Source organism: Peribacillus sp. NPDC101480 (assembly GCF_050277335.1).
Taxonomy (GTDB): Bacteria; Bacillota; Bacilli; order Bacillales; family DSM-1321; genus Peribacillus.
Genome location: NZ_JBNNSB010000004.1, coordinates 173,014 through 288,356, shown reverse-complemented (window position 1 = coordinate 288,356; position 115,343 = coordinate 173,014). Strand labels below are relative to the sequence as shown.

106 protein-coding genes, 3 pseudogenes and 2 riboswitches (1 of these 111 running past the window's edge) are annotated in these 115,343 nt (G+C 40.8%); of the genes and pseudogenes, 32 read left to right on the top strand and 77 right to left on the bottom strand.

The features are described 5' to 3' along the window. On the top strand, positions 1-756 hold the 3' portion of the coding sequence (locus tag ACQKMF_RS15685) for an aminotransferase A (RefSeq protein ID WP_402941649.1). The gene continues 393 nt to the left of window position 1, outside the view; 756 of the gene's 1,149 nt are visible here — the last part of the coding sequence; its start codon lies beyond the left edge, outside the window; the stop codon is at positions 754-756. Positions 757-854: 98 nt separating this feature from the next. Here the strand turns inward: ACQKMF_RS15685 and ACQKMF_RS15680 are convergent, their stop codons facing one another. From ACQKMF_RS15680 to ACQKMF_RS15650, 7 genes are all read right to left on the bottom strand, one after another. Beyond that, a complete protein-coding gene (locus tag ACQKMF_RS15680) occupies positions 855-1,220 on the bottom strand; it encodes a hypothetical protein (RefSeq protein WP_034314117.1) in 366 nt (121 codons plus the stop codon). Between the two features lie 64 nt (positions 1,221-1,284). Continuing rightward, positions 1,285-2,154, bottom strand: coding sequence for an NAD(P)-dependent oxidoreductase (locus tag ACQKMF_RS15675; RefSeq protein WP_427573982.1), 870 nt, complete (start codon positions 2,152-2,154; stop codon positions 1,285-1,287). Between the two features lie 38 nt (positions 2,155-2,192). Next, positions 2,193-2,978, bottom strand: coding sequence for an SDR family oxidoreductase (locus ACQKMF_RS15670; RefSeq protein ID WP_101224513.1), 786 nt, complete (start codon positions 2,976-2,978; stop codon positions 2,193-2,195). 307 nt (positions 2,979-3,285) lie between these two features. Beyond that, complete coding sequence (ptsP, locus tag ACQKMF_RS15665; RefSeq protein WP_427573980.1) at positions 3,286-5,004, bottom strand: phosphoenolpyruvate--protein phosphotransferase; 1,719 nt, start codon at positions 5,002-5,004, stop codon at positions 3,286-3,288. Beyond that, positions 5,004-5,270 carry a phosphocarrier protein HPr gene (locus ACQKMF_RS15660; protein ID WP_034314127.1) on the bottom strand — a complete coding sequence of 89 codons (267 nt, stop codon included), beginning with the start codon at positions 5,268-5,270 and terminating at the stop codon, positions 5,004-5,006. The genes ptsP and ACQKMF_RS15660 overlap by 1 nt, the downstream gene beginning before the upstream one ends. A gap of 213 nt (positions 5,271-5,483) precedes the next feature. Next, positions 5,484-6,269: an ABC transporter permease gene (locus ACQKMF_RS15655; RefSeq protein ID WP_230177609.1), complete on the bottom strand. Its 786-nt coding sequence runs from the start codon at positions 6,267-6,269 to the stop codon at positions 5,484-5,486. Next, positions 6,269-6,898, bottom strand: coding sequence for an ABC transporter ATP-binding protein (locus ACQKMF_RS15650; RefSeq protein ID WP_427574170.1), 630 nt, complete (start codon positions 6,896-6,898; stop codon positions 6,269-6,271). Before ACQKMF_RS15650 ends, ACQKMF_RS15655 begins: the two co-directional genes overlap by 1 nt. A 179-nt stretch (positions 6,899-7,077) precedes the next feature. Here ACQKMF_RS15650 and ACQKMF_RS15645 point away from each other — a divergent pair, with 179 nt between their 5' ends. Together ACQKMF_RS15645 and ACQKMF_RS15640 are read left to right on the top strand one after the other, a co-directional pair. Beyond that, positions 7,078-7,863, top strand: a complete 786-nt coding sequence (locus ACQKMF_RS15645; protein ID WP_427573977.1) for a thermonuclease family protein — start codon at positions 7,078-7,080, stop codon at positions 7,861-7,863. An 851-nt stretch (positions 7,864-8,714) separates the two neighbouring features. After that, positions 8,715-9,191 (top strand): sigma-70 family RNA polymerase sigma factor, encoded by a 477-nt coding sequence (locus ACQKMF_RS15640; protein WP_427573975.1) that lies wholly within the window; start codon positions 8,715-8,717, stop codon positions 9,189-9,191. 63 nt (positions 9,192-9,254) lie between these two features. Here the strand turns inward: ACQKMF_RS15640 and ACQKMF_RS15635 are convergent, their stop codons facing one another. Next, positions 9,255-9,449, bottom strand: a complete 195-nt coding sequence (locus ACQKMF_RS15635; RefSeq protein ID WP_101224508.1) for a hypothetical protein — start codon at positions 9,447-9,449, stop codon at positions 9,255-9,257. 454 nt (positions 9,450-9,903) lie between these two features. Here ACQKMF_RS15635 and ACQKMF_RS15630 point away from each other — a divergent pair, with 454 nt between their 5' ends. Beyond that, positions 9,904-10,080 (top strand): YkvS family protein, encoded by a 177-nt coding sequence (locus tag ACQKMF_RS15630; protein ID WP_064505160.1) that lies wholly within the window; start codon positions 9,904-9,906, stop codon positions 10,078-10,080. Positions 10,081-10,269: 189 nt separating this feature from the next. Further along, positions 10,270-10,884, top strand: a complete 615-nt coding sequence (locus ACQKMF_RS15625; RefSeq protein WP_427573973.1) for a hypothetical protein — start codon at positions 10,270-10,272, stop codon at positions 10,882-10,884. A 52-nt stretch (positions 10,885-10,936) separates the two neighbouring features. Here the strand turns inward: ACQKMF_RS15625 and ACQKMF_RS15620 are convergent, their stop codons facing one another. The 3 genes from ACQKMF_RS15620 to ACQKMF_RS15610 all read right to left on the bottom strand — a co-directional run bounded on the left by ACQKMF_RS15620 (position 10,937) and on the right by ACQKMF_RS15610 (position 14,803). Next, positions 10,937-11,977, bottom strand: coding sequence for a YkvI family membrane protein (locus ACQKMF_RS15620; RefSeq protein ID WP_101224506.1), 1,041 nt, complete (start codon positions 11,975-11,977; stop codon positions 10,937-10,939). Between the two features lie 477 nt (positions 11,978-12,454). Then, positions 12,455-14,149 (bottom strand): M3 family oligoendopeptidase, encoded by a 1,695-nt coding sequence (locus ACQKMF_RS15615; RefSeq protein WP_427573970.1) that lies wholly within the window; start codon positions 14,147-14,149, stop codon positions 12,455-12,457. 216 nt (positions 14,150-14,365) lie between these two features. Then, positions 14,366-14,803 (bottom strand): MarR family winged helix-turn-helix transcriptional regulator, encoded by a 438-nt coding sequence (locus ACQKMF_RS15610; RefSeq protein ID WP_034314147.1) that lies wholly within the window; start codon positions 14,801-14,803, stop codon positions 14,366-14,368. A 156-nt stretch (positions 14,804-14,959) separates the two neighbouring features. On the opposite strand from ACQKMF_RS15610, the gene ACQKMF_RS15605 reads away from it, so the two are divergent. The 3 genes from ACQKMF_RS15605 to ACQKMF_RS15595 all read left to right on the top strand — a co-directional run bounded on the left by ACQKMF_RS15605 (position 14,960) and on the right by ACQKMF_RS15595 (position 18,664). Further along, a complete protein-coding gene (locus ACQKMF_RS15605; RefSeq protein WP_427573968.1) occupies positions 14,960-16,453 on the top strand; it encodes an ATP-binding protein in 1,494 nt (497 codons plus the stop codon). Between the two features lie 142 nt (positions 16,454-16,595). Next, positions 16,596-17,819: an MFS transporter gene (locus tag ACQKMF_RS15600; RefSeq protein ID WP_427573966.1), complete on the top strand. Its 1,224-nt coding sequence runs from the start codon at positions 16,596-16,598 to the stop codon at positions 17,817-17,819. A gap of 113 nt (positions 17,820-17,932) precedes the next feature. Further along, positions 17,933-18,664 carry a ZIP family metal transporter gene (locus ACQKMF_RS15595; RefSeq protein WP_402941633.1) on the top strand — a complete coding sequence of 244 codons (732 nt, stop codon included), beginning with the start codon at positions 17,933-17,935 and terminating at the stop codon, positions 18,662-18,664. Positions 18,665-18,968: 304 nt separating this feature from the next. On the opposite strand, the gene ACQKMF_RS15590 is transcribed toward ACQKMF_RS15595, so the two are convergent. After that, on the bottom strand, positions 18,969-19,208 hold the full coding sequence (locus ACQKMF_RS15590; RefSeq protein ID WP_101224501.1) for an aspartyl-phosphate phosphatase Spo0E family protein: 240 nt from the start codon (positions 19,206-19,208) through the stop codon (positions 18,969-18,971). A 609-nt stretch (positions 19,209-19,817) separates the two neighbouring features. Continuing rightward, positions 19,818-21,977 carry a PAS domain S-box protein gene (locus tag ACQKMF_RS15585; protein WP_402941631.1) on the bottom strand — a complete coding sequence of 720 codons (2,160 nt, stop codon included), beginning with the start codon at positions 21,975-21,977 and terminating at the stop codon, positions 19,818-19,820. A 272-nt stretch (positions 21,978-22,249) separates the two neighbouring features. On the opposite strand from ACQKMF_RS15585, the gene ACQKMF_RS15580 reads away from it, so the two are divergent. Both ACQKMF_RS15580 and ACQKMF_RS15575 read left to right on the top strand, forming a co-directional pair. Next, complete coding sequence (locus tag ACQKMF_RS15580; RefSeq protein ID WP_427573963.1) at positions 22,250-23,275, top strand: acyltransferase family protein; 1,026 nt, start codon at positions 22,250-22,252, stop codon at positions 23,273-23,275. A gap of 193 nt (positions 23,276-23,468) precedes the next feature. Beyond that, a complete protein-coding gene (locus ACQKMF_RS15575; RefSeq protein WP_101224498.1) occupies positions 23,469-25,229 on the top strand; it encodes a B12-binding domain-containing radical SAM protein in 1,761 nt (586 codons plus the stop codon). A gap of 182 nt (positions 25,230-25,411) precedes the next feature. Here ACQKMF_RS15575 and ACQKMF_RS15570 read toward each other — a convergent pair whose 3' ends face one another. Next, the gene (locus ACQKMF_RS15570) at positions 25,412-25,570 is read right to left on the bottom strand and encodes a hypothetical protein (RefSeq protein WP_094246584.1); all 159 of its coding nucleotides are present in this window, start codon (positions 25,568-25,570) and stop codon (positions 25,412-25,414) included. Between the two features lie 123 nt (positions 25,571-25,693). On the opposite strand from ACQKMF_RS15570, the gene ACQKMF_RS15565 reads away from it, so the two are divergent. Further along, positions 25,694-26,029, top strand: coding sequence for a DUF3905 domain-containing protein (locus ACQKMF_RS15565; protein ID WP_101224497.1), 336 nt, complete (start codon positions 25,694-25,696; stop codon positions 26,027-26,029). 60 nt (positions 26,030-26,089) lie between these two features. Here ACQKMF_RS15565 and ACQKMF_RS15560 read toward each other — a convergent pair whose 3' ends face one another. The 14 genes from ACQKMF_RS15560 to ACQKMF_RS15495 all read right to left on the bottom strand — a co-directional run bounded on the left by ACQKMF_RS15560 (position 26,090) and on the right by ACQKMF_RS15495 (position 39,917). Then, entirely contained in the window at positions 26,090-27,067 is a 978-nt protein-coding gene (locus tag ACQKMF_RS15560; RefSeq protein WP_427573961.1) for a quinone oxidoreductase family protein, read from the bottom strand. A 16-nt stretch (positions 27,068-27,083) separates the two neighbouring features. Continuing rightward, positions 27,084-27,863, bottom strand: coding sequence for an enoyl-CoA hydratase/isomerase family protein (locus ACQKMF_RS15555; RefSeq protein WP_402941623.1), 780 nt, complete (start codon positions 27,861-27,863; stop codon positions 27,084-27,086). A 17-nt stretch (positions 27,864-27,880) separates the two neighbouring features. Next, complete coding sequence (locus tag ACQKMF_RS15550) at positions 27,881-28,660, bottom strand: SDR family NAD(P)-dependent oxidoreductase (RefSeq protein ID WP_101224494.1); 780 nt, start codon at positions 28,658-28,660, stop codon at positions 27,881-27,883. A gap of 28 nt (positions 28,661-28,688) precedes the next feature. Beyond that, positions 28,689-29,447, bottom strand: a complete 759-nt coding sequence (locus tag ACQKMF_RS15545) for a 2-phosphosulfolactate phosphatase (RefSeq protein WP_427573958.1) — start codon at positions 29,445-29,447, stop codon at positions 28,689-28,691. Positions 29,448-29,450: 3 nt separating this feature from the next. Beyond that, positions 29,451-30,512, bottom strand: a complete 1,062-nt coding sequence (locus tag ACQKMF_RS15540; RefSeq protein ID WP_402941618.1) for a phosphotransferase family protein — start codon at positions 30,510-30,512, stop codon at positions 29,451-29,453. A gap of 19 nt (positions 30,513-30,531) precedes the next feature. Beyond that, the gene (locus tag ACQKMF_RS15535) at positions 30,532-30,933 is read right to left on the bottom strand and encodes an acyl-CoA thioesterase (RefSeq protein ID WP_101224492.1); all 402 of its coding nucleotides are present in this window, start codon (positions 30,931-30,933) and stop codon (positions 30,532-30,534) included. Positions 30,934-30,949: 16 nt separating this feature from the next. After that, entirely contained in the window at positions 30,950-31,729 is a 780-nt protein-coding gene (locus tag ACQKMF_RS15530) for an enoyl-CoA hydratase/isomerase family protein (RefSeq protein ID WP_427573955.1), read from the bottom strand. Beyond that, positions 31,726-32,613, bottom strand: coding sequence for a 3-hydroxyacyl-CoA dehydrogenase family protein (locus tag ACQKMF_RS15525; protein ID WP_427573953.1), 888 nt, complete (start codon positions 32,611-32,613; stop codon positions 31,726-31,728). Before ACQKMF_RS15525 ends, ACQKMF_RS15530 begins: the two co-directional genes overlap by 4 nt. A 43-nt stretch (positions 32,614-32,656) precedes the next feature. Continuing rightward, positions 32,657-33,220 (bottom strand): TetR/AcrR family transcriptional regulator, encoded by a 564-nt coding sequence (locus ACQKMF_RS15520; RefSeq protein WP_260356997.1) that lies wholly within the window; start codon positions 33,218-33,220, stop codon positions 32,657-32,659. A gap of 72 nt (positions 33,221-33,292) precedes the next feature. Next, entirely contained in the window at positions 33,293-34,903 is a 1,611-nt protein-coding gene (locus ACQKMF_RS15515; protein ID WP_402942927.1) for a long-chain-fatty-acid--CoA ligase, read from the bottom strand. Positions 34,904-34,940: 37 nt separating this feature from the next. Then, positions 34,941-35,714, bottom strand: a complete 774-nt coding sequence (locus ACQKMF_RS15510; protein ID WP_101224488.1) for an SDR family oxidoreductase — start codon at positions 35,712-35,714, stop codon at positions 34,941-34,943. Next, on the bottom strand, positions 35,711-36,940 hold the full coding sequence (locus tag ACQKMF_RS15505) for an acyl-CoA dehydrogenase (RefSeq protein ID WP_427573950.1): 1,230 nt from the start codon (positions 36,938-36,940) through the stop codon (positions 35,711-35,713). The genes ACQKMF_RS15510 and ACQKMF_RS15505 overlap by 4 nt, the downstream gene beginning before the upstream one ends. A 104-nt stretch (positions 36,941-37,044) precedes the next feature. Continuing rightward, a complete protein-coding gene (locus tag ACQKMF_RS15500) occupies positions 37,045-38,367 on the bottom strand; it encodes an ATP-binding protein (protein WP_157831110.1) in 1,323 nt (440 codons plus the stop codon). 197 nt (positions 38,368-38,564) lie between these two features. Continuing rightward, on the bottom strand, positions 38,565-39,917 hold the full coding sequence (locus ACQKMF_RS15495; RefSeq protein ID WP_101224485.1) for a TrkH family potassium uptake protein: 1,353 nt from the start codon (positions 39,915-39,917) through the stop codon (positions 38,565-38,567). Between the two features lie 234 nt (positions 39,918-40,151). On the opposite strand from ACQKMF_RS15495, the gene ACQKMF_RS15490 reads away from it, so the two are divergent. Next, a complete protein-coding gene (locus tag ACQKMF_RS15490; protein ID WP_034314196.1) occupies positions 40,152-40,343 on the top strand; it encodes an alpha/beta-type small acid-soluble spore protein in 192 nt (63 codons plus the stop codon). 56 nt (positions 40,344-40,399) lie between these two features. On the opposite strand, the gene ACQKMF_RS15485 is transcribed toward ACQKMF_RS15490, so the two are convergent. From ACQKMF_RS15485 to ACQKMF_RS15470, 4 genes are all read right to left on the bottom strand, one after another. After that, entirely contained in the window at positions 40,400-41,653 is a 1,254-nt protein-coding gene (locus ACQKMF_RS15485) for an anti-sigma-I factor RsgI family protein (RefSeq protein WP_427573947.1), read from the bottom strand. After that, complete coding sequence (gene sigI, locus ACQKMF_RS15480; RefSeq protein ID WP_101224483.1) at positions 41,650-42,393, bottom strand: RNA polymerase sigma factor SigI; 744 nt, start codon at positions 42,391-42,393, stop codon at positions 41,650-41,652. The genes ACQKMF_RS15485 and sigI overlap by 4 nt, the downstream gene beginning before the upstream one ends. A 354-nt stretch (positions 42,394-42,747) precedes the next feature. Then, positions 42,748-43,530, bottom strand: coding sequence for a TerC family protein (locus ACQKMF_RS15475; protein ID WP_101224482.1), 783 nt, complete (start codon positions 43,528-43,530; stop codon positions 42,748-42,750). 259 nt (positions 43,531-43,789) lie between these two features. After that, positions 43,790-45,349 (bottom strand): aldehyde dehydrogenase family protein, encoded by a 1,560-nt coding sequence (locus ACQKMF_RS15470; RefSeq protein WP_427573944.1) that lies wholly within the window; start codon positions 45,347-45,349, stop codon positions 43,790-43,792. A gap of 632 nt (positions 45,350-45,981) precedes the next feature. Here ACQKMF_RS15470 and ACQKMF_RS15465 point away from each other — a divergent pair. Further along, positions 45,982-47,175 carry an FtsW/RodA/SpoVE family cell cycle protein gene (locus ACQKMF_RS15465; protein WP_230177630.1) on the top strand — a complete coding sequence of 398 codons (1,194 nt, stop codon included), beginning with the start codon at positions 45,982-45,984 and terminating at the stop codon, positions 47,173-47,175. 112 nt (positions 47,176-47,287) lie between these two features. Here ACQKMF_RS15465 and nhaC read toward each other — a convergent pair whose 3' ends face one another. From nhaC to ACQKMF_RS15445, 4 genes are all read right to left on the bottom strand, one after another. Further along, entirely contained in the window at positions 47,288-48,667 is a 1,380-nt protein-coding gene (gene nhaC / locus ACQKMF_RS15460; protein ID WP_230177631.1) for a Na+/H+ antiporter NhaC, read from the bottom strand. Between the two features lie 228 nt (positions 48,668-48,895). Then, complete coding sequence (locus ACQKMF_RS15455; protein ID WP_402941592.1) at positions 48,896-50,158, bottom strand: helix-turn-helix domain-containing protein; 1,263 nt, start codon at positions 50,156-50,158, stop codon at positions 48,896-48,898. 71 nt (positions 50,159-50,229) lie between these two features. Beyond that, positions 50,230-54,429 carry a S8 family serine peptidase gene (locus tag ACQKMF_RS15450; protein WP_427573940.1) on the bottom strand — a complete coding sequence of 1,400 codons (4,200 nt, stop codon included), beginning with the start codon at positions 54,427-54,429 and terminating at the stop codon, positions 50,230-50,232. An 854-nt stretch (positions 54,430-55,283) separates the two neighbouring features. Beyond that, positions 55,284-56,858 carry a peptide chain release factor 3 gene (locus ACQKMF_RS15445; protein ID WP_076366909.1) on the bottom strand — a complete coding sequence of 525 codons (1,575 nt, stop codon included), beginning with the start codon at positions 56,856-56,858 and terminating at the stop codon, positions 55,284-55,286. Between the two features lie 859 nt (positions 56,859-57,717). On the opposite strand from ACQKMF_RS15445, the gene ACQKMF_RS15440 reads away from it, so the two are divergent. Beyond that, positions 57,718-57,921 carry a cold-shock protein gene (locus tag ACQKMF_RS15440; RefSeq protein ID WP_061462203.1) on the top strand — a complete coding sequence of 68 codons (204 nt, stop codon included), beginning with the start codon at positions 57,718-57,720 and terminating at the stop codon, positions 57,919-57,921. 97 nt (positions 57,922-58,018) lie between these two features. Here the strand turns inward: ACQKMF_RS15440 and ACQKMF_RS15435 are convergent, their stop codons facing one another. From ACQKMF_RS15435 to ACQKMF_RS15425, 3 genes and pseudogenes are all read right to left on the bottom strand, one after another. After that, positions 58,019-59,986, bottom strand: coding sequence for a DUF6449 domain-containing protein (locus tag ACQKMF_RS15435; RefSeq protein WP_427573938.1), 1,968 nt, complete (start codon positions 59,984-59,986; stop codon positions 58,019-58,021). Then, on the bottom strand, positions 59,961-60,860 hold the full coding sequence (locus tag ACQKMF_RS15430; RefSeq protein WP_101224477.1) for an ABC transporter ATP-binding protein: 900 nt from the start codon (positions 60,858-60,860) through the stop codon (positions 59,961-59,963). The genes ACQKMF_RS15435 and ACQKMF_RS15430 overlap by 26 nt, the downstream gene beginning before the upstream one ends. Further along, positions 60,857-61,132, bottom strand: a pseudogene (locus ACQKMF_RS15425) (GntR family transcriptional regulator); the annotation flags it as partial. The gene ACQKMF_RS15430 and the pseudogene ACQKMF_RS15425, both read right to left, overlap by 4 nt. A 299-nt stretch (positions 61,133-61,431) precedes the next feature. On the opposite strand from ACQKMF_RS15425, the gene ACQKMF_RS15420 reads away from it, so the two are divergent. Further along, positions 61,432-61,848: an organic hydroperoxide resistance protein gene (locus ACQKMF_RS15420; protein ID WP_101224475.1), complete on the top strand. Its 417-nt coding sequence runs from the start codon at positions 61,432-61,434 to the stop codon at positions 61,846-61,848. Between the two features lie 53 nt (positions 61,849-61,901). Here the strand turns inward: ACQKMF_RS15420 and ACQKMF_RS15415 are convergent, their stop codons facing one another. Then, positions 61,902-63,218: an MFS transporter gene (locus ACQKMF_RS15415; protein ID WP_427573935.1), complete on the bottom strand. Its 1,317-nt coding sequence runs from the start codon at positions 63,216-63,218 to the stop codon at positions 61,902-61,904. 205 nt (positions 63,219-63,423) lie between these two features. On the opposite strand from ACQKMF_RS15415, the gene ACQKMF_RS15410 reads away from it, so the two are divergent. Continuing rightward, positions 63,424-64,245 (top strand): glycerophosphodiester phosphodiesterase, encoded by an 822-nt coding sequence (locus tag ACQKMF_RS15410; protein ID WP_427573933.1) that lies wholly within the window; start codon positions 63,424-63,426, stop codon positions 64,243-64,245. Between the two features lie 449 nt (positions 64,246-64,694). Here the strand turns inward: ACQKMF_RS15410 and ACQKMF_RS15405 are convergent, their stop codons facing one another. After that, complete coding sequence (locus ACQKMF_RS15405; protein ID WP_402941574.1) at positions 64,695-65,147, bottom strand: hypothetical protein; 453 nt, start codon at positions 65,145-65,147, stop codon at positions 64,695-64,697. Positions 65,148-65,451: 304 nt separating this feature from the next. Between ACQKMF_RS15405 and ACQKMF_RS15400 the strand changes: the two genes are divergently transcribed. Then, positions 65,452-65,739, top strand: coding sequence for a hypothetical protein (locus tag ACQKMF_RS15400; RefSeq protein ID WP_101224472.1), 288 nt, complete (start codon positions 65,452-65,454; stop codon positions 65,737-65,739). A 28-nt stretch (positions 65,740-65,767) separates the two neighbouring features. Continuing rightward, a complete protein-coding gene (yidC, locus tag ACQKMF_RS15395; RefSeq protein ID WP_232782986.1) occupies positions 65,768-66,553 on the top strand; it encodes a membrane protein insertase YidC in 786 nt (261 codons plus the stop codon). A 94-nt stretch (positions 66,554-66,647) separates the two neighbouring features. Here the strand turns inward: yidC and cphA are convergent, their stop codons facing one another. Further along, positions 66,648-69,269, bottom strand: coding sequence for a cyanophycin synthetase (gene cphA, locus ACQKMF_RS15390; RefSeq protein WP_427573930.1), 2,622 nt, complete (start codon positions 69,267-69,269; stop codon positions 66,648-66,650). Then, positions 69,266-70,081 carry a cyanophycinase gene (locus tag ACQKMF_RS15385; protein ID WP_402941566.1) on the bottom strand — a complete coding sequence of 272 codons (816 nt, stop codon included), beginning with the start codon at positions 70,079-70,081 and terminating at the stop codon, positions 69,266-69,268. Before ACQKMF_RS15385 ends, cphA begins: the two co-directional genes overlap by 4 nt. A gap of 184 nt (positions 70,082-70,265) precedes the next feature. Between ACQKMF_RS15385 and ACQKMF_RS15380 the strand changes: the two genes are divergently transcribed. Then, a complete protein-coding gene (locus ACQKMF_RS15380; RefSeq protein ID WP_230177645.1) occupies positions 70,266-70,688 on the top strand; it encodes a pyridoxamine 5'-phosphate oxidase family protein in 423 nt (140 codons plus the stop codon). 323 nt (positions 70,689-71,011) lie between these two features. Here the strand turns inward: ACQKMF_RS15380 and ACQKMF_RS15375 are convergent, their stop codons facing one another. From ACQKMF_RS15375 to ACQKMF_RS15340, 8 genes are all read right to left on the bottom strand, one after another. After that, entirely contained in the window at positions 71,012-72,058 is a 1,047-nt protein-coding gene (locus tag ACQKMF_RS15375) for a M42 family metallopeptidase (RefSeq protein WP_427573927.1), read from the bottom strand. 95 nt (positions 72,059-72,153) lie between these two features. Further along, positions 72,154-72,291: a hypothetical protein gene (locus ACQKMF_RS15370; protein ID WP_402941560.1), complete on the bottom strand. Its 138-nt coding sequence runs from the start codon at positions 72,289-72,291 to the stop codon at positions 72,154-72,156. Positions 72,292-72,322: 31 nt separating this feature from the next. Beyond that, on the bottom strand, positions 72,323-72,511 hold the full coding sequence (locus ACQKMF_RS15365) for a hypothetical protein (RefSeq protein ID WP_034314269.1): 189 nt from the start codon (positions 72,509-72,511) through the stop codon (positions 72,323-72,325). 109 nt (positions 72,512-72,620) lie between these two features. Further along, a complete protein-coding gene (opp4A, locus tag ACQKMF_RS15360; RefSeq protein ID WP_402941557.1) occupies positions 72,621-74,384 on the bottom strand; it encodes an oligopeptide ABC transporter substrate-binding protein in 1,764 nt (587 codons plus the stop codon). Positions 74,385-74,403: 19 nt separating this feature from the next. Next, the gene (locus ACQKMF_RS15355; protein ID WP_402942924.1) at positions 74,404-75,303 is read right to left on the bottom strand and encodes an ABC transporter permease; all 900 of its coding nucleotides are present in this window, start codon (positions 75,301-75,303) and stop codon (positions 74,404-74,406) included. A gap of 21 nt (positions 75,304-75,324) precedes the next feature. After that, on the bottom strand, positions 75,325-76,290 hold the full coding sequence (opp4B, locus tag ACQKMF_RS15350; protein WP_101224465.1) for an oligopeptide ABC transporter permease: 966 nt from the start codon (positions 76,288-76,290) through the stop codon (positions 75,325-75,327). A gap of 15 nt (positions 76,291-76,305) precedes the next feature. Continuing rightward, on the bottom strand, positions 76,306-77,232 hold the full coding sequence (locus tag ACQKMF_RS15345) for an ABC transporter ATP-binding protein (RefSeq protein ID WP_101224464.1): 927 nt from the start codon (positions 77,230-77,232) through the stop codon (positions 76,306-76,308). Further along, a complete protein-coding gene (locus ACQKMF_RS15340; RefSeq protein WP_402941553.1) occupies positions 77,210-78,235 on the bottom strand; it encodes an ABC transporter ATP-binding protein in 1,026 nt (341 codons plus the stop codon). Before ACQKMF_RS15340 ends, ACQKMF_RS15345 begins: the two co-directional genes overlap by 23 nt. A gap of 494 nt (positions 78,236-78,729) precedes the next feature. On the opposite strand from ACQKMF_RS15340, the gene ACQKMF_RS15335 reads away from it, so the two are divergent. After that, a complete protein-coding gene (locus ACQKMF_RS15335) occupies positions 78,730-79,365 on the top strand; it encodes a Bax inhibitor-1/YccA family protein (RefSeq protein ID WP_101224033.1) in 636 nt (211 codons plus the stop codon). 201 nt (positions 79,366-79,566) lie between these two features. Here ACQKMF_RS15335 and ACQKMF_RS15330 read toward each other — a convergent pair whose 3' ends face one another. The 3 genes from ACQKMF_RS15330 to ACQKMF_RS15320 form a co-directional block, all read right to left on the bottom strand. Further along, a complete protein-coding gene (locus tag ACQKMF_RS15330) occupies positions 79,567-80,109 on the bottom strand; it encodes an acyl-CoA thioesterase (RefSeq protein WP_101224034.1) in 543 nt (180 codons plus the stop codon). A 130-nt stretch (positions 80,110-80,239) separates the two neighbouring features. Further along, on the bottom strand, positions 80,240-80,779 hold the full coding sequence (locus tag ACQKMF_RS15325; RefSeq protein ID WP_402941549.1) for a M15 family metallopeptidase: 540 nt from the start codon (positions 80,777-80,779) through the stop codon (positions 80,240-80,242). Positions 80,780-80,847: 68 nt separating this feature from the next. Next, a complete protein-coding gene (locus ACQKMF_RS15320; protein WP_402941546.1) occupies positions 80,848-81,330 on the bottom strand; it encodes a DinB family protein in 483 nt (160 codons plus the stop codon). Between the two features lie 204 nt (positions 81,331-81,534). On the opposite strand from ACQKMF_RS15320, the gene ACQKMF_RS15315 reads away from it, so the two are divergent. Continuing rightward, positions 81,535-83,352: an ABC transporter ATP-binding protein gene (locus tag ACQKMF_RS15315; protein ID WP_427573921.1), complete on the top strand. Its 1,818-nt coding sequence runs from the start codon at positions 81,535-81,537 to the stop codon at positions 83,350-83,352. A 42-nt stretch (positions 83,353-83,394) separates the two neighbouring features. Here the strand turns inward: ACQKMF_RS15315 and ACQKMF_RS15310 are convergent, their stop codons facing one another. Next, positions 83,395-84,096: a GDSL-type esterase/lipase family protein gene (locus tag ACQKMF_RS15310; RefSeq protein WP_157831080.1), complete on the bottom strand. Its 702-nt coding sequence runs from the start codon at positions 84,094-84,096 to the stop codon at positions 83,395-83,397. A 221-nt stretch (positions 84,097-84,317) separates the two neighbouring features. Between ACQKMF_RS15310 and ACQKMF_RS15305 the strand changes: the two genes are divergently transcribed. Next, positions 84,318-84,824 (top strand): N-acetyltransferase family protein, encoded by a 507-nt coding sequence (locus tag ACQKMF_RS15305; RefSeq protein WP_427573918.1) that lies wholly within the window; start codon positions 84,318-84,320, stop codon positions 84,822-84,824. A 68-nt stretch (positions 84,825-84,892) separates the two neighbouring features. Here the strand turns inward: ACQKMF_RS15305 and ACQKMF_RS15300 are convergent, their stop codons facing one another. Both ACQKMF_RS15300 and ACQKMF_RS15295 read right to left on the bottom strand, forming a co-directional pair. Beyond that, positions 84,893-85,087, bottom strand: a complete 195-nt coding sequence (locus ACQKMF_RS15300) for a Spo0E family sporulation regulatory protein-aspartic acid phosphatase (protein WP_402941538.1) — start codon at positions 85,085-85,087, stop codon at positions 84,893-84,895. Positions 85,088-85,340: 253 nt separating this feature from the next. Further along, positions 85,341-85,529, bottom strand: a complete 189-nt coding sequence (locus ACQKMF_RS15295; RefSeq protein ID WP_034314291.1) for a Fur-regulated basic protein FbpA — start codon at positions 85,527-85,529, stop codon at positions 85,341-85,343. Between the two features lie 175 nt (positions 85,530-85,704). Continuing rightward, a riboswitch (SAM riboswitch) is annotated at positions 85,705-85,809 on the bottom strand. Positions 85,810-85,966: 157 nt separating this feature from the next. Further along, positions 85,967-86,072, top strand: a riboswitch (TPP riboswitch). Between the two features lie 89 nt (positions 86,073-86,161). Here ACQKMF_RS15295 and tenA point away from each other — a divergent pair. From tenA to thiE, 5 genes are read left to right on the top strand one after another with little or no spacing between them, the layout of a single operon-like run. Continuing rightward, on the top strand, positions 86,162-86,851 hold the full coding sequence (gene tenA / locus ACQKMF_RS15290) for a thiaminase II (RefSeq protein WP_260356979.1): 690 nt from the start codon (positions 86,162-86,164) through the stop codon (positions 86,849-86,851). Positions 86,852-86,866: 15 nt separating this feature from the next. Next, positions 86,867-87,388, top strand: coding sequence for an energy coupling factor transporter S component ThiW (thiW, locus tag ACQKMF_RS15285; RefSeq protein ID WP_402942921.1), 522 nt, complete (start codon positions 86,867-86,869; stop codon positions 87,386-87,388). Beyond that, entirely contained in the window at positions 87,357-88,163 is an 807-nt protein-coding gene (gene thiD / locus ACQKMF_RS15280; RefSeq protein ID WP_402941536.1) for a bifunctional hydroxymethylpyrimidine kinase/phosphomethylpyrimidine kinase, read from the top strand. The genes thiW and thiD overlap by 32 nt, the downstream gene beginning before the upstream one ends. Further along, a complete protein-coding gene (gene thiM / locus ACQKMF_RS15275) occupies positions 88,160-88,975 on the top strand; it encodes a hydroxyethylthiazole kinase (RefSeq protein WP_402941533.1) in 816 nt (271 codons plus the stop codon). Before thiD ends, thiM begins: the two co-directional genes overlap by 4 nt. Beyond that, positions 88,956-89,588: a thiamine phosphate synthase gene (thiE, locus tag ACQKMF_RS15270; protein ID WP_230177651.1), complete on the top strand. Its 633-nt coding sequence runs from the start codon at positions 88,956-88,958 to the stop codon at positions 89,586-89,588. Before thiM ends, thiE begins: the two co-directional genes overlap by 20 nt. A 39-nt stretch (positions 89,589-89,627) precedes the next feature. On the opposite strand, the gene ACQKMF_RS15265 is transcribed toward thiE, so the two are convergent. Beyond that, positions 89,628-90,833: an MFS transporter gene (locus tag ACQKMF_RS15265; RefSeq protein ID WP_101224043.1), complete on the bottom strand. Its 1,206-nt coding sequence runs from the start codon at positions 90,831-90,833 to the stop codon at positions 89,628-89,630. A gap of 272 nt (positions 90,834-91,105) precedes the next feature. On the opposite strand from ACQKMF_RS15265, the gene ACQKMF_RS15260 reads away from it, so the two are divergent. Together ACQKMF_RS15260 and ACQKMF_RS15255 are read left to right on the top strand one after the other, a co-directional pair. Then, positions 91,106-92,593 (top strand): aldehyde dehydrogenase family protein, encoded by a 1,488-nt coding sequence (locus ACQKMF_RS15260; RefSeq protein WP_101224044.1) that lies wholly within the window; start codon positions 91,106-91,108, stop codon positions 92,591-92,593. Positions 92,594-92,886: 293 nt separating this feature from the next. Then, positions 92,887-94,119 carry an aminopeptidase gene (locus ACQKMF_RS15255; protein ID WP_402941529.1) on the top strand — a complete coding sequence of 411 codons (1,233 nt, stop codon included), beginning with the start codon at positions 92,887-92,889 and terminating at the stop codon, positions 94,117-94,119. Between the two features lie 464 nt (positions 94,120-94,583). Here ACQKMF_RS15255 and ACQKMF_RS15250 read toward each other — a convergent pair whose 3' ends face one another. Both ACQKMF_RS15250 and ACQKMF_RS15245 read right to left on the bottom strand, forming a co-directional pair. Beyond that, complete coding sequence (locus ACQKMF_RS15250; RefSeq protein WP_402941526.1) at positions 94,584-94,829, bottom strand: hypothetical protein; 246 nt, start codon at positions 94,827-94,829, stop codon at positions 94,584-94,586. Positions 94,830-95,510: 681 nt separating this feature from the next. After that, positions 95,511-95,738, bottom strand: a pseudogene (locus ACQKMF_RS15245) (class I SAM-dependent RNA methyltransferase); the annotation flags it as partial. A gap of 496 nt (positions 95,739-96,234) precedes the next feature. Here ACQKMF_RS15245 and ACQKMF_RS15240 point away from each other — a divergent pair. Further along, on the top strand, positions 96,235-96,402 hold the full coding sequence (locus ACQKMF_RS15240; protein ID WP_164855016.1) for a hypothetical protein: 168 nt from the start codon (positions 96,235-96,237) through the stop codon (positions 96,400-96,402). A 124-nt stretch (positions 96,403-96,526) separates the two neighbouring features. On the opposite strand, the gene cspC is transcribed toward ACQKMF_RS15240, so the two are convergent. Further along, positions 96,527-96,727, bottom strand: coding sequence for a cold shock protein CspC (gene cspC, locus ACQKMF_RS15235; protein ID WP_034314312.1), 201 nt, complete (start codon positions 96,725-96,727; stop codon positions 96,527-96,529). Between the two features lie 288 nt (positions 96,728-97,015). Here cspC and ACQKMF_RS15230 point away from each other — a divergent pair, with 288 nt between their 5' ends. Next, positions 97,016-97,276 carry a hypothetical protein gene (locus tag ACQKMF_RS15230; protein WP_402941524.1) on the top strand — a complete coding sequence of 87 codons (261 nt, stop codon included), beginning with the start codon at positions 97,016-97,018 and terminating at the stop codon, positions 97,274-97,276. Between the two features lie 34 nt (positions 97,277-97,310). Here ACQKMF_RS15230 and ACQKMF_RS15225 read toward each other — a convergent pair. The 3 genes and pseudogenes from ACQKMF_RS15225 to ACQKMF_RS15215 all read right to left on the bottom strand — a co-directional run bounded on the left by ACQKMF_RS15225 (position 97,311) and on the right by ACQKMF_RS15215 (position 99,389). Then, positions 97,311-97,818 (bottom strand): annotated as a pseudogene (locus ACQKMF_RS15225) (YdcF family protein). A 186-nt stretch (positions 97,819-98,004) separates the two neighbouring features. Then, positions 98,005-98,790: a serine hydrolase gene (locus tag ACQKMF_RS15220; protein WP_402941521.1), complete on the bottom strand. Its 786-nt coding sequence runs from the start codon at positions 98,788-98,790 to the stop codon at positions 98,005-98,007. 431 nt (positions 98,791-99,221) lie between these two features. After that, entirely contained in the window at positions 99,222-99,389 is a 168-nt protein-coding gene (locus tag ACQKMF_RS15215; RefSeq protein WP_101224050.1) for a YezD family protein, read from the bottom strand. 524 nt (positions 99,390-99,913) lie between these two features. On the opposite strand from ACQKMF_RS15215, the gene ACQKMF_RS15210 reads away from it, so the two are divergent. Beyond that, the gene (locus ACQKMF_RS15210; protein ID WP_101224051.1) at positions 99,914-101,302 is read left to right on the top strand and encodes an amino acid permease; all 1,389 of its coding nucleotides are present in this window, start codon (positions 99,914-99,916) and stop codon (positions 101,300-101,302) included. Positions 101,303-101,342: 40 nt separating this feature from the next. Here the strand turns inward: ACQKMF_RS15210 and ACQKMF_RS15205 are convergent, their stop codons facing one another. The 13 genes from ACQKMF_RS15205 to ACQKMF_RS15145 all read right to left on the bottom strand — a co-directional run bounded on the left by ACQKMF_RS15205 (position 101,343) and on the right by ACQKMF_RS15145 (position 115,265). Continuing rightward, positions 101,343-102,317 carry an aldose 1-epimerase gene (locus ACQKMF_RS15205; RefSeq protein WP_402941517.1) on the bottom strand — a complete coding sequence of 325 codons (975 nt, stop codon included), beginning with the start codon at positions 102,315-102,317 and terminating at the stop codon, positions 101,343-101,345. Between the two features lie 240 nt (positions 102,318-102,557). Beyond that, entirely contained in the window at positions 102,558-102,857 is a 300-nt protein-coding gene (locus tag ACQKMF_RS15200; protein ID WP_076366987.1) for a YxcD family protein, read from the bottom strand. After that, a complete protein-coding gene (locus ACQKMF_RS15195; RefSeq protein WP_101224426.1) occupies positions 102,845-103,279 on the bottom strand; it encodes a hypothetical protein in 435 nt (144 codons plus the stop codon). Before ACQKMF_RS15195 ends, ACQKMF_RS15200 begins: the two co-directional genes overlap by 13 nt. A gap of 197 nt (positions 103,280-103,476) precedes the next feature. Then, positions 103,477-104,853: a PcsB-like coiled-coil domain-containing protein gene (locus ACQKMF_RS15190; RefSeq protein ID WP_402941514.1), complete on the bottom strand. Its 1,377-nt coding sequence runs from the start codon at positions 104,851-104,853 to the stop codon at positions 103,477-103,479. A 513-nt stretch (positions 104,854-105,366) separates the two neighbouring features. Beyond that, positions 105,367-106,431 carry a sulfate/molybdate ABC transporter ATP-binding protein gene (locus ACQKMF_RS15185; protein ID WP_101224053.1) on the bottom strand — a complete coding sequence of 355 codons (1,065 nt, stop codon included), beginning with the start codon at positions 106,429-106,431 and terminating at the stop codon, positions 105,367-105,369. A 10-nt stretch (positions 106,432-106,441) separates the two neighbouring features. Next, positions 106,442-107,326, bottom strand: coding sequence for a sulfate ABC transporter permease subunit CysW (cysW, locus tag ACQKMF_RS15180; RefSeq protein WP_101224054.1), 885 nt, complete (start codon positions 107,324-107,326; stop codon positions 106,442-106,444). 10 nt (positions 107,327-107,336) lie between these two features. After that, positions 107,337-108,176, bottom strand: a complete 840-nt coding sequence (gene cysT / locus ACQKMF_RS15175) for a sulfate ABC transporter permease subunit CysT (RefSeq protein WP_402941509.1) — start codon at positions 108,174-108,176, stop codon at positions 107,337-107,339. A 67-nt stretch (positions 108,177-108,243) separates the two neighbouring features. Then, positions 108,244-109,275: a sulfate ABC transporter substrate-binding protein gene (locus tag ACQKMF_RS15170; protein WP_101224056.1), complete on the bottom strand. Its 1,032-nt coding sequence runs from the start codon at positions 109,273-109,275 to the stop codon at positions 108,244-108,246. 252 nt (positions 109,276-109,527) lie between these two features. Further along, positions 109,528-110,181, bottom strand: a complete 654-nt coding sequence (gene nadD, locus ACQKMF_RS15165) for a nicotinate (nicotinamide) nucleotide adenylyltransferase (RefSeq protein ID WP_402941505.1) — start codon at positions 110,179-110,181, stop codon at positions 109,528-109,530. Positions 110,182-110,204: 23 nt separating this feature from the next. Beyond that, the gene (gene kynA / locus ACQKMF_RS15160; RefSeq protein ID WP_427573908.1) at positions 110,205-111,050 is read right to left on the bottom strand and encodes a tryptophan 2,3-dioxygenase; all 846 of its coding nucleotides are present in this window, start codon (positions 111,048-111,050) and stop codon (positions 110,205-110,207) included. Positions 111,051-111,067: 17 nt separating this feature from the next. Next, positions 111,068-112,417, bottom strand: a complete 1,350-nt coding sequence (locus ACQKMF_RS15155; RefSeq protein WP_101224059.1) for an amino acid permease — start codon at positions 112,415-112,417, stop codon at positions 111,068-111,070. A gap of 14 nt (positions 112,418-112,431) precedes the next feature. Continuing rightward, the gene (gene kynU / locus ACQKMF_RS15150; protein WP_402942917.1) at positions 112,432-113,700 is read right to left on the bottom strand and encodes a kynureninase; all 1,269 of its coding nucleotides are present in this window, start codon (positions 113,698-113,700) and stop codon (positions 112,432-112,434) included. Positions 113,701-113,750: 50 nt separating this feature from the next. Then, on the bottom strand, positions 113,751-115,265 hold the full coding sequence (locus ACQKMF_RS15145) for a carboxylesterase/lipase family protein (RefSeq protein WP_402941497.1): 1,515 nt from the start codon (positions 115,263-115,265) through the stop codon (positions 113,751-113,753). Positions 115,266-115,343 lie beyond the last annotated feature (78 nt).

Sequence of the window (115,343 nt, the reverse complement as noted above, 5' to 3'; positions counted from 1 at the left end):
ATGTGCGGGGCAACACCTGTTTATGCCGATACAACAAAAAATGGATTTCGTTTGACTGCTGATATACTTGAAAAATACATAACTGAGCATACCCGGTGCATCGTTCTGCCCTATCCATCTAATCCGACCGGGGTTACATTATCTGCCGAAGAATTATTGGACATTGCCGAACTTGTCAGGGGCAAGGACATCTTCATATTGGCTGACGAGATATACAGTGAACTGGTATTCGATCAGGAGCATGTTTCGATTGGCACTTTCTTAAAAGAACAAACCATCGTCCTGAACGGACTGTCCAAGTCCCATTCCATGACCGGGTGGAGAATCGGCCTTCTGTTTGCGCCTGCAGCCATCTCTCAGCATCTCCTGAAGGTTCACCAATACAATGTGACCTGTGCCACCTCCATATCGCAGAGAGCTGCCTTGGCAGCATTGACGGCAGGCAGAGATGATGCAATCCCCATGAAGACTGAGTATGCACGGAGACGGGAATACGTATTCAGCCGCTTACAAGCGATGAATCTGGAAGTAGTCAAACCAAATGGTGCCTTTTACTTTTTTATAAAGCTGCCTGAAGGCTATGCCTCTTCGCTTGATTTTTGCCTTAAGCTTGTTCAACAGGAAAAAGTGGCAGTGGTCCCTGGAGATGCATTCTCTCCCCTTGGTGAAGGGTACTTCAGGATATCTTATGCATATTCCATGGAAACCCTTGAAAAGGCTTTGGATCGTATTGAGGCTTTTTTAGCCATAAAGTAACCGAAAATAAAGCGGCCTTCAATTGAATGAACAATTGAAGGCCGTTTTCCTATTTTCAAAGTTGTATGCTACCGAAGGTTTTTCACCAAGTCAGTCAATTAATACAACCTCCGTAAGAAACGAATTTCCCGATATCCCTCTTCCTTATTTGTCGTGGTAAGGCTCACTTCAACGATTGACCCAAGTAAATCAGCCATCACTTCTTCAAATTCCTTTGCGGAGCGCGGCTTTGAAAAACCTAAACTCTTCAATTCGCGCATCAGGATCTGAAAACCGGCATTCGTTTCGATATGACTGAATTTCACCGGCAGTATCAGCGGACTTTCATTCATTAATTTCAGATCCCAACGAATGGGCTTTGTTTGGTGAATGGTTTTTTCTCGCTTAAAACCTTCAATCCTTACAATATATCGACCATCTTCCAATTCCTGGAATTTCATATTGATATCATCGAATTCGCCCATAGCTTTCACTCCTTTTTGTAAAGGCTGTCGCTATCAGCTTATTCATGATATAGAAATGCTAGCACTAATTATAATGTTTATATAATGCTTGTGTACCGCTATTTTCCTCGCCAGCTTCTGCAAGCCCCTCATATAGGGATTTGCTTAGGCTTAATCCAGGAGCGTCCATTCCCATTCTTTCCGCTTCATCAAGTGCAATCATCATATCCTTGATAAAGTGCTTGATATAAAAACCAGGTTCAAAATCCCCTTCAACCATTCGCGGCACAAGATTGGACAGTGACCAGCTTCCGGCGGAACCCGATGATATGCTCCTTAAAACCCGGTCCGGATCCAACCCGGCCTTTTTGGCATAGGAAATCGCTTCAGTCACTCCGATCATATTGGATGCAATGGCGATTTGATTGCACATTTTCGTATGCTGTCCTGAGCCAGCCGGGCCTTGATGGACAACATTGCTGCCAATGATATCAAAAATGGGCAGGACAGCTTCAAATGCCTCACTAGACCCGCCGACCATGATCGTAAGCTTCGCATCACGAGCACCGATATCTCCTCCGGAAACCGGTGCATCCAATGATTCCATGCCCCTTTTCTTGGCTTCTTCTGCAATTTTCACTGCCAAAGATGGAGTGGATGTCGTCATATCGATTAAATGGGTTCCTTGTTTCCCGTTCTCGATAAGCCCATTTTCCCCCAGATAGATTTCTTCCACATCATTAGGGTATCCCACCATGGAAATGATCACATTGGCTCTCTGCGCAATTTCCTTTGGTGCAGATGCCCACTTCGCTCCCTGTGAGAGCAGCTCACTTGCCTTATCTTTCGTCCTTGTATAAACAAACACCTCAAATCCCGCCTTAAGAAGATTTGCGGCCATGCTTTTTCCCATAACTCCTAAACCTATGAAGCCGATCACTTTGTTCGATTGCATATTGCAGATTCCTCCCAATCATTTTGTTTCAAAAAGTCTTAAATGGACTTTATCATTCCTCCGTCAACTAAATACGACTGGCCCGTTAAATATGTATTAGCACCTGAAACAAGGAAAGTAACGAACCTTGCAAATTCCTCGGGTTCCCCATAACGGCCAAGAGGGATTTTGTTAATCGATTGTTCAGTCACCTCCTCAGGAGTGACGCCTTGTTTCTCCGCATTCATTTCATCAAGGTGCTGAACGCGGTCTGTTGCGATTCTTCCTGGACCGACTGTATTGATCAAAATCCGGTCCGGTGCTAATTCTGAAGCTAACGTCTTTGACAATCCAACGATTGCCGTCCGGAATGTATTCGATAATATCAATCCTGGAATTGGTTCCTTAATGGATGAAGAAGCAATATTAACGATTTTCCCGCCCTGTTTTTTTAAATGTGGCAAGCTTTCACGGATCGTCCTGATGAAACTTAGTAAATTAAGTTCGAAGGATTGTTGCCATTCTTCATCATTGAAATCCGTAAATGAACCCCCTGGAGGACCTCCAGCGTTATTAATAAGAATGTCGATACCGCCGAATTCCTCAGCAGTTTGCCCAACCAGGCTTTTAATATCTTCAGCTTTTGTTATATCCGTTACCTTATAAGAAACTTTCCCCGTCCCAAGCTGCGATAATTCCCTTTGTACGGCTGCAAGCTTTTCTCCATCACGGCTTGCCAGCATGACATTTGCCCCTTCCTTAACCAATTCAGCTGCCATAGCCTTCCCCAAACCTTGACTTGAAGCTAAAATCAATGCATTTTTCTTTTCCAAATGTAATTCCATATAATATTTAACCTCCATTTTCTTAAAATCATAATTCCATTATATCGTCATAACCGTAAAGTGAAAAATCTGAATAATCATTATTGTGATTTTTATTTACAAAAAATAGCCGGTTGGATAAACCAACCGGCGTCAAAGGGGGAAATGAGAATGTCAGCTGCCCTAATAGAGCTAAACAACTGTGCTTGCTTTTTATTTACCCCCATTTTGAAGCAATAAACATTTATTCTCAAATAATCAAGCAAGAATTACAGGACAGCACCCCATCCGAAGGTTCTGTGGATGGGGTGCGTTTTTCCTGATATATTTATTTCTTCAAAGCGTTAACTACCGCTTCTTTCACATTATCATTCGTATCCAGCCCTAAAACTTCCTGAGATAGTTTTTTCATCTCTTCAAGTGAAAGTTGGCTAATTAGAGAACGTGCTTTTAAAATCGAAGTGGCACTCATTGAGAATTCATCAAGGCCCAATCCGATCAATATCGGTATGGCAATTTCATCTCCAGCCATTTCCCCGCACATTCCGGCCCATTTCCCTTCTTTATGAGCTGCATCTATTACCATTTTAACCAGGCGTAAAATCGCTGGATTGTATGGTTGATATAAATAGGATACTCTCTCATTCATTCGGTCAGCGGCCATCGTATATTGAATCAAGTCATTAGTGCCAATGCTGAAGAAATCGACTTCCTTAGCAAAAATATCCGCCATCACTGCAGTTGAAGGGATTTCAACCATGATTCCGACTTCAATTTTTTCGGCAACTTGAATGCCATTATCAAGCAATTCCTGCCTAACTTCAGCCAAAACGGCTTTAGCTTCGCGGAATTCAGCAAGCGTGGCAATCATCGGGAACATGATTTTCAAATCTCCGTAAATGCTTGCACGAAGCAGGGCACGGAGCTGAGTCCGGAAAATCTCCTGCTCATTTAAGCATAGGCGTATAGCACGGTATCCAAGGAAAGGATTCATTTCCTTAGGAAGCTCTAAATATGGCAGCTCCTTGTCCCCGCCAATATCAAGCGTTCTGACGACTACAGGCTTACCTGACATTCCTTCCAGCACCGCTTTGTATGCCTCGAACTGTTCTTCTTCACTTGGAAAGTCATTTCTGCCCATATAAAGAAATTCCGTACGATATAACCCGATGCCTTCACCGCCATTTTGATGAACGCCCTCAAGATCTTTCGGCGTACCAATATTGGCTGCCAATTCCACATGATGGCCATCATTTGTAACGGTTTTTTCATTAACCAGCTTAGCCCACTCAGCCTTTTGCATGGCATAGGCTGAGTGCTCCTCTTCGTAGCGTTTCACGAGTTCAGGAGTAGGATTGATGTGAACTTCACCCTTTAGCCCGTCAATTATGACCAAGTCACCATTTTCAATGGACGAGGTCACTGACTTCGCTCCAACGACTGCTGGAATTTCCAATGAACGTGCCATTATGGCTGAATGGGATGTACGTCCACCAATATCTGTCGTAAATCCTTTAACATATGCCGGATTCAACTGTGCTGTATCGGATGGAGTCAAATCCTCCGCAATGATGATCACTTCTTCAGCAATCATGCTCGGATTAGGAATATGAACACCTAAAAGATGTGACAGAACCCGTTTCGTGACGTCACGGATATCCGCCGCACGTTCCTTCATGTATTCATTATCCATTTGTTCAAACATATTAATGAACATGCTTGCGGTTTCATTTAAGGAAAACTCAGCGTTGACGCCTTCTGATTGTATTTTATCCTGAATTGGAGTGATAAGTTCCGGATCAGCCAAAACAAGCAGGTGCGCGTCAAAGATTGCGGCTTTATCGGCCCCTAAATCTTTTTCGGCTTTATCCCTGATTATCTCCAATTCATTTGTTGATTTTTGAATAGCTTCCTTAAAACGGGATATTTCAGCCCCGACATCTTCTATGCTTCTTTTTTCAATCGATAAATCTGGCTCAGTCAGTCGATAGGCTTTAGCGATGGCTATTCCGTTTGAAGCTGCTATTCCACTAATCAAAGTGGACATTATTCTGCTAATCCTTCTCTGTTTAACGTTTCAGCAAGTGTGTTTAGTGCATCATTTTCATCGCTTCCTTCAGCAGAAATCGTAATTTCCGCCCCTTTGCCAATACCTAGAGACATTACACCCATAATGGACTTAAGGTTCACTTTTTTCTCTTTATAAGCAAGGTTTATTTCTGAATCAAATTTTCCTGCAGCTTGTACAAGCAATGTAGCCGGACGAGCGTGAATTCCTGTTTCTGCAGTTACTGTAAATGTTTTTTCTACCATATAAATCAATCTCCTTTAAGATAAATTAACAAAAATAGGTTATGTAAGGGGTTTTCTCCATCCATCAGGAAAGAAACGAAAAAAAGAAATGCCCTTTTCCTTATCAGGATAGCATTATCATTCCCAACAAACAAACCAAAACTATTGGTACCTACAAAATAGTACAAAAATATAGAAGGAACTGCAACTATTACTTTTCAGATTCTTCAATGTTTAAATGGACAGCTGTGCATTTTTGGTAAAAAAAGCCCTGAAACTCAGCATAATGAAAAGGACCACCGTTAATGAAACACTTCCGAGAATCCCGATTAGTATCGCAATCTGGTACTCAATAGCGATTAGCGGGCTTATCCCCGACAGGATTTGCCCTGTCATCATTCCTGGGAGGAAGATAATCCCCATCCCGAGCATATTGTTCAAAGTCGGGAGCACTGCCGAGTCGAATGCAGCATCCACATATTTCTTAACAGCCCTCGCTGGAGTCGCTCCAAGCATCAGCATCGCTTCTACCTTTTCACGATTACTGCTAATCCCATCATGGAGGTTTTTAAGCGCCAATGTCACTCCTGTCATCGCATTTCCCACGATCATTCCAGCAATTGGAATGAAATACCTCGGCTCATACCATGGGGTGAAATGGATCACGACCACATTAAAATAAAACAAGGCAGCCATGGGACCTGATAACATACTTAGGATAACCATCCTTTTGATTTTCTTATTAAGTGTATGGGACACTTGCTTAAAAATATTATGGATGGAAAACAGGGACATCGCACATAGAAATCCCAAAGAAAGTAAAGGGTGGGGATTTTCAAAGATATATGTCAAAACATAACCGGCGAGAACGAGTTGGACCGTCATCCGTACCGTAGCGAGCACGATTTGCTTTTCCCGTGAAATCCCGCGCCATTTCACGATTATGAGCAGGATTACTACAAACACGTAGGCCGCACAAAGACGCCAGAACTCAATATCTATTATCCCATTCGCCTCCATTAATAGTCACCCTCCTTCGCCTTTTTCAGAACGATCCTCTTTTCAGCACAGATGTCCGCAAGCTGTTTTGAATGGGTTATCATGATGACCGTTCCTTTTTCCCGCTTTACTTCTTCTAAAAAACGGCTCATGACCGTCAGCTCGGCTTCCTCATCGAGAGCCGAGGTCGGCTCATCCAGTAAATACACCTCGGGTTTCAATAAAAGTAGCCTCGCCAGTGCCAGCCTCTGTTTCTCCCCGCCAGAAAGATTCTCCGCCCCCTCGTCTAAAGACTTCTGCAACTGGACGGTTTCAAGTGCTTTAACCAATTCGGCTTTATCCTTTTTTTCCTTTTCTGTCAATTCCAGGCCAATCTGAAGATTTTCTTCAATCGTACCAGGTAAAGTGAACGGTGCCTGGGAAAGCATTGTGACTTTACGCCGGAGCTCTATCGGGTTGAATTTATCCAGCAGCTGATCCTGATAATAGATCGAACCGCTATCCGGGTCATCCATCCTGTTCAATAATCGGAGCAGTGAGGTTTTTCCTGCACCGCTTTCGCCAGTCAAGCAAGTAACCATACAAGCGGGTATTTTCAAATCATCAATTTTCAAAATCCCTTTATACCTAATATTTTCAAGCCTAAATATCATTTTGCACGCCTGCCTCCCTTACTCCACCATATCATTATAAGAAACTATCATGATACGGGGTAGCGATGCATGTAAAATTTTTCATTTTCTTTCGCTTTTTTATGGGTTAGTATTAGTCCTGCCGAATATATCCATGACGGACGTGGAAAACACCTTAATAAATGGGGGGACTTATCATGAACGGAAATTCCTTGTTACATTCTTATCTGAATGTTTTTCTCCTGACTGCACTTTGCCTGATTACGTTGTCTGGCTGCCAGGCAGCATCAGATGATCAGATTAATCAATCCAAACAGGAAGATTCAATTTCAAATGAAGAAAAAGGCAAGACATTCACAGCCGAGATCATCAAAGTTGTTGACGGAGATACAGTAAAAATCAAAATGGATAATGGAAATGAAGAAACGGTCAGGCTCCTTTTGGTAGATACTCCAGAAACCGTGCACCCATCCAAGCCCGTTCAGCCTTTTGGACCTGAAGCAAGCAAGTTCGCCAAGGAACTCATGCCTGCGGGCTCTGAAGTGGAAGTAGAAACCGGCATAGGTGAAAGGGATAAATACGGCCGGCTGCTGGCCTATTTTTATGTTGATGGCAAAATGGTGAATAAACTCCTGCTGGAAAAAGGACTGGCAAGGGTAGCTTATGTTTATGCACCGAACACGAAATATCTTGAAGAATTGGAAGATACTCAGAAACAAGCCCAAAGAGACGAAATCGGTATTTGGTCTATTGAAAACTATGCAACTTCAAAGGGGTTTGATGATTCCCAGTCAAAAGAAGTAACAGTGGAAAATCCGACTGGATCTTGCAGTAACCCGCAAATTAAAGGGAATATAAACTCTAAAGGCAATAAAATATATCACATTCCTTCGGGCCAATATTACGAAATAACTAAACCAGAAGAAATGTTTTGTACCGAACAGGACGCACAGGATGCCGGTTTCCGAAAATCGCAAAGTTAACAAATTCAACGGTTTATCAATATGCCCGCTTCCGAACTCGCATTTGGAAATTTTTAGGGGTAATACAAAATGAAATACAACCAAAAATATTTCGTTACTGCTTTTCTCCCCCGCTTCCTTATTTTTAAAAACTAAATGATGATTTGGAAAATTACACATCTTTAAATGTACAGACTGCAGGCAAATTAAAAGAAGATCCGTTTGCCTGCAGTTTTTTATTTTAAAAAGATCCAGCGGATTTCAGAAATCCGCTCCCTTTCCGCCGTCTGCCTGCCTCCATCCAGATAGTTTCCATCATATGTATAATAAGCAAAAAAACAAGTAGGAACCTATTTTCCTTTAAAATAATGGTCGGGGTGAGAGCCTTTCGAACCTTCGTTATTATCTAGTTTGTAGACAAAAGGTGTTCTATCTTTTAAAACATATTTGATTGGACCGGAAGGCGTGAGACTCCTGCGGGAAAAGCGAGTGCCCTACCAAATTTTACACCCCCCCAAAAAAAGTTTTATATTCACAATTCGGAATGAGACCTTTCCAAACACCCTTTTCTCGACAAACGGAGCATTCATGTGTATGGCTTTACATTGAATGAAGAGGAAAAACTAAAAGAAATAGTAGTGAATTGTTTCGGCACATCCAATATCAGGATGTGTTTTTTTCATTTGGTCACCTTTTTCAAGATTATCTGAATCTAGTTTTTCCCTTCAATAAGGTTCTTTTCAGCTCCCTTAAAACCCACTTTTTCCCCCTCCATTTTTCCGTTACGCATTTTGGCTATATATGATCGTTTTATTTATGGTAGAAGCACCCGGGAATACAGAAAAGTGCACTTTCTAAAGGTGACTTGCTTAATGGAAGATTTCTCAGCACTAACGAAGGAATTCACCCCGATGATCCATCATATTATCCGCTCACTTTCCATCTATAAAAATAAGGAAGAATATTTTCAAGTAGGCTTGATTGCTTTATGGGAGTCATTGGGGAATTTCAATGAGGAATACGGAAAATTCTCCAACTATGCCTATACGGTAATCAAAGGCAAAATTCTGAACGAATTAAAGCATCATCATAAATATGAGATCCGCACTGAGCCCTTTGATTCCTTCATATTAGAGATTAAGGATCCTTTTACGATGCATGAAGAGGCCTTTGCCATCGATAATATCTTAACCTACACGGAAGGATTGACACTCAATCAGCAACGCTGGCTTTTACAGACATACCTCGAAAATAAAACAGTGTCTGAAATCGCTGAGGTCTATCAAGTCACTGCAGCAGCCGTCAAATCATGGAGAAGGTCCGCTTTAAATAAATTAAGGAACAAGTGATTTTTCTATTGTAAATAATTTGGGGTGGCTCAATCATGAGCCACCCCAAATTATTTACATCGATTAACTTCTCGCTTCTTCTAAATACGTATAAATTATCACACCGTTATGTTGGGCATTCCCCCGAAAATGTTTAAAGTCTTCCCTTTTAACAAGAATCTCACGAAAAGCTAAAAATTCTTCTTTTGTTATCCTGAATTCATCCATTTCCCGGTTCGCCAGTTTATCGAGTACTTCTTTTGCTTCATCTGCATTCATCATATTATCCTCCTTAATTATCAAATGTTCCATCATATTCAGACAGGAGAAATTCCGTTTTCATTTTAACATAAGCATGCCACTAAATATAAATCAGAATTTTTTGAGGCCCTCTTGCTACATTATTCTTTACGTATGCTTTAAAATAGTGCAAACTGTATAGTAAAATATCATAATGTAAAATGATTGGCATATTTTGTACATAGAATTACATACTGGTACGTATAACTGCGTTTGCAATATATACCAAATTATGCCACATCATTACAGCTGGTCCATTTCAAGAATCGCACCTCCCTTTAAAAGTTTAGCTTACTGTACCGACATGAGAGATAACTAATTCTCTTACTGGCACTTCCCACGTCAAAATCTAAACGGCAAGATGTTCGAATAATCCAATTACTCCATAGTTACTTTTTGATCATTGGAAACAAAATGGGAAAGGATGATTACCATGAAGAAAGCGGAAGTTGGAAATATCATTGAATTTAGAGAAGGCTTAAAAGGAATCGTCGAGAAAGTGAACGAGAACTCAGTAATCGTGGACGTCACGTATATGGAAAATTATCGTGATTTGGAACTCGAACAGAAAACCGTCGTCAACCATAAAAATTATAAAATCATAGGTTAATACAAAACGGGATGGTTTCTCTATACCATTCCGTTTTTACTTTTTAGCAAGCGTATGAATTGATTCTTCAGTTTTTTGTAACCATTTCCATTTTACTCCGTCTAATTCATTAAAGGGCAAAACACTTGTATGTGGTGCAACATATCCAAATTCAGATTGGAATTTCTATCAGAAAGATGAGGGAAACAAATGACTCGTTGGACACGTTATATTGGCTGTGTCACATTCGCCGCTATTCTGCTGACTGGCTGCGGTACGACCACAGACGAAAATGCAGATGAGCCACAAGAAGGTTCAGTAAAAGAGGGGAACGAAGGCAATACCTCTCAAGGAGATAATCGTAATAACAAAATAAGACTGATGGAGCAAAACCTGCAATATTCAATTAACGGGGAAGCAAAGGAAAAAACAGCGTTCTTAAAAAAAAGTGATAATCAACCGTTCAGCCTTTATGTTTTGCAACAATTCAGATTAAGTGCCGAAGAACCTGGAAAGGATATTGTGTTCCTGACTGAAGATGACTCCATTTATATGAGAATAGAACTATTGAAGACGGATGTCAATTGGGATGAGGTGGAAAAAAATGTTCAATCCCAGCTGGAAAGCATTTCAGAAACGATTAGGGATCCTTCACTTGAAATCGAGGGCGGCACGGGATTTGAAGTGGAAAGTGGGGATGATGTGATCACTTCCATATTGCTCAAGGATGAAAAAGCACCCGTCCGCTTAACTATGTTCACAAAAAAAGATCGAGATTACCGGGATGCTTTTCTAGAGATGGCTAAGACGCTGATGAAAGGATGAACATTGATTCCCCCCTGATGCGGAGGGCTAAGTTCAGGCCCCCCGTTCTTCATCACTCCTTCCCCGCCTTGCTTTTCCAGACCAGAATTAAAAAAAGGAGGCTTATGTATCCAAAAACCGGATAAATATATCCTAGTAACCTTCCATAGCCGAATTCACTAATGATCAAAGCTATTAAAAAAATCACCGCTATGATCAGCATGCTTGGCAATTTAATATAACTGCTGATTTGCCTCTGTAATCCATATATGTTTCCGATGACCGAAGTGAATATCTCCCCGTAAATCACCAAAATGAACATCCAATATAACTGACTGGCTGCCGTTCTCATAATAACTGCTGAAGGAATTTCATAACCATTCACGTCAGGAAGTGTCATAAGTGAAAAATGCCCCGTCAATAAAATGATCGTAAGGAATATCCCTCCAAGGATTGCTCCATGTTTAATGACCTTCTCATCTCGAACTTCATAAGCAACCGGAACCAGCACAGCCTGTGCCAAAGCAAGGTTAAAGGCTGTATAGGCAAATGGTGATAAAAGCATTTTCACGGTGATCACTTCATCTGGAACTTTTGTAAGGGTCTTAAAGAAATCCCCATTACCCAAAGTCGAGAAAAAAAGGATCAAACTAAAACAGATCATGATTGGTACAACAAACGAGTTCACAGTGAAAACACCGCGCATGCCCATCATCAGGACCAAGGATGCCAGTATGATCGTAGACCAACTTCCTATACTTTTAGACACGCCAAGTTGTTCTTCGAAAACGGCTCCAGAGCCCGAAATCATGACAGCTGTCACCCCTAAAAGCATGATAAGGAAGAAGATGTTGATGATTCCTGCTATTTTCCTGCCAAAAAGAAATTGATTGAACTCCTCATAAGAAGATGCTCTGATCCTTGCGGAAATGAGCATGATTTTCGTTCCAGTGAAAATGAAAATATAACCTGCTATTAAAATCCCGATAAAACCATAAAAGCCATAACGGGTAAAAAACTCGACAATCTCTTTTCCAGTTGCAAATCCTGCACCGACGACTGTGCCTACATAAACCGCTGCAATCTGAAAACTCCCTGACCACCTTGACAGCATACTCTCCCCTCCTCCCTACATTTATATGTAAGGAAGAGACATTTAAGACAAGCCGAGTAATATTCCTTTCGTCGGCTGTTTTTTTCCTGGGTTACTTCCTCTCATTGTGCAGTCTGAAACTCCTCATGCATTTCACTGTGAATCATCATTCCGAACGTATGAAAGATTTTAAAAAACGCTTGGAATAATCTCCAAGCGTTCAGACTGTAAACAAATTAATAAAAGTTCCAATTGATTTCAGAAATACGCTCCCTTTGCCGCCGACTGTCTGCCATGCCGCATCAAAGCAGGCGCCTGTGGGGTCTCGGCTAGTCAGTAATTCGGCAGGAGTGTCGCAAAATTTCTTCAATCCAATAATAAGGTTTCTTTCTATATAAAAAAGTGTTCATGAAGGATAACCAAGTCTTCTTTTATAATCATGGTTCGGAGTTAGACCATTCCTTCAAGTATCCAGTTCGTATCATCAAGCCTTATATTTCATAATGCCTTATCATCTACAGTGGAGAGCCATTCGTCTATCACCTTCACAACGGACTCTACAGTCCCGTCAACAAATGGGGATTTCAGATTCGCAGATTCAACGAGATCAAGAAAAGACTTGCTGCCTCCAAGTTGGCACAGATTCAAATAATCCTCCCAAGCCGTTTCATCTTTTTCAGTCGACCTTTTCCAGAATTGGAAAGCACAAATCTGGGCCAATGTATAGTCGATATAATAAAAAGGTGATTGATAAATGTGGCTTTGCCGCTGCCAATACCCGCCATTCTCCAAGAATTCATTTTCTTCATAATCGCGATGCGGCAAATATTCCATCTCGATCTTACGCCAAGCCTGCTTTCTTTCAACTGGTGAAGCATCAGGATTTTCATAGACAAAATGCTGAAATTCATCAACAGCCACCCCATACGGAAGGAATATGAGGGCACCGCTTAAATGGGAAAACTTATACTTTTCCGTATCTTCCTTGAAAAATAGCTCCATCCATGGCCAAGTTAAAAATTCCATGCTCATCGAATGGATTTCACATGCTTCATATGTGGGCCAATAATACTCAGGAATGTCAAGATCACGGCTGCGAAACACTTGGAATGCATGACCTGCCTCATGTGTCAAAACATCTATATCCCCGGAAGTTCCGTTGAAATTGGAAAAGATGAATGGAGCTTTATAGTCTTCTATAAAAGTACAATAGCCTCCGCTCTCTTTTCCTTTCTTCGCCACAAGGTCCATCAGGTCATTATCTATCATATAGTTGAAAAACTGATTCGTTTCAGGCGAAAGCTCCTTGTACATCTTTTTCCCGTTTTCGATGATCCACCCGGCATCGCCTTTTGGAGTGGCATTACCCGTTCTGAAATGAAAATTCTCATCATAATAGTTCAGGTTCTCCAATCCAAGACGTTCGCGCTGACGTTCCTTCAGCCGGGTGACAAGCGGTACCACTTCCTCTTTCACCTGCTTGCGGAATGAAGCAACCATTTCAGCATCATAATCAGTCCTTGTCATTCGATAATACCCAAGTTCCACGAAATTCCCATAACCGAGGGCTGTCGAAATTCCATGCCTCACCTTGACAAGGTCGTCGAATATACGATCCAATTCCTCCTGCTTTTCTTCAAAGAAACCGTAATATGCCTCACTTGCATTTTTCCTTAATTCACGATCCGAGGACTCCATAAAAGGCTGAAGCTGCGCTAGTGTTAATTCTTTTCCATCAAAGGGGATTTTTGCAGAGGCAATCAATTGTGAATATTCGCTTGATAATTTATTTTCTTTTTGCAGCTGTGGTATGATTTCGGGCGAAAAAGTTTTGAGTTGGGCATCTGCCAGGTCAAATAGTTGAGTTCCCCATTTCAACTCAAGCTCCTTGCGATATTTCGAGCGAACGAGTTCATTGTAAAATTTGGAGGTTAACTCTTCCATTTCAGGGGAGAAGTCATCTAAATAATCATTCTCCGCTTTATAAAAATCATCATTGGTATCAATGGAATGCCGTATATAGACCAAATTAAACATCGTACCTACATAATTTCGAATTTCATTTATTTCTTCCATGGCTTTTATTTGTGCATCGGCATTAGCAGCGTCAGTAAACTTTTCCAAAGCTTTCATGAACCGTGTTTTAATTTCATCCATTTCAGGACGTTTATATTCATACTCATTAAATTTCATATGTACGCTCCTTTTCACGATATAAAAACATTTTTTTCCTGTATAATCCAGAGTAACAGTTTCCAATCCAGGTCACATTCATCATTGTCACGGTTATCGTAATATAAAAATTCGCCACAGCGTTATTAAAAACCTCTATGTCCCCGAAACAAATTCAGGTTTTATCAGACATAAAAAAACCAGCACCTGCAGTCAATCCGGGTGCTGGTTCTTTAGCTAATTTTGGGCGGAATACCCAATCTTTTTAAGCAATTCGATCACGGTGGCCTTTTCATCTTGCGTAAGTACACTCATGATATCATCGATTCTTTTTTCATGCTCAGGAAATACTCCTTCAATGAAGGCCTTTCCTTTATCCGTTATTTTTGCAAAGGTTACACGGCGATCCTCTTTACATGCAATTCGCTGTAGATATTCCTTCTGTTCAAGTTTATCCACAACATAGGTAATGCTGCCGCTCGCCAGCAGGATCTTTCCGCCTATTTGCTGAAGAGGCTGATCCCCTTTATGATAAAGTAATTCCAGTACTGCAAACTCTGTTGGATTCAAACCCTCTTCAGCTATATGTTTATTTACTACATCATTAATGGATCGATGAGCTCTAGACATCACGATAAACAGTTTCAAAGACTGTTGGATGTTATTATTCTCCATAACTTCACAACCTTAAAAATTTTTAATTAAAATATCTTGAATTAAAAGTTATTATATGACATAAAGACTTCTTTGTCAATCTGCCCTGTTAGTATGCACTATTGTTTAATCAATCATTTTGATATACTTGAAAAAAAAGCTAAAGTAGTGACAAACATGAAAACAAGGCATAAATTCACCACATATCTACTTATTGTTATTTTACCATTAATTTTTCTCTCTATCATTTATTGGATGCATTTAGATCGTTCCATTCAAAAAGAAAGACAGGAACAAGCTAAATGGGCGGGAACGGTTTATCAAGAATACATAGATCAAGTTATCAGTGAAACGAAGGAAAGCCTTGAGCTGCTTAGCCTTAGCAGTTCCATGCTTTATATGGATGACAAAAAAACAGAACTTCTTTTGAAATGGATCAAAGATACAGATTCCAGGTATGCAGGAGTGTATTGGCTAAATCGCGACGGTGTGTCCATTTCAGGGACGAATAAGAATTTCCATCATAACTATTTAATTGAACAGAATGATATTGAGCGTGCCTTAAAAACTCAAAAAGCGGTTGTTGCAGAAACAAATGAGCTACATAGCCATGATTTTAATTATTTTTCCATTTTTGCTCCCATTCTGGATCAAGATAGAAAAGTGCAAGGATTTTTATTAGCACAAATCAGACTGGATCATATGGAAAAAAGATTAAAGATCCTTAACCCCGGTCATACCTTTAAATTGGAAACAAAGGACAAAACCCGAATTATAGATATGAATGCCGAAGGATTCACTGGACATTCAAAATGGGTGGATTTCCCTTTGACCGAAGTCGATTGGACACTGTCGGTCAAAGTGCCCGATAAGATTAACACAAATAACATGAATGTTTTTTTAATGCTTGTCTTTTTCACCTTCTTTTTTACTCACATGATCTATATCATCGTGGAGGAACTGATCGTTCGCAGGAATACCAAAAAACAAAAGTTACTAAACGAAAGCCAAAAAATAGATTTTGTCGGTACTTTAGCTGCCAGTACTGCACATGAAATAAAAAACCCACTTACCGGCATAAAGGGGCTAGTGCAATTATTGGTTGAAAAACACCCTGAAGAACAAGATCAGTTCTATTACTCTGTCATCATGAAGGAAATTGAACGGATCAATAGCATCGTCAGCGAATTTTTAATTTTAGGGAAGCCAATGGCCCAGACTTTATCCTTATATGATATTCGCAGTATCATTGCTGAATTGAGACCAATAATAGAATCAGAAGCACGTCACTTCAATATTGAAGTGGAATGGAATATCATAAAGGAGCCGATCCGGGTTCATTGTACAAAGGACCAACTCAAACAAGTCATTCTTAACATTGCCAAAAACGGTTTCGAGGCCATGGAAGTTGGGAAAAAGTTAAAGATTCAAATTCACCATGAAAATGAATGGGCTAAAATCATGATCATCGACACCGGGCAAGGACTGAATGAAAAAGATATAGATAAAGTGTTCGATCCCTTCTATACATCGAAAAAGGAAGGAACCGGATTAGGGCTATTTGTGTGTAAACGAATTATTGAATCTTTTAACGGTACCATCGAGTTTTCAAGTAAATCTCAAATCGGTACAACCGTTACAATCAGCTTACCGCTGATAAAACATTCATAGCAATACATTGAAGGGTTTCATTTTTTTATGAAGACTAGTAACGATTCCGATTTATTTTAAGATGTCATGCATACGGTGCATGCCTCTTGAATCTATTTATTGAATAGGTAAAAATCTCAATCAGGAAGAAGGAAATAAACAGATGGGAAGTATCGCTGCCATTAAAACAAAACCGCAAAAACAGGATATGACTCTTAAAATCATGATCATCATAGGCATATGCCATTTAATGAATGATTCTCTACAGGCCGTCGTACCGGCCATGTTCCCAATCCTCGAAAAATCAATGTCGTTAACGTATACACAGCTGGGGATGATTGCATTCTGCCTGAATATCGTCTCATCGCTTCTGCAACCGGCAGTTGGGTTCTATACTGATAAAAAGCCATTTCCATATGCATTGCCCATCGGGTTGACCAGTACTTTAATCGGGGTCATCATTCTTGCACTTGCCCCAAACTATACCATTATCCTTGGTGCAGTCATCTTGATGGGCTTAGGGTCAGCCATATTCCATCCGGAAGGCTCCAGGGTTGCCTACATGGCAGGCGGATCAAAGAGAGGCCTGGCACAATCAATTTATCAAGTCGGAGGGAATAGCGGGCAAGCACTTGCCCCGCTCATCACAGCCATCGTACTTGTTCCTTTTGGACAAAAAGGCGCACTCTGGTTTGCCCTGGTTGCCTTAATGGCCGTTATCCTATTGCTGTATATTGCGAAGTGGTATTCCCAAAAGTTAGTTCACTTCCAGCCTAAAAAGCTTGCTGCGAAAGTAATCAATAAAGAGCGGTCCCATAAAGTGGCAAAGGCCCTGGTATTGATATTATTCATTATTTTTGCACGTTCATGGTATGTATCTTGCATGACGAACTTTTATAGTTTTCATTTGATCGAGCAGTATTCTTTCACGATAAAATCCGCACAATTTTTCCTATTTGCCTTTTTGGCCGCTGGTGCTGTAGGTACGTTTTTCGGAGGTCCGCTTGCTGATAGATTCGGGCGCAAAAATGTCATTTTCTTTTCATTCGCTGCCAGCATGCCACTAACAGCACTTTTACCATTCGTACCTCCTACAGCCGCTTTTATCTTATTATTGATGGCGGGTTTCATTATAATGAGCAGTTTTTCCGTCACTGTAATATACGCACAGGAATTGGTCCCGGGGAAAGTCGGAACGATGGCAGGGTTGACTGTAGGGTTAGCCTTTGGAATGGGTGCCATTGGATCCGTTTCATTAGGAGCCATTGCCGATATAATTGGAATCGAATCCATGATTAAGCTAGTGGGATTCCTGCCATTGCTGGGAATCATCAGCATGTCGCTGCCGACTGATCAAACATTGAAAAAATGGTATGCAGAAGAGTAACTGCAAAATTGTTATTTCCTGGAACATATTTTTTATGTCTAAATACAATAAATTATTGTTTCACCCAAAAATTTAAACTAAGTAACGATAAGTACCATACAAAGGAGAAATTTATGAGTGGAGTTTTATTAGGCAGCATCCTATCTGCTATGTCTACAGGGTTTGGTGCGTTACCGATCTTGTTCATTCAAGGTTCAATCACACATCGATTCAGAGACACTCTTCTGGCATTCACCGCTGGAATCATGATGGCTGCTTCGTTATTGAGCCTGATCCCGGAGTCTCTGGCCACCGGAGGGTATATTCAGCTAGTCATTGGAGTGTTTCTCGGGGTATTGACATTAACGATCATGGAAAAAAACATTCCTCATATCGATCTCAGCCATACGAAAAGTGGCATTCAGTTCGATGAAAAGGCTTTGCTCATCATCACTGCCATTACACTTCATAATATTCCTGAGGGTCTTTCCGTCGGGGTCAGTTATGCGTCTGATACAGCTGATACAGGTAACTTGATCGCTTTTGCCATCGGCCTGCAAAATGCTCCGGAAGGCTTGCTGGTGGCTTTGTTTTTAATTAATCAAAAAATTGGTAAAATCACAGCGTTCCTGATAGCAACCTTAACCGGTACCATAGAAATAATTACAGGATTATTGGGTTATTATTTAACCTCTTACATTGGGTTCCTGGTTCCATACGGCCTAGCCTTCGCCGCCGGGGCCATGCTTTTCATCGTTTATAAGGAATTGATTCCTGAAAGCCATGGGGATGGTAATGAACGCACATCAACCTATTCCTTCATCGTCGGCCTTTTGTTCATGGTAATTTTATTGGAAGTTTTGTAATTTCCCCCACCTGCCATGGCTGGCTCCATCAAGTGAGTCAGCCCTTACTTTTCATTTATCAGTGTAATCCATTCAGAAAAATAAGGCCTCTAAACCAATCCCGATGCATGAAGGACACCTTCTGGTGACCTCTCCCGATATATATCCCAAGCCCATGAAATTCCAAAGATATTTCTTGTGTATATGAGTCTTTCTTTAATTGTTTTAAATGATATGTTCGTAAAGGTTCCTTCATGAGAAATCGCAAAAAGGGGATTGTCTCCCTGCCTGCCAATTTAAAAGGTCATTCACGCATTCAGTTCCCTTAAAAGGTTATGTCATCATTAAAGGGCTGCTGCACTATAACAACCATTTCTTCCCGCTTATTTCTCACTTCCGATGAATGATGTTGAAGGATCAAATACTCATTTATTAGTTTATCAAGCTGCTCGCTTTGGCGAAGGGTATACTCATGACCTAGTCCATACATTTTGGCTAACTCCATCATTTCCCAACGCTTCATTCGAATCTCAGAACAAATTTCCATTGCACACCTAGAATTCATAACAACATTCACTACTCCTGCCCTTTTAAAGTTACATTATAATAAAGAAGTATTACAAAATATGCCTTATATGTAAATAGATTCGCAAAAAAAGACAAAACTTCTTAAATTGCGATAAAGCTTTACCCACCAGCAGACAGGATATGACGGAAATTTCTAACCATAAAACCCTGATAATGATCAGGAAGAATCATATGAAGCCAGCTCCGAGAAATGATTCGAAAGTCACCCAATTTGAGGGGATTATTTGTTTCCGCTTAATTAATTCGGCACAGTTCCCTTTTATGAAAGCACAACATTTTTTATGAGCTTAATTGTGATTCCAAGATAATAATGATGGAACAAAAAAAGGAATCCAATAAAGGATTCCCCAGACTGTAGAAAATTCGAAGAAATGCCAGTCTGCCTGCAGTTTTTTAGGATAAGTACTATTTGTCCACTCCAGGCACACGCTTTCCGTTCCAATCCCTTTAATAAATTAGCTAGAACCTTTTTTCACGAAAAACGTCCTAGTTATTCTCAGAATCCACTCCCTTTCCGCCTACTGCCTTCCAAGCCACATCAAAGCAGGCATAGCCAGTTATTCGGCAGTAATGTCGCAAATATCTTTTACTCGAAAGGCAAATAAATATGAAAGCTCGTCCCTTTTCCCACTTCGCTTTCCACCTCTATATAGCCATTGTGCTCTTCAATGATTTTATAGCTGACCATGAGCCCCAGTCCGGTTCCCCTATCCTTCGTCGTATAAAAAGGTTCGCCCAATTTTTTTAGCATTTCCGTTGAAATCCCCATACCTTTATCGGTAATTGAGATGCAGCCGTATTTCTCTGAAAACCGGCTTGTTTTAATTTGAACAGATCCGCCATCCGGCATGACTTCCAATGCATTTTTGATGATGTTAATGAACACTTGCTTTAACTGGTTCGCTTCACATAAAACCTTAAATTCCTCTTCTTCAAAGTCTGTCTCGAATTGAATATTTTCCAACAGTGCCTGAGCGGCCAGTAATTCTAGTGTCTCTCTCAAAATTGTATGAACATCCTGTTTAAAAATTTTTAGCGCCTGCGGCTTTGCCAACACCAAAAATTCCGTGATAATGGATTCGATTCGCTTAATTTCGGATGTTATCACATGAAAATATGTGGAAAACTCCCCCTTGACACCATCCTCAAGTAACTGGATAAAACCTTTTAAGGCTGTCATTGGATTCCTGATTTCGTGAGCAATTCCGGCCGCCAGTTCACCAACGACATTCAAAGTATCCGATTTCCTGATCTGTTCCTGCATTTCGAGATTTTTACTCACATCTCGGAAAATGCTTAAATTCAGGTTCGAATATAAATTTTTCCTTGTCAAAAATTCAATATGCTTTACTCTTCCATCTTCGAATGTTATTGGAATGATGGATGAGTAGACCTCATGCTTATAAACATTTTCAATGTGAGCGTTCAAGACAGGAGCATTTTCAGGAATTTTTTTGATGAATCCCTTAACAGATAAAGAAAGCAGTTTACGCTTTGAAATCTCCAATATTTTTTGACCTGCTTCATTAATATCCGTGAACCCTTCATGATTCCAGAGAATCAAGCCGTCTAATGTTCCCTCAAAAATCTTCCTGAACTTCTTCTCACTATCCCTTAATTCCTTCTCAATCAACCAGCGCTCACTGACATTTCGAAATATCGTTACGTTATACCCGTCACCTTCATGTTTTTTGGCAGTCAATTCAAGCAATTTAATTTGGTTATTAGGCATTTTATAAATCAGCTCACCCCGAACTTGGGTGTCTCTTTCAAACGTTTCCATCATCTGACCAAAATGGTGATTATTGCTGTACACGTATTTCCAGATATAACTGCCTATCAAATCCTCTCTGCTGGATTCGAATATTTTACATGCTGAATGATTGACCCGAAAAATGATTCCATCATCATTCCAGAATATGATCGCATCCATCGACTGGTCGAATAATTCAGCAAAAATCCGTTCGCTCGTTTCTAACTTTTTTTCTATTATATTTGATTCTGTAATTTTTCGAAGCACCGACATATATAATTCATTTCCTACCGTTGAACTTATGGAAAAAGTAAAGTGATGCAGTTCATCCCCAACCTTAATCTCTACCTCTCCTTTGAAGTTCGACTCATAAAAGGCTCTTTGTATGCTCTCATCCCAATATCCCCGATAATCAAGGGATATGAGGTCCCTCATATTCTTACCGACAATCTCTTTTTTCGGGATGCCCATGACATGGATAAAGGCATGGTTCACTTCCATGATTATTCCTGAACTGTCGAATAGAACGATACTTTCTATGGCTGTATCAAAAATGTCCAAAAACATCTGCCTTGACATCCTTGTTTCCCTTGACGAAGAAACATCCAATGTCACATCCCTCAAACGATAGAACTGCTGTCCTTCGGAAAGCTCGCCTATACGAATAAACTCTATTTGCTTAAGGGCTCCGGTATGAAGCTGGATAATTTGCCTTTCAGGTTCATTCGAGGTTTTTAGGGAACTTGACACTTCCTGATTATTTAAAGGGATGACATCGAGAAAATCAGTTATCTTCATGGACTCCAGCTGATTTTTCGATGATTCCAGCAGGGCACATGAGGCATCATTGGCAAAAGTGATACGCAGTTCCTCATCAACCCTAATATAAGGCTCTGACATTGAATTGAAAATATTCAAAAACCCTTCGATTTGTTTATTCAACTTTATAATTTCCTGTTTATATCCCGTTTCATTCTCATAACCGATATTCATATTAACCCCCCTCATCAAAACCCCAACTTACCAAACTTTATTCGACATCCATCTTGATTTTCCTCGGTATTTTCGAAAAACGATAAAATTACAAAATTTCACTATATATCAAATGATAGTATATTGAATACTATAAAACTTCGCGTTAAGCTTAATTTAAGATTTTTATAATAAATTTAATAAATATTGATTTCGTACAAGGTATTTAGGGTATAAGAGATAACAATGCTTTCTTTCTAGCTACCTTAAAAATTTATTAAATGGAGGCAACAATGAAACAACGTGATTTTTTCTTCGATAACGCCAAGTTCATTCTCATGGCCTTTGTCGTCTTTGGACATTTGCTGAATACGTATATACATGACAGTGAAACGATTTATGCTTTATATAAAACCATTTATTCCTTTCACATGCCTGCCTTTATCCTGGTTTCAGGCTTCTTTGCAAAAGGTTTTTATCAAAAAGGGTATTTAGGTAAAATTACTAAAAAACTGATTTTACCCTACATCATTTTCCAATTGATATATACCGTTTACTATTATTTTTTATATGAACGCTCTGCCATCACCGTAGACCTGCTTGATCCCCAATGGTCGCTATGGTTCTTGATCAGTTTATTCTGCTGGAACATCATGCTGCTTGGTTTTTCAAAGCTAAAGCCATCAGTAGGCATAGGTTTATCAATCTTAATCGCATTATTGATTGGATATATTGACAATATCTCCAATTACCTTAGTCTTTCCAGGACATTCGTTTTTTTCCCGATGTTCTTGATCGGATACCATTTAAGCAAGGACCATTTAAAAAAACTTTTCACTCCCAAAATTCGTTTGGCTTCACTTAGTGTCATGTTAGTGATTTTTATCGGATTTTATTTAAATACCGATATCAATTATAAATGGCTGCTCGGTTCGAAACCATATGCCGAACTTGAAGATGCGACAATCGTGTCCATGTTCAAACGTCTGGGTTTTTATGGATTGAGCATAATTTCAGTGTTCAGCTTCCTTTCATTCATCCCACGCGGACAATATTTCTTTACGAATTGGGGTAAACAAACCCTTTATGTCTATCTGCTGCATGGTTTCTTCATTCGGTTCTTCCGTGAAAGCACCTTACAGGAATACTTCAGCAATACCGAGAGCTTCATCATGCTCGCCGGTCTCTCTTTCTTGATTACGGTGTTATTATCAAGTGAAATGATCGCTACGATGGCACAGCCGATCATCGAATTGAAGGCGACCAAAACAAAACGTTTCATGACTAAAACAAAAGAATATTTTAAACAAGCTTTTTAAATAAAACGGATGAAGCATTTTCTGCTTTATCCGTTTTTATTTCATATCGACCTTCAAGGGAAAAGATTCCCCTTCAATACAATAACTCATTTTTCAAATGAAGCACGCTATGGTAAAATTACTCGTTAGTGCTTGTTGGCTTAAAAAGACATGTACACGAAAGGAGTCAGGCGTTTACTTTACGCCCTTTAACATGAATATAATAATCAGTACTCTTAATGCAAAATATATCCATACATCGCTATCCATCCGATATTTAAAAGCTTATGCCCAGCCAGATTATGATGTACAGCTGGCGGAATATACAATAAAAGATCCGATTATGAACATAGTTGGTGACCTTCATTCCAAAAAACCTGACGTAATCGGGTTCAGCTGCTATATTTGGAACATCGAGGAAACAATGAAGGTCGTAGCCATGCTGAAGAAGATCAATCCAGAATTGGTTATCATCCTGGGCGGACCTGAAGTCACCTATGATGTTGGGGAATGGCTTGATCAGATTCCCGGGGCTGATTTCATCGTAATTGGCGAAGGTGAAGTTACCTTCAAGGCCCTTTTATCTGAAATCGAAGGTTCGAATGACTATAAGAAGGTCGGCGGCATTGCGTATCGGCAGGATGGGAGAAAAATCATCCAGCCTCAGAACGGCAAGGTTGATTTAAAATCCCTCCCTACTCCATATCGTTTGGAGGAAGACCGCGGAGATCTATCTAAACGTGTCACCTATATCGAAACTAGCCGAGGGTGCCCGTTCAGCTGCCAATTTTGCCTTTCATCGATTGAAGTGGGTGTCAGATATTTTGATCGGGAAAAGATTAAAGAAGATATCAGGTACCTTATGGCTAATGGTGCCAAGACAATTAAGTTCGTTGACAGAACGTTCAATATCAGCCGAAGCTATGCCATGGAAATGTTTCAATTCCTAATCGATGAACATCTTCCCGGTGTGGTTTTCCAATTCGAGATCACGGCAGACATCATGCGTCCGGAAGTTATCCAGTTCTTGAATGATAATGCCCCTGCAGGATTGTTCCGCTTTGAAATAGGAGTACAGTCGACGAATGATCATACGAATGATCTAGTAATGAGAAGGCAGAACTTCGAAAAACTGACAAGGACCGTAACCATGGTAAAAGAAGGGCAGAAAATTGATCAGCATTTAGACCTTATTGCAGGTTTGCCTGAAGAAGATTATCATTCTTTCAGAAAGACCTTCAATGATGTTTTCGAGCTCAGACCCGAAGAGATGCAGCTTGGTTTCTTAAAGATGCTTCGTGGCACTGGCTTACGGATACGTGCCGATGAACACCAATATATATACAGCGAACATGCTCCCTATGAAATCCTGGGGAATAATGTTTTATCCTTCGATGACATTGTCCGCATTAAACAAGTTGAAGATGTCCTTGAAAAATACTGGAACGATCATAGAATGGATCATACCACTGAATATCTTGTTCAAACGGTATTTCAATCACCGTTCGACTTCTTTCAAGATTTCGGTACCTATTGGGATGAACAAGGGTGGTCACGAATCGGACATCAGCTTGAAGACTTGTTCAGACGTTTACAGCAGTTTTTGGCTTCCCGGGAATCTGCCGAACTGAAAAACATTATCGGACTCATGAAATTGGATTATTTCATCAATCAAAAATACAAACCACGTAAACCTTGGTGGGAAGCTTCATTAGATAAAAACGGGCGGAAAGAGATATATGAAGATATTCTGAATAACCCTGGACAGCTTGGTTCCTCTTTCACAGCTTTGGCCCTTAATGAAAAGGAAATACACAAACACACATTGCTCGAGGCACTTCCCTTTGATTTGGAAACGTATTTAGCTGAGGGAACAATCGTCGATAAACCATCGTTCATGCTTGCCTATTTTGATCCGAGTGGTAAAGGATCAACGATTTTCCCTCAATCAAAATCTGGCAGCATCATACTTTAAGAATAAGGACGGACCCAAGAATTGGGTCCGTCCTTATTTACTTATCACTTTCACGTTTTTTATTTTCTTTTGCCAAAATCTCATAAATTTTTGTTGCGTTCATATCGCCGCTGAATTCGATTCCAAATTCCGTCCGTACATGTTCCCCATCTTTTCCCCGCTGTCCCGTTTTTCTTTATCCATTAACTTCTTCCTTTTCTGCCCTGCTTTGAATTGCGGTTGGCACCTTTCATCGCGTTTTCCTCCATTGCGAACTCATTGGAAAATTCATTTTCAGCTTGGTTTCTTTTTGGCGTTTTACTTGCTTTGACAGCACCATCCACATTGGCTTTCCGTTTCATTTTCATCCACCCTTTTTAATATAGTTTACTTCTTTAGAGTGGGGTAAAAATGCCGGAAATTATTCAGGGATAATATAGGGACAGACGAGAAAAATAACCGTAAAACGGAAAGGGAGTCGCTATATGAAAAAAAAATTGGATTCACCAATTATCGACGATACACAACCGCACCAAATTAACGCACCAAGCTTTAAAGGAACCGGCATAAAACCAAAGGCTCCATTCGTTAATGATTATGGAGTCGTCATCGGCGACAGTAAATATGCATCCGAAAACTCACCACTTGAAAATTGGAGTGAAGATACAGATCCGGAAATCATGGCTGGAGACGAATGGATACACCCCACCAATGATATAGGCTGGAATACAACTGAAAACCGTGAATTGTTAGAGGCTAAAAGAGCACCGCAGCCGCCTTTCATGCATCCCGATAAGGATGTCAGCACCGATGCGGATTGAGTCGTTCTAGAAGGGCAAGAATCCCATTATCATACAAGGGGTGCATCACACCCCTTCTTCTCATTTAACCTGCAAAATCAACTTCCCTTTTGTTTGACGTGCGTTCATTTCCTCATGGACGGCTGCTGCCTTTTCAATTGGATAGATGCCGCCGATGGTTAGCTTAAGTTCCCCAGACGCGACGTATGCAAAAAGTTCTTGAATGCTGGGCAACAGTAAATCTGAGTGTTTCATGATCTGTGGCAAGAAAAAACCTACAACGGATTGATTGCGCCTCATTAATTGCTGCGGATTCATCGTATATGGCTTACGGCTGGCATTACCAAAAACAACTAGACGTCCGAATGGTGCCAAACATTTCAATGTTTTATTGAAAATATCCCCTCCAGCCATTTCCAGCGCCACGTCGACTCCCTTTCCTCCCGTGACCTCACGGACTTCCATTTCCCATCCTTCTTTCGTGTAATCGATGAGTTCATCTGCCCCCATCTCTTTAGCCAGTTTCAACTTTTCCACTGTGCTGGCTGTGGCAATCACTTTTCCAGCCCCGAAGATTTTGGCTAGCTGGACAGCAATCGTTCCTACTCCACCTGCAGCAGCATGGACCAATACCGTATCCCCCTGTTGCATGCGACCCATTGTCTTTAAAATATGATAGGCGCTCAGACCTTGAAGGGGCAGGGCAACAGCTTCATGGAACTGAATGGCATCAGGAAGCGGAATGGCCGAGAACTCATCAGATAGGGCGTATTCCGAATACCCACCTGATTCAATTAAACTCACGACCCTTGTACCAGGTTTGATTTTAGTCACCTTTCCACCAACTTCCACCACAACGCCAGCCACTTCCGCACCTGGAATGAAAGGAAGCGGCGTAGGTACTACATATTGCCCTTCCCTTCTGGCTGTATCTGCATAATTGACGCCGACACAATCGATTTCAATCAGAACTTCATGCCCAGTTGGCACGGGTCTTTCCATTTCAGTCAATTTCAGTACTTCCGGTCCGCCGTATTCTTCAAAATGAATGGCTCTCATCTATATCCCTCCCTCATTAATTCCCTGTAAATTCCGGTTTTCTCTTTTCTTTGAATGCTGCAACTCCCTCCAGATGATCTTCTGTTGAAGCCATCAAGGTTTGCGTGATGCGCTCTTGTTCGAGTATTTCATCAAGTGTAGCTGTAAATGAATGACTTACGAGCTTTTTCATCATTCCATAAGCCTTTGTCGGTCCATTTGCCAGCTTTTCCGCAAGTTTCAATGATTCTTCTTCAAGTTGATTGAGTGGGTATAAATAATTAATGACACCTAACTGGTATAAGCGCTCCGCAGAAATCGGTTCGGCAGAAAAGAAGAGCTGCTTTGCAAGGTGGGGCCCTACTAACTTAGGTAAAAAATACGAGCCCCCTCCATCAGAAATCAGGCCTACCTGTGAAAAACTCATGGCAAATTGACTATCATCGGAAGCCACGATCAAATCACAAGCGAGTGCCAAATTGAATCCTGCCCCTGCCGCAAATCCATGGACGGCAGCGATTACGGGAACCTCAGAGGCATCGAGAGCCATTATGCATTCGTTCATTCTGCCGACATGATCATACAATTGACCTGCAGAGGCCTTCCCCATCGACTTTACGTCTCCTCCTGCAGTGAACGACCTTCCCGCCCCTTTAATGACGACGGCCCTTATATGTGGTGTATGTTTTACATCCTTAATCGCTTTCGTTAAGCTTGCGATCATATCAGGACTAAACGCATTCAAACTTTCAGGACGATTCAAAGTAAGGATCATTACATTATCGATTACTTCTGTCAATAAGTGTTCTTTTAACATTTACCCATCCCCTTTTTCTATTTGATCAACCAGCCGCCATCCACCAATAAATCCGTCCCAGTCATATAGGAAGCCTCCGGGGAAGCAGCAAAGGTAATGACATTACTTATTTCCTCCGCTCTCCCCACTCTTTCCAGTGCCGTGTTCCGTTGAATGGACTTTACGAATTTTTCATTTTGCAATCCATCCTCCGTCAATGGAGTTTCAATGAATCCAGGTGATACGGAATTGACCCGAATGCCGACTGCAGCGAGTTCCAGTGCCAATGATTTAGTTAAACTGATGACACCTGCTTTAGCAGAGCTGTAATGCGGGATGAATGCACCTGCCTGATGCCCTGACAGTGAAGCCACATTCACGATTGCCCGATTGGCGGAGCCTTCATTACCACTGCCCGCTCCTTCTTCCATCACTTTCCCCAAGTACTTGGAAACAAGAAAGACACTTTTCAAATTGACATGCTGAATCATATCCCAATCAGCAGCAGATGTATCCAAAAGCTTCGAGGACTTTGATCCACCTGCGTTATTGATTAAAATGTGAAGGTCACGATATTGTTCCTTCACAAACATGGCCAGTTCTATTACATCCTCCTCGACGGTAACATCTGCAGGGAAAATGTCGGCCACGGGAATCGTATGCCTCGCATTGATTTCTGCAGCTGCCTCCTCCAGCTTTCCTTTCGTCCGCCCTACCAATAACACTTTTGCCCCTTCGTCCGATAGGCGCATCGCTGTAGCTTTCCCAATACCGGAGCCTGCACCTGTCACCACCGCTATTGATTGTGAAAACCTCATCCCCTTCACTCCTTATCTGGATTTTGAACTACGTTTCCTGCCTTTTCAATTCAGCTTCGATCCTTCCATCCACCAACTCCGGGACAAGATCCAACGAACCTTTTTGCGCCACCAATTCCAAATCGGCAATCAAACTATGTTTGTCAAACAGCTGTCCGACATATGATGATTTCAGGATATCAAAGGCATTTTCGCTATTCGTGCGATAAAGCGCATTGGCAGCCTTTGCTGCATCGTTGAGTATGAAAGAGCCTTGCGAACCAGCAATCAGGCAATCTATCAAATGACCTGCACCGTAAAAGTCTTCCAGACTGAATTCACCTGAATTTCCCGAGCAAACGATGATGATCGTTTCTGTTTTATGATGTTTTCTTATTTTTTCTGCAACAGACGGATTATTCAACAAAGATGCGATATAAACCTTTTTGGCAGCTGCAGAATTTCTCAGCGCAACCGTTCCATTAGTCGTGGAAAGTATTAATGTTTTGCCGCGTACCAACTTACTCAATAGCGTCGGACTCGGATACATTAAATCATCAACCGGCTTAGCTTTTAGTTCCCCTGCAACTACAACATCCCCATGGTCCAATTCCTGGCTTTTCACCAAGGCATCCACTGGATCCATGACAGGTATCACCTGGCGTGCTCCCTCATGAAGTGCTGAAATAATCGTAGTGGTCGCTAATAATACATCAAGTACGACCGCAACTTTTTCCCCTTCTTGAAGCTTTTTTCCATCTATCTCTTCTTTTTTTAGCAGCAAATGAATGTTTTGTATATATTCCATATATTAAACTTCCTTCGCAGCTACATTTGCTGCATGAGTGAGTAAGCTTTTAACCATTTTTCCGAGATTGGAAAAACGGGGATCATTAGTCTGGCCTTTTTTATATCGATAATAAATTTGCTGAAGAATGACAGCCAACTTAAAGTAACCAAATGTTAAATAAAAATCGACGTTGGAAACATCCCTGCCGCTTCTAGCTGCATACATCTCGATAAATTCCCTTCGTGTCGGGAAACCAGGTAAAGTGGTGACGGATCCTTTACCCACACCGATTTTGATAAGTTCCGGATCACCGCTTTCCGTCCAGTAGCTTAAAGCCACTCCTAGATCGGCTAACGGATCACCAACGGTGGACATTTCCCAATCAAATAAACCAACCATCTCTGTAAGGTCCTGGTTAAACATGGCATTATTGATCTTATAGTCATAATGGATAATGGAAGTCTGGCTATGTTTCGGGATATACTGTTGAAAATAATCGATGAGCGGTCGAATTTCCTTGATTTCATCTGTCTTTGCTCTCTCATAGCGGGAAATCCATCCGCGCACTTGTCTTTCAATGAACCCTTCAGGTTTGGAGATTTCCACCAACGCAGTTTTCTCATAGGAAATCGAGTGAAGATCAGCAAGCCGATCGACCATGACATGAGAAAGCTGTCGGCACTTTTCAACAGTAGGCTCGATTCCCTTGGGAAATTCGGTATCTATTACGATTCCATGTTTCCTTTCCATTAGGAAAAAAGGGGCCCCCGCAATCGATTCATCATCCGAGAACAGAATAGGCTCGGGAGCCGCTTGAAAATATGGGTTGATTGAGGAAAGGATATGATGTTCACGCTTCATATCATGTGCCTTTGGCGCAACAGGGCCAAGCGGTGGCCTTCTTAGAACAGCCTCCCACTCACCAATTTTCAGCTGATAAGTCAAATTGGAATAGCCCGTTGAAAATTGTTGCAATTCTAACGGTTCATTTGGAAGGCCCAATACATTTTTTCTTAGGAAACCTTCTAATGCACCAATATTCAGTTCCTCGCCGGGCCGAACAGGAATCGTATCGCCAACCATGTTCTTCCACTCCTTCATTCTAATTATGAACAAGATGTGAAATGAGTTTTTCTTTAATCATTTCAGGAATAGGTTCACTTTTTTGATTCAAAAAATTAAAACAAACTAAAACTGCACTTCCCTTAGCAATGATTTCCCCAGTTTGTGAGCAAAGGATATCATGGGCCATTTCACAACTTTTCGTCCCTACCTTTTTTATAGATGAACGAATGGTCAAGAGTTGATTGAAATATCCCTGAGCAATAAAGTCGCATTTAGTGGAGGCTAACAAAAAGTTCCATGACTCGACATTCGTAGCCAAGCCCAACGCTTCAAAAAATTTCATTCGCGCTTCTTCAAGGTAAATGAAATAGCTTGTGTTATTGATGTGGCCCAAAGCATCCGTTTCGGAAAAACGGACGTCGACTTCCAATTCATGCATAAGACCCCTCCTTGAATTAACGATGCACAAAAGCAGATTTACGTTTATCCAAGAAAGCGGAAACCCCTTCTTTAACATCTTCAGTTTGGAAGATTTCTTCAAAAAGATTCGTTTCAATCTCCAGACCTTGTTCAAGCGTGGCTTCACTGCCTTCATTAATCGCCTTTTTGATTCTCGAAAGTGCCTGAAGTGAGTGCCTTGTCATTCGTGAGGCCAAGATTTTCGCTTCCGATAAGCCGCAGCCTTGCTCGACGACTTTATTGACAAGCCCGATCTTTTCCGCTTCCATGGCACCTAGCGGATCACCGGTAAATATAATCTCTTTTGCCTTTGCGTTTCCGACAAGTCTGGACAAACGCTGTGTACCGCCAGCTCCAGGAAATAAGCCTAATTTCACTTCCGGCAGACCAATTTGAACCTGTGTTTCAGCCACTCGCAAATCACAGGCCAGAGCCAGTTCACATCCACCGCCCAAAGTCAGGCCATTTAATACAGCTATTGTAGGTTTAGGAAACTGGTCTATTTTGGTTAGGACGGCATGACCCTCCTTTACAATTTCCTTCATATTCGGGTTCCCCATCATGCTAGGGAATTCTTTTATATCAGCACCAGCCGCAAATGCGATATTGCCTGCACCTGTTATGAGTACCGCAACTGTTTCATTATCTTTTGAAAGTTCATCGAATGTTTCTCCCAACTCCCTGAATACTTGTTTACTGATTACGTTTAATGGAGGATTATCGATGGTGATGATCGCAAGCTTATTTTCCTTAACCACTCTAATTAATTTTGTCATCGATTCTTCACCCCTTGATTTGGATAATCATACCAGCCTTTTCCTGTTTTCCTTCCTAAATCCCCTTTTTTCACCTTTTCTGCTATACAAGCATTCGGCTTGTCTTCTGGATTTCCAGTTTCATTGTATCGCTGCTGCATGACAAAATATCCTACATCAATACCTGATAGATCCATCAGTTCAAAAGGGCCGATGGGATGGCCTAAAGCTTTCCTGCAAATTAAATCGATATCCTTATAATCCACAATTCCTTCTTCATACAAATATAGGGCCTCACGCTGCAACGCTCCCAAAATTCTATTGGCTACGAATCCCGATATCTCTTTTCTCAACAAAACTCCTGTCCTATTCATTTTCTCTGTCACTTCCATCGCAAGCTCGGCTGTTTCCTCCGATGTTTGATCACTCATGACAACCTCAACACAATCCATAACTAGAGGCGGAAAAAAGAAATGCATATTAATAAACTTATCCGGGCGCTTCGTCACACTCGCAAGCAGGCTATTGACGATCGTTGAACTATTCGTAGCAAAAATGGTTTCTGCGGAGGCGAATTCTTCAAGTTTAGCGAAGACCTCCTGTTTCACATCAAGTTTTTCAACTACCGCTTCAATGATCAGATCAGCTCCACTCGCCGCTTTCTCAAGATCGGTAGTATATTGAAGACGGCTAAAAGCAGCCAATTTACGATCTTCAGACAATTTTCCTTTTTGAACCCATTTAGTCAAAATGGCGTCCAGTTTTTCTTTGGCTGTATTCAACGCTAATTCCTGAACATCCTGAAGAATCGTTTCGTACCCTCCAAGTGCAGCAAGCATCGCAATTTGATGCCCCATCTGCCCGGCCCCAATTACGGTTATCGATTGAATTTGCTTGTTGGCCATGCCTTCTATCTCCCTTCAACTAACTGGTTAGTATGTTACCTGGTCACGCTTCAATTCCCTGCAGAATCATCCCCATAAAAATGGAGGCAACTTCCTGTTCGTTTTTTTCACCTTCTGGGTCGAACCAATGATAGCTCCAATTGGCTACACCCAAAATAGCGAAAGAGATGATGGATGCATCGAGATTGGAACGTAGTTCTCCGCTCTCGATGCCGCTAATCAGCACTTGCTCGATTTTATTACGGAACTCATCCCGCTTAGGAAGGATTTGTGCAAGTTTTTCGTCACTTAGATTTTTCATTTCACGGAAAAAGACCGTTGCGCTGGATTTTTTGGTTTTGATGCTTTTTATAAGCATATATACCATATCGAAAAGCTTATCCTTACAGCTTTTCCCAGGTTCCGAAATGATCATTTCCTGCTCACTAAGCAACTCGTCTATATAAGCGAGATGAATATCCATAAGCAATTGCTCTTTGCTCGTAAAGTAATAATAAAACGTTCCCTTCGTCACCCCGACCGATTCGACGATATCAGAAATCGACGTTTCACTAAAGCCCTTCTTTTCAAATAAGCGTATGCTATGTTCTGTCATTTTTTCTTTCATGTAAGCACCCTCGCAATCTGTTAAAATTTCAGCTGAATTGATATCATACGCTTTCGTACTATCAAAGCCCTCTTATTTCCTGGAAAGTTCTTCTCTTAAAGCCCGCCTTAAAATCTTTCCGACATTTGTTTTCGGTAACTCTTCACGAAATTCAACGAAATGCGGAACTTTATAGGCCGATAGGTTGGCACGGCAGTAGTCGATGATTTCCCGCTCATTTGCCGTTTTATTATTTTTAAGTACAAGCACCGCTTTTACCGACTCTCCTCGGTACGCATCCGGAACGCCGATGACAACCGCTTCCTGGACAGCAGGATGTTCATAAAGCACTTCCTCCACATCTCGCGGATATATATTATAACCACTTGCGATGATCAAATCTTTTTTCCTATCGACAATATAGAGATACCCGTCATCATCAACTTTGGCGATATCACCCGTATAAAGCCAACCATCTCTAAGGGTTACCGCCGTTTCCTCTGGCATATTCCAGTACCCTTTCATCACTTGTGGTCCCTTGACGACCAATTCCCCCATTTCGCCAGTGGCCACTTCTTTTGTCCCGTCACCCAGGTCCATCACTTTATATTCAGTCGAAGGGATTCCGATCCCGACGCTCCCCGGCTTCCTTTTTGCAAATACCGGATTACAATGAGTTGTTGGCGAAGCTTCCGTAAGACCGTAGCCTTCCAATATCTTTGCACCTGATTTTCGTTCGAACTCACGCAGCAGTTCCACGGGCATCGGTGCACTTCCGCTGTTACAGACCTGAATTGAGCCCATTCCATATTCTTCTGCCCTCGGGTGATTCGTCAACGCTACATACATGGTGGGAACACCAGGAAAAGTGGTCGGCTGTTCACGCTTTATCGTTTCCAGCACTTCTTCTATTTCAAATCGGGGCAGCATGATCGAGTCACCCGCGATATACACGGATAAATTCATTGCGGACGACATTCCAAAAACATGAAAAAGCGGGATGACCGACAGCGTTCTTTCAGTACCTATTTTTAATTCATGCTTGAAGAATTCATACGTTTGAACGACATTGGCCAGAATATTGCTGTGTGTCAGCATCGCTCCTTTTGAACGGCCAGTCGTTCCTCCTGTATACTGAAGAACGGCTATATCATTTTCCGGATCGATTGATACTGGATTGATTTTGCCATCTCCTGTTTTCATGAATTGGTCAAACGAAGCATCAGGCTGAAAATCTGCATCCGAAGTCTGCAGGCTTACGACGATAATATTTTTCAAATTTGCATGTTGCTGTACACTTTTCACTTTCGGGTATAATCCGTCCAATACAACGATCGTTTCTGCACCGGAGTCTTGTAAAATATGCTGCAGCTCCCTTTCAACCAGCATTGGGTTAATTTGTGTGATAATGGCTCCTGTTGTCAACGAACCATAATACGCAATGACGTATTGCGGACAGTTAGGCAGCATGATGGCGACACGGTCGCCTTTTTGAACACCTTTTTTTTGCAGGGCTGAAGCAAAGGCTTGCGACGCATGAAAAAGTTCCTGATAGGATATCTTTCGGTCATAAAAAGTAATAGCTGTATTGTTTGGATGGGACTGAGATGCATTTTGAAGGATTCTTTGCATCGGAAACTCAGGGACTTTGATTTCCTTTGATATTGAATCAGGATAAACGGACAGCCATTTTTTTTCATTCATCATTTCATACCCTCCAGCCATATTTACTTACCTTTCATTACTTTGCATGTGAACCCCCATCGACGATCAGGATATTTCCAGTCACAAAATCAGATGCCTTCGAGGCAAGGAAAACCGCTGCCCCTTTTAAATCATCATCACTCCCTAATCTTTTTAGCGGAGTGGAATCCAAGATAGGATTCTTTCCTTGCTCAAGAACCCCTTTCGTCATTTTTGTCGGAAAGAATCCTGGTGCGATTGCATTTACATTGATATTATGCTGACCCCATTTAACAGCTAAATCCTTCGTTAAAGTAATGACCGCCCCTTTACTCGTATTATATCCGACCGTATCGAGCACCCTAGGGTCGGTCCCCCCTAATCCGGCGACGGAAGCGATATTTATGATTTTCCCATGTCCCTGCTCAATCATGACCCTGCCTGCTGTCTGGCTCATGATAAAGGTTCCGGTTACATTGACATTCATCACCTTCTGCCATGCTTCAAGGGGCATGTCGATGGCCGGTGCCCCCCAGGATGCCCCGCTATTGTTTACTAAAATGTCGATGGCACCGAATTCTCGGCAAGTTTCGTTAACAACTTCCTGTACATCTGACGGATTGGTGATATCACACTTGAAGGAAAGCGCCTTGACTCCAAGCTTTTCGATTTGTGAAGCAACTTCGTCGCATGCCTCCTTCTTCCTTGAACAAAGAACTACATTCGCCCCAGCTTCGGCAAAGCCAGTCGCTATTTGTGCTCCCAATCCTCTCCCTCCGCCGGTTATGATCGCCGTCTTTCCAGTCAAATCGAATAAATCGGTAACTTTCATATTTTCACCTCATGCTTTTGTTGGTATTTTCGAAGTTCTATTTTAGCAACTTGTGAGCGGTGAACTTCATCTGGCCCATCAGCAAGCCTTAACGTCCGTGCATTTGCCCAATGTGCAGCAAAAGGGAAATCATCGGAGATCCCTGCAGCTCCAAAGCCTTGGATGGCCCTGTCCAGCACTTTCAATGCCATATTTGGTGCCACCACTTTTATCATGGCAATCTCCGCCTTCGCTTCCTTGTTCCCGACAGTATCCATCATATAAGCGGCTTTTAGGGTCAGAAGTCTCGCTTGTTCGATTTCAATCCGTGAATCGGCGACCCACTCCATGATCACACCTTGTCTCGCCAATGTTTTACCAAAAGCGACACGATTTTGAATGCGCTTACATAATTCTTCAAGTGCTCTTTCAGCAGCGCCGATCAGCCTCATGCAATGATGAATCCTTCCGGGTCCGAGTCGTCCTTGGGCAATTGCAAATCCTTTGCCTTCACCCCATAGAATATTCGTTGCCGGGACCCTCACATTTTCAAAAGTGATTTCAGCATGGCCATGCGGGGCATGATCATAGCCAAACACAGGGAGCATTCTCTCGATTTTGACACCCGGTGTATCCAGCGGTACAAGAATCATTGACTGTTGTTCATGCTTGGACGCCTCAGGATCTGTCTTACCCATGACGATGGCAATCTTGCATCGAGGATCGCCTGCTCCCGAAGACCACCATTTTCGGCCGTTTATGACATACTCATTACCCGTCTTTTCTATCCTGCATTCGATATTGGTCGCATCGGAAGACGCCACTTCCGGTTCCGTCATCGAGAAGCATGAGCGGATTTCCCCAGCAAGCAAGGGCTTCAGCCAGCGTTCTTTATGTTCCTCCGAACCGTATCGCACCAACACTTCCATATTACCTGTGTCCGGCGCATTACAGTTGAAGATTTCAGGTCCTATCGTCGACCTACCCATGATTTCACAAAGCGGGGCATATTCTAGATTTGTTAAACCCGCACCGTAATCGCTATCAGGTAAAAATAAATTCCATAATCCTTCTTCCTTTGCTTTTGCCGTCAATTCAGATAATATCGGGGGTATTTCACTCCAGCGGCTCTTCTGTGCTTCGAGCTGCTTTTTGTATATTGATTCATTTGGGTATACGTACTTTTCCATGAATTCCGTTAACTTCTTTTCCAAGTTTTTCACCTTTTGAGTATGTTTAAAGTTCAAATTGAATCCTCCTTTTAAACTAACTGACCGGTTAGTATGTTATTACTTTTAAATTATATACACAACATTCAGATTTTTTCAACAATTAAATCATTATTTTCTTATCATTCAAAGCCCTGTACCTGGACCTTTTCTTTCCCACTATATTCCTTTTTTTGGACGGTGGGAAATATACATACGATTTTCGTACCTTTTTTCAGTTCACTTGTGATGAAAACTTTTCCGCCATGATTTTCGATGATTCTAAAACAAACGGAAAGACCCAATCCTGTTCCTGATGTTTTTGTAGTAAAAAATGGTTCTCCTACTTTTTGCAGGGAGTTTTCCGGAATACCCTCCCCTTCGTCCAAAATGCTCAAAAAAACTTCCCCATTTTCCCCATTTATGCTTACAAAAATATTTCCGCCATTCGGCATCGATTCTATGGAATTTTTTATCATGTTTATTAGTACTTGCTTGATTTGGTTTTCATCAAAGTACATAAAAATAGGTTCCGAATCATAATTTTTATGAATTTGAATATCGTTCAGTACGGCGTTTGTCTCCAACAACGTCACGACATGGTTGCAGCTTTCCTTTAAATCCTTCTCAAGAAAAACCGCCTCAGCAGGTTTCGATAGCAGCAAGAGTTCATTCAGCACTTGCTCAATTCGATTTATTTCCGAAAAAATAATATCATAGTACTCCTGCTTTTCGGCACCGCCATCTTTAATCAACTTCACGAATCCCATTATCGCTGTCATCGGGTTCCTGACCTCATGTGCAATCCCTGCCGCAAGTTGGGCAGCCGTTGATAATTTGCTTGATGTAATTGCCAAATGTTCGTTTAGGCTCACAAGCTTCTCTTCCGCATGTTTACGTTCATTGATTTCCGATAATATGCCCGCCGTCCCGATGAATTTCCCAGCGTCATCATAAATTAGTTTAACGAATGCTTCAACCCAACTTGTTCCCTTTTTCGCATTTAGTTTGATGTCCGCGCGAAAGTATTTATTCCCTCGATGAAAGGTGTCCGCAAAGGCCTTTAATACATCCTGATAAGAATTTTTATCCATATGTTTAGAAAAGTGAAGTCCCAGGGATTCATTCACGGTTGCACCACTCATCGATTTCCATGCCGGGTTTAAGTACAGCCAATTTCCTTTATCATCCGTCTGGAAAATAACCTCATTGAAGCTATTGACCAGTTCTTTGGAGTAATTGGAGATAATGCGATAACGCCCTTCGCTATCCTGCAATAAAGCAATCGTTTTACGTTTATGATCAAAGTTGGCACCCAAACACCAGGCTATGGTCAAAATTACGATTAAATATATTCCTGCAAAGGCGGAAAACCTGCGTTCTTCATGACCCAGCCACCCTATATAGGGCAGTATCAATATGAAGAAAAGGGCAGGGACAAAGATTCTTCCTGTATATTTCTTCACTTCTTCCACCTCCTTACCAAAATGATTTATACTTCATCTGATCGAATTCCAAGTAAGGGATTAAATTAGCATATCTTTTAAATAGAAATGGTGGAAAACTCACTTATAGGTAAATTTCAACATTTTATCCATGATTCCTGCAAACAACACAAAAAACCTTTCCACGGGTGGAAAGGTCATTGTTAAGCTTAAATCATTTACCCAATGATGACGCGTTCTTTTGGATAATGGAAATTTTCCGTAACTTCTTTATGGCCTATGATATACAGGAGGGAGGTTATCCCGACACGGCCAATGAACATAATGATCATGATGACAATTTTACCGGTATTGCTGAGGTCAGGCGTTATTCCCATCGAAAGGCCGACTGAGCCGAAAGCCGAACATACCTCAAAAATGATTTGCATCAAAGTGAAATTTTCGGTAATTGATAAAATGAAGACCGCCATTATGCAAAGGAGGGATCCCATGATCATAACTGCAGTCGCTTTTCGGATATCATCGGGGTGAATTTCCCGTTTGAACACTTTAATGGAACGCCTTCCTCTCATGAAATTCCATAAAAATAGAATCATGATGGCCAATGTAGTTGTCCGGATTCCTCCCCCGACTGAACTTGGGGATGCTCCAATGAACATCAAAATGCTCATCAATAAAAGGGTCGGTTCCGAAAAGTCACTCACATTCATTGTTGCTAACCCGCCGCTTCGAGTATTGGAGGACATAAATAAAGAGTAGAAGAACGATTCATGCCAGCTCTTATTTTTGAAGAATCCATTTATTTCCAGGAGGTAAATCAGGATCGTTCCCCCAATTATAAGGGAAAAGAAGGTGACTGAGGTCAGCTTCGTGAACAAAGAAAAATGAAACTTATAAGTACGGGCCCTATTGGACAAAAACTCTTTCAGCTCAATTAAAACAGGAAACCCAATGGCGCCAAGGGTAAGCAGGATAATCGTAATGAACTGTACAAAATAATCGTCTTTAAATGGAATCATCGATATACCGGTAATATCAAAACCAGCATTCGTGGTGGCACTTACGGCTAAAAATAAGCCATTTAAAAAGGCCTCTTTCCAGTCTGGAAAAAAATTCAGAAAGTAAATACCTAAAACGAGAGCTCCAATCATTTCAATTACGACAAATATCTGAATGATTTGGATCAATAATTTAACAAGGCCCGAAAGATTCGATTGATTTTGATCAGTCATGATCAATTGCCTTTCCTTCAAACCGATTTTCTTTCCCACTATAAGCCAGAAAAAGGTTCCGAGTGTCATGATGCCAATACCGCCAAATTGGAGAACGAACATTAGAATGAAATAGCCTACCTCATTATACACTTCAGGCAAACTAACAACTGTCAGACCTGTCACACTAACTGCACTTACGGCTGTGAATAAAGCATCCATGAATTTAAATTCCACGCCTGGCTTCAGAGCAACCGGCAAGCTCAACAGTACGGTCGAGATAGTGACGGCCAAAAAATAATAACCGACAATAAGCTGAGCTGGTGTTAACTTTGATAATATTTTTTTGATAGCAAACATAAAGAGTTTCCTTTCTTACTCCTATATAGTTATGTGAATCACATAACCATTAAATATCTAGTTTACCCTTTTTTCATTCTTTTTTCCATTCTCTTTTAAAACTGACTTACTTACAACAAAAAGGCAGGTTTACCAATAAGTTTGGTACTGCTCATATAAGTAAAACTCGACATTCTACTTATACTATCATTACAGCGGCAAAAGCCGTTGAAAAAGTAAAGGGGAGATTTAAAAATGGCTAACAGCAGTAACAATCTTCTTGTTCCTGGAATCGAACAAGCATTAGAACAAATCAAATATGAAATTGCATCTGAATTCGGTGTACAATTAGGTTCCGATACTTCAGCACGTGCCAATGGTTCAGTTGGCGGAGAAATTACGAAACGCCTTGTACAACAAGCACAATCTCAACTTAAAGGTCAATAATTCCTAACACAATTAAATATCCATGGCTAAGAGTCCAGCTGCATGCTGGACTCTTTTTAATCATTATGTCCATTTCCTTTTCCATTATTGCCGATACCCCTTTTCGACTTATCCCAATCTTGTTTATTTTGCTTATGCTGTTTTGCTTGCTTATCCCGATTAGCCTGCTTCACTTGGTTAGCTTGTTTATTTTTACTTTCGTGCTTTAAATGATCATTATTATTTTCTTTGGCTGAAGAAACTTTTTTTACATCGAACTTTTTATCATTCTTTTCATTTTTCTGCTTGTTCTTTGATTGGTTGCTGTGGTCGCTTTCGGATTTTTCTTTTGTCTCGTTGCTTTTTTCCTTGTGTCCATTTACTGCATCCCGTTTCCGTTTTCCAATTGTATCTTCCCGTTCATTTTGTTTCTTAATTTTGGTAACTTCCATACCCGCGTTTTTCCGTTCAGTCGGTTTGTCTTCATTGGCCTGCTTTTGCTTTATTTCAATTTCATTATTCTCTTTTTTCTTTTCTCCATCCGATTTGTTTTCCGTACTCAGCGTTACGCTCTTCTCTTTCGGATTAACACCCTTATCCTCGACTTTTTTATCTGGTGCTGGAGCAGGCTCCCTCTTATTGACTTTTACCTTATCCTTATCTTTATCTTCATTCAACTTCTTTTCGAGATACTTTCCAGTGGATATGCCTTGTTCCCTTGCTTGCTTCCGATCGCTTTTTGTTGCCTGGATCACTTTCATTTTTGTGTTAGAAACATTATCCTGCTCAGAAATTTCTTTTATCTCTTCTTTTAAATTCTTATCCAGTTCTTTATCTTTTTCCAATAACGTTGTGGAAACCACAATTTGTTTATTTCCTTTCAAATAACCAAGTTGCTTCGTCGTTTCAACGATCCGGTTTGTAACAGTCTTTATATCCTTGCCTTTCCAGTCCTTCAGCTGACCAATCACAAGCTTGCCGTCTTCATTTAAACCGGTAAGTTTGAGAACTTCTAAATCATCGTCAAGCTCCAATTCAATGCTTGGATTCACATCTATCGTCATATATGCCGACACAGGACCAGAGAAATAAGAAGGAAGAATCGAAAACAGAATCAAGAAGGTGGAGGCAATGCTTAGCACGGCCGTTTTTTTGAAAGATGAATGAAAATTGGAAAAGGCTAAAGTGAACTTTTGTTTAGCAGGTGAAAAAGTGATTTCCTCACCCACTTCATATACCCGTTCCTGCCTTTTGGTTTTCAGAAATTCACCCTCGGGGGTCAATAGGGTAACAAATCGCTTATTAACTGAAAGAATAACTCCTTTTTTCATTCATCGATAGCCCCTTTTATATAATCATTCAAATACAAAAAATCTCCGTTTATTATGATTGCCACAGCAATGATGTACTTTCTGTTCCGTTCAATCGTTTTTCTGCTTACTTCCACTTTTCCCTCAAGCTGTTTTACGGGCAGCCGCTTTTTTGCAAACAGGATTTCTTTCAGTTCGTCATCTTCCATTAACAATTTAGCGATCATAATAGCTCCCTTCCTGGCATCTGCATGTTTGGGAGAGTTTTCAACTAAATCCTCAAATGACAGACCAAAATCCTCTAGATGGCTTATATAAAGCAGAATTTCTTCTTTTCTTCTTTCCGATTCCTTCTGCTTCTCGTATTCATTGATGGAATTTTCATTATCGATATATATATGGCTCTGCTCATTATCATCATTCAGTGATAAATCCAATAGGACTTCTTTTTGTTTGGACTGGCTTCTTATATAATCTATAACCCTTCGTTTAACGAGGGTTTCGGCAAATGCCAATAAAGAACGGCCTTTTTCCGGGGAATATTTATCGATTGCCTCGTTAAAAGCAATCAGTCCAATACTGAATTCATCATCTGATTCATATATGTAACGTTTGCAAACCGATGACACAGTTTTCGCAATAAAAGGTTTGAATGACTCTATGGTATCATTACGAAGGCTAATATCGCCTTGTTGAATTTTCAATACGGTTTCTTCTAAAGAACGCTTTTTTTTGAATGCTGTAAACAACAATCCAAGCATTTGCTCACCTCGCTCCTGTTGAACATAAAATACGCATCAACATACTTATCTTAAGCGGAGGGAGTCTAAAAGACAGTACCAAAAGAACTATTTTTGCATTAAAAATTAAATCACATAATATATCAACATGATAAAATACTTAGTTTTTTCTCGTTTATTACAGTGCAATTACAGTAAGTTATCTTTTTCCTGATTTTTGTCCAATACAATGGGACATTTGTCATTTTTATAACCGGAATTTAATATTCACATCTTTTAACATATCATTCGTAAACATCCCTGCGCTTTTGAGGGTCATCTCCAAAAATACATGAAAAAGCAAAAAAAACAGGCGTGACCAGCACGCCTGTTTTTTTAAGCTTCCTGTATTTTTTTCTCTTCTTTTTCTTTTTTTTCTTTTTTGCTTGAAATGATCCATGCACCTGCTGCAATTCCAATCAAAACGACCCAGAAAATCGATTTCCAAAGAGTTGATTCAGGGAAATGATGATCGATGATAGCCAGTGAAGGGTGTGCGAGTGTGTGTACCGCCAACTTCACTCCTACCCAACCCACTATCAAAAATGCAGCCGTTTCTAGGGAAGGACGCTGATGAAGCAACTTCACGAACCCATTTGCTGCAAATCGCATAATGATCAATCCAATCATGCCGCCGAGGAACATGATAGCGAATTGCCCTCCGTCAATACCGCCGACTTTCATCCAGCCTGTTTCAGGAAGTGTAACAGCCAGTGCGACAGCAGCCAACATCGAATCGATTGCGAAAGCTATATCAGCCGCTTCAACCTTTACCACGGTCATCCAAAAGCCGGATTGCTTTTTAGGTTTCGTGATTTCCTTCTCACCTTTACCAGCGTATTTTTTGTAAATGTGCTGAAAAGCAATGAAAAGTAAGTAAATCGCACCGATTGCTTGAACTTGCCACACCTCGACAAGAAAGGAAATAAGGAATAAGCTTGCAAAGCGGAAAACAAAAGCTCCCATCAAACCATAAAACAAGGCTTTTCGCTGTTGTTCTTTTGGCAAATGCTTAACCATGACAGCCATGACGACCGCATTATCCGCAGCAAGTATCCCTTCTAATCCAACCAAGATAAGAAGGACCCAGCCATATTCCAATAATATTGATGCTTCCATCCATTCAACCTCCAATAGTTAGTATTTCCTTCCTACTGGCATTGGCAAAATAAAAAGACCTCTGCCATATAGGCAAAGGTCTTGCTGAACATGAAAACATGTCAACAAAGCCGATGAATGTTTAACATTCACGTAATGACGACTTTGTTTTAGGGCGAACCCTAACGCTACTCCCCTTTGAAAAGGAAAATCAGTTATTAAGTATATTCATAGTATACGCGCTCGTTATGAAAATAACAATCTTTTTTATAAATGGATTTCATTTTCTGTACCCTTTGGAAATTTTAATCAATCGCAAATATTCTTTGCCGAAACGAATCCAGTTCGGTTTGGCAGAAAAGTAGTTCTGAAACAGCGATAAAAAACTCGTGTATTTCCCTTCATATGGATACCATTGTATTTCTGTATTGTTTTTACCTTTATCGATCATGATCGCTTTTTCATGGCAGAAAATCTTTAATCCATGCTCGCCATGATAGCGGCCAACCCCGCTTTGTTTGGCACCGCCAAATGGTAAATGATGATTAGCAACCGTTATCAGCACATCATTGATCGTCACCGCTCCTGTTACTAACCGAGACGCAATTTTGCTTGCTTTTTCACTATCCATCGTCCAAACGCTGGAATTGAGTCCATATTCACTTTCATTTGCCAGGGCGATCACTTCTTCCTCCGTATCAAAAGGCACAACAGGCAACACTGGTCCGAACGTTTCTTCTTTCATGATTTTCATGGAATGATCGACATTGGACAGAATCGTCGGCGGAATGAAATGGGTCTGTCCCGTTTTCCACTCTTTCGGAGGTATTCCGGCTTCAAGTACGGCCCCCTTATTCAGTGCATCCTCCAGTTGTCCAGCCACAATATCAACTTGTGCCGGGAAGGTCATTGAACCGATGTCATCCTGCGAATGCACCCCCTGCCTCATGGACTTCGTCTTTTCTTTAAGAAGCATGAGGAATTCCTTATAAACAGGACGTTCCACATAAACCCTTTCAACACTCATGCACACCTGCCCGCTATTTGTAAAAGCCCCCCAAAGCGCCCCGTTAACAGCCCGTTCCAGGTTGGCATCACGCAGAACGATCATCGGATCCTTCCCGCCAAGCTCCAAAGTCGTTGGGATCAGTTGTCTAGCTGCGACCTCACCAATCATTTTCCCAGTCCTTACAGATCCAGTAAAAAATATATAATCAGGCTTTTGCTCAGTTAATGCCGCACCCAGTTCTTTTCCTCCATGGGCAAACTGTATAATTCCGTCCGGGAAACCAGCTTCAAGAAACAGCTTTTCGATGCAAACCCCAACTAAAGGTGTTACCTCTGAGGGCTTGGCGATGACTGCATTTCCCGCTGCTAGAGCATTAAGAATGGGTACCATTGAAAGCTGCAGCGGATAATTCCATGGTGAAATGACGAGTATCGTTCCACGGGGCATATATTGGATATAAGATTTTTTTCCAATTAACATGAGCGGAGTGGTGACCTTTCGTACGGAAAGAGTTTTCAATGCATGTTTCTCGATATGCTTTATTGCATCAATCGTTGGCATGATATCAGCAACCAGCGCTTCAATTTTCACTTTTCCCGTATCTTTTGAAATGACTTCAGCTATTTCATCCATTTTTTCTACCATCAATAAACGAAGCCGTTTTAAATAGTGCAGCCGTTCCTTGATGGAAAGATTCGACCATTCTTGGAACGCATGTCTTGATTTCTTATATATATGAGGAATCGACTTCAATGGCGTTGGCACGATTTCCGCAATCTTCTCACCTGTTGCCGGAGAAAACACTTCCAGCTTGTCATATATCTCTTCCATAACTACTCCCCTTGCTTAACCTTATTTTTATTGGTACTCCCCATCATTCTTATGCTTTTAATTAAGATCGATCAAGGAGGTAGGCCTTCCCTAATTCACTAAACGTAACGTACGAGGTTTTTCCACCCCTCTTTATATCATGCCAGAGACGCAGGAGCCTGTATAATATAATCCATTGGAACCAAGTTCACAACCGGTTCGCTCTCTTCATTAAATCCCTGCACCATTCCGTGCCACATAACCGGGGCTAAAATAAGTATACCTTTTAAGATGAGCCACTCTAACAAATTTGTTTACAGTATCCACTTCATCACATCAGGTTTTTCCATAAATAACCTTAAATAGTAATCTTCCAGACTTAAAGAACCGCCAAATGGAATATATAGTAAAAATTTTTCAGTTATTAAAAGGAGTATTCACGTTTGCTATCGAAGGTAATGTATAGGAATCCGAATTGGGCTATTAGCAAAAAGGAAATCCGGCAGACAAGTTTCTCGGTTTTAGTGTTTAATATTGGTTTATGGAGGATAAATTCATATATCGAATAAAAATTATTATCTATATAAACGATTTTCCGTTACTATATAAGAAGGCGATTTTTTCGCGCATACATATTTGAGGTGAGCGCACAAGTGAAAAGAATAATTAAAGCATACGACTTCCCTATTTTCATCGCTGTCGTATTACTCTGTTTGTTTGGTTTAGTCATGATTTACAGTTCGAGCATGATTACTGCTGTTGCTCGATACGGCATGCCTATGGATTTCTTCTTTGAGAAACAAAAAACGGCCTTTCTCATTTCATTCGTGGCAATGATCGTCACGATGATTCTTCCTTATAAGATGTACAAAAACAAAATGTTCTTGATGTCTATGATGTTTGGAATGGCCGGTATCCTTTTGCTCCTCTTTATCTTCGGCCATACAGCAGGAAATGCCACAAGCTGGTTCAAATTAGGGACAAAGTCGATTCAACCCGCTGAATTTTCCAAGTTAGCCATGATTATTTATTTGGCAGCCATTTATGGAAAAAGGCAGGATCGAATCAATAGTATTGATAAAGCCGTCATCCCGCCGATTTTCTTTCTTGTATTCATATGCTTTTTAATCGGAATACAACCTGACTATGGAACGGCAGCGGTCATTTTCCTGATTTCAAGTACCATGATCATTTCATCCGGTATGTCCTTTAAGAGTATATTCAAACTCTCTTTGATTACTGCGATTTTCGTTGCCATATTTGCACTAGGTGTAATAGTGACAGGGAATTTTTCTTCCGTTCTTTCTGAAAATAAGATGTCTCGTTTTACGGGGTTTGCAGATCCTTTCGGAACGGCAGGAGAAAGCGGATATCAACTCGTAAATTCACTTTTCGCGATAGGATCCGGCGGCCTTACTGGAGTGGGTCTTGGTGACAGTGTACAAAAATACGGATACCTGCCTGAATCACATACTGATTTCATCATGTCTGTCATTGCAGAAGAGCTCGGGATATTCGGAGTGGGGTTCGTTTTATTGACACTAGGTTTTATCGTTTTAAGGGGATATGTACTTTCAGCAAAATGCAAGGATCCATTTGGAAGCCTTTTATTGATCGGCATCTCATCCATGATCGGCATTCAAGTCGGCATCAACGTTGGCGGAGTGACTGGACTTATCCCTATTACAGGGATCACCCTTCCATTCATCAGTTATGGAGGATCTTCCTTACTGCTGCTCATGCTTTCAATGGGCATATTCCAAAATGTCGTTATGCGAATGAACTTGCTTGAACAGAAAGAAAAGGTCGTGTCCATCCCAAAAGATGAGATTGCGTCCTCAAAATAATCGTTCAAATACCCCCTGACATTTCTGTTCATGTCAGGGGGTCCCCTTCTCTATAAGGTTATGGAACTTCACATAAAAAAACAGGCAGTCGAGACCCGACCGCCTGTTTTTTTTATTTATAATGGATACCGATTTTCGTAAAGCCAGAAATCAGACTGAGTAAAGGACAAAGCAGGCAGAAGAATGCAAATGGGGCATATTCAAGGGTTGAAACACCCAATACCTGTGTCAGGAATACACCGCAGACACCCCAAGGAACCAGAGGATTCACAACTGTTCCCGCATCTTCAAGTACCCTCGCAAGCGTTTTGGGCTGCAAGCCTAAATCTTCATATTTCTGCTGAAAGGCTTTCCCAGGCAGTATAACTGACAAATACTGTTCACCCACCAGGAAATTAACGCTGATTCCTGCAAATACAGTAGCGGAAATCACTTTCGCTACACTCGTCAATGAATCCTGGATCGCTTTTAAAATAGAAGGTATGACTCCCAATTCGAACAATAGTCCGCCCATGGCCAATGCCAACAACACCATCGAAACGGAGAACATCATACTTTCAATTCCTCCCCGCGATAAGATTGAGTCAAGTTGATCCATTCCACTCTTGAGTACAAATCCGCCGTATAAAATATCTGCCAGTTTTGCAACCGTCAAATTAGGCGTTTGAATGAAAGCGATGATGGCTGCCGAAATGATTCCTGCCGACAATGTCGGAATGGCTGACACCTTTTTCAAAGCCATGATTAGAACGATGACAAACGGAATCAAACTCCATATGCTTATATTCGTTTCCATTTCCAAGGCTTTGGTCATGGCTTCGATTTCCTCAACACGAGCAACTTTGACATTCGGTGAAAGGAAGTAAAAGATGATAAGTGATATTAAAAAACCTGGAATCGTAGTCCAAAGCATATTATTAATATGTTCAAATAATGGTGCTCCAACCGTTCCAGATGCAAGGTTGGTAGAGTCGGATAATGGAGACATTTTATCCCCAAGAAATGCACCGGAAATGATTGCACCGGCTGTAATCGCCAACGATAAATCCATCGCCGCCGCCATACCTATTAAAGCAACGCCGATAGTGGCTGATGTTGTAAGTGAACTCCCGATACAGAGCCCAATTAGCGAACACACCAAAAATGTGATTGCATAAAAATATTCACCAGAAATCCAGTCAAACCCATAGAACATGATGGTAGGGATCGTCCCGCTTGCCATCCATATGGAAATCAGCATTCCAATGAAAAAGAATATATAAATGGCTCCCATACCAGTACCTGCACCTTTGACTATAGCCGCCTCCATAATTGAAAATGGCAGCTTCTTGATCTTCCCATAAACAAATAAGAAAAGGATTGCCGCTATTATTGGAATATGGGGGGCAAGTCCATAATGTATGATACCAGTTGCAATGATTAAGAATAGAATGGCCAAAACCCCAATTGCTTCAAGTAAGGAGAGTTTTAGCTTTGCATCTTCAAGACGCATGATGTTTTTCCCCGCTTTCAATGTTGTATATTCTCTGAGGTAAGGCTAGGACCTTTTCACTCCTCACAATTACTGAAACGCTTTTAAGCACTAAAGTACTAGCTAAATATATAGGAGTTTCAGGAGATTGTCAAAGGAATAATTTAGTATAATTCGATTTTATCAGTGATACTTCTCTCCACTGATACAACGCAAACCATTACCAAGCTCCTTCCGATAGATATATGTTCAATTCATTCCATCATAATGACTTTTATGTGATTCGATAATTATTTGGGCTAATTGCAATGCCTTGGTTGTCTCATTGATCTTTACTAAATAATGAAACAGTTTTTTCTCATAATGATCGATCAGGACTATGTAGCCTGTTTTCCTGAAAAAGGGCAAAGCTTCTTCTTCTATTAAACGGTAGAATTTTTCTTCCTCTTCCTGGATTGCATATAGATGCAATTGAAAATAAAAGGGTGGCATGCCATTATGTTTTCGGGCAAGTCTCAATCCTTTTTCAGCTAGGTCCGTGATTTCTGTATCATTCAATAACTTTCCTTTTATCGCGTTGTTGATGTATCCATCCAAAAACATCGTGTAAAAAGGATTATCTTCATCAACGAGCAGAAGCGCCCTTTCGTATAATTTTCTTGCATCAGCAAACCTTTTCCTTCTATAACATTCGAAAGCAAGATTGTTAAGGAGCTTGGATTTTCGATCATATGCCTGACAAGCATCACACATCTTGATTAAGGAATCGTATTTTTTCTTGGTTTCCTCAAAGTCGTGCAGCTCCCTTGCGTTCAATTGAACAAGCATCATCGTTTCGGTATCGATGATTCTTAGTACATTCAATGTTTTATGAAAATAGGCTAGCGCTTTTTCAGCATAATAGTATGATGCAATATTTGAATGTGTTGAATGGTGTGCCAGTGCAAGATGATAATAATATTCATTGTGATGGTATCCAGAATGATCAATGCTCGTAAGGATGTTGATGCAATCTTTGTATTGTCCGGTCAGGAAATAATAGATGCCCATGATATGTTTTAAATAATTGCGTTCGTACGATGAGAGCTGTGACTCTTTCCCTTGGATAATTTGTATCCCTTCAAACGCTTTCTCCGGAAGGTTCATGAATAGATGGTACCTTGAGAGGATTAAATTATAGGATGCATGAAAATCAGGAAGCTCTTTAAGCGGCTCATCTTCTATTTCTTTTTTTAACCTAGCTGAGTCTTCCGTCTGTTGTGAAATCAAAGCATTCTGCCACTCATCAAGTTTTTGGCCCAATAGATGATATTTTCTGACCTCTTCTTTTATATTGATCTGCAGCCTCTCGGATAACAGGGTTATCATCTCTTTGGAATACTCGGTAATCCCTCGTTCAATCTTGCTTAAATGTGTAATGGAACAAATTCCTTGTACCAGCTCCTTTTGTGTCATTTGGGCTTTTTCCCGATAAAACTTAATGATTTTACCCTCCACCAAAAATTCCCCCATGCTAACTTTTTCCTCCAATTATAGCAAAATGGTAAAAGCCCCAGGAAAATATATTTTTCCTGGGGCAAATGCTATTGATTCGTTTCTAGTCCAATCAGGCGTAAAAAGTATTCCAAACCTTTATTGCCAATCTTTTCTTTCGGTACTTTATTTTCTGGTGCATCCGGACCTTTCGTCAAGAAATTCTTCTCGACATATCTGACGTCGAATTCATCGACGGTACCGTCCTGGTTGATATCTTCCTTGATGACGGATTTATCCTTGATACCATATGCATCGACGACTTCCTGAATATCTTTTATGTCTATGACTTTATCTTTATTGATATCCCCCGCTAGGTTCAGATTTGGTCTGAGTCTTATATTCTGTCCTAATAGAGTTCCGTCTTTTTCTTTACCTGGAACGAAATTTGTATGGCTCTTGAGATGTGATGGCGTTTCAACGACAAGCGTATATTCCTGGTTAGATGCAGGGATCCCTTTGATCGAGAATTGACCCCAATCATCAAGTGTTCCCGAGTATTTTTTCCCTGCTTTGGATTGCGCATAAACTTTCACACCGATTTTTGTGATATTACCTGGCTTAATATATCCTTCCTCACTTAAAAACGCTTCTGGAGAAATCGATCCGTTCAAAGTTGAGTGCTTAGAAATGATTTTATATCGGTCAACACTGTAATATGGAAGATTGGTTGCAGTATTGCCCCCTTGTTTTATATAAGAAGCTTCTCCTACATCCATTCCCGCATATAAATGATAAAAGGTATCGTCGACAAGTTTAAAGGATACATCCAGTAGAGGCATATCTCCGTTTAAACCTTTAAATGCCTTTCCTGTCAATTCAGCGCCAACCTTGACTTCTTTAGATTGATTATCATCATTAACGACAGGTTTGGTTAAAGAAACATTTAACCCTTTTTCTTTTGCATATTTTTTTATTTTACTGGAAAGTTTAGCATTTTTAAATTGATAAAGCTCACCTTCATACTTGATCGTATATTCTCCTGAAAGGAACTGTTTTACATTATTGACTGATAAAGTCATGGTAAAGGTATCATCCTTTTTCAGCACTTCTTTATCATAGTTTAATGTGACATATTCAGTCCCTTCTTTTAAAAACACATAATCTTGAGGATTCATTGCTGTTGCCATATCTGTAGTTGCCAACCTTAGATAAAGTGCATCATTTGCAATATCACTTTCTTCGATTCCGAATTTCACATTTCCATCAGGATCGATTGGGAATTCCCTGCCAAAATATGCGTATTTGCTCGTGTCGTAAAACATAGTATTGGAAGTTTGGTCATAGTCCAAACCTTTCTCATGAAGTACTTTTACTGTCGCATCATTGACATTTCCGTGTACATAGAAAGCCTTCTGACCATCTTCTTCGGTAAACATCGAGTCATTTATTTCATATACTCCTGGTTCTTTGTCCCATTTTACGTCTGGAGGGGTGTTATCGACTATTGCAGCAGTACCAGCTGAGTAAGTTTTTCCCGACTCATCTCTTCCTATGAACTCTAGAGTGTAGTCCCCTTCTTGAAGTTTCTTATACGTATCGGAAATCGGATGCTCTGGATCGTTTGTAAATGGATATACATGACCAGTAAACGCAAAAAGAATATAATACGGTCTATCTGGTTCGAACCTAGAAGCATTTAGGCTCCCTACGTATCCTAATGGTTTATCTGACTTCGTATCTTTTAGGATAACATCCACTGTTTCCATTGGACTTTTCAGCTGAAACATAGCATTCATAAATGGGTTATAGTATTGCCAAAACGGGAAATCATTAGCAATGGATGGACTGTCCGTTTCAACGTAATCAATACCTTTATCCGTTACTGTGATCGAAAATGGAACTTGATACGTTTCTTCATCATTTTCAGAGTTTGTGATGTGAAGGTACCCTTCATATGCCCCTTCTTTTGCATTTGCCGGTACGCTGATAGTTGGTTCAATTACTTTGGACTTACCTTTAGCCACAGTAACCGACTTACTCACTTTTACCTTTACGCCATTTGCATTGGCATCTTGTACACCTTTTATATTTTTATGGTATTCAACATCAATGGTATATTTTTTCTTTTTCCCCTTATTTTCAATTTCCACTTTTTTCGTGAGTTCAATCGCTTCATCATTGTCTCTTATATATTCCCGGCCAAATGCAAGTGAGCCCGTTTCCTCGTTAATTTCTGTCGTTTCATCACCTTTGACAATTTCGGTTTTATCCAATACTTTTATCGAAGTATCCACATGCACGGCATCATAGGCATCAATACGGCCGGCTCCAACTTCATTCACCGAATGATCTTTTTGTAAATCAACGGATGTATTCATGAGAGCTTCTTTCACATCAAACGGGTCATAATCCCCGTGTTCTTGTAATATTAATGCAGCGACCCCCGCAACATGCGGTGTAGCCATTGATGTACCTTGCATACGTCCATACGATGATGTGTAATCAATCCCTTCATCTGGACTATTGATATATTCCGGCTCAGTGGAGAAAATGGCTACGCCTGGCGCTACAATATCTGGCTTAATATCGTAATTTCCGTTAACTGGACCTCTGGAACTGAAGTCTGCCAAATTATCTCCGACTGTTTTTGTATTCCCTGTATCTTTAAATGTAAGGGATCCATTTTCGATAGCTTTTAATTTTTCCCCATCTTCTTTGGTTAATCGAAAAGTAGGGATAAAGTCGGTTCCTTCCCCAACATATGAGGTGATTTCTCCATCCACATTGTTATAGATTATAATTGCTTTTGCCCCAGCTGCCTTTGCATTCTTTATTTTCACATCAAACGTAAGGGTTCCCCGTTCAATAAGAGCGATTTTATCTCGAACATCTTTTCCTTCAAAATCGCTTTCCTGTCCAATGCCGGCATAAACGACCGGAAACGATTGACTAGTTAAGTCTTCAATCTGATCCGAAAAGTTTTTGCCTAATAGTTTCATGTTTTCAAATGTATATTTTCCAGCACCAGCAGTTATGGTAGGGATCTTCATGGCAGAATCACTTGCCCCAACTGAAATGCCAAGGGCAGCTGTTCCAGGAGAGCCTAAAGTTTTCTCACCTGGCCCCGCATTACCGGCAGCAACAACGGAAACAACTCCAGAAAGCATTGCATTGTTGATCGCTACAGAAGTAGGATCAAGCGGATCATTGACAGATGATCCGAGTGATAGATTCATGATATCCATACCATCACTGACTGCTTTATCAATTCCTGCTATTACACCTTCATTGGAACCGGAACCATACGGTCCTAACACACGGTATGTATAGAGGTCAGCTTCAGGAGCAACACCTTTCACTGCATAATCCACTTCATTTGTTTTTGTTGCGGCGATCGTTCCAGAAACGTGTGTACCATGAGCTGTATAGTAAGCAGAACCACTGCTGGTGAATTCCGGTTGACCGGATGATTTCCAATTTTCATAGGTTGTCTCCATCGGATCTGCATCATTATCGACGAAATCCCAGCCCTTAACCGATGAAGGCTCAATGTCCTTAGGATTCTCACCTTCTTTACTTCGGTATCCTTTATATGCATTGGTTAAATCGGGGTGATTGTAATCGATGCCAGTATCAAGGACACCAACTTTAATCCCTTTTCCCTTTATATTTTCTTCATGAAGTTTATCTACTCCAATTTGAGGAATGCTATCAGCCATTTTTGGAGTGATCCCTTTTTCTTGAACCGGGAGCTCCAATTGGATTTTTGCATTATTCCAGATTCGTTTAACTGTCCCTGATTGAAGTAAATCTTTTACCGCAACTCCTGGCAACGTCATGGAAACGCCGTTAAATGCATGTTTATATTCTCTGTTTATCGCTAATTTACTGGAATCATACTTGGATAAATCTTTTTTCTTTTTCAAAGATTCAATATAGCTTTTAAATTCTTGATGTGACTGATCTACGTTATTTTTTGCAGAAGCAATCGTCATTTTTTTCCCAAGCACCGCTTGTTTTTTGACCGCGACCTGTGCAGGAGCTTGTTCGAACTCAACAATAATGGAAACCAGCTCCGGGCTATTTGTTTTTATATCTGGAGAAATGGTGAAGTTAGGACCAGCGTTCAGCTTCTGAATCGCTTGTCGTTGCTCCTTGGATAAGTTCGATAAAATGTCTTCAATATTTTTATGGGTAATCGTCACTTCTGGTTTCTCCGCCAATGGATGAATCGAAAAGGTTGTAGATAGAAGAAGCCCGGCAGCGAGGGTGCCTGATAAAACAAGTTTCCCTTTAGAAAATTTCATTTTTCCATTCCTCCTTATTGTTTAGAAAATTTAGTATCTTCTGTTAAATAATAGAGGATAAATGGTATTGGTGTAAATTGGGGTAATGCTCTTGGTTGTATCTCCCTATGGTTCCATGATCTTTATGTTAAATATCATGACAATTGGAGTGGCAGGATGGATTTCATGGTTCCATTCCTAATTGGCATGAATCAAGTGTAGGACAAGCGAACTAGAATGATAGAAGTAATTACCCCACATTCCCACGAGAAAAGTCTGCTGAGGCCATCATGAGGCTCTCGGCACTAGTCATTCCCTGTCTATAAGGTCACCCGTAAGGTAAGCGATAGTTATAGTAGAATTAAAATATCTCCAGATAATGAAAAAATCTCTTGTATTCATAACACACGGGGTTCGAGTTTGTAGACAAATGGGGGGCTATCTAAAATTTAAGACAAAGTAGATTGGAACGGAAGGTGCGAGACTCCTGCGGGAAAAACGCGTCCAAGGGAGAACCCACAGACGCAAAGGCGTCGAGGAGGCTCCCGGACCGCCCGCGGAAATCGAGTGCCTGTAGTGGAAACCAACGTTCGGTTTTTCACACAAAAAAAACTGTAGACAAAGGGGGGCTATCTAAAATTTAAGACAAAGTAGATTGGAACGGAAGGTGCGAGACTCCTGCGGGAAAAACGCGTCCAAGGGAGACCCCACAGACGCAAGGCGTCGAGGAGGCTCCCGGACCGCCCGCGGAAAGCGAGTGCCTGTAGTGGAAATCAACGTTCGAGTTTTTCACACAAAAAAAACTGTAGACTAACTCGATTTTCATCGAGTTTGTCTACAGTCTGAAGCCCGTGTATATAACACGGGCTTCTTCATTATTTCAAATCCATTGGATTATATAATTCCACATCAGGATTTTTATCTTGGAACCAACGAAGAGCAAACTCATTTTCAAATAAGAATGCATATTTATCAAACCGATCTTTAACAAGGATGCTTCTTGAGCTATGAAGATTTTCATCAAGCTTTTCATCTTCAGCCCAGCGTGTAATCTTGCTGCCCATGCGCTCCATCACGACTTCAACATTGTACTCGTTCCTCATTCGATGCTCGAATACTTCGAATTGAAGTTGCCCAACCGCACCAAGCAGATATTCTTCCATCCGGACCGTTTTGAAGAGCTGAATTGCCCCTTCTTGCACAAGTTGGTTAATTCCTTTATGGAAGTGTTTCTGTTTCATGACGTTTTTAGCTGTTACCCTCATGAATAGTTCCGGTGTAAACTGAGGCAGCCTTTCAAACTGAAACATGTCTTTGCTTGTTGTAATCGTATCGCCAATTTGGTAGTTACCTGTATCATATAAACCGATGATATCTCCGCTTACCGCTTCATTTACGGTGTTCCGATCATCAGCCATGAATTGAGTGGAAGAAGAAAGGTTGATTGGTTTTCCTGTCCTGCTCAGGTTGACGCTCATCCCACGTTCGAATTTACCGGAGCAAATGCGAAGGAAAGCGATCCGGTCACGGTGTTTTGGGTTCATATTCGCTTGGATCTTGAAAATGAAACCAGAAAAATCATTACTGACAGGGTCCATTTCACCTGACGTTGTCATCCGCGCTTGTGGAGCTGGTGCAAATTTCAGATAAGCATCCAAAAACGTCTGAACACCGAACGTCGTTAAAGCACTCCCGAAAAATACGGGACTAAGTTTTCCATTAGCAATGTTTTCTTCAGAGAATTGGTTACCCGCTTCCGTCAACAGCATGATTTCTTCCAAAGTTTGCTCATATAACTGGGAATCCTTAAGTTTATGATCCACTTCGAGTTCACCTTCGTCATTCAATGGAAGGAAACGCTCTTCCCCTTCCGTTTTGAACTGTTCAATCCGATTATTGAACCTGTCGTAAATGCCCACGAAGTCTTTTCCCATCCCAATCGGCCAGTTCATTGGATATGTTTCTATACCTAAAACCTCTTCGAGTTCGGCAAGCAATTCTAGCGGCGTTTTACCTTGTCGGTCCATTTTATTGATAAAAGTGAAAATCGGGATACCCCTCATCCGGCATACTTTGAATAATTTAACCGTCTGATCCTCGATACCTTTTGCCGAGTCGATGATCATCACGGCGCTATCAACAGCCATCAGTGTACGATATGTGTCTTCACTGAAATCTTGGTGGCCTGGTGTATCGAGAATATTGACACGGAAATCATCATAATCGAATTGCATGACTGAAGATGTAACGGAAATTCCCCGTTGCTTTTCAATCTCCATCCAGTCACTTGTTGCATACTTCCCTGTTTTTCTAGCTTTAACTGTTCCGGCATCACGGATCGCGCCGCCAAACAGCAATAATTTTTCTGTCAAAGTCGTTTTCCCTGCATCCGGGTGGGAGATGATTGCGAAGGTCCGTCGGGATTGAACCTCGTCTTTTAAAGTAGTCATAAAATGTTCCTTTCATTATTGGAGTCATCAATAAAAAAATTTATAGGGGGTTCATTTGTATTATTTACATTGGAATGGCAACCTTTCTTTGTATGCAAAAATCCTGATCATACACAATATATGTAAGAAGAAATATATCATAAGGCTTAAACCTTGGCTACTCTGCATTCATTTCAATCAACCTTTCTATTTTAACACGATATGAAGGAAAGATGTAGAGGTGAATGAATCACCATAAGGGGTTTTGTTCAGATGGCAAAACAAAAGACGCTTAATCAGCGCCCCTTATCTTAATCCATATGGTTACCGTTCATTTATTCATGGTTTACCTTGCAGGTTTAATCGCTTTTTGATTCCGCTTGTTCTTCCAGCGTTTTTTTACTTCCTTGAATATGATTGGAGCAGCAAAAATGAGTGCCCTTTTTAATAATTTCTTCATTTTTCATCAGTCCTTTCTTTCTTACTTATCCTATACCCGATTATTTTCGTGAAAAACTTTAATGCCAAATTGTTTTCCTATTCTCCACTCTAAAGGCTTTTCCTATTGGCCCGGTCAAATTTCAATCCAGGAAACTCCTGTGCGGCAATACCGTTATGCTTCCCCTTATAAAACCTGTCTAATAATATTTTCCCTAATGGGAATGTATAAATTAATTCCATTTGTTTTATCCTTTATAAAGGTGGGTATATATTAAAAAAATGGAAATTGCCTCATAAGAGGCTTTCACATATTATCAAGCATTTTCGTATGATGATTTTAACTTGAATGAGGGTGCTGGATAATGTGTGAAATTGATTTTTCCATCACGGTAAAATCATCACCATTAATATTTTTTAACTTTTTAGGAGGATTCATCGAATGACAGTAACAGGTAAAGTAAAATGGTTCAATAGTGACAAAGGATTTGGATTTATCGAAGTACCAAACGAAGACGATGTTTTCGTACATTTTTCCGCCATTCAAGGAGAAGGTTTCAAGAGCCTTGATGAAGGTCAAGAGGTTGAATTTGAAATCGAAGAAGGAAACCGCGGACCCCAAGCTAAAAACGTCGTAAAACTCTAAAGCATAGATACACAAACATATTGATGGACAATGGAAAAGGATGCCGCCCAGATTGGGCGGCATCCTTTCCTTTATATGTACAAGCGACATATTCACGTTATCTTTCATTAAAATGATCCAATATGAAGCCGGGAACATGTTCACCGGAAAAACTCTTGATGTCCACATCTCTGCTTTCTTTATAATAAAAGGCAGCTGAGTACTCCCCGCCCCAATCGATTTGGGCATTATCAATGGCCGTCTCGATTTCCGAAGCGGTCTTAATTTTCAAGCGGTTTGGCTGTTGTTCAATCTGCTGTGCGATTTCACTTTCAGAAAACGAATGATAAACTTTCGAATCGGTCTTCGCAACCAGTATATAAGAGACATCATCAACCATTAACCTTGCTTTTTCCGATTGTCCGGTACTTTCCATCCATTTTGAAAACTGAGTATATGAAGAGTCCCAATTCATATAAATGGTTTTGTCATTATGCAAAAGAATGTCGATGGAGGCATAAGCACCAAAAGAAGATGTCATTTGGTCGAACGATTGATTATTCAGATCCTCCGACAATGCCTTTATGGCCGCTTCCAGCTGTTGACCGTCCGTGATCGTTATTGATTTGTCCACTTGTCCGCTCGCAGTTATCTTGATTTTAGATACGTCATCAGCAGAAACATTCAATAACTCATTAACCATTTCTTTATATTCATTCGACTCATAAATTTTCGCCAATAGCGGTTTGTATGAGTCGTAGTTTTGCAAATGATACTCCCTTGCTAACCGTTTTCCATTCTTGAGTTCATACAGCAGGAATACGGATTGTCCATCATTCAATTCACCAATGGAAACCTTTTTACCCTTATCGATAATTTCCTGATGCAATAACCTGATCGCTTCTATATTTTCCTTCTCTTTAAGATAATTGGAAGCGTTATCCGATGTGTCACCATCTTCAAAAAATAAAGGAGAATTGCCAATATAAATTTGGCTAATCATTTTTTCATCAGGAATCTTGGCCTTATAATGAAGGGGATCTATTTTTATAATGAGTGCCAGCACAATGATAGCCACTATAAATGCTGCATAACCTTTCTTGTTGACCCGTATTCGCCAAGTCTTTTGCAGGACCATTTCCCCTAAATAATATCCAAGTAAAGAACCGATGGTATATCCGAAGAAAATCCACCCTGGTTGGCTTGTCGTTTCGCTAAAATACAGTCCTGTAAACAGCATCATGCATAATGTCAGGCCGAATTTAAATAATGGCTTAATCTTCGGATAAACAAATGCCTGCGATACATGCTCCAGCTTTCTCCTCTCATAGAGAAAAAGAGAACTAATCAGAAAAAGTAAGGTTAATATACTATAAATTAAAGTATTAACAGATAAAAAGTCTATTTTTTCCATCTCTGTTGCTGCTAATAAGGGGGAGATGCCATTCATATTGGAGCTTAGATAATAATCTGCAGAAAATCCTGCTATCAAAAACTTCACATTGGCTGCAAACAGTACAAACAACCCCACCGGCAAAGCAAGAAAAATATAGGTCACCAGTCCTTGAAAGGCTGATAATCCCGTCACCATGCCAATTAAAACGGCAACAGAAAAGATCAAAGCTTCCAAAATAAATGTAGTCCCCATCCATGACCATATATCAGGCATGGTATATAGCGTTTCTATATCAATTGCCGAGTGGAATAGTATCAAAATTAAACCTGTAAATAATATCGGCAAACCCAAGAAGCCAATTCCCGTCCCAATCATATGAATGTAGATGCTGCGTCTAGTAATCGGTAAACTATGAATAAAGTCAGAGGCTTGTTTCACTTGTAAAAACCGAAAAAGGAAGATGGCTAGTAATACTGGAATAACGATGACCAAGACAAACTGTATCATCTGCTGACAGGAAAAGAGGTTTTCAAATTTCACATATTCATTGTTCTCATTCAAGATAATCGCTAACATTTCCAAAGGCAGCGCAAATATGAGGCCGACGAGATACAGGAAACCAACCCAGCCAGAGCTTCTGAAAATATAGATAATCAATTCTCTATTAAACCAGGTTATTCTGGATGACATAACCGATATCCCCCATTTCATAAATGAATATCTCCTCTAGAGTTAGGGGGAGAATATCTAATATTTCTGGCTGAAACTGATTAAAGTGCGATTTAATCATGGATTCTTTACCTTTAACGATGCAAACGATCACGCTGCCGCGTCTTTCCTTGTTGAGAATTTGAATTCCGCGGTATAAACCGTGGGGAATTTTATGTTTAAAGGCGATTTGCACTTTGTGTACATCAGCTTTTAAGTCATTCAAATCCTTTTGGATCACAAGCTCACCCCTATGTAAAATCCCTACATGATCGGCTAAATCTTCAATTTCCCGGAGATTATGGGACGATAGTAAAATCGTCATATCCCTTTCCGATACATCCTGAATCAACAACTGCCTCACATTTTTACGCATGACCGGATCTAACCCATCAAACGGTTCATCCAGGATGAGAACTTCCGGCATCGTCGAGAGTGCGAGCCAAAAAGCAACCTGTCTTTGCATACCCTTCGATAGTTTATGTATTTTATTTTGTACGGGTATCGGAAATACTTCCTGTAATTGATAGAAACGGTCTTGATTCCATTCACTATAAATATGGCTATAAAAACTTGCCATTTGCATGATCGTATAGTTAGCCAGGAAATAAGGCGTATCAGGAAGGAAGAAACAACGATTTTTCACTTCACGGTTTTCAAACACGTATGATCGATCAATTAGAACTTCTCCTGCATCCTGTATCAGATTGCCTGAAAGCATTTTTAATAAAGTCGTTTTCCCCGCCCCATTTGAACCTAATAACCCGAATATGGAGCCTTTTTGTATGACCAAGGTGACGTTTTTGATCGCTTCTTTTCCTTCATATAATTTACTCACCTGTTTTATTTCAATCATGAATCTCCCCCCTTTGCCAATGGACTGATTTCCTTTATCAATCTATAAATTTCATGTTTATCGATTCCGATATAAAGAGCTTCAGCGAGTACCCTTGAAAGCTCGTTTCTGATTTTTTCTTCTTTCAATGAATTTTTCAAGGATTTAGGAGGAGCCACGAAATTCCCTTTGCCTGGTAATGTATATATAAACCCGTCAGATTCAAGCTGCTTGTACGCTTTCTGGATCGTATTTGGATTGATGGTCAATTCCTGAGCCAATATTCGAATAGATGGTAGCTGATTATGTTCCTATAAAACTTCATTGATCATTAGTTCCTTTAACTTATCCATCAATTGCTCATATATCGGCTTTCCATTTTGAACATCCAGCTCAAACATCATAAACCCTCCTTGCAAATGGGTGTATTACATCTCCTAATACAGTAAATTATAAAACAATATCTTCCAATTTAAAACCAATTTAAAACCATTTTCACACAATACTCTTCATAAACTCGCTTTCATTTTGTTTAACAATACTTACAGGAGGGAACTAATGATAGTAAGAATAAACAAAGGAGTTGTTTTCATTGAAACCATTATACACAGCTACAGTTGCCGTACAAGGCGGTCGTGAGGGACATGTTAAATCAGAGGACGGGATTTTGGACTTCGATGTGAGATCACCGAAGGAATTAGGTGGTTCCGGTGAGCGCGCCACAAACCCGGAACAATTATTCGCAGCCGGTTACGCGGCTTGCTTTGACAGTGCCTTGAATCTTGTTCTGCAAAAAGAAAAGAAAAAAGTCGATACTTCCGTGACGGCAAATGTCACGATCGGTAAAGATGAGGATGACGGCGGCTTTAAATTGGCTGTAAGATTGGATGTTTCTATTCCCGACCTAAGCAGGGAAGAGGCTGAAGACTTCGCCAAAAAAGCACATATGACCTGCCCCTATTCAAAAGCGACTCGCGGGAACGTCGATGTCACCTTGATTTTGGTATAAGATTATGCAAGGGAATGGATACGGCATTAAGGCCGGATCCATTCCCTTTTTTCTTATTTCACTTCTTCCAATCCCTTCATTTTCAAAAGAAAGCCCAGACCTATTACCGCCATGATGATCAATGAGCCCAATGCCATCCTGCTCGCCAATGTACCGAGGTCATGGAATACCAACGTTATTGTTCCATATAAAAGCGGACCGATTATTGAAGAGACTTTTCCTGAGAATGCAAATAGTCCAAAAAATTGCCCCCTCTTCTCATCCGGGGTCAATTCAATGATATATGTCCGTGATGTCACCCACATCGAACCAAGCGAAATGCCGAACATACTTCCGGCAACCCAGAACCATAGAGCGGTTTGTGCAAATACCGCTATAAATAAAGCAACCAAAAGCAGAACCCCCACATATGTCACAGCTAGCCGCGGCCCCTTCGACTGCGTGATGTATCCAAACAGAAACGATCCGGCAATACTCGATACTGTCGAAACCAAGTAAAGCAAAATGAATCCGCTTGAGGAAAATCCAACAACAGTCTTGGCATATATGGCCATCATGCCGATAGTGGTCGCAATTGCATCATTTAAAAAGAAATAAGCAATCATGAATGTAAAAACCGATCGATGGGATTTCATCTCTTTAAATGTGGATTTAATTTCCTTATAACCGGATAAAAAAGGTTGTTTCGCTTTTTGCTGTTTTGGAGACTCTTTTAAAAAAAAGAACAATGGAAGGGAAAAAACCAGAAATAAAATGGCCGTGGGAATAAAGGCTTCATGTGAACTCCCTTTACTTATGAATGGATAGATGGACAGGCCCACTAACGTTCCAAGGTAGCCTACCGCCACGCCAAATCCTGATATAAGCGGCAATTGCTGTTTCGTGCCTAAATCACTCATCATCGTATCATAGAAAACAAGACTCGAATGATAGAAAAACTTTGCTATCACAAATAAAAGAATGACGATCGCCAAGGAAATTGGAATGCCAAGAAGCTTCCCATCGAACGGCGCCCCTCCAAATACCCCCATTAAAAATGTACATACAACGGAAATGATTGTGAAAATCATAATGTATTTTTTCATTTTTCCCGTTCGATCGATCATGACACCGAACAGCGGGGAAAACAAAACTAGAAACAAACTGGCAATCGCATTTGCGTAGGAGATGAAGGTACTGGCAATCTGATCAAGAACGGCATTTTCCCCAATCTGTTCCTGGAGGAAGAATGGAAAGAAAATCGTATTGATATTAGAAGAAAAAATCGTATTGGCAAAATCGTAAAACGCCCAAGACAGAATGGGCAGGGAAAAATATAAACCAAAATTCCCCCTCCATTTTTTAGACTTCGGTTTCACCTGCAATTCCATCTGCTTTCCCCCCTTATTGATACTTAAATTATATGTATTCCATACCTTTCCAATAAATCCTTTAAGTCGGGATTATAACATTGTGTAAAACATGATTTTTCCTTGGCTAACATGTAAAATTGTGAAATGAGGCTGTCCTGAAAACTTCTTTATATTCTATCTAAAGAATATTTAAGAATTTTAATTCCTAAAAGGAGTGTGAAAGATGATTGCATTTTTTCTTATTATCTTGGTAACCATACTTGTCCTGTTCGCCATCTATTCTAATCGAACAAAGGGTGTTTTCCCTGAGGACTTCAAAATGCAGCATTCACCACTTAAAATTGGACATCGCGGTGCATCTGGATATTGCCCCGAGAATACAATGGCATCTTATAATAAAGCTATTGAATTGGGAGCTGATTTCCTGGAAGTGGATATCCATCTTAGTAAAGATGATGTACTTGTGGTTCATCATGACCCAACTCTGGATCGAACCACGAACGGCAAAGGGAACATCCGTGATTACACGGCTGCCGAATTAAAGGAACTGGATGCAGGAAGCTGGTATCATTCCCGTTTTAAAAACGAAAAAATTCCTTTATTAAGTGAGGTATTGGAAAATTTCGGGTCAAAAGTCGGAATCTTAATCGAATTAAAACATCCATCTGCTTATCCCGGCATTGAACGGAAACTTGCAGAAGAATTAGGAAAATTCCAAGAATATTCAACAAGTGAAATTAGGATAATGATTCATTCGTTCGATATGGAATCCATGAAAAGGTTTCATCAATTAATGCCAGACATACAAGTGGGCGTTTTGATAAAACGGCGAATTAATGACCAAAAATTAAAGGAGATTGCCGAGTTTGCATCATTTTTGAATCCAAAGCAAACGATTTTGAGTACGAAACTGCAAATGCGAATCCAAAAGCACGGGATGAAAGTATATACATGGACCGTCAACAATAAAAAACAAATCCGCATGTTCAAAAAGATGCAGTTAGATGGGATCATTTCTGATTTCCCTGATTATTTTTTTGATTGAATCATTGAATGAATTTGCCTTCTTCACTCTAATAAGGGTTACAGAAATATTTATAATCATGGTTCGGGGTGAGACCATTCCGAACCTCCTTCTTAAAAAACTTCCCCGTTGTTTTCAGCCGGAGCACTTTTGTTGGGGTTCACGCATTTATTCGACCCACACCACGCTTTTTTCGACCGTTCACGCATTTTTTCGACCTACACTGCACTTTATTCGACCTACACCCCACTTTATTCGACCGTTCACCATTTCATTCGACCCACACCCCACTTTATTCGACCTACACCGCACTTTTATCGGCCGTTCACGCACTTTATTCGACCTACACCACACTTTATTCGACCGTTCACGCATTTATTCGACCCACACCCATTTTATTCGACCCACACCCATTTTATTCGACCCCCTTTTGTCCACAACTGAACAATCCGCTAATGCGGATTGTTATTTTAATAACAATGAAAGAATTGTATCTCATGCGCGTCCGTTCCATAATATGCCCATCGCTGTTGACTTCGTCTCCATCGATAACCTGCCACGGAATTATAGCCGACATATGTGGGGTAAAACCAAAATGAGCGGCCATTTTTAAGCCAAACATACGTATGTTTGTATAAACACCCTTTCATTGAATCAGTGTCCATTGCCTTAGACATTCCATCGTGAAGTTGTGGAGTGAATAATGGCGGAGCTATATGAGGCGGGCCTCCTCCGTGCGGCGGCCGCGGCGGCGGATGGTCCCCGTAGGACGGGCCAGGCGGGCCAGGAGGAGTCCTTACATCCATTATTTGTTTTGGATATGGAATCGCCAAGAAATCATTATCTATGTTTCGGAGATGTGCATCTTGATAGATATTTTCAGTACCGTTATGGTGTTGATAGAATGAATTGTATGGTTTCATACTTTTTCACCTCATAATTGAACTTTCTTTTATCCGTATGTAGACGAACGGCCATATGTGCATTTTCATTCCTAATTACTGTCTCTACTTTGTGGTTCTATCGAATCTTTAAACGGAAAATAATGCGTCAGAAAATATTCCCTGTTTATTTTTTGAAAAAATCCCTGTATTTTTTAGCTTTCTTGCACTAGAATTTGATATAGTGTTCTTAATGATTTAAACTCAATAAAGTCAAAAGTCATTTCAGTCCCTGAATCATTGTGGAGGCCAAATTTTCTTATCTTAGAAAAAACGAGGGATTCCTATGTGGGAATTATTATTAGAATTCGATTATCAGACCGTTCGCCATGCGGTATGGGCAGGTTACTTATTTACCTTTGTCTTTCCACTGGCTGCGTTTTACTTCTTAAATAAAAAGCAATCGCTCTTGAACGACAAATATCAAGCTTCCGTTCATACAGATAAAAGTAAATCCCCCGTTCATGCGGGCAGCATTTTTGACTGGCGCGGTGCACAGCGCTTCTTCACATTTATCCGGCAAAAGGATTCACCAGATGATTCCGATGAGCCAAGCCTCCTTCTCTTTGTTTAATCACTAACAATTTGAGGAGGAAATTATATTGAAGAAGAAAAACATGTTTCTAATTGCAGTACTATTTCTGGCAACGACCCTATTGACAGGATGCTCAGCAGCAACGAGCGGTCCATTTCATACCGCTTTGGTTAACCCTATGACAAAAATGTTGGAATTTAATGCTGATTTATTTAATGGCAACTATGGTTTAAGCATCATCATGATGACATTTTTGATTCGCCTTGTCTTGCTTCCACTGACTGCCAAGCAATATAAAACACAGCTTAGCATGAAAACGAAGATGAATGGGCTGAAACCGGAAATGACTGCAATCCAGCAGAAAATCAAAGAGACGAAAGATCCAGCTAAACAAAAGGCCCTTCAACAGGAAATGATGCAGCTTTACCAAAAGCATGGAGTCAATCCTTTAAACATGGGCTGTTTGCCGCTCTTAATTCAAATGCCGATTCTAATGGGCTTTTATTATGCGATCCAAGGCTCACATGAGATTGCGACCCATAGTTTCCTTTGGTACAGCCTTGGTCAGCCGAATATTGCCATGGCGATTATTGCTGGTGTCATTTATTACTTCCAATCGGTCATTTCCATGAGACAAATGCCGGAGGAACAGCAGAAACAAATGAAGATGATGAGCCTGCTCTCACCAGCAATGATTTTATTCATTTCTTTCTCCGCTCCTGCTGCTTTGCCGTTATACTGGTCAATCGGAGGTATTTTCATGATTGTTCAGTCCATCGTGCTTCAGCGAATATATAAAAAAGACCATGCCGTTGTTCCGGCTGCAAATGAAACGGTTATGAAAAAAAGCTAATCCAATTGGATTAGCTTTTTTTTCATAAAGTTAAATTTTCGCAAGTAATTGCTAGCCTTGATGGAAGTGGATTTTCAGGGCGAAATTCACTATTTTATTTCTTCGGCAATGGATTTGTTGAAACCTTTTCGAAAAACTTCTCTACATATTCGAAATCCGTGTAAAAGAACAATAATAGGTCACCCGGTTGTGATGTTTCCCACGCTTTTACAAATGCGTCCAATTCATTAGGTTCGATTAAGGTCCGATCTTTTTGTAACCCTGCTTCTACGGCAGCTTCCTGAAGCAGTCTGGCTACTTCGAACGGCTCCCTGCCCCGCAAATCATCGTCTTCTTTAATGATGAATAGATCAGAATTCATGGCCGCCTCCTTGGAGAGCCTGATTAGCTCTTCATCAATACGGTCCCCAGGTCCTGCCAAAACAGTGATAAGACGATTTTTGTTATAGGCACTGACCGTTTCGAATATGGCCTTCAATCCTGCTTCATTATGGGCATAGTCGATGATGATCGTGCGCTCTTTCAACTTTTTTAAATTGAAACGTCCTTTGGACAAATTCGTATCAGGCATAAATGTGGCAGCCTTCCTTCGTAGTTCTTCCATTGAAATGCCTTGAGTCTCGGCTGCGGCTAACGCTTGAAGTAAATTGGCGATATTATGACGTGCCATGCCGGAAATCGTTATTGGAATCTTGGTGCAATCCATAAATTGTCGGATGACACCATCAGATGAATGACAGATTACACCTTGTTCATTGACGTACCAAACTTTACATCCCCCATTTATCGCAGCCTTCACGTGAGGCTGCGTGGCATCAGTAGAGGTGTAAATGACCTCTCCATCTGTATGAGCGTTCATGGCTGCTACATTCGGATCATCTGCATTCAGCACACAATAGCCTGTTTTCATTACGACTTCGGCTACCAGCCTCTTTAATTTAATGAGATCATCCAATGTATCGATTCCATCATGGCCGAGGTGATCCTCACTTACATTGGTAATGATCCCCACATCACATTTACGAAATGCAAGACCTTCACGAAGAATCCCTCCCCTGGCCGTTTCCAATACGGCTACATCAACTTCAGGATGGGCCAATACCATTCGTGCACTGACCGGGCCACTGCAGTCACCTTGATCCATTACCTCATCGCCGATATATACTCCATCTGAATTCGTCATACCCACCTTTGTATTTTCATTAGAAAGAAAATAATGAACCAATCGGGTCGTTGTCGTCTTTCCATTTGTTCCGGTCACTGCGATGATCGGTATAGCTGCCTCTTCCCGAGTCGGAAATAAATAATCGACAATGGCCTTGCCTACATCCCTTTTTTTCCCTTCGCTCGGATAATGATGCATTCGAATTCCCGGAGCAGCATTCACTTCAATAATCGCAGTCCGTGAATGCTCGATTGGTTTGGATATATCCTCACAGATAAAATCGATTCCGGCTATATCCAGACCAACCGCTTTCGCGGCAGCAACTGACATATTTTTAATGGTGGGATGAACCTGATCCGTTACATCGATTGCCTTTCCACCAGTCGAAAGATTTGCATTGCCGACAACTTGAACCAATTCCCCTTGATTCGGAATGGTATCGAGCGTCCGATTCGATTTTTCCAAGTAACACGTCACGGTATGTGTAAGCGGGATCTTTGACATTGGCTTCTCATGTCCTTCTCCCCGCAAATCATTACAATTTTCCTTTTCTATCAATTTACGTATCGATTCCTTACCGTTGCCAATAACAAAGGGAGGAAGCCTCAAACTAGCGGCTATAAGTTCACCGTTGACTATCAGTAACCGATAATCATGTCCTTCAATATGTCGTTCGACTATGTACATCTCCACATGCGACTCCAAACAATTGATTACATTGAATAGTTCATCCTTATTTTTGATATGGGTGATGACGCCCTGACCCTGCCTCCCATTGTACGGTTTAATGACCAGCGGAAAACCCAGCCTGTCCGCCGAGGCAAAGATATCTTCGATGGAATGGGCAACTTCCCCTTCAGGTACAGGGAGTCCACACCCTCTTAAAATTGATTTGGTCAATGATTTGTCACATGAATTCTCAACGGCAATATTCGAAGTCTGGCTGGAAATTGTCGCCTGGACATACTTCTGCCTTGTACCGGTTCCTAAACGCAGTAAGCTTTCATCACCCATTCGCTCGACAGGGATACCTTTTGCTTGTGCTGCTTTAAAAATGGCTTCGGTACTTGGCCCCAGTTTATTTTTATAATATAACTGCTCTATTTGTTTTACATAAGATTGCACATTTATATGCTTTTCACCATTCAGGATGGCTTCCGCTATATCTTTTGCTGCTAAAAAAGCTTGAAGACCTGAGTGAGGCTCCTGATAGTCAAAGGTCACATAATAAAAGCCCTTCTTTTCCATCATTATCGTTTTTCCACGAATGGCTTCGATTCCGGCCAGGTTTTGAAGCTCAATCGTCATATGCTCCAATATATGTCCCATCCATGTTCCTTTTCTCAGCCTTTCGGCGAAACCGCCTCGATACCCTTTTGAACATGTATGGCTTCCCAGGTTCGGGAGTGCCTTTAACAATTTTTCATTGAATCCAGGTATTGAATCAGATGGTTTCTGTTCCAGTTCCCCTATATCCAATTCAATGCAAATCGTCGGTGTATAAGCAAAATAATTAGGTCCTTTTAAATAACGGACTCGATTGATTATCATTGTTGGATCCCCTTTTTCATCAACAATTTCCTTGCAAGCAGATCAAAACGGTATCCTCTGGTTAGTGCATGTAGGTTAAATCCCGAAAGGGTCAACTCTTCACTGCCATTATCAGAAGATGTGATATTGATATAGTCACTTGTGCTGCCATCAAGCACCAATACTTGATGTTGGCCAACTACTTCAAAATGACCGTCTTTAACTAAAATTGCTGTATTTTCATCAATGCCAATACCCATAATTTCCTTTTTCCCTGCTATCGCACTTAACAGGCGGTCAAATCGGCCACGCTGGGAAAAATGTTGATCGATTATCAAATCGTCAAGGAAGCCGAAACCCATCCCAATCTCAACTTTTAACTTATTGTCATTCAGCATCGTGTCAGCAGCAATGATCATATGCTTACCTAAAATGGAAGCACCAGCACTTGTCCCTGCTATCACCATTCCTTTATGCCAGGCTTTAGAAAGGGCATCGTGGAATTTGGTTTTTCCAATCAGCTCAAACAATCGGCTTTGGTTTCCCCCTGAAATGAAGACGGCGGAAAAAGATGTCAGCTGTTCACAAATTGCTGGGTCATCTGCATCCTGCCTTGAATCCAGCTTGATCACTTCCACCCTGCCCACGCCTAAATCCCTGAAAATCTTGATATACTCTGTACTCACTTCCTCAGGAATTTCACTCGCTGTAGGCAATATTCCTATTCCGCCATCCCTATTACGGGTTGCAAGCTCGACAAATTTATTTAATACTTCACCTTCAAGGCACTTATCCTCTGCCCCGCCAATGATAAGTAATTCACCACAATTCATTCATCATACTCACCTTTACAAATGGATTAACATCATGAAATTGCTCAAAATAGAACACATAATGACTAGTATGGCAACTTCTATCAATCTTCATTCATAAAAATGGGAAACTGTAGAATTTTGTTTAACTTAATGAAAAGAGAGGAAAAGTAATAGAGTAAAAAAATAAAAGGAGTGTGCAAAAATGAGCGAAAACCAAATTAAAGAAAAAGTATTGAACATCATCCGTGATCATAAAATAGGAGTTTTATCTTCAGTTGAAAACAACAAACCACATTCACGCTATATGACATTCTTTAACGATGATTTAACTTTATACACACCAACGAGTGGAAAGACGGAAAAAATTGATGAAATTGAAAAGAATCCTAATGTTCATATCCTGATCGGCTATGATAATAAAGGATTGGGCGATTCTTACCTGGAAATCTCAGGTACCTCGAAAATAAACGATTCACAGGAACTGAAGGATAAATTATGGAATGAATCCTTTGAAGATTGGTTCGAAGGTCCGAAAGATCCGAATTATTTAATCCTGCAAATTAAGCCGGAAAGCATCCGATTGATGAACAACAACGGTGAACCTCCACAAGAATTATCATTGTAAATCTTTATTTTTTGTACTTACGCCAATTGACGAGTATTACGCTCAAACTCACGAGTAAATGACCAAAATTCACGAGTAAAACACCAAAACTCACGAGTATTTGATCGAAATTCACGAGTATTACTCCAAATCAGGAGTAAATGACCGAAATTCACGAGTAAAACATCACAACTCACGAGTATTTAATCGAAATTCACGAGTATTACTCCAATTCACGAGTAAATGACCGAAATTCACGTGCATTTCACTAACACAGTACTATACTAAAAATAGCGCTATAAAACAGTTAAAAGCCCGCACATGAGTGCGGGCTTTTTTCACGATTACACCAGCTCTGATTGGATATAGTGCAAAATCAGATTGGCTGTATGCTTTAATGAAGAAACATGTGTCCGCTCGAAGGCATGTGAGGCATCGATTCCCGGTCCGATCAGACCATGTACGACATCATATCCTGCCCGGATTGCAGCGGAAGCGTCCGATCCATAATATGGATAAATATCAACTCGGTAGTCGACGGCATTTGCTTGGGCAAGTGAAACTAAATGCTGACGCAGTTTATAATGATATGGACCTGAGGAGTCTTTTGCGCAAATGGATACGCTGAATTCATCCGTCGATTGTCCATCGCCGATCGCGCCCATATCGACTGCTAGATATTCGACTGTTTTCTCAGGGATATTGGAATTTCCGCCATAGCCGATTTCTTCATTGTTGGAAATCAGGAAATGAGTCGTATATGCCAATTTTATTTTTCCTGCGGAAATGAGGTCAATGATATGAAGGAGGATGCCAACGCTAGCTTTATCATCCAAATGCCTTGATTTCAAAAAGCCTGTATCCGTCACTTCCACTCTTGGTTCAAAGGAGACAAAATCTCCAACAGAAATGCCAATGGCCTCTGTTTCCACTTTAGTCTTCACGACAGCATCTATCCGGACCTCAATTGTCTCATCATCACGCTTGGCATCGCCGGCATTTTTATATACGTGGACAGAGGTCTGATTGATTAAAATGGTCCCGGTCATAATGGTTCCGTCAGCTGTATGGATTTTACAATACTCCCCTTCCACTGAGTTCCAGCGGAAACCGCCGATCATTGTCAATTTAAGACGGCCATTCGCCTTGATTTCCTTTACCATGGCCCCCAGTGTATCGACATGGGCAGTCAGCAAACGATGTTTGCCATCATTTTCGCCTTTCAATGAAGCAAGCAATGCCCCTTTATTCGTGATCTTGTAAGGAACCTTCCTCTGCTCCATGAAATCAGCCGCGTATTTAATGGCTTGCTCTGTATAGCCGGAGGGGCTGGGTATGGACACCAATTCTTTTATGTAAGATACAATTTCTTTTTCTTCGATCACACTCATGCGTATCATCTCTCCTTTCCTCTTGCTTCATTATATCTTTTCATGGCAACTTTTAACATATTTAAAGACCGCCAAAAGGCGGTCCTTTAATCGATTTAACTCATAAAAGCCAGGACAGGCAACATGGCCATAACTAATGTTGATATTCCATATAACGCTATGTTCTCCATATTCACTCTTCTTTTCCACTTATCGCGCCATACTTTGTATCTGTCCATATCTTCGTTCCTCATAAAAAAACCTCCTTCATGATGAAAGTTCAACTTACTTCAACTGTCTTTGTTTGTTGGACATTTCCTTCATATATTCCAAGAAGGCAATTCTCTTTTCGTCTGGATAGGCTACAATGTCTGCAATGATTTCCTCTTCGAGAGGTTTCAGTAAACGGCCAACCGATTCAGTAAACAATATTTCTAACTCTCTCTTTGTTTCATTAGGATTTCTCACTTCCATCAATATCACCCTTCCAATTACTTACTATTATCTATATAACCTTTATCCTCTACATTGAAACGCAAAAAAATCGACCGCCCATAAAGGCAGCCGATTTTCATCAATTAAATTACTTCGTTACCCCGACATTATGCCACTGATATTGGCGGCCAGCGAGATAATCATAACCTGTCACGCGTTCATTCACTCCCGCCAATTGATAACGGAATAATGTCGGAATGACCGGAACCTCTTCATGGATCAATTCCTGCCACTCATTATACGTATCGATTCGATATTGATCATCGAAGGCTTCCTCTGAAATCCCTTTAGCAAGAAGCTCATCATTTTTTTCACTCACCCAGCGGGTATAGTTAAATTCTGCAGATCTGGACCATATTCCTGATGGATCCGGATCGGAAGCGACACCCCATGCAGCTTGATAAATATCCACTTTATCATTATCCTTTTTCAGCAGGTCGTAGAATGAATTGAACTCATGCAGCCTTCCATCCTGCAATTCTACGTCCAAACCAACTTGTTCCCATTGTTGGATATAATATCTTGCTAGTGGCTCAGAAACATCGGAACCGCTCATGGAAGCAAAGTTGATCTTGAACTCTTTTCCGTCTGCATCTTCACGAATGCCATCATTATTCGTATCTACAAATCCTGCTTCATCCAAAAGTTTTTTAGCTTTTTCAGGATTATATTCATATGGTTTTACATCTTTATTGTTATATTTAAAGTTCGGTGTAATGACAGAGTTGGCAGGGAAGCGAAGGCCCTTGAACATCTTTTCGCCAACTTCTTCATTATTGATGGCATAAGCCATCGCCTGACGAAGGCGTTTGTCACCGAATTTCGGGTTCTCATCCATAACGTTTTCTTCTTTTTCCTTATCATAATGACCGAAGTTGAAACCAATATAGGTATAGGCTAATTCAACTTTCCCCAATAATTCGACATTATCCAATTCCTTGGCCTGATCATATTGCTCAGCCAGGACCTCCGCTACATCGAGATCACCATTTTCAAGTGACTTGACGACAACGGACGGATTCACGACTTTTAATGTGACACTGTCTAATTTAGGTTCACCGCGGTAATAATCTTTATTAGCTTCGAATTCGACCGCTTCCCCTTGAACGATTTTCTTCACTTTGAATGGTCCAAAACCAATCGGGTTTTTACGGATCTTATCCGAAGATTCCAACTCTGCAATCGGAACATCTTTTAAGTATTCTTTATGAAGCGGGTATGTCCATAATCCAGTCGTGACGGAAGGATTCGCTTTTTTGAAAGTGAAAGTGATTTTCTTGTCGTCGACTTTAATGCCTGAAATCTTGTCCGCTTTCCCTTCATGATACTCTTCCATACCCTCAATTAAAGCCATTTGTTCATCATAGCGTACACCCTTGTAATCCTTGCTTCCCATGACAAGGTATGCATATTCTAAATCAGCGCCTGTCACTGGTTTTCCATCATGCCATTTTACATTATCCTTAATCGTCAGCGTGACCGTTTTATGATCATCCGAAATCTCATAGGAAGCGGCACCTTCATTTGTATATACATAGTTTTCGTCTGTATCCAATAAATCCTCATCAAAGAATGTGATAACTTGGTTATCGGGTTCGCCTTGATAGAAAACCTTGTTTAATATCCCTTCAAACGGGGTATCGGATACCAAACCATATGTCAAATGGCCGCCTTTAATCGGCTCTCCTTGATTCGTCGTCTTTGTCGGGAATTTAGAGGTATCGACCTGTTCGACATCTTTCCCTTTTTTCTCTTTCGTTGACGATTTCTCCGTATCATCCGAACATGCAGCAAGCAGTAGAGACGAAATGGCCAATGCACTTAATACCTTACTGTAGCTTTTGATTTTCATATCATACACTCCCCTTTTTTTATGCTCTTCTTTGTCTAGCATCGGCTGCGCGTTTTAACGCTTGACCAACGAAATTTATACTCAGCATCAACACTAAAATCATGAGTGATGCGGGTACCCATATCCACCACTTGTTTTCCAGAACATCTGGATTACGAGCATAACTGATGAGCGTACCTAAACTCGGTGTGCTCTCCGGAAGACCGAACCCTAAGAAAGTCAAACTGGATTCTAAGCCAATATTGCCAGCAAGGTTCAAAATGAAGTTAACGATGATCAGTGAACTGACATTGGGCAGAAGCTGAAACAGGATTATTTTCCAATGTGGCGTCCCGAGTGTCTGTGAGGCGTGGATATAATCCAGCTCACGCTCTGACAAAGCCTTTGAACGAATCAGCCGGGCCTTGCCTGTCCATAAAAACATCGTCATGATTAAAATGAAAACATATACATTGAAGATCGGTACAATCGTGACTACAACGATGATGAACATCAATTGCGGCAGTGCAATCACGAAATCGATAACGCGCATGATCACATTATCGGTTGCCCCGCCGAAGTAGCCAGCCAGAAGCCCTAATGATAAACCGATGATAGCCGTGAATAATGTAATGAATAAACTGATCGTGAATGAATTTCTGGTACCTATTATCAGTTGTCCGAATACGTCCCGGCCGCCATAATCGGTTCCAAGCCAATAGTCTGAAGATGGTTCCATATAAATGGAGAGAAAATCGACCTTGGCTATTTCCTTGGCGTCCATGAAGAACGACGCACCGTAAACAAAAATCAATATGGCTGCTAATATGATCAATGAGCCCATGGCAAGCTTATCCTTTTTGATTTCCTGCCAGATGATTTTGATTCCTGAAGGGCTCACATCTTTCACTTGTATGTTCTTTCCCGTTTCTACTTTCATTTCCATACGCTCACCCCGCTCCTATTCTATCCGTATGCGCGGATCGACCGCACTAAGTATGATGTCCGAAAGAAGAGTGCCAAGCAGAGTGGCAAATCCCGTCATCATGACGATGGCCGTGACAACGCTGAAATCCCGCAGGCTGACTGAACTAAGGAAAAGCTGCCCCAGACCCGGATAACTGAAAATGGTCTCGATTATGACCGCGCCGCCGATCAATCCGGTAATTTCATAACCTAAGAATGCCGCTATCGGTAAAAAGGAATTTCTCAGGATATGCCGTGAATATACTTTTGATTCAGGCACTCCCTTCGAACGCGCAGTCCTTACGAAATCCTTGATTTTATTATCGATGATTTCATTTCGCAAATATTGGATCGTACTTGTTGTTGCAATTAAAGCTGTACTTAAAGCTGGTAAAATCAAATGATTGATCTTGCTTACAACATAGGCGAATGTTCCTTCATCCACTTTTGAATCGACACTGCCGCCAGACGGGAACCAATCCAGGGCAAATCCGAAAATGAATAACATGATTAAAGCAAAAATGAAAATCGGCGTGCCAAATCCTACATAGCTATAACCCGTAACGGTTTTATCCACCCAGGTATCGTTATACCTTCCGCTAAGTATGCCTAATGGAATCGCAAGCATATATGTAAAGATAAGCGTGACCAACGCCAGGAACACCGTGTTCCAAAGCCTGTCTTCTATAACATCCATGACGGGCGTCTTATGTGTATAGGAAATACCGAAATCCCCCTGTACTGCATTGGATGCCCACCTTATATATTGTTGGTACCAAGGGTCATTCAAACCCAGTTCTTCCCTGATCCTATCAAGCTCGGCCGGGTTGGCCCTAGGATTGATTTCCTGACCTGACAGTGCATCTCCCGGCATTGCTTTTGCCATCATGAAAACGATGATGCTCAATAAAAAGAGCTGCGGGATCATAACTAATAAACGCCTTAGGATAAACTTCCACATATTCCTTACACCTCCTTATTGTAATGCGACTCTATGTGTCGATGAGATTGGCTTCAAATCGTAGGCACGTCCATCCTCATCGAAATATTTTGAGTAGGTAGACTCATATTCCGAGGTGAGTTTCTTTCTAAGCTGCACTTTATCTTCGCGAACTTCCGGCTCTAAATCCGGAATGGCGGCAATCAGGCGCTTCGTGTATATATGTTGCGGATTTTCATAGATTTCCTCGCTTTTGCCTTCCTCTACCAATCTACCGCGATACATAACTCCCATCCGGTCACACATATGCCGGATTACACCTAAGTCATGACCGACAAATAAATAAGTCAAATTGAACTCCTGTTGGAGATCCTGAAGGAAATTCAATACCTGTGCCTGAACGGAAACATCCAGTGCTGACACCGGTTCATCCGCAATGATCAGTTTAGGTTTCAATGTCAAAGACCTGGCAATCCCAATACGCTGGCGCTGCCCCCCTGAAAATTCATGAGGATACTTGTGAATCGACTCCGGACTGAGCCCGACTTTGTCCAAGAAGTCCTGGACGATTTTCTTTTCCTCTGAAGGTGATAACCGTTCAAAGTTCCTCAGCGGTTCGGCAATGATGTCCAGTACCCTCTTCTTGGGATTCAATGATGAATACGGGTCTTGGAAAATCATTTGGATATCTTTTCTAAATGGTTTAATTTCTTTTCTACTTAAAGATGCTAAATCCCTGCCTTCAAACAGGATTTGTCCGGATGTGACATCATTCAGCTTGACCACTGCCTTGCCTGTCGTGGACTTGCCGCTTCCGGATTCCCCGACCAAACCATATGTTTCCCCTTGCTGTAACTCAAAGGAAACACCGTCCACGGCCTTTACGTGATCAACCACCCTTCTGAAAAAACCGCCCCTTATTGGAAAATGCACTTTCAGATTATCTAATTTGAGTAATGTCATGGGCCGATGCATCTCCTTCAGCTTGAAAATAAAATTCTTTATAGCACGTACAGCGCACAAAATGATCATTGCCCACTTCGTGAAGCCGGGGTGTCTCTTCATGCGCATGCTTAGATATCCAAGGAATCCTATCTTGGAAGCGACATCCTATCCGATCCATTTTCGCTATCGATGGAACGATTCCCTCGATAACGTGCAAACGATTTTTCTCGTTTGCAGCCGAAGGAATCGAATTTAATAACGACCTTGTATATGGATGCAGCGGATTGTTGAATATCTCTTTAACACTTCCCGTTTCCACTACCTGACCTGCATACATGACAACGATCCTGTCAGCGACCTCTGCTACGACGCTCAGATCATGTGTAATTAAGATGATCCCCATTTTTGTCCTGCTTTGGATATCCTTCAGCAGATCAAGTATTTGTGCTTGAATCGTAACATCGAGTGCCGTCGTGGGTTCATCTGCAATGACCAGTGCAGGATTGCAAGCAATGGCAATCGATATCATTGCCCTTTGCCGCATTCCGCCCGAGAGCTCATGCGGATATTGCTTGTACGTCCGTTCAGGATATGGAATTCCCACTTGTGTCAAAAGTTCAATCGTCCTATTCTTTTTTTCAGCACTGGAGAGTTCAGTATGGTAATCAAGATTCTCCTCGATTTGTTTTCCTATGGTCATGAGCGGGTTCAAAGCCGTTAATGGTTCCTGAAATATCATACCCAATTCCTTACCACGGACTTTATTCATTTGCACATCATTCAACTTTAGTAGATTTTGACCTTTATAATTGATATTTCCTTCTGATTTCGTTCTCTGCTTATTATGTAATTGCATGATAGATAAGGCCAAGGCACTCTTTCCACAACCTGATTCTCCAACAACTGCTACAATTTCATTTTCATTCACCGTAAACGAAACATCATCCACCGCCGCATGATATTTGCTACCGATTCGAAATGAGGTAGTTAGGTTCTCTATTTGTAAAATAGCTTTCTTCATCCTTGCTCCCCCTAAACTATTTTATCGGGAAAATAATTAATCTTCTGATAATTAGTTAGAATTTTAATCAATTTTTTACATTTATACAATAGTTTTTATAGAAAATAATCACATTTTTTTCATTTTTTATAACTTTAGGAATAATTTTCTGCAATAAAAAATCATTTCCTTTATAACTGTTATACAGTAAAGTTTTGAAGTCCGATTAAATATATAGAATAAATAATTTTGAATTTATTATTTCAAGATATCTTTTTTAAAGATTATGCCCATTTATTGACCTTGTCGTTTTACGTACTGCGGAATGGTTCCAATTGAAGTATTTTAATATTTCAGAAAAATTAGTATATTTGTAAGAATATCATAAAAAAGGTAATTACTTCATATATATTTCATTACTTTAAAAAAAAACACCAAATTTTCATGTAATGCAATGAAACCTTTTTAAAACAGATTCGTAGAAAACGGTAGAAAATAAATGATGAGGTGATTGAATGTATTCACAAACTGTACAAACTTATATGCCGTCCGTCATGCGGACGTTCGCTTTATCACTTGCCGTTTCCGTTTTAGGGATGGCTCTCGGCACTCTTGTACCGCCATCGTTGTTTCTTCCGTTAGCGATACTTGAGATCGCCATGTTGATTGGAGCATTCATATTGCGGAGGAAAAAAGCCATCGGCTACACATTTTTGTATAGTTTCACGTTGATTTCTGGAATTACGACCTATCCGATCATCGCACACTACCTAGCTGCTGCAGGGGCAAATGTGGTGATCCTGGCAGGTGTTACGACGACAGTCGTATTTGGAGGGCTGGCGATTTATGCCACAACCACCAAAAGGGACCTTTCTTTCTTGGGAGGAATGTTATTTGCTGCCTTGCTAGCTTTAGTTGTCATTAGCATTTTCAACATCTTCTCTCCATTAAGCTCTACAGCCATGCTGGTCTTTTCCTTTATCGGGATTTTAGTTTTCAGTGGTTATATTTTATATGATTTCAATCGTATGAAGCATTACGGGGTAACAGCCGAAGAAGTACCGCTCATGGCCTTGAATCTATATCTTGATTTCATTAACCTATTCATTAACATCTTGCGCTTCTTTGGTATTTTAGCAAGCGATGACTAAAGTGCTAATAGTATAAATCCTAACAAGATAACATAAGAAAGACGCTTGGACTTATCCAAGCGTCTTTTCACATTTCTTTCCCATACGGTTAAGCTGTAAGATGGTAGTAGTGATTTCCCCAAAACTCCTGGCAATGAATAAAATACCAAATCATGAATTTGGTCTCAATCATTAATAAGAACGGCAGAAGGGATGCGTATCTTATTTATATAATCCTGGATTTGATTGATCGGTCCATGGCAGTTTCACACCGAAAGTGCTTGCAATGAACTGTGTATCTTCCCTTCGTTTTTTCCTAATTTGGGCCCGTTGTTTTGCTGATTCATTTAAATTCATTTCCATCTCTGTTTCAGGAACCAAACGCGGAACCGGAATTGGTTTACCTTCTTCATTAATGGCAACAAATGTCAAGAATGAAATGACACATAAATTCCGGGCTCCTGTAACTAAATCCTCTGCAACCACCTTTACGATGATTTCCATTGATGTTCTGCCAGTATACGTCACGAAGCTTTCAAGGCAAACTGCATTTCCTTCGTGAATAGGGTGCAGGAAATCGACAGAATCAGTTGATGCAGTAACGACGTTGCTTCGAGCATGACGCATGGCTGATATAGCCGCTACATCATCAATGTATGCCATTAATTTGCCTCCGAACATCGTACCAATATTATTTGTATCCGGCGGGAGGACAAGGCTTGTTTTTATGACCAAAGAGTCCCGGCAATTTTTTGTTTCTTCCATGGTGACTGCACTCCTTTATGTCTGATTCTCACTAGTCCACTTTATCGAATTCTTACCTGTAAAGCAATTCACATGCTTATTTTCCTGCTATTAGTCAAAATTATGCGGCTTATAATGAAGCCAACCGCTTTCACTGCCCTTTTGGCTGCTTGCCTTGCTGCAGCTCACGCAGGCTTAAGCCAAATGTCATTTGTAAATGCGGATAATCCTTGAACCCTGCCCAATCCCCTCCCCAATCGAAACCTAACCCTTTAGCGATGGTTACGACTTCCATCCAATCCGACTTTCCATTATCGTTGCCGTCATAACTCATATCCCAAATGGCCTCGCCTTGTTTGTTAAGGAGGGCAAAATCTATCGCCAAACCGAAATTATGCAGCGATTCGCCACCTCTTGCATTCGTTACGATGTTGCCCGAGTCTGATCTGCCCTTTTCATAGAGTTCATTTTGCTCGGCTAAAGACCGGAACCCCGCCGTAATGATAACCGGGATGCCTTTGTCATTAGCCAATTGAATGAGCTCGTCCTTTTTTTCGGCGACGATCGGATTCAGCTCGTCAGTCAGTTCGATTTCATCCAGATCAGGAGGAAGCATATACTTGAACAAGAGCCCCAGTAACAATCCTAAAAAGCCCAATACCAAAAATGTCCTTACCCAAGTGGCTTTCACTGAAAAATCCTTCCTTTACGAATATCTGTCTGAAAGTGAAAAACTCAACCAAGACGGATGAGTTTCTTCTATAACTTTGCTTTCAATTCTTCAATTTGCAATAAATGCCGTTTTTCATGAAGTCCCACGAACGGGATCCATTGCTTCAAGCTTAAATCTTTAAACAAAGGATGTGGTAATGACTTTTGTTCGAGATCAATTTCCTTTGCATGATCAACGACCTGTTCAAAAGCTTTTCGGGATTCGGACAACTTTTCCTTAACTTCACTCAAAGTTTGGTATGATTCTGACGGAATGACAAATGGCGGCGCCTGGACCTTCACTTCACGATTTAAAGTAAGCTCGATCGGTTTATCCACAGCAGGAATGCTATCGTTGCTTTTCAATTTATCGGATATGCTCTTTGTTATGGCCCTCTCCATTAAATATAAATGATCCAATACCTGGATGATGCTCCATCGTCCAGGTTCAGGATGGGCGTTCAGCTGTTCATCCGATAGTCCGTTGACCGCATTTAAAAGCTCTTCCCTGATTTTTTCATTTTCATTCATTTTTAGCATCTCCTCTTATAAGCCTCGCTAATCTCCTTTAATTATTCCATTTCATATAGGAATGTGTAAAATAATAATACTTTTTGACAGAAACGAACCGATTAAAAGTTGTCTATTTTTTGAAAAGCTCTATCATAGTCATTAAGGTAAAATTCAAATGACTTTCAAAATTCATCATAGATAGTCTAAATAGGAGTGATCGCTATGAGTGGAGGACATATTCCATTCAGCCACAAAGGCCGCAGTTCCATGCATGCAATACCTTCAAAAGGAAGCATATGGTTGATGCTCAAACAAATGTTCAATCGGGTACCATTCAAATGGAAGTTTTGCACTTTGATATTATGTATCATGCTTTTCATTTCATTGCTTGAGTTCTCCATTCCCCAGTTGACGCAGTTTACGATTGATAAAGTCATTCCCGAAAAAAGATATGATTTGTTGATCTGGATTGGCACAGGAATTCTTTGTGCCAGCATCTTATTGGCGTTACTGAACTACTTTAACAGCTATATCGTTTCCAAGGTCGGTCAAAGAGCTATTATGGATATACGGAATAGCATGTATGACCACATTCAAACACTGGATATGAAATTCTTTGACAAAAATCGAACTGGTGACTTAATGTCCCGGTTGACCAATGATGTCAATTTACTGCAGCAGCTCATCTCTTCGAGCATGCTCCAAGTCTTGACGGACACGGTGACTTTCATTGCCGTGGCGGTATATATGCTTTTCATTAACTGGAAGCTGACCATTGTCCTTCTTTTTATATTCCCTTTCATGTTCTATATCACAAGGGTATTCGGGAAACGCATCAGGATGTCATTTAGGTCTGTGCAAAATTCCGCAGGAGATGTCAGCAACCAGTTACAGGATTCCATTTCAGGAATGCGGCTCATTCAATCTTTTACGAATGAAGAATTCGAATCAAGGCGGTTTGCCGAGCGTAATCAGGAAAATATGGCTGCAAACATTAAGTCCGTTCGGCTACGTTCCATGTTCGGTCCGATTATTGATTTATTGAACAATATCGGCCTTGTAGCAGTCATTGTGTTCGGTGCTTGGCAAGTGATGGAAGGTGAATTCACAATAGGATTAATCGTGGCCTTCCTCGCCTATTTGAGGTTGCTGCAGAGTCCCGTTCGCAATTTTAGCCGTGTCATCAGCATTGTCCAGCAATCAGCCGCCGCCTTTGAGCGGATAACTGAAATATTGGAAACACAACCTGAAATAAGTGACAAGGGAAATGCCATTGAACTCCCTTCCATAAAAAAGCAAATTGAATTTCAAAGTGTTAATTTTTCTTATGATGAGAATGTTCCTGTGCTCAGCAGTTTAAACCTGACCATGAAAGCTGGTCAAGTAACCGCTCTGGTCGGCTCCTCTGGTGCAGGAAAATCGACCATCACGAGCCTTTTGATCCGATTTTATGATCCGCAAGATGGAACAATCAAAATGGATGGCCATGATATCAAAAATGTATCACTGAAATCATTAAGGGGACAAATGGGAGTTGTCTCCCAGGATATCATTTTATTCAACGGTTCCATCCGTGATAACATCATGTATGGAAAACTTGATGCTACAGATGATGAAATCATCGAATCCGCCAAAGCGGCAAATGCGCATGACTTTATCAGTGCCTTTCCTGATGGTTATGATTCTCAAATTGGAGAGCGCGGAGTCAAGCTTTCAGGCGGACAAAAACAGCGCATTGCCATTGCCAGGGCACTTTTGAAAAATCCGCAAATCATCATTCTCGATGAAGCAACGGCGGCCTTGGATACAGAATCCGAGCAATTGATACAGGAAGCTTTGTCACGTTTATTGATAAACCGGACTTCAATTGTGATTGCACATCGTTTATCGACCATTCATGATGCCGATCAAATAATCGTTCTGGAAAAAGGGCAGGTTCATGAAAAAGGAACACATGAACAGTTATTGCAAAACAATGGCAGATACAAGCAGCTCCATGACTTGCAGTTCCCTCAACTAAAAGCCATATTAAATTCCTAGAAAGCAAGAATGCACAGAATGCCTTTCTGTGCATTCTTGCTTTCATTTGAAATCATAACTTTCCAAAACCCGATTCGCAATGAGCTGATACCCTTTTTCATTCGGATGTAACTTATCACTGAAATACTCTGATTTCTTTTTATCTTCAAAAAGATCATTCGTAGGAATGAATAACATCCTATTGTCTTTATCCGCTATTCCCTTTATTGACTGGTTATAATCGCGAATATGCTTTTCAAGTTTTTGATTTCCTTTAATTGGGTTATATAGTCCCACTACCAAAATATCAGCTTTATCGTTTGCCTTTATGAGTGTTGACGTAATCTTTTTCAGATGGCTGATATACTCCCGTTTACCCTCATTGATTTTTCGATCACTTATTTTCTCCAAGTCCCCGCCGTTACTATTGATCAAGTCATTCGTTCCGATATAAACGATGAAAGTATCGGCTTCATCAAGTTTCGTTTTAATGCGGTAATCATCAAGCTGTTTCATCACCCCATCCGTTTCCTGCCCTTTTATACCGTAATTCCAAAAACTCACTTTTTGTTCCGATTCCGGGTTATTCAATTCATCCTCCAGGCCTTCTATATATCCTTCTCCGTCCTTATCCCCTTTTCCATAGGTTAACGAATCTCCAAAAGCCATCACCCTTTGCACATCTTCCGACTCCGAGGCCTGAAATTCATATGCAACAAAACATATAACCAGTACTATAATCAAAAAAACTGACAATTTTTTCATTTGGTTCTCCTCTGCCTTTTTACTAGAAGTATTTAATCCTTTACATACCCAAAAAATCTGCAGACTTAACATAAAAAAGGAATTGTCAGATAAAGAGTAAAAAGTGTATGATAATAAAAAACTTTCAATGGATTGGGTGTCAATTCACCGTCCCTTAAACAAAAAAACGGGATTACCCTTCATTCTGGAGATTGAATAAATGATAGTTAGGAGATTACATCATGGAAGAGCTCATAGAGTTTAGAGAGGCAGAACTATCTGATTTACCTAGAATTGTTGAAATATATAATTCGACAATTGCTTCAAGAATGGTCACGGCAGATACGGAGCCTGTATCCGTCCAATCGAGGGTTAAATGGTTTGAGGAACATCATTCAGAAAGTAGACCGCTATATATCATTACTATAGAAGGGAAAACTGCTGGATGGATAAGCTTTCAATCCTTCTATGGCCGACCGGCATATAATTCCACTGCCGAAATCAGCATTTATATTGATGATTATTTCCGGGGAAAAGGAATCGGACAAATTTCGATTCAAAAGGCAATTGAATTGAGTCCAAAATTAGGTATTAAGACTATATTGGGTTTCATTTTCGCCCACAATATACCTAGCCTTAAGCTTTTTTCCAAATTCGGGTTTGAAGAATGGGCACATTTACCTCAAGTTGCCGAGCTGGATGGCATTGAGCGGGATTTGATCATTCTTGGTAAACGTGTCGATATTTAATATAATTTTTTAGAGCTATTGCCTTGAGCAGTAGCTTTTTCAAATTAATACAGGTCGAATTGGCTAATTTAAAAATACCGATATGCGTTTTGGAGGGAAAAATATTCTGACTCACTTTTACTTGCTAACGCATTTAATAGCGTATCCAATTCTTGACTGGCCTGAACAGTAAGCAGACTTGTTAAGCCGTAACTTGCTGCCAATTTGATCATTTCCTGTCTCTTTTCTTCTACCCTTTCTATAGTTACTTTACGGCAAGGCATTATATGCCACCTCCCATTTATTCAATTTTTTTACACTTTCATCATAATTAAACTACTAGTTAAAATCAACTATTTTACAGAAATAAAATGTGTTATTTTATAGGTCAAATGTGATAAAACACCTACTTTTTTCTTTAATTATGTATATTTTATGTCATTTTCTATTAAACGCAAAAAAGCATCCACTAGTGTATACTGTGAATGCTTACATCATATCCCTTATCCAAGAGCCCAAAATATAGTCCATCGCTTACTATGTCATCCATTCAGAAGGTGACTCGTTATTAGGTCTATTTATAACAATCTTATATTCATCTTCAAGCACTTTTAATGGGGCATCATAAAGGTGCCTTTCATCAGAGGTTTTGTATACTCCATTGGCCAATAGCTCTTCAATGAGCTTTGCCTTCCTCTGTTCAATCCTCTTAAATAATTCTGCCATGTAAATGGCTCCTTTCCTAGTCATCCTAGAGCCTGCTTCTAGTTAGCTAACTTTATCAACTTGTTTGATTTTCACCAAATTATATATACCTTTTCTATTATGTCACTAAACGTTATTTCCCAAAAATAAAAGCCCCTTCTAATTCAAGAAGAGGCTGACTGTGTCCGTACGGCTCTTCTTATCTTCCAAGCATATGCTTGTTGGATTTAGCACAGTTCCCAAAATGGGTCCGCTGCCGAGGTTTCTTTGGGCCAAGTCCCTCCACCTCTCTGGATAAGAATTCGATATATAAATGATGTAGAAATGATTCTACCCTAATAATTATCAAAAGTCAATTACCTGGTTCTCCCTTTTTTTCTGGACATTACATGCTCCCTCTTCAAATACGGGTTGCATTTTCTTGTCTTTCTGATATGATGTCAGTAATTACATACAATTCACACCACTAGGGGAGTCTTTTTTAAGACTGAGATGGAAATAGTTTCCGGACCCTTTGAACCTGAACCGGCTCATACCGGCGGAGGGAAGTGGATGATATCGTCCATTTACAGACTATATCCATCTACCCCGTTCCGTATTCAGGAACGGGGTTTTTCATTATCTATGGGAACCATTCTAAAGGAGGATGAACAATGGAGAATATTAAAACAGAAACATTCAGTGATAGACTTCATGCACGGGCAAAAGAGATTTGGAAAAGGAATCATTCACATCCCTTTGTCCAGGCAATTGGAAATGGTACGCTTCCTGAAAAGAAATTTGCCTATTACATGAAGCAGGACTATATCTATCTCATGGATTATTCCAAGCTCTTTGCTTTAGGTGTCATCAAAGCCCATAACATCGAAACCATGGCAAAGTTTGCGAGTATTTTAAATGAAACCCTTCAAGTGGAAATGGATATCCATCGGCAGTATGCTTCCGAATTCGGGATCAGTTCCAAGGAATTGGAAGAAACAGAACCTACTCCCACCACTCTAGCCTATACAGGTTACATGCTAAATGCAGCTCAGCATGGGACATTGGCAGACTTGATCGCCTGTCTCCTGCCCTGCGCTTGGGATTACTATGAAATAGGTTTGCTATTAAAAGAACAAAATGGAGCAGCATTGGAAAACAATCGCTACGCAGATTGGATAAGGTCCTATTCATCACCTGAATTCGGGGAAGCACACAAGTGGCTGATCGCATTGTTGGAAGAATTGACGGAAGGCATGCCAGAAAAAGAACTTCTTAGATTAGAAAAGCACTTTTTGGTTACTTCCCGATATGAATATTTATTCTGGGATATGGTTCAAAATGAGCAGGATTGGCCGCTGTAGGTCGCAGACATGATGATGAATCCTATCAAGAAACTGACGTTGACTGCCATGATAACGGCTATAACGACACTGACCAGTTCATTTATTTTCATCCCTGCAGGATTTGCAAAGGTCTTTCCTATTCAGCATCTGGCAAATGTCCTCACGGCCGTTCTATTGGGGCCTGCTTATGCTGTGACACAAGCTTTCCTAGTTTCCATCATTAGAAACATTTCTGGTACCGGTTCAATATTCGCCTTTCCCGGGAGCATGATCGGTGCACTTTTGGCTGCCATCCTTTATCGAAAAACACAAAGCTTAAAATTCGCTTGTTTAGGTGAAGTGATCGGGACCGGCATTCTCGGTTCCATGGCCTGTTATCCACTTGCCATCCTCCTATTAGGAGAAAAAGCTGCTCTTTTTGGTTTTTTACCGGCTTTTATGCTCAGTTCATTCGCAGGTGCGATTCTAGCTTTCATATTACTTAAAATACTTTTAAAAAATAATTATATGAAGGGGTTTTTTTATGAAAACAGCATTAACCATCGCCGGCTCTGATTCAGGAGGCGGTGCTGGAATACAAGCGGATTTAAAAACATTTTCTGCACATGGGGTCTTTGGAATGTCTGCCATAACAGCAGTAACCGCACAAAATACAATGGAAGTCCGTTCAGTACAGCCAATTGAAACAGCTATCATATCGGACCAAATTGCAGCTATATTTGAAGATATTCCTGTCGATGCAGTAAAAATAGGCATGCTTGGATCAAAAGAAATCGTGGAAACAGTCGCTGCGTCCCTTAAAACCTTCATGCCTGCCATCGTTATCCTTGACCCTGTCATGATTTCCAAAAGCGGCCACCATTTGCTCGACGAAAAGGCTGTCTCCGCCTTAAAAATGGACTTACTTCCATTTGCAACACTTGTAACACCAAATGTACCGGAAGCGGAAGTGCTTACTGGCATGTCGATTCGGACGAAACAAGATTTCTACAAGGCATGCATTTCAATACAAGAAATGGGTCCCAAAGCCGTTTTACTTAAAGGGGGCCATGCAGCGGGAAATCCAAATGATCTTTATTATGATGGGACTGACTTCCACTGGATCAAGGGAGAGCGCATACATACAAAAAACACTCATGGTACGGGCTGTACCCTATCATCCGCCATTACATCAAACCTGGCAAATGGACTGCCCTTGCAAGAGTCGATCGAACAGGCCAAGACTTATATTTCTGAAGCGATACGCAATAGTTTTTCAATCGGTAAAGGTCATGGTCCTGTCCATCATTTTCATTCATATTCAAAAAAAGAACGGAGTGACTTAATATGAAGGTTTCCGCAGCCGATTTATTCGTGAAGGTAAAAGAAAGAAAACCACTCGTTCACCAAATCACCAACTTTGTTACGGTCAACGACTGTGCAAATGCCACCCTTGCCATCGGTGGTTCACCAGTGATGACATCGAGCCCAAGAGAAGTGGCGGATATGGTCAAATTAGCGGATGCATTGGTCCTGAATTTCGGTACGATCGATGATAAAGCCTTGGAAGCAATGGAGATTGCCGGTAAGACGGCAAATGACCTGGATATCCCGGTCATTTTGGACCCGGTGGGAGTTGGTGCCACCGCCTATCGATCAGAGCAAGTTAAAGAGCTCCTAAGTAAGGTTACTTTCCACATCATTCGCGGCAATGCAAGTGAGATCCTTTCATTGATGGGTGGGGATACCGTTACTCGCGGGGTGGATTCGGAGGAGCTTGCGGTCAGCAATGCAGAGCTGGCTGCTCGAGCCGCAAATAAATTGAATTGCATCGTCGTGGTCAGCGGAGCGAAGGATGCGGTCAGCGATGGAAAACGTACGTCCATCATCGATAACGGGAACCTGCTATTAACTAATGTTACAGGTACCGGTTGTATGTCCACTGCTCTTATCGGCACTTTTTCCGGAGTCACCGATGATTTCTATTCTGCGGCGATTGCCGGTATCTCAACCATGAGCATTTCAGGGGAACTAGCTGCCAAAAACCTTCAAGAGGATGAAGGAACAGGAACGTTTCGTGTGCGATTAATCGATGCAATATCAAGAATGGATAAGGAAATCTGGATGCATGAGGTGAAAATAAATGAAGAAATCCCAAATTGATTTAAGCCTGTATTTGGTTACGGAAGAGTCCCTGGCAATAGAAGAATTGACCAAAATCATTGCAGAATCGGTTTCAGGAGGAGTCTCGATCGTTCAGCTTAGAGAGAAAAATAATTCCTCCCTCTCCTTTTATAATAAAGCTTCTGCATTAAAACAGTTATTGAACGAGCTGTCCATTCCCCTTATCATCAATGACCGGGTGGATATAGCACTTGCTGTTGCAGCGGATGGAATTCATATTGGGCAAGATGACCTTCCACTGCCTGCCGTCAAAAAAATGGTTCCTGAAGATATGATTGTCGGTGTATCTGTTTCCAATCTTGAAGAGGCTCTAGAAGCCGAACGAAATGGAGCAGATTATATCGGAGTCGGTTCCGTTTTCCCTACAAAGACCAAACAAGATGCAACCTTAATGGCAATTGGGGATCTGGAGGAAATTTGCCGCAGCGTATCAATTCCCGCCGTAGCCATCGGGGGTATCACGGCCGATAACATTTCCTCCCTTTCTGCTAGCGGGCTGTCAGGTACCGCAGTCGTATCAGCCATCATGAATGCAGAAAGTCCTAAGACTGCCTCCGAATCCCTTTTAAAAATCATAAAGGACTTTAAATAACAAAAGGATGGGGACTGAATACAGCCCCCATCCTTTTGTTTATGTCAAAACGGTATTCTTTGTTTCCTTCCCAAAAGCTACGGCAACTGCCCCCACTAAAATAGCAATTGTGAAAATGGTGAAAATCGATGAAATCGGGGTGCCGGCAGCAACTAAATACCCTACAAGCAACGGCCCCAGGACACCGCCGATCCTGCCGATCCCTGCGGCTAAACCAGCACCTGTACCACGAACTGCTGTGGGATACTGCTCAGGAGTATACGCATAAAGCGCACCCCATGCCCCTAGGTTGAAGAAAGATAGGAACATTCCGGAAACTATCAGCAGTGCCAGCCCCTCTGCAGACCCAAAGAAAAAAGCACTGACTGCCGTTCCAATTAAGTATGTAATCAAAACGAATTTACGTCCAAACTTCTCTATCAGCCATGCAGCTGAAAAATAGCCCGGAAGCTGTGCAAGCGTCATGATCAATACATATTCAAAGCTTTGGATCATGCTGAATCCTTTTAGGACCATCACACTTGGCAGCCATAAAAACATCCCATAATAAGAAAAGACCACGCAAAACCATAGAACCCACAACACAAGGGTCTGACGGGAGTATTCCTTTTTCCAGACACTTTTCATATTGCTTAATACAGATGGTCTCTGCTTTTTTTCAAGTTCCGTATACTTCGGTGAATCCGGCAGTTTCAAGCGCAGATACAGCGCATATAAAGCGGGTACGGCGCTCAATAACAATGCAACCCTCCAACCATAAGCCGGTATGATGAAATAAGATATGAGAGCTGCCAAAATCCAGCCAACCGCCCAAAAACTTTCAAGAAGGACGACGACCCTTCCCCTTTTACTCGCTTCAACACTTTCAGAGACCAACGTCGAGGCAACCGGAAGTTCCCCTCCAAGTCCCATTCCAATCAAAAATCGCAATATCAAGAACAAGCTGAGTGTACTGACTGCTGCAGACAGGCCACTTGCGATTGAAAACAATAATAATGTAATGATAAAGACATTCTTCCGTCCGACCCTGTCGGCCATCGCACCAAAGAATACGGCTCCAACAGCCATTCCTATGGAGTTTATGCTCCCAATCCAGCCAACCTGCTCACTGGTTAAGTTCCAGTCCTGTCTTAAAGCTACTATAATGAAAGAAAGCATACCGACATCAAGTGCATCGAACATCCATCCAAGACCCGCAACACCAAGTAACTTACGCTGCGATATCATTTTCGCATCATTTCCCATATATTCCTCCTGAAGAACTTTAGACCTTCTTGTTATTTTATCCTTATTCATTTTAACTATTAACTTTCATTTTTGCTATAGTAAATACACATGTCATGACAAAAAAATACTTCATTTTTAAAATGATGAAGAAACCTTGGATATTCTGTCGAATGTTATAGATTGAATATTCCCTTTTTTTCATTTATCATAAAAATTGGCATAGATCATAGCGTTAACAATAAGTCATCATGTTTTGCCCAAGATAACCATTTTATTCAGGAGGGTAATTAATGACAAATCTAACGTTAGAAGTAAGTGGAAAGCTGCAAAAATTTTTAACAGGACCAAAAAAGCTCTATATTAATGGCCAGTTTGTAGAAAGTGCTTCAAAAAAAACCTTCTCCACTCCTAATCCTGCTACAGGACAAAAACTTGCCGATGTTTATGAAGCTGATAAAGAAGATATCGACTTAGCCGTCAAAGCTGCACGCAAAGCATTCGATGAAGGTCCTTGGTCAAGGATGAGCGCGGCTGCACGCAGTAGGCTTATGTATAAACTAGCCGATTTAATGGAAGAAAATAAAACTGAACTAGCTCAATTGGAAACGTTGGATAATGGGAAACCAATCAATGAAACGACCAATGCCGACATTCCTTTAGCGATAGAACATATGAGATATTTTGCTGGCTGGTCCACCAAGATTGTCGGGCAGACCATTCCGGTAAGCGGAAATTATTTTAACTACACAAAACACGAGGCTGTTGGTGTTGTCGGCCAAATCATCCCATGGAACTTTCCGCTTCTTATGGCGATGTGGAAACTGGGAGCGGCACTCGCTACAGGTTGTACAGTCATATTAAAGCCTGCTGAGCAAACACCGCTTTCCGCTCTTTACCTGGCTGAATTAATAGATGAAGCCGGTTTCCCTGATGGTGTCGTCAATATCGTTCCCGGTTTTGGTGAAACCGCCGGACAAGCACTTGTCGACCATCCGCAAGTAAATAAAATTGCATTTACCGGTTCGACCGAAGTTGGAAAATTGATCATGCGCTCCGCTTCATATTCATTGAAACGGGTAACATTGGAACTTGGAGGGAAATCGCCAAACATCATCCTGCCTGATGCTGATTTCTCGAAAGCCATCCCTGGAGCTTTGAATGGGGTCATGTTTAACCAAGGTCAGGTATGCTGTGCCGGTTCAAGGGTTTATATTCAAAAGAAACATTATGATAATGTTGTTGCCGATATGGCCAGCCATGCAAAAAACATCAAACAAGGGATAGGTCTGGATCCAAGTACACAAATTGGACCGCTTGTTTCAGAGGAGCAGCAAAATCGGGTAATGGGTTATATAGAAAAAGGGAAAAACGAGGGTGCGGAAGTTCTTGTCGGCGGAAATAAACCGGGTGAACAAGGCTACTTTGTTTCTCCTACTATATTCGCTGGTGTTGAAGAGGATATGACGATTGCCAAAGAAGAGATTTTCGGACCTGTCATAGCGGCAATGCCATTCGAGGATTTAGATGATGTCATTAACCGTGCAAATGCCAGTGAATATGGATTGGCTGCCGGCTTATGGACAAGCGATATAGCCAATGCCCATTATGTTGCAGGAAAACTCCGTGCCGGTACAGTATGGGTGAACTGTTATAACGCGTTCGACGCAGCTTCCCCTTTCGGCGGCTACAAACAATCCGGAATCGGACGTGAAATGGGTTCTTATGCACTGGACAACTATTCTGAAGTGAAAAGCGTCTGGATTAATTTGGGCAAGTGATTTTTTGACTATTAAGAAAGAGGGTCTCAAAGAGGCCCTCTTTCTTTCAGTCCAATGATCCACTGTACAGAATCCTTGAATTATTCAACTATTCAAACCTTTTCAATAGTCTTTCCTTCTTTAGTTTTGGTAAAATGCAAGATAGACAAAATAGCTGCTGGAGCCTGAGCGAACTTATGTTGCAAATGAACCCTTCGTATACTATTAATTTTTACATCAGAGTAAAAAGTTTCTTTTTTATATCACAATAAGTACAATTATAAATGTAGAAAATGGAAAAGGAGTTTTGAATGATGAGTGATTTTCAAACGAATTTAGAAAAATATGCAGAACTTGCCGTAAAAGTCGGCGTAAACATCCAACAAGATCAAACCCTGGTCGTAAATACAACATTAGAGGGCGCTGACCTTGTGCGTCTCATTGTAAAAAAGGCATATGAGAACGGTGCGCGCAATGTCATCGTTAATTGGAATGATGATATTGTTTCACGCACCAAATATGAACTGGCTCCGGATGAGGTGTTCCACGAATATCCAAAGTGGCGCGCAGAAGAAACGATCGAACTTGCAGAAAATGGAGCTGCCTATCTATCCGTCATCTCCTCCAGCCCTGACTTATTAAAAGGTGTAAAGCCTGAAAGGATTGCCAACTTCCAAAAAGCATCAGGGACGGCACTTAAGAAGTGGCGTCAGTATATGCAATCCGATAAAGTGAGCTGGTCCATAGTTGCCGTCCCTTCAAAGGCTTGGGCTGATAAAGTATTCCCTGAAGAAGCAGAAGGAAAACGTGTTGATCTGCTATGGGAAGCCATTTTCAAAGCAGTTCGTGTTGATGTTAAGGATCCTGTAGATGCCTGGAAAAAACACGATGATACCCTGCATGAAAAGGTTGATTACTTAAATGATAAGCATTACCAAAAATTGCATTACACGGCTCCTGGAACCGATTTGACTATCGAGTTACCCGACAAACATCTTTGGGTCGGGGCAGGAAGCGTTAACGTACAGGGTCATGAATTCATGGCTAATATGCCAACCGAAGAAGTGTTTACAGTTCCATTGAAAACAGGCGTTAACGGTACGGTTTCCAGTACGAAACCACTTAGTTACGGCGGAAACATCATCAATAATTTTTCCGTGACGTTTAAGGAAGGACGAATCATTGAAGTAAAAGCCGAAGAAGGGGAAGAAATCCTAAAGCAATTGGTTGAAACGGATGAAGGTTCACACTACCTTGGGGAAGTGGCACTTGTTCCATTCAACTCACCGATTTCCCAATCGAATGTTTTATTCTTCAATACATTATTCGATGAAAATGCATCAAACCATCTCGCTATCGGAAGCTCCTATGCTTTTTGCATTGAAGGCGGAAAAAACATGAGTCCAGAAGAGCTTGCAGAAAATGGACTCAATGAAAGCCTTACACATGTCGATTTCATGATTGGATCGGAGAAAATGAACATCGACGGCATCAAACAGGACGGCACTTTGGAACCTGTCTTCCGTAATGGGGATTGGGCGTTTTAAGAAGAGCTTTGATCTATTAGGGTTTTGAACGTCTAAAACCTTGAGTGTTCAACAGAAATGGTCACTATTCATCAGCCGCGTGTTTCTGCATACTAGGAAGCACGCAGCTATTGATATAACGTAATTTTGAATAGTTGTATAACCAATCCGCTTTGAAAATATTCTATATTACCAAGTCTAGGGTTAATACAACATTTATTAAAGCTAATATAAGTTTTGATATGTACTACCGCTACATTCAATTTCATTTGAATCGACAAGTCTTGAATAAATTGATCAAATGGTAATTTAATCGGATCAACTCCAGCTAGAAATTCACTAAGATAATGTTCCGCTTCCTACTTAACATTCCTGTATTAGTAAAATTGATAAAACCACCAATCTTAAAGACTGGTGGTTTTTGTGTATTTATAAAAAAGACAAAGTATTTTAAATCAAAAATACTTTGTCCCCCAATTAATATCCTAGAATAAACGGATGAACACGGCAACTCCGGTTCGCCCGAAGTCAAGGTTCAATACTTGTATAAATCTATTTCCAAGTAAACAACGTACAGCAGCTCTGTAGGAATCACCAGTCTCTAATCTTTCAGCACAAGGAGCAGCACTTCCAATCGTTGTAGCTTGTACAATTGTACGCTGAGCTAAAGGTATTAACGTAGCTCTTTCCCAAAGAATCGTAACTACATCAACAGATCTAGAACCAGACATATAATTCACCTCTTTTCATTGTTAATATATTTAATGCAATTTCATACAGCATGGTTCGTTCTTTTGTCATGCTACACACAAAAAAAGGCGTATTTATTATATGAATATTCAAGAAAAAATCTAGCAACTTATTCAAAAGGAAACGAGCGACAAAAAGGAAATCCAGGAACACTTTGAAATCCACCAAGTCGTCGAAGCCACTGCCCGATTGTCGAGCAATAATCTGAAGCCGAGCTGCGAATGAAACTTGGCAGTACATCTGTCAAAGGACTCTTAGTCGATTTCAGCAATAGCTTCCATTTAAGGAATTAACAGGAAGTATGTATTAATGATAGAAACTGATACAATTCATTTCGATAAAGGTTTTCGCCGATTGAATTTCATAGCCCTGATGATTTAATGGAGATTGTGGAGCGGATTAGTAAGAAGGTTTAGGTAATTAGGGGTTGTGAAAGAGAATGTGACGTTATCAAGATGTTTAACTTAGTGACCGCTTTTGAAACCCAAAAACATGCGTTATTAAAGGAGTTGTGACCAGCTTAGTGACCAAAAAATGACCGCTCCTGTAACGAAATAAATAATACTAAAAAATCGGTCTGAAAGTTCGTGATTTAAGGTTTCCATTCATTTAATACAAAAAGAAGTTCCAAAAATAAATGGAACTTCTTTTTTATATGAATTTTAAGGTCGTTTGAATAAGCCAATAAATTGAAAGTAATCAGTTCGTATAAACCTATTAAATAGCTTCCGTTTTTTCGTAGCCAATTTGCTCTATGATCTTTCAAAATCTGGATGGGACGTAATCAAATAAACGGTCCAATTATCAAGCTTAACGAAAGCTTGACCCATTTCTTTATACATTTGCTCTACCGCTTTCTGCTCCCCAATCCGCTCACCATATGGAGGATTCTCACCAGATTATTTCTTTTCCAATTGCTTCTTATTTATACTATGGCTTTGGATAAACAAAAGGGAATACAAATAAGCCTCCCTCTAAGATTGGAAGAGGCTTATTCTAAGGGAATTTTATTAACTGTTTAGGCTTATTATAACTGTACTTTCTCTGGTAACACAGTGGTCACATGCGATCACAAAAAGTAGTTTTTCCTACTTTTTCTATTTTTATCCTTTTAATCTTCGGAACCTGTCTTCCGTAATGGGGATTGGGCGTTTTAATTAACTGACATTCTTGAAAGCCTTCTAATTCATAGCCACGTGATTCCCCTGTATTACTTTAAGAACATGTGGCTGTTTTTTTCATTCACATTTAAAAAAACACCATTAGGCTTTTAGCTTTTGTCCAGTAAACTGAATGACATGGCATGCCTCTTTATATCATTGGAATATCTTGAACACATCTTTCATTGCCAAATATGTTATACTATTATTAAAGAGGGTGGCTAAATTGAAAAGCAATAAGTATAATACTGGTGAAACAGTAACTATTCAGGATACTAATGAATCAGTAACCATTAATAAATGGGCATATGTAAAAAACATGAAAAGATATTCTTATACTGTTAAAGAACATCCGACTACTTTTTTCTTTGAAGAAGAATTAAAAAAAGCTTAATGACAAGTCACTAAAAACCTACTCAGTCAGAGTGGGATTTTTTTTGCTTTCATTTTATAGCACAATAAAAAACAGACTCCCATCGAGGAAGTCTGTTCATATAGGTTACGATTTAATTTTAAAATTAAGCTTTTTGAACGTTAGCAGCTTGAGCTCCACGTGCACCTTGCTCAACTTCGAAAGTTACTTTTTGACCTTCGTCTAAAGATTTGAAGCCTTCGCTTTGGATAGCTGAGAAATGTACGAATACATCGTCTCCGTTTTCGCGTTCGATAAATCCAAAACCTTTTTCTGCATTAAACCATTTAACTGTACCTTGTTCCATTGTTGTTGCCTCCTAGTGCATAACACACATTGTATTACTATTTTTAATCATTTGGAAAATAACGAGTATCCTCTTCCACAACCAAAAACAATTCTTTATTAGATTAACATGAATTGATGCAGATAGCAAATTATACAGTGATATTTTAAGTTGGCTTCACATTCTTTTTGCCTTCCTATTTTCTTTATTTATCCAATTTAATGATTCAGATAATAATTAATGGGTATATCAGAGTAATAACAAACCGTACGATTTTCACTTTAAGAATTACAACAAGGAGGTCACTCAATGAAATATTACAAAGTTTCTAATAGCGGTTTTGACATTAAGGTTATTGTAGCCTATAGCGGGTATGAGGCACTCGGATATTATTTAATGGAAATCGATGATCAACTTGGTTTTGTTGATGATATAGATGTGGAAGAAGTGGATGCTGATGAACGAGTCGAGATTTCCTATACCGGGTATCCCGTTTATAAAACACTTAAGGAGCTATATCAAGAGAAAGATTTTTGGGAAGTGCCTAATGTTGTCGTGGAAGTCGAATAATGAAGGCACCCCACATCTTTAAAAGAATTCCAATTTACCTCCCAATTAAACCGGTCATATAGTATTTGGTAATTGCCAGATATTCACGGGTATATGATTTCAATAGTGACACTTTTGGTGTCTTTGCCGGCAATCCCTTCATGTCCAAGCCTTCTCTTTTTGCTATTTCCTGCCCGGTAGATATGAAAGTCATTACTAACGATCAATCCTGAAGCTGCTGTATCTGGAATGAGTTCTTTTGAGAAAACAATATTTTCGTGAGTTGTTGTAAATTTGTCTTCCATCATGATGCGTGCTTCTTCAATTCCCTGGGCGATTAGTCCCTGTTGCATGGCTTTTGCTTCCGATATTTCTTCTCCCGGCCCTTTGCCGCCAGATACAATGGCCACTGTCTGTTTATTAGCCGATAAATACTCTGCAGCTTTATCAATCCTGTATTGTAAGGATAATGATGGCACCGAACCCTTGACCCTTGCTCCAAGAATAATGAGATAATCGGCATTTCCCGGAATTTGCTGGTGAATGGTACCTTGAATTTTCATGTGCAAAAAACCAAAATACTCCAGTACTGCAATAACGCTAATTACACAAAATTTCTTTAAAGTTTTTCCCCGTTTTTTTCTTTCCTTATATATCTTGCTTTCCCACTGACTCCCTCATAAATAAGATCGAAGAGCGGGAAATCATGAAGGACTTCCCGCTCTCCCAAAAATATTGAATTCAACAGCTTATTCTGTAACCATGTTATCATATATCAATTTTCCAATTTTACTGATTACTTGACGGCTTTCTTCCTCTGATTTCATATCTTCAGTAAGAACTGCAGCATAAACAGTTTGTGTTTCTGACCGAATGATTGCGCAATCATGGGCAACTCCTCGAATTCCGCCCGTTTTGCTTGCGACCTTGACCCCTCTGCCCATCAGTGATGGAAGTTTATCCCTTAATTGCTGATTGTCAAGTACACGCAAGATTCTTTCCTGGCTTTCTTTCGTTAGAAAGTTGCCTGTATGTATGGCTTTTAAGCAGGTGATCGTATCTTCCGCCGATATGGTATTGTCGCGCCCTTCTTTTAGTGCCTTAAAATCCTGCATTTTTCGTTCGAGGACAGTATTTTTCAAACCAAGTTCCTTGATGCATTGATTGATTTCCTCAAAGCCTAGCAGGTTCATCATCATATTCGTGGATGTATTGTCGGAAACGGTTATCATCAATGTCAATAAATCCTCTACGGTTAAAAATACCTTGTTCGATAAGACATGCAGCACCCCGGATCCCCCAGTCACTTCATTAGGCGGGATGGTCACTGGTTGGTTCAAATAGATTTTCTTTTGTTCACTTTGACGATAACCTTCGATGATCATTGGTATTTTGATTAAACTCGCTGATTGAAAGGATTCATTCTCATGATATCCAATCGTGTCCCCAAGACCATTTTCAATTTTATATGCGATTCTCCCATTAAATGTTTCAACTAATGCCAAGATATCATGTTCTATAGTCTGTAAGGTCATCTATCCCTGTTCCTCCCTTATATATCATATAATCCCTATAAAAATCCTTATACCCTAACTTATTCTACCATGTTAAAAGCAGTACAATCTTCTTATAAATTCCAAATCGAATGATTTTTTGTATAAAAAAAGAGCCTTCATATCGAAAGCTCCGAGTTTATTGACAAAAGGGGGTCCGTCTGAATTTTTAAACTAGTTGATTGGAACGGAGGGTGCGAGACTCCTGCGGGAAAAGCGCGTCCAAGGGAGACCCCACAGGCGCCAAGAGCGCCGAGGAGGCTCCCGGACCGCCCGAGGAAAGCGAGTGCCTGGAGAGGAAATCAACGATCATATTTTACACTCCCTCAAAAAAACGTAGGCAATCTTATTATTATCGATTTTGTCTACAGTTTAAGAGCCTTCATATCGAAAGCTCCCTCAATAACCATTATTCATCTGGCATTAACTGCCCGGCTCTTCGCTAATGGGAATCGTTTCTTCTCGGTTGTATCCACCTGTGTGATTTTACCATCATGTACGGTTATTAAAACTGATCCATATTGCAGATCTTCCAAGCTTGAAATGATATGCCTGATTTTCATTTCTTCTTTCTTTTCCATAATATCTCTCCCCTTCACTACTGGTAATAAAGCTTCGTTTCATGCCTAATGTTAAAAGTGATCCCATGAAAAACGCAGGTGCTTCCCACTTTCAATGTTTTCTTGAGGAACTTGGTTTACCTATCATATCCTCATCACTTTACTTTCCGAATAAGAATAACCAGTTAATAGGAACTCCATATTCCCCTCCCTTCACTATAAAAAATAAAAGGCACCCGCCATCTAACAGATTAGATGTAAGGGTGCCTTTAGTTGACTAATCGGCAATATTCGGGAGTTGCTTATGTTATAGAAAAATAAAATTCAAGCAACAAACCATATTATTCTTACCAATTAACTTGGTATTTACTAATATAATCCAATTTTCTCCTATTGTCAATAATACTTTTAAATTTTCTGATTAGTCTGCGTTTTACATTTTACTTATTTACCACTTTACCAAACTAAACTATTTGAGATATACTATTTTAGTATAAGTTGTCGGTATAAACACACACTTTGTATATAAGAAAGGTTCGATATAAATGGTAAATAAAAAATGGGGTTTATTGATTTTGACCACTTTCGTAATTGGAAATATGGTCGGCGGCGGAATTTTCATGCTCCCTGCTCAATTAGCACAGGTATCCAGTCCATTAGGGGCCACATTGGCATGGATTGTTACTGGACTGGGAGTTTTTCTAATAGCTTTGGTGTTTGGTAACCTGGCAGTCCGAAAACCGGATTTGAAGGCTGGACCACAAAGTTATGCTCAATCATTATTTAAATCTCCTGCTAAAGGAAGGGTTTCAGGGTATAGCATGGCTTGGGGCTATTGGGCTGCGAATTGGGCTGCGACAGCTTCTGTCATCATTTCATTTGCTGGTTACCTATCAACGTTTTTCCCGGTGATGCATAGTACGAAAGTGATTTATACTGCAGGTTCGTTTCAACTTGAACTAGGTAAAGCATTAACGTTTGCGGTATGTTCCATTGCCCTTTGGGGGATTCAGGCAATCTTGGTAAGAAGTTTTAACAGTGCTGGGAAAATGAATCTTTTTGCTACAGTTACCAAAGTGCTTGGATTCTTATTTTTCATCATTATCACGATATTCATCTTCGATACTTCCAATCTAGGAAACGGAGCTGAATTTTATGATAAGGCAGGTTCAGCCGTCTCTTTAGGTGATCAAGTGAATGCTGCTGCAATTTCAACATTATGGGCCTTCATCGGTATCGAAGCTGCCGTCATGCTTTCAAACCGTGCCAAGTCACAAAATGATGTAAAGAAAGCGACGATTTTTGGTTTACTCATCGCTGTTGCCATTTATATCGGCATTACTTTATTGACGATGGGTGCCATATCACAAGACGAGTTGAAAATATCACAAAAACCGCTTGTTGACGCACTACAAGCAGTAGTTGGTTCAAGCGGCACGTATTTAATGGCTGCTCTTGCCGTCATTTCCTTATTGGGATCGACAATCGGATGGATTGTCGTTGCCTCAGAAGTTCCTTACCAGGCAGCGAAATCGGATTTGTTTCCAGCTTACTTTGCGAAAGCGAACAAAAATGGCACACCCGTCCGTTCTATGACAATAACAAATATCATGACACAGATATTCTTATTCTCCACTATTTCGGGTACGATTTTGGAGGCTTATAAATTTTCGATGATCGTCGCTACACTCGCTTACTTGATCCCGTATCTTGCATCCGTTTTGTATCAATTGAAACTGGTCATGACTGGGGAAACCTATGACATCATGAAAGGCTCAAGGGTACGTGATGGAATTATCACCATCCTGGCTTTAATCTACTCGATCTGGGTCATCAAGACAGGTACAGCCGATATGAATACATTCATACTTGGCATTGCCTTATATGTATTCGGAATCGTCCTATACCCACTCTGGATGAGAAAAAAAGCATAACCTTAAACACCTTGGCATTAATAAGTGCCAAGGTGTTTTTTTATATATCCTTTATTGCCAATCTAGTTCTCAGCTGAACCGTATCACCTGATTTTAGCTCCCTCAATCCAGTCAATTTTGCTGACAAATCCAAATTAGGAGCATTCGTTACCCATGTATATGGTTCAGGACAGGCGAACCCCTCCTGGTTGAATAATACCCAAAACTTAAAGTGTTGATCAGCATGATAGATGACCTGTATGCCTGCCTCTTGGTCAGTGAGAATGCACTCGTTCTCGAGGGCTCTTTCCTCATCATAGCCAAATAGGTCATCAAACAGCCGGCCCTCCAAGCTAAAGCCGTTTTGGATTTCCAGTGTATCGGCCGTTTCATGAATTGCACCAGTGGGCAATGACCTTTCATTCAACTCCCAATGTTTATTGACGGGAAGGGATATTCTGCAATCCTCTAATTTCCCCCCTGGTCCAAATGGAAAATTGAATACTGTATGATAACCTGCCCCCCACGGAAAGGGATCATTGCCCTTGTTGGTGATTTCCAATTGTATATCCAATGATTCATCCCTTAAAATTAAAGACATATTCACAGTGATATCTTGTGGAAAGCTATCTTTTAAATCAAACTCACTGCTTGAAAATTCAGTATTAATGACAATTTCTTTCCCGTTCACTTCCTTTTTGCAGACTTTCCAAGGCTTGTCATGTAAAAAACCATGTATATGATTAAATTTTTCCGTTTCATTGACCGGAAACCTATACACAATCCCCTTATATGTAAATTGACCAGCTTCAATTCGATTAGGAGGAAACAAGATAGGCATTCCGTATAAAATGGGAGCCTTTTTATACTCTTCCAGACTAACCGGAGTTCGCAGCACCTCAATATCCTTTTGCTTGTACTTAAACGAAAGCAGATTGCTTCCTAAAGATGGCGCAAGTATCGCTTCCACTTTTTCATTGCCGAACTTTATGGCCTTTTCATTTAAAAAAGTGATATCTTCCATGTAACCTGTCACTTATTCTCCTCCTTTGACTTGAACATATATCCATCCTACTTCCGCAGACCATTTTTTGCAACAAATGGAAAATATAATTCATTATAATCTATCTGTGTTTAAAATATGTGTTGGCAATCTAGCATTATGCTTTGTTTGCTTTACTATTTTTCTATTTCTCTATTATCTTTTTCCCTCACATCGATCAAGTTGTACCTTATTAAATAAAAAAAGGATGCCGTTACGGCATCCTTTTTTTATTTATCTATTACTTTCACTTACTAAAGCCACTATGCCTTCTTCATCATCCAAAACAAGTTCAATACCCGAGTATGGATCTTTATTCATATATTCATCCAGCCATAAGCGAAGCGCTTCTATCAAGTTGATGGTAATTAACACTTGTTTTCGGCCATCGACAAACGCTTCCGCCGAAAAGCCATAATCATCATCATACATTAACTCCACTTCCACCTCATTGGGCTGTACCTGCTTTTTACGGGCAATGTAAACACAAACCGCATTGATGATATCTTGTTCGGATATCTTTAGCCTCTCCATGGGTTTGTATCCTCTTTCTTCTTCTTATCTTTGAAATACGTGAATATTTTACGGATTACAACGATTAATACCACAACCGCCAACACGTTGATTAATAGACCAAGTATAGAACCAAGCATTCCCATATTGGCGAATAGGCTTCCAAAAAGTAAACCTGCCAATCCACCTAGCATAATTCCTTTCATTAAGCCGCCTTTTGTGAATGTGTTTCCACTCTTAGCTTTATTAGTAGTAGTAGCATCTGACTTCTTCGTTTCTTTATTTTGGAAATTCGAATTATTATTGTTGTTGCTGTTAAAGCTTCTTTTTCCTGACTTGTAACCCCTTGCATCGACTGATTCCGTATGATCCTGGAATACATAAGTGCCGACTGGCGAGAATGCTAGTGTAATTGTAAGTAATGCAGCCATAAATTTTTTCATCATGTTTTTTTGCCTCCGTTTATAGTATGGAATGATGTTTCTTTATATGTTTTCCCAGAGTTACTGAAGTCCACATCACCTATCCTTATTTTATCTTATAGTATTTACGTTGAATTTCAAAATAAGTTTCATTTTTTTCGTTTTTTTTTCAAAAAAAATAAGCAGGGGCATTTTCTCCCCTGCTTATTATAGAACTATTAGTTTACACGAACGACACGGCCGTTGAATACACCTGCCCAATATCCGCTTTCCATACTGGCGATTGCAACACCTGTTGAACTTTGGGAACCGATAAATTTGCCGCCGCCGACATAAATACCGACATGTCCATCAGTTTTATAGGTATTGAAGAACACTAAATCTCCAGGTTGTATTTGACTCTTAGATACTTGACGTCCTGCACCTTTCAATGCATCCGTACTTGCTGGAAGGTTCACACCAGCTTGTTTATAAGCCCATGCAACGAATCCTGAACAATCGAAAAGACCGTTAGCAATATCGGATGCCGTTCTTCCGCCACCAAATTTATATGTGGAGTTACCGATATATTTATAACCTGCTGTAATGGCAGAGCCTGTATTTGCACTGCTTGGTTTGCTTGATGTTTCAGTTTTACTGGCTGCAGGTTTTGCAGCAGAACTGTTTTCAGATGAATTTGAAGATGATTCACCTTTAGATGAGCTTTTTGCCGAAACTTCGCCTTTAGAAGAACTTGTTGATTCTTCCCTAGAAGAGCTTGATGATCCTTCACTGGAAGAATTTGAAGAACTCACTTCTTCAGCAGCACGGTCAAGATCTGCTTTCTCTGCTGCTTTACGTTCTTCCTCTTTTTTGATATTTTCACGGATGGATGCTATTTGTGCTTCTAAACCGGCATCTTTATTCTCTAAAGATTGTTTTAGTGCTTCTGTTTCCGATTCCTTCTTTACAATCTTAGCCTTCATGTTGACAGTTTCAGCTTTTTGATCTTTAATTTGGGATTGCATGCCTTTAAGCTCTACTTCCATATCCTTAAGGCTTTGCAATTTTTTCTCAACGGTCGCTTGTTTTTTCTCTAAGTCAGCTTTATCCGCTTCCTGCTCGCTAAGAATCTGTTGGTCAGCTTCCACGATAGTGGCTACCGCTCCAACACGATTAACGAATTCACCAAAGCTTTTAGAGCCTAAAACAACTTCTAGGTACTCAACGTCCCCGCCGCTCTCTTGGAATGAAAGCGCGCGCTCTTTCAAGACTTCCTCGCGTTTTGCGATTCTTTCTTCCAACGCTTTAATTTCTTTCTTTAAAGATTCTATGTCTTTTTCGGTGTCTTTAATTTCTTGTTTAGTATCTTTGATTTTTTGATCATTTTCTTTCATTGCCGATTCGATCTGGGCAATTTGGGAATTCATTTTCGATTGTTCTTTTTTCAATTGTTGAATAACTTGTTCTGCCTCTGAAATATCTGATTGTATTCCTGTGCGTTGCGATTGAATATCCGTGATAGATTCAGCTTTTACAGACGGTATGGCAAAAGCGCTTCCTAATCCAAGCATAATTGTCGTGTTCAATACGATAAGTTTTTTCTTCAAACTCATTTCCCCTGCTTTCCTCCCCTTGCATTTCCATCGACCCACTTCTTTTTCTCTATGAAAAATGATTAGTCAAAATAAATTGCTGGGAACTCTTCTCTATTTTTTTTACTCTTTATGTAATCTTCTAAGGTTGAGATAATATTAAATACATTTCTTAAACTCTACTATGTTTTCACCTAAGTCGTAGTATATCATCAGATTTTGTCAAATGCGTAATAACAATATTACAATTATATTTCAATTTTAACATTAAACATAAAAATTCGACTTTTCCACGAGATAAAACATCCAATATCTTACATAATCACCTTCGTATTCTGATGCAAGACTTTCTATCTAGTGTTTAGCACCAAGGGACCATAGACTATTGGCAGGCAAAAACTCACCAACTGTGAATGCACGGTAGCCCTTTTGGAACAGATTGCAGCTCATTTACCCTTCATACGGGAAGGGCTGCTAGCATTCACCAAAAAAAACCGCTCATCAGCGGTTTTTCCGTCAAGATTCGACCCATCCTTAAATTCCAGCCATAAAGTCGACAAATACTTTCAATTCTTTCGGTCGGACGAATACCCTTTCTCCTTTGCTTATTTCCAGATTCATATATTGTTCTTTCGTCAGTTCGATTTCCAGCGGTTCGTTTGTATCCTGACGAATGACTTCTATCCGGACGATGGGGCCAATTGTATGAATGTGGTCAATTATGGATGCGATCGAATCCTTTTCCGTTGGTTCTCTTTCCATGATAAAGTTATGCGCCCTTACATAACCAGTTCCCGCTCCATCTTCACTGTCCGGGGCATTCATTTCCACATTCCCAGTTACCAATTTCCCTTGGTGAACGTTGCCCTTGAAAAGATTGACACTGCCAAGAAAATCATAAACGAATGGATTTTCCGGGTGATCATAAACTTCTTCGGGAGTTCCAATCTGTTCAATTTTCCCTTCATTCATGATAACGACTCGATCAGCAACATCCATCGCCTCTTCCTGATCATGCGTCACGAATACACTTGTAACATTGAATTCATCATGAAGTCTTCTTAGCCAACGCCGAAGTTCTTTGCGAACCTTGGCATCCAATGCCCCGAATGGTTCATCAAGCAAGAGGATATTCGGTTCAACGGCAAGTGCCCTTGCCAAAGCGACACGCTGGCGCTGGCCGCCTGATAATTGCGATGGATAACGATCTTTATATCCTTCCAGCTTGACGAGTTGAAGCAATTCGGTAACCTTTTGTGCAATAACTTCTTTACTCGGCCTTATTTTTCTAGGTCGGACCTTTAATCCATAGGCAATATTATCAAAAATGGTCATATTGCGAAAAAGGGCATAATGCTGAAAGACGAAACCCACATTTCGATCTTTTACATGTTTATGCGTGTAATTCTCTTCATTAAAAAGGATCTTTCCGTTCTCAGCCTGTTCAAGACCCGCGATGATACGCAGTAATGACGTTTTTCCCGATCCTGAAGGGCCAAGCAGGGCTACAAGTTCACCGCTCTTTATTTCCAGATCGATGTTCCGGAGTGCTTGATAGGACCCGTAATATTTTGTAACATTTTCAATGATGATACTCATTTCATTCCTCCTATCTCGCTTTGGTTGATTTAAAGTCAGTTTTCCACTCTATGAAGCTCTTAATGATCAAGGTTATGATTGCAAAAATGGACATCAGGGATGCAACGGCAAAAGCGGCCGAAAATTGATATTCATTGTATAAGATTTCAATATGTAGCGGCATCGTATTGGTCATGCCACGTATATGGCCCGATACGACCGATACAGCTCCAAACTCCCCGATTATCCTTGCATTGCAAAGGATGACCCCATATAGAAGTCCCCATTTTATATTGGGAAGCGTCACATACCAAAATGTCTTAAACCCTCCCGCACCCAGCGTGAGTGATGCCTCTTCTTCAGACGTCCCCTGGTTTTGCATGAGCGGGATCAATTCGCGCGCAATGAATGGGAAGGTAATGAAAATGGAGGCAATGACAATCCCTGGTATTGAAAAGATCACTTTAATGTCAAGAGATTGCAGCAGTGGACCAAGTGTTCCATGCAAGCCGAACAGAAGGACAAAAATCAACCCGGCAATGACGGGTGAAACGGAAAAAGGCAAATCTATCAATGTTATTAAGAAGTTTTTTCCCTTGAAATCATATTTTGTTATGGTCCAAGCGGCAACCACTCCAAATATGGCATTGAGTGGCAAGGTGATGAGGACAACGATCAATGTTAACTTAATCGCAGCCACGGCATCAGGGTGGACAATGGCCGCAAAATAAGCTTCGGCACCTTTTTCAAAGGCTTTTACAAAGATCGCGATTAATGGGACGACTAAAAACAAAGTGAGAAATAGCAATACAATGGATATGAGGATCCACTGTATGGATTTAGGCTCTTTAGTTGCGTTTCTCGTAGTAATGACTGGGTGATTCGCTTTTGCAACAACTGAATTATCCTGTTCCATCATATCCCTCCTACTTCCCTGAATATCTTTTGCTGGTCCACCATTGTAAGACATTGATGGTGAATAAGATTATAAATGTAATAATGAGCATGACGGCTGCAACAGCTGTTGCACCTTCATAATCATACTGTTCAAGCTTTGTCATGATGATCAGCGGGGAAATCTCCGTTTTAAACGGCATATTTCCGGCAATGAAGACAACTGACCCATACTCTCCAAGTGCCCTCGCAAAAGAAAGTGCAAAACCCGTCAATATCGCTGGAATCAATTCCGGGAAGATAATTTTAATGAATGTCTGCATTCGATTCGCCCCTAAAGAGGCAGATGCTTCCTCCATCCCTTTTTCGATATTTTCAAGCACCGGTTGAACCATCCGCACCACGAATGGAAGACCGATAAATATTAGGGCGATGATGATCCCTGCGGGAGTGAAAGCGACCTTAAAGCTGAAAAATTGCCCGATCCATCCGTTCGGTGAATACAAGGTGGTCAACGTAATCCCTGCCACGGCAGTCGGGAGGGCAAAAGGCAAATCAACCAGTCCATCGATGATCCGTTTGCCGGGAAACTCATAACGAGTAAGCACCCAGGCAATTAACACACCAAAAACTGCGTTCACAAAGGCCGCAGTTAACGCTGTCATGAAACTCAATTTATAAGAAGCGAGAACCCTTGGTTCAGTTATGGTCGCCCAAAAATCCTGGAACCCCATTGAAAATGTGTTTAGAAAAACCATCGATAACGGGATCAAAACGATGATGGAGAGATACAGCAGCGTAAAACCCATCGTCAATCCAAAACCGGGTATGGTCCTCTTTTTCGTCTGTTTACCTTCAGTCACTATATTCATCGCTTCGCCTCAACCCTTTTTCTGATTTATGAAGGAGAAGATGTTAAAGCCATCTTCTCCTTCATGCTTATTGCTGTTGATAAATCTCGTCAAATGTGCCACCATCATTAAAATGTGTTTCCTGGGCTTTTTTCCAGCCGCCAAATGTATCATCAACAGTCACCATATCGATATTGGCAAATTGATCTTCATATTCGGCAAGAACCTTCTCATCCCTCGGACGATAGAAATTTTTCGCGGCAATTTCCTGACCGGCATCCGTATAGAGGTATTCCAGGTAAGCTTCTGCCACTTCCTTTGTTCCTTTTTTCTCGACCACTTCATCGACAACAGCTACCGGTGGCTCTGCTAATATACTGATTGAAGGATTGACGATTTCATATTTGTCATCACCGAATTCTTCCAGGGTTAAATAGGCTTCATTCTCCCAAGCGATTAATACGTCACCAATTCCCCTTTCCACAAAAGTGGTCGTTGCACCGCGTGCCCCTGAATCCAGGACTTCAACATTCTGATAAAGTTTTTTCATGAAATCCTTCACTTTTGTTTCGTCATTATCGAAATTTTTCTCCGCATAAGCCCAGGCAGCCAGGTAATTCCACCTTGCCCCTCCGCTTGTCTTTGGATTTGGAGTAATGACGGATACATCCTTTTTAATCAGATCATCCCAATCTTTAATGCCTTTAGGATTATCCTTTTTTACCAAAAACACAATGGTTGATGTGTATGGTGTCGAGTTCTCCGGTAAACGTTTTTGCCAGTCCTTCGCTAACAAATTACTAGCTTCATAAATGGCATCAATATCATAAGCCAATGCCAATGTAACGACATCCGCCTCCAATCCATCAATAACTGCCCTGCCCTGTTTACCAGATCCGCCATGTGATTGCTGAATCGTTACATCCTGACCGGATTCTTCTTTCCAGTGCTTCACGAACGCTTCATTGAATTCCTGGTACAATTCCCTTGTCGGATCATATGATACATTCAAAAGCTCGACTGACTTTGATGTCCCGCCGCCTTCCGTTTTTTCCGAGTTGCATCCCGCAAGTACACCGAATGCTAAAATCAAACTTATTAATAACATTACCTTTTTCATGAGCTTCCCCCTTTTTTACAACAAAAAAGGCATGCTATTTCCCTTTCAATTATTCAGGAGATAGTATGCCTTCAGTTCTCTGATCAGCAAGTATTTTTTTGTATATCATTACCATAAAGCAAAGTTAACCCAGTTGTCAACTAGGTATTGCGTGTCCTATCATTTAAATTCATTCACATTTTGCAAGTTTAAGAATTCCATCACATGAAAAGGGCTCGATCCAACGGGGAATCGAGCCCTTTTTAATACTTATTATGAATCTGAAGCTTTTTGATACAGCCTATTGTCCAAGATATACTGATAACACTGATCAGGCAGTAAATACCTTGGTTCCCCGCCCATCGCGAATTCATCCCTTATATATGTAGAACTGATTTCCATGGAAAGGCCTTTATCAATAAGGTGAAATGTATTTCCATCATCATAATTCCTTAGCAATGGACTTTTGGATATGATTTTCAGCATATCGATCCCATCCCGTGCCATGACGATGAATTTATGATTTGCAATCAGTTTTTCCCTGAATTTCCATCGTAAGTGTACCGGCAGCTCCTGATTATCAATATCTTCAAGTAAATCTGCACCCATTATGAAGTAAACTTCGTCATTTGGAAATCGTGATTTAAAATATTCCATCGTATACCAAGTATATTGTTTACTCGTCCCGGCACGTTCATTAATTTCATAATCACTGACTTCGAATAACGGGTTGCCCCCTATTGCCAGCTTGAGCATTTCCCAACGGTGTTCATTGCTCGTTTTCATCTGTTTATCGATACGGCCATTTGAGCAAGGTAAAAAAATCACCTTGTCTAGCTTAGCACGATGCGCAATGGTGGATGCAGTCCATAAATGCACGTTCGTGACCGGATCGAAGGAAGATCCATAAACTCCAATTTTGCCCATCCTGATATCCCCCCAGTCAAAGCTTACAGTTTGGTCCTTAATGTCCAAAGCTCAGGAAAAAATGGCTGTTCGACCACTTTCTTCAGATAACTTACACCTGACGATCCGCCAGTTCCCTTTTTATTACCGATGATCCGTTCTACAGTACTCATATGATTGAATCTCCAGAATTGTTGTTGACTTCCAATATCAACGAGTTTTTCGGCCAGCTCATACAAATCCCAGTAGTTATGCACATCGCGGTAAACGGTCAGCCATGCTTTTTCAACACTTGCATTTTCCTGATAAATTAAAGACCAATCCCTCTTCAGGACCGATTGATCAATAGGAAGCCCTCTTGCAGCCAAAGCACCTAAAGCCGCATCATAAATACTTGGTTTATTCAAGGCTGCCATCATCGACTCATAAAGCTCGGGCTGATGACGGAAAACGGCCAATATTTGCGAATTCTTTTGACCCATCGCAAATTCTATCAACCTGTTCTGAAATGATTGAAACCCTGAAGAGTTTCCTAGTTTCTCCCGGAATTCCATATAATCGGATGGCGTCAAGGTCGAAAGCACATTCCAAGATTGAACTAGTTGCTGTTGGATCCTGGCCACTCTGGATAGCATCTTAAAGGAAGGCTCCAAATGTCCTGCCTCAATATGATCAGTTGCCGCAGTCAATTCATGGATTATCAATTTCATCCACAATTCACTTGTTTGGTGAATGATGATGAACAGCATTTCATCGTGATGGCCGGAAAGTCGATGCTGACTTGATAAAATTTGATTTAAATGCAGATAGTCCCCATAGGACATATCTTTTTCAAAATCAGTTACCATACTTTCTTCCAAACGATGTTCATCTCCTGGACCCTTATCCATACTATCCCTCTTTCCCTTTACTTTCTTTTGAATTTCGACATCAAAAAATAAATGATGCAAAGAAAGATCAGCCATGGAACCCCGAACTGGAGCACGATTTTAAATGGGCCAGTGAACCAGGTAGATACCGTCAAAGCAAACAAAAGTAATGCACCAAGAATCGTTAGATATGGAAATCCATACATTTTAACCGGTAATTTGCGGCCACCTGATTTCTCCCATCTCTTCCTGAAATATAAATGGGAAATGAACACCATGAACCAGGTTAAAATGGCTCCGAACATTGATATCCCCATCATGAATGCATATGAAGTATCCGGAAGCAGGACCTTTACTCCTGCAGCAAGAAATATTCCTAAAGTGGATATGAGAAGTGCCCTTACCGGGACACCTTTCCTGCTCACTTTTTGAAATAGGGCTGGAGCCTGCTTTTGCTCGGATAACGAAAATATCATTCTGGTGGAGGCATATAATTGACTATTCATAGCGGATAAAGCAGCGGTTAAAATAATGAAATTCATTATTCCCGATGCCCCGGGAACATTCAGGATTTCCATTACCTTAACAAATGGGCTTTTGTCAATACCGGCAGATTGCCAGGGAACAATCATTAACATGATCCCGATAGTCAGTACATAAAAAGTGGCAAGCCTGAAGACAGTAGCCTTCAAAGCTTTAGGGACGGCTATATCCGGATCCTTTGCTTCTCCCGCCGTCACCGCAATCAACTCAGTTCCTAAAAAGCTGAAGAGCGAAATGAATATGGCGACCCAGAGCCCCCAAAAGCCGAAAGGCATAAAACCTCCATCATTGGCATAGTTCTCTACACCGATCCCGCTTGAAGGCCCTGCGCCAATCACCACATAGGCGCCAAGTAGAATGAATATGACAATGGCGCTTATCTTGATCATTGAAAATACATACTCAAAATTCCCGAATGTATTGACACTCGTCGCATTTACATAGATTAGCAGTGCAGCAAAAAGGAAAATCCAAACACTTCCAGGTACAGCCGGGAACCAATATTTCATATAAACAGCGATGGCACTCACTTCGACACCAATGGCAAGAACATTCGCTATCCAATATGAATACCTCACAACAAAACCCGCAAATGGACTTATATATTTTTCAGCAATGGTACCAAAGGATCCCGATGTTGGATAGGCTACAGTCATTTCCGCCAAACAGCCCATCAGCAGAAGGACAATGAATGCACCTATTGCATAGCTGATAAGTACACTTGGACCTGCCGTTGAAATCGCAAGGCCGCTTCCCAAGAATAACCCGGTGCCAATTGCACATCCCATGGCTATCATGGTGATTTGATTCGATGATAATTCACGATGCAGTTTATTTTTCTCCATATGTTGCTCCCATTCTAGGCAATGATTCCCCTTTTATTTTCATAGTTTTCATATAATCTGCCGTCCATGATCTTCTTAAGCACCTGTACAGTTTCATAGACTTCCTGAAAAGAGGTATAAAGAGCAACAGGTGCTAAACGAATCATATTCGGTTCACGATAATCGGGAATGATGGCCTCTTGTTTCAATGCTTTACATATTCTTGCAGCTTCTGGATGTTCAAGGATGATATGACCGCCCCTTTTTGCTTCATGCCTTGGGCTCCCAATCTCAAATCCATATCCCGTCAATTCCGAATGTACTAAATCCATAAGATATTGAGTCAGCTTCAAGGATTTCCTCCGGACTTGTTCTATCCCCGCTTCCGCAAACATTTCAAGCGAGCCTAAAAGGGGGGCCATGCTTAATATATGGGGAGTTCCAATTTGAAAGGCACCTGCCGAACTTGCCTGGGTAAAGGTATGTTCCATATCGAACTGCTTATCTTTCCGCGACCCAAACCATCCAGCCAACCCGGGCATCCTTGCAAAATGCTTACGGTTCACATATAACCCCGCTACACATCCTGGTCCGCCATTCAAATGCTTATAATTACACCAAAACGCGAAATCCACTTCCCAGTTGTCAAACAAATGCGGGATGGCCCCCACGGAATGACAGGCATCGAATCCTATCATGATTCCACGCGCATGCGCTTCCTTTGTTAACCTCTCCATATCAAGGATCTGTCCGCTTCGATATAAAACCGTCGGAAGTACAATCAACGCTATTTCCTCGTTCATCTCTTCAATGATGTCTTCTTCTTCAAGGAATTTACCATCTCGGCTTTTCACCTGAACCAAGTGTGCCGAAGGATCTAGCCCATGCAATCGGAGCTGGCTTTGAAGTGCATAGATATCACTCGGGAAGGTTAGTTCATCCGCCAAAATCTTATTCCTGCCAGCTCTCGGTTCAAAAAAAGTGGCCGCAAGCTGATGCAGATTAGCTGTAGTCGACCCTCCCATTATCACTTCATCCTCTAAAGCTCCTACCAACGGGGCACTCAATTCACCCAATCTCTCAGAAAAGTAAAACCAGGGCTCGGCACCCTCCGTCCAGCCATCGACCCCATACTTTTTCCAATCTTCCAATGACTTCATTAAACTTTTCTCAGCCCGCTTCGATAAAAGTCCCAATGAGTTGCCATCCATATAAATCATCCCGGGGCTCAAGTAGAACTCCTCTCTGTAAGAAACTAATGGATCTTCCTGATCCAACGTTTTCGCATACTCTTTCGTTGACATGAAATTATTGATATCCTTGTTCTCCCCGCTTCCTTCCAAGCCACTTTTTTTCACTTGTAGATCCCTACCCCTTCCCATGCCAACCTTATCATTCTGTCAGGATCTTTTTCAATATAATCCTTTTTATCAAAAATCATTGTGTAGTGATTTCTTTCATCATATTTCGGCCAGATTTCTCCTTCCGGGGGATTGGGGTTTCCATTTTTCGCAAAGTTGACCCAATGGCCCTGCATTCTATGGGAAACCTTCAGGGCAGCTGACCTTGAACCATATGAAACAATCCGTTTCCCAAATGCCGAGTCAAAAGTCTGGAAAGCAAAAGGGATTTCCATACCATGCGTCGCCCCTAATTTACTTATGCGCATTGCCGCCGTTTTATAATCAAAACGATACATCCATGTTTTTTCAAAGCGGCTGTATGCCTCCGCATACCAAACCGAGGGAATATGGAAAGTCGCATCACGGCCAATGCCAAGCACAGCTTCCTTTTCTGGGTAGTTTAAATAAGCATTCGTAATTCGCTCTTTCGCCTCTGGATCAGTGTTATCGAACATTTTCTGAATCATCGCCGCATTAGTTGGAATTAATGGGGGATCCATCTGGTCGAATAACGTCGCTTCGTCCCTATTTGTTCCTATAAGCAAGGGTATTCCCTTTGCTTTTCCGGATCGAATCGAATCTAGTGGATAATCGTGCAGGAAGTCACCATCTACGACAGGTCCAAATGATAATGAGCCCGGCATGGCCTGTGAATTTTCCTGCAAGAGTTGGTAGGAAGCCGTGACAATCTCTTGAACTGGAAGCGTCTTTAAGCGGTGGATTTCATCCTTTCCAATGCCCAATATTTCAAGGAACCTTTCACTGAATTGGCGCGCAAATCCTTTTCCGTAAACAGATGTCGGAGCGGGACTTTCCGCAATGGCCTGTTTAAAAAGACCTCTAGCTGAAGGAACAGTAAGTAAAGTCGTCACCGCATTGCCACCAGCTGATTCACCAAATATCGTAACATTATCAGGGTCGCCGCCAAACGCTTCTATATTTTCATTAACCCATTTCAGAGACGCAACTTGATCACGTAAACCTAAATTGGTTTCAAATATTTCCCCATCAACTGCAAACTCGGAAAAATCCAGATATCCCAGTGCCCCCAGCCTATAGTTGATGCTTACTACGACTACATCTCCATTCTTAGCCAGTAAATGTCCATTGTACATATCAAGGGATCCAGCTCCCGTTATGTATGCTCCTCCAGGAATCCACACCATGACCGGGCGTTTTTTATCATCTGCCCTAGGCGACCAAATATTCAGGAACAAGCAATCCTCATCCATTTTTTCATTTCCCGTCATTCCTGTCCTTACCGCCCGATCCATCGGCTGCGGGGGAATCGGACCAAAATCCACTGCATCCAGGACACCGCTCCACTTATCAACTGGCTCCGGCGAGAGGAAACGCAGACCCTCAATCGGCGCTTTCGCATACCTGACTCCACGCCAAACGCATATATCGTTTTCCATAGTACCTTGAAGATGTCCTTTTACCGTCGTAACTATCGATCCAATCATTCCCTTTCACCTCTTCATATAGTAGTAGATACTTAAGTTCTTCTTTTTCCATTCCCTTATATCCTTCATCTTTATTGA

What these genes read in the sequence shown, in the direction of transcription:
- ACQKMF_RS15680 (WP_034314117.1), bottom strand. Translation starts at nt 1,220, where the DNA reads ATGGGCGAATTCGATGATATCAATATGAAATTCCAGGAATTGGAAGAT.
- ACQKMF_RS15675 (WP_427573982.1), bottom strand. Translation starts at nt 2,154, where the DNA reads ATGCAATCGAACAAAGTGATCGGCTTCATAGGTTTAGGAGTTATGGGA.
- ACQKMF_RS15670 (WP_101224513.1), bottom strand. Translation starts at nt 2,978, where the DNA reads ATGGAATTACATTTGGAAAAGAAAAATGCATTGATTTTAGCTTCAAGT.
- ptsP (WP_427573980.1), bottom strand. Translation starts at nt 5,004, where the DNA reads ATGTCCACTTTGATTAGTGGAATAGCAGCTTCAAACGGAATAGCCATC.
- ACQKMF_RS15660 (WP_034314127.1), bottom strand. Translation starts at nt 5,270, where the DNA reads ATGGTAGAAAAAACATTTACAGTAACTGCAGAAACAGGAATTCACGCT.
- ACQKMF_RS15655 (WP_230177609.1), bottom strand. Translation starts at nt 6,269, where the DNA reads ATGGAGGCGAATGGGATAATAGATATTGAGTTCTGGCGTCTTTGTGCG.
- ACQKMF_RS15645 (WP_427573977.1), top strand. Translation starts at nt 7,078, where the DNA reads ATGAACGGAAATTCCTTGTTACATTCTTATCTGAATGTTTTTCTCCTG.
- ACQKMF_RS15640 (WP_427573975.1), top strand. Translation starts at nt 8,715, where the DNA reads ATGGAAGATTTCTCAGCACTAACGAAGGAATTCACCCCGATGATCCAT.
- ACQKMF_RS15635 (WP_101224508.1), bottom strand. Translation starts at nt 9,449, where the DNA reads ATGAATGCAGATGAAGCAAAAGAAGTACTCGATAAACTGGCGAACCGG.
- ACQKMF_RS15630 (WP_064505160.1), top strand. Translation starts at nt 9,904, where the DNA reads ATGAAGAAAGCGGAAGTTGGAAATATCATTGAATTTAGAGAAGGCTTA.
- ACQKMF_RS15625 (WP_427573973.1), top strand. Translation starts at nt 10,270, where the DNA reads ATGACTCGTTGGACACGTTATATTGGCTGTGTCACATTCGCCGCTATT.
- ACQKMF_RS15620 (WP_101224506.1), bottom strand. Translation starts at nt 11,977, where the DNA reads ATGCTGTCAAGGTGGTCAGGGAGTTTTCAGATTGCAGCGGTTTATGTA.
- ACQKMF_RS15615 (WP_427573970.1), bottom strand. Translation starts at nt 14,149, where the DNA reads ATGAAATTTAATGAGTATGAATATAAACGTCCTGAAATGGATGAAATT.
- ACQKMF_RS15610 (WP_034314147.1), bottom strand. Translation starts at nt 14,803, where the DNA reads ATGGAGAATAATAACATCCAACAGTCTTTGAAACTGTTTATCGTGATG.
- ACQKMF_RS15605 (WP_427573968.1), top strand. Translation starts at nt 14,960, where the DNA reads ATGAAAACAAGGCATAAATTCACCACATATCTACTTATTGTTATTTTA.
- ACQKMF_RS15600 (WP_427573966.1), top strand. Translation starts at nt 16,596, where the DNA reads ATGGGAAGTATCGCTGCCATTAAAACAAAACCGCAAAAACAGGATATG.
- ACQKMF_RS15595 (WP_402941633.1), top strand. Translation starts at nt 17,933, where the DNA reads ATGAGTGGAGTTTTATTAGGCAGCATCCTATCTGCTATGTCTACAGGG.
- ACQKMF_RS15590 (WP_101224501.1), bottom strand. Translation starts at nt 19,208, where the DNA reads ATGAATTCTAGGTGTGCAATGGAAATTTGTTCTGAGATTCGAATGAAG.
- ACQKMF_RS15585 (WP_402941631.1), bottom strand. Translation starts at nt 21,977, where the DNA reads ATGAATATCGGTTATGAGAATGAAACGGGATATAAACAGGAAATTATA.
- ACQKMF_RS15580 (WP_427573963.1), top strand. Translation starts at nt 22,250, where the DNA reads ATGAAACAACGTGATTTTTTCTTCGATAACGCCAAGTTCATTCTCATG.
- ACQKMF_RS15575 (WP_101224498.1), top strand. Translation starts at nt 23,469, where the DNA reads ATGAATATAATAATCAGTACTCTTAATGCAAAATATATCCATACATCG.
- ACQKMF_RS15570 (WP_094246584.1), bottom strand. Translation starts at nt 25,570, where the DNA reads ATGAAACGGAAAGCCAATGTGGATGGTGCTGTCAAAGCAAGTAAAACG.
- ACQKMF_RS15565 (WP_101224497.1), top strand. Translation starts at nt 25,694, where the DNA reads ATGAAAAAAAAATTGGATTCACCAATTATCGACGATACACAACCGCAC.
- ACQKMF_RS15560 (WP_427573961.1), bottom strand. Translation starts at nt 27,067, where the DNA reads ATGAGAGCCATTCATTTTGAAGAATACGGCGGACCGGAAGTACTGAAA.
- ACQKMF_RS15555 (WP_402941623.1), bottom strand. Translation starts at nt 27,863, where the DNA reads ATGTTAAAAGAACACTTATTGACAGAAGTAATCGATAATGTAATGATC.
- ACQKMF_RS15550 (WP_101224494.1), bottom strand. Translation starts at nt 28,660, where the DNA reads ATGAGGTTTTCACAATCAATAGCGGTGGTGACAGGTGCAGGCTCCGGT.
- ACQKMF_RS15545 (WP_427573958.1), bottom strand. Translation starts at nt 29,447, where the DNA reads ATGGAATATATACAAAACATTCATTTGCTGCTAAAAAAAGAAGAGATA.
- ACQKMF_RS15540 (WP_402941618.1), bottom strand. Translation starts at nt 30,512, where the DNA reads ATGGTTGGCGATACGATTCCTGTTCGGCCCGGCGAGGAACTGAATATT.
- ACQKMF_RS15535 (WP_101224492.1), bottom strand. Translation starts at nt 30,933, where the DNA reads ATGCATGAATTGGAAGTCGACGTCCGTTTTTCCGAAACGGATGCTTTG.
- ACQKMF_RS15530 (WP_427573955.1), bottom strand. Translation starts at nt 31,729, where the DNA reads ATGACAAAATTAATTAGAGTGGTTAAGGAAAATAAGCTTGCGATCATC.
- ACQKMF_RS15525 (WP_427573953.1), bottom strand. Translation starts at nt 32,613, where the DNA reads ATGGCCAACAAGCAAATTCAATCGATAACCGTAATTGGGGCCGGGCAG.
- ACQKMF_RS15520 (WP_260356997.1), bottom strand. Translation starts at nt 33,220, where the DNA reads ATGAAAGAAAAAATGACAGAACATAGCATACGCTTATTTGAAAAGAAG.
- ACQKMF_RS15515 (WP_402942927.1), bottom strand. Translation starts at nt 34,903, where the DNA reads ATGAATGAAAAAAAATGGCTGTCCGTTTATCCTGATTCAATATCAAAG.
- ACQKMF_RS15510 (WP_101224488.1), bottom strand. Translation starts at nt 35,714, where the DNA reads ATGAAAGTTACCGATTTATTCGATTTGACTGGAAAGACGGCGATCATA.
- ACQKMF_RS15495 (WP_101224485.1), bottom strand. Translation starts at nt 39,917, where the DNA reads ATGTTTGCTATCAAAAAAATATTATCAAAGTTAACACCAGCTCAGCTT.
- ACQKMF_RS15490 (WP_034314196.1), top strand. Translation starts at nt 40,152, where the DNA reads ATGGCTAACAGCAGTAACAATCTTCTTGTTCCTGGAATCGAACAAGCA.
- ACQKMF_RS15485 (WP_427573947.1), bottom strand. Translation starts at nt 41,653, where the DNA reads ATGAAAAAAGGAGTTATTCTTTCAGTTAATAAGCGATTTGTTACCCTA.
- sigI (WP_101224483.1), bottom strand. Translation starts at nt 42,393, where the DNA reads ATGCTTGGATTGTTGTTTACAGCATTCAAAAAAAAGCGTTCTTTAGAA.
- ACQKMF_RS15475 (WP_101224482.1), bottom strand. Translation starts at nt 43,530, where the DNA reads ATGGAAGCATCAATATTATTGGAATATGGCTGGGTCCTTCTTATCTTG.
- ACQKMF_RS15470 (WP_427573944.1), bottom strand. Translation starts at nt 45,349, where the DNA reads ATGGAAGAGATATATGACAAGCTGGAAGTGTTTTCTCCGGCAACAGGT.
- nhaC (WP_230177631.1), bottom strand. Translation starts at nt 48,667, where the DNA reads ATGCGTCTTGAAGATGCAAAGCTAAAACTCTCCTTACTTGAAGCAATT.
- ACQKMF_RS15455 (WP_402941592.1), bottom strand. Translation starts at nt 50,158, where the DNA reads ATGGGGGAATTTTTGGTGGAGGGTAAAATCATTAAGTTTTATCGGGAA.
- ACQKMF_RS15450 (WP_427573940.1), bottom strand. Translation starts at nt 54,429, where the DNA reads ATGAAATTTTCTAAAGGGAAACTTGTTTTATCAGGCACCCTCGCTGCC.
- ACQKMF_RS15445 (WP_076366909.1), bottom strand. Translation starts at nt 56,858, where the DNA reads ATGACTACTTTAAAAGACGAGGTTCAATCCCGACGGACCTTCGCAATC.
- ACQKMF_RS15440 (WP_061462203.1), top strand. Translation starts at nt 57,718, where the DNA reads ATGACAGTAACAGGTAAAGTAAAATGGTTCAATAGTGACAAAGGATTT.
- ACQKMF_RS15435 (WP_427573938.1), bottom strand. Translation starts at nt 59,986, where the DNA reads ATGTCATCCAGAATAACCTGGTTTAATAGAGAATTGATTATCTATATT.
- ACQKMF_RS15430 (WP_101224477.1), bottom strand. Translation starts at nt 60,860, where the DNA reads ATGATTGAAATAAAACAGGTGAGTAAATTATATGAAGGAAAAGAAGCG.
- ACQKMF_RS15415 (WP_427573935.1), bottom strand. Translation starts at nt 63,218, where the DNA reads ATGGAATTGCAGGTGAAACCGAAGTCTAAAAAATGGAGGGGGAATTTT.
- ACQKMF_RS15410 (WP_427573933.1), top strand. Translation starts at nt 63,424, where the DNA reads ATGATTGCATTTTTTCTTATTATCTTGGTAACCATACTTGTCCTGTTC.
- ACQKMF_RS15405 (WP_402941574.1), bottom strand. Translation starts at nt 65,147, where the DNA reads ATGAAACCATACAATTCATTCTATCAACACCATAACGGTACTGAAAAT.
- ACQKMF_RS15400 (WP_101224472.1), top strand. Translation starts at nt 65,452, where the DNA reads ATGTGGGAATTATTATTAGAATTCGATTATCAGACCGTTCGCCATGCG.
- cphA (WP_427573930.1), bottom strand. Translation starts at nt 69,269, where the DNA reads ATGATAATCAATCGAGTCCGTTATTTAAAAGGACCTAATTATTTTGCT.
- ACQKMF_RS15385 (WP_402941566.1), bottom strand. Translation starts at nt 70,081, where the DNA reads ATGAATTGTGGTGAATTACTTATCATTGGCGGGGCAGAGGATAAGTGC.
- ACQKMF_RS15380 (WP_230177645.1), top strand. Translation starts at nt 70,266, where the DNA reads ATGAGCGAAAACCAAATTAAAGAAAAAGTATTGAACATCATCCGTGAT.
- ACQKMF_RS15375 (WP_427573927.1), bottom strand. Translation starts at nt 72,058, where the DNA reads ATGAGTGTGATCGAAGAAAAAGAAATTGTATCTTACATAAAAGAATTG.
- ACQKMF_RS15370 (WP_402941560.1), bottom strand. Translation starts at nt 72,291, where the DNA reads ATGAGGAACGAAGATATGGACAGATACAAAGTATGGCGCGATAAGTGG.
- ACQKMF_RS15365 (WP_034314269.1), bottom strand. Translation starts at nt 72,511, where the DNA reads ATGGAAGTGAGAAATCCTAATGAAACAAAGAGAGAGTTAGAAATATTG.
- opp4A (WP_402941557.1), bottom strand. Translation starts at nt 74,384, where the DNA reads ATGAAAATCAAAAGCTACAGTAAGGTATTAAGTGCATTGGCCATTTCG.
- ACQKMF_RS15355 (WP_402942924.1), bottom strand. Translation starts at nt 75,303, where the DNA reads ATGAAAGTAGAAACGGGAAAGAACATACAAGTGAAAGATGTGAGCCCT.
- opp4B (WP_101224465.1), bottom strand. Translation starts at nt 76,290, where the DNA reads ATGTGGAAGTTTATCCTAAGGCGTTTATTAGTTATGATCCCGCAGCTC.
- ACQKMF_RS15345 (WP_101224464.1), bottom strand. Translation starts at nt 77,232, where the DNA reads ATGACATTACTCAAATTAGATAATCTGAAAGTGCATTTTCCAATAAGG.
- ACQKMF_RS15340 (WP_402941553.1), bottom strand. Translation starts at nt 78,235, where the DNA reads ATGAAGAAAGCTATTTTACAAATAGAGAACCTAACTACCTCATTTCGA.
- ACQKMF_RS15335 (WP_101224033.1), top strand. Translation starts at nt 78,730, where the DNA reads ATGTATTCACAAACTGTACAAACTTATATGCCGTCCGTCATGCGGACG.
- ACQKMF_RS15330 (WP_101224034.1), bottom strand. Translation starts at nt 80,109, where the DNA reads ATGGAAGAAACAAAAAATTGCCGGGACTCTTTGGTCATAAAAACAAGC.
- ACQKMF_RS15320 (WP_402941546.1), bottom strand. Translation starts at nt 81,330, where the DNA reads ATGAATGAAAATGAAAAAATCAGGGAAGAGCTTTTAAATGCGGTCAAC.
- ACQKMF_RS15315 (WP_427573921.1), top strand. Translation starts at nt 81,535, where the DNA reads ATGAGTGGAGGACATATTCCATTCAGCCACAAAGGCCGCAGTTCCATG.
- ACQKMF_RS15310 (WP_157831080.1), bottom strand. Translation starts at nt 84,096, where the DNA reads ATGAAAAAATTGTCAGTTTTTTTGATTATAGTACTGGTTATATGTTTT.
- ACQKMF_RS15305 (WP_427573918.1), top strand. Translation starts at nt 84,318, where the DNA reads ATGGAAGAGCTCATAGAGTTTAGAGAGGCAGAACTATCTGATTTACCT.
- ACQKMF_RS15300 (WP_402941538.1), bottom strand. Translation starts at nt 85,087, where the DNA reads ATGCCTTGCCGTAAAGTAACTATAGAAAGGGTAGAAGAAAAGAGACAG.
- ACQKMF_RS15295 (WP_034314291.1), bottom strand. Translation starts at nt 85,529, where the DNA reads ATGGCAGAATTATTTAAGAGGATTGAACAGAGGAAGGCAAAGCTCATT.
- tenA (WP_260356979.1), top strand. Translation starts at nt 86,162, where the DNA reads ATGGAGAATATTAAAACAGAAACATTCAGTGATAGACTTCATGCACGG.
- thiW (WP_402942921.1), top strand. Translation starts at nt 86,867, where the DNA reads ATGAATCCTATCAAGAAACTGACGTTGACTGCCATGATAACGGCTATA.
- thiD (WP_402941536.1), top strand. Translation starts at nt 87,357, where the DNA reads ATGAAAACAGCATTAACCATCGCCGGCTCTGATTCAGGAGGCGGTGCT.
- thiM (WP_402941533.1), top strand. Translation starts at nt 88,160, where the DNA reads ATGAAGGTTTCCGCAGCCGATTTATTCGTGAAGGTAAAAGAAAGAAAA.
- thiE (WP_230177651.1), top strand. Translation starts at nt 88,956, where the DNA reads ATGAAGAAATCCCAAATTGATTTAAGCCTGTATTTGGTTACGGAAGAG.
- ACQKMF_RS15265 (WP_101224043.1), bottom strand. Translation starts at nt 90,833, where the DNA reads ATGGGAAATGATGCGAAAATGATATCGCAGCGTAAGTTACTTGGTGTT.
- ACQKMF_RS15260 (WP_101224044.1), top strand. Translation starts at nt 91,106, where the DNA reads ATGACAAATCTAACGTTAGAAGTAAGTGGAAAGCTGCAAAAATTTTTA.
- ACQKMF_RS15255 (WP_402941529.1), top strand. Translation starts at nt 92,887, where the DNA reads ATGAGTGATTTTCAAACGAATTTAGAAAAATATGCAGAACTTGCCGTA.
- ACQKMF_RS15250 (WP_402941526.1), bottom strand. Translation starts at nt 94,829, where the DNA reads ATGTCTGGTTCTAGATCTGTTGATGTAGTTACGATTCTTTGGGAAAGA.
- cspC (WP_034314312.1), bottom strand. Translation starts at nt 96,727, where the DNA reads ATGGAACAAGGTACAGTTAAATGGTTTAATGCAGAAAAAGGTTTTGGA.
- ACQKMF_RS15230 (WP_402941524.1), top strand. Translation starts at nt 97,016, where the DNA reads ATGAAATATTACAAAGTTTCTAATAGCGGTTTTGACATTAAGGTTATT.
- ACQKMF_RS15220 (WP_402941521.1), bottom strand. Translation starts at nt 98,790, where the DNA reads ATGACCTTACAGACTATAGAACATGATATCTTGGCATTAGTTGAAACA.
- ACQKMF_RS15215 (WP_101224050.1), bottom strand. Translation starts at nt 99,389, where the DNA reads ATGGAAAAGAAAGAAGAAATGAAAATCAGGCATATCATTTCAAGCTTG.
- ACQKMF_RS15210 (WP_101224051.1), top strand. Translation starts at nt 99,914, where the DNA reads ATGGTAAATAAAAAATGGGGTTTATTGATTTTGACCACTTTCGTAATT.
- ACQKMF_RS15200 (WP_076366987.1), bottom strand. Translation starts at nt 102,857, where the DNA reads ATGGAGAGGCTAAAGATATCCGAACAAGATATCATCAATGCGGTTTGT.
- ACQKMF_RS15195 (WP_101224426.1), bottom strand. Translation starts at nt 103,279, where the DNA reads ATGAAAAAATTTATGGCTGCATTACTTACAATTACACTAGCATTCTCG.
- ACQKMF_RS15190 (WP_402941514.1), bottom strand. Translation starts at nt 104,853, where the DNA reads ATGAGTTTGAAGAAAAAACTTATCGTATTGAACACGACAATTATGCTT.
- ACQKMF_RS15185 (WP_101224053.1), bottom strand. Translation starts at nt 106,431, where the DNA reads ATGAGTATCATCATTGAAAATGTTACAAAATATTACGGGTCCTATCAA.
- cysW (WP_101224054.1), bottom strand. Translation starts at nt 107,326, where the DNA reads ATGGAACAGGATAATTCAGTTGTTGCAAAAGCGAATCACCCAGTCATT.
- cysT (WP_402941509.1), bottom strand. Translation starts at nt 108,176, where the DNA reads ATGAATATAGTGACTGAAGGTAAACAGACGAAAAAGAGGACCATACCC.
- ACQKMF_RS15170 (WP_101224056.1), bottom strand. Translation starts at nt 109,275, where the DNA reads ATGAAAAAGGTAATGTTATTAATAAGTTTGATTTTAGCATTCGGTGTA.
- nadD (WP_402941505.1), bottom strand. Translation starts at nt 110,181, where the DNA reads ATGGGCAAAATTGGAGTTTATGGATCTTCCTTCGATCCGGTCACGAAC.
- kynA (WP_427573908.1), bottom strand. Translation starts at nt 111,050, where the DNA reads ATGGATAAGGGTCCAGGAGATGAACATCGTTTGGAAGAAAGTATGGTA.
- ACQKMF_RS15155 (WP_101224059.1), bottom strand. Translation starts at nt 112,417, where the DNA reads ATGGAGAAAAATAAACTGCATCGTGAATTATCATCGAATCAAATCACC.
- kynU (WP_402942917.1), bottom strand. Translation starts at nt 113,700, where the DNA reads ATGTCAACGAAAGAGTATGCGAAAACGTTGGATCAGGAAGATCCATTA.
- ACQKMF_RS15145 (WP_402941497.1), bottom strand. Translation starts at nt 115,265, where the DNA reads ATGATTGGATCGATAGTTACGACGGTAAAAGGACATCTTCAAGGTACT.